The 111,583-nt window shown below is 65.5% G+C and carries 113 protein-coding genes, 2 tRNA genes and 1 other RNA gene (2 of these 116 running past the window's edge); 50 read left to right on the top strand and 66 right to left on the bottom strand.

Annotated features, from left to right (window positions below):
• From ASC89_RS06200 to ASC89_RS06190, 3 genes are all read right to left on the bottom strand, one after another.
• Nucleotides 1-556 carry the beginning of a GNAT family N-acetyltransferase gene (locus tag ASC89_RS06200; protein WP_055995886.1) on the bottom strand. It extends 602 nt beyond the left edge of the window, so only the first 556 of its 1,158 coding nucleotides appear in the window; it begins with the start codon at nt 554-556; the stop codon falls past the left edge of the window.
• A 108-nt stretch (nt 557-664) separates the two neighbouring features.
• Nucleotides 665-1,363 (bottom strand): TerC family protein, encoded by a 699-nt coding sequence (locus ASC89_RS06195; RefSeq protein ID WP_055878350.1) that lies wholly within the window; start codon nt 1,361-1,363, stop codon nt 665-667.
• Between the two features lie 265 nt (nt 1,364-1,628).
• Nucleotides 1,629-1,704: transfer RNA gene (locus ASC89_RS06190), tRNA-Lys, on the bottom strand.
• Nucleotides 1,705-1,830: 126 nt separating this feature from the next.
• Here ASC89_RS06190 and ASC89_RS06185 point away from each other — a divergent pair.
• The gene (locus ASC89_RS06185) at nt 1,831-2,700 is read left to right on the top strand and encodes a mechanosensitive ion channel family protein (protein WP_055995884.1); all 870 of its coding nucleotides are present in this window, start codon (nt 1,831-1,833) and stop codon (nt 2,698-2,700) included.
• 200 nt (nt 2,701-2,900) lie between these two features.
• On the opposite strand, the gene msrA is transcribed toward ASC89_RS06185, so the two are convergent.
• On the bottom strand, nt 2,901-3,545 hold the full coding sequence (gene msrA / locus ASC89_RS06180) for a peptide-methionine (S)-S-oxide reductase MsrA (RefSeq protein ID WP_055878353.1): 645 nt from the start codon (nt 3,543-3,545) through the stop codon (nt 2,901-2,903).
• A gap of 261 nt (nt 3,546-3,806) precedes the next feature.
• On the opposite strand from msrA, the gene ASC89_RS06175 reads away from it, so the two are divergent.
• The 3 genes from ASC89_RS06175 (at nt 3,807) to ASC89_RS06165 (ending at nt 6,583) form a co-directional block, all read left to right on the top strand.
• A complete protein-coding gene (locus ASC89_RS06175) occupies nt 3,807-4,907 on the top strand; it encodes a pyridoxal phosphate-dependent aminotransferase (protein ID WP_055995877.1) in 1,101 nt (366 codons plus the stop codon).
• Nucleotides 4,908-4,987: 80 nt separating this feature from the next.
• Nucleotides 4,988-5,653, top strand: a complete 666-nt coding sequence (locus tag ASC89_RS06170; RefSeq protein ID WP_055995874.1) for a hypothetical protein — start codon at nt 4,988-4,990, stop codon at nt 5,651-5,653.
• Nucleotides 5,654-5,671: 18 nt separating this feature from the next.
• Entirely contained in the window at nt 5,672-6,583 is a 912-nt protein-coding gene (locus ASC89_RS06165) for a S8/S53 family peptidase (RefSeq protein ID WP_082533206.1), read from the top strand.
• A gap of 73 nt (nt 6,584-6,656) precedes the next feature.
• On the opposite strand, the gene ASC89_RS06160 is transcribed toward ASC89_RS06165, so the two are convergent.
• On the bottom strand, nt 6,657-7,106 hold the full coding sequence (locus tag ASC89_RS06160; protein WP_055878359.1) for an Lrp/AsnC family transcriptional regulator: 450 nt from the start codon (nt 7,104-7,106) through the stop codon (nt 6,657-6,659).
• Between the two features lie 111 nt (nt 7,107-7,217).
• Here ASC89_RS06160 and rocF point away from each other — a divergent pair, with 111 nt between their 5' ends.
• Together rocF and ASC89_RS06150 are read left to right on the top strand one after the other, a co-directional pair.
• Entirely contained in the window at nt 7,218-8,168 is a 951-nt protein-coding gene (rocF, locus tag ASC89_RS06155) for an arginase (RefSeq protein ID WP_055995872.1), read from the top strand.
• A gap of 43 nt (nt 8,169-8,211) precedes the next feature.
• Nucleotides 8,212-9,324: an ornithine cyclodeaminase gene (locus tag ASC89_RS06150; RefSeq protein WP_082533205.1), complete on the top strand. Its 1,113-nt coding sequence runs from the start codon at nt 8,212-8,214 to the stop codon at nt 9,322-9,324.
• On the opposite strand, the gene ASC89_RS28090 is transcribed toward ASC89_RS06150, so the two are convergent.
• The 12 genes from ASC89_RS28090 to ASC89_RS06095 all read right to left on the bottom strand — a co-directional run bounded on the left by ASC89_RS28090 (nt 9,216) and on the right by ASC89_RS06095 (nt 18,468).
• Complete coding sequence (locus ASC89_RS28090; RefSeq protein WP_082533204.1) at nt 9,216-10,367, bottom strand: DUF563 domain-containing protein; 1,152 nt, start codon at nt 10,365-10,367, stop codon at nt 9,216-9,218. The two genes, ASC89_RS06150 and ASC89_RS28090, sit on opposite strands and share 109 nt — an antisense overlap.
• Before the next feature lie 86 nt (nt 10,368-10,453).
• Nucleotides 10,454-11,398: an endonuclease/exonuclease/phosphatase family protein gene (locus tag ASC89_RS06140; RefSeq protein ID WP_055995866.1), complete on the bottom strand. Its 945-nt coding sequence runs from the start codon at nt 11,396-11,398 to the stop codon at nt 10,454-10,456.
• Nucleotides 11,399-11,516: 118 nt separating this feature from the next.
• Nucleotides 11,517-11,966 carry a GNAT family N-acetyltransferase gene (locus ASC89_RS06135; RefSeq protein WP_055995863.1) on the bottom strand — a complete coding sequence of 150 codons (450 nt, stop codon included), beginning with the start codon at nt 11,964-11,966 and terminating at the stop codon, nt 11,517-11,519.
• A 110-nt stretch (nt 11,967-12,076) separates the two neighbouring features.
• Nucleotides 12,077-13,672 (bottom strand): 2-isopropylmalate synthase, encoded by a 1,596-nt coding sequence (locus ASC89_RS06130; RefSeq protein WP_055995860.1) that lies wholly within the window; start codon nt 13,670-13,672, stop codon nt 12,077-12,079.
• A gap of 115 nt (nt 13,673-13,787) precedes the next feature.
• Entirely contained in the window at nt 13,788-13,913 is a 126-nt protein-coding gene (locus ASC89_RS29085; RefSeq protein WP_274532685.1) for a hypothetical protein, read from the bottom strand.
• A 97-nt stretch (nt 13,914-14,010) separates the two neighbouring features.
• A complete protein-coding gene (locus ASC89_RS06125; RefSeq protein WP_055995857.1) occupies nt 14,011-14,388 on the bottom strand; it encodes a VOC family protein in 378 nt (125 codons plus the stop codon).
• On the bottom strand, nt 14,388-14,792 hold the full coding sequence (locus ASC89_RS06120) for a hypothetical protein (protein WP_055995854.1): 405 nt from the start codon (nt 14,790-14,792) through the stop codon (nt 14,388-14,390). Before ASC89_RS06120 ends, ASC89_RS06125 begins: the two co-directional genes overlap by 1 nt.
• A 23-nt stretch (nt 14,793-14,815) precedes the next feature.
• Complete coding sequence (locus ASC89_RS06115) at nt 14,816-15,241, bottom strand: hypothetical protein (RefSeq protein WP_055995851.1); 426 nt, start codon at nt 15,239-15,241, stop codon at nt 14,816-14,818.
• Between the two features lie 106 nt (nt 15,242-15,347).
• Nucleotides 15,348-15,926, bottom strand: a complete 579-nt coding sequence (locus ASC89_RS06110) for a TetR family transcriptional regulator (protein ID WP_055995848.1) — start codon at nt 15,924-15,926, stop codon at nt 15,348-15,350.
• On the bottom strand, nt 15,926-16,924 hold the full coding sequence (locus ASC89_RS06105; RefSeq protein WP_055995845.1) for an aldo/keto reductase: 999 nt from the start codon (nt 16,922-16,924) through the stop codon (nt 15,926-15,928). The genes ASC89_RS06110 and ASC89_RS06105 overlap by 1 nt, the downstream gene beginning before the upstream one ends.
• A gap of 81 nt (nt 16,925-17,005) precedes the next feature.
• The gene (locus ASC89_RS06100) at nt 17,006-17,893 is read right to left on the bottom strand and encodes a PhzF family phenazine biosynthesis protein (protein ID WP_055995841.1); all 888 of its coding nucleotides are present in this window, start codon (nt 17,891-17,893) and stop codon (nt 17,006-17,008) included.
• Between the two features lie 77 nt (nt 17,894-17,970).
• Nucleotides 17,971-18,468: a heme-degrading domain-containing protein gene (locus tag ASC89_RS06095; protein ID WP_055995838.1), complete on the bottom strand. Its 498-nt coding sequence runs from the start codon at nt 18,466-18,468 to the stop codon at nt 17,971-17,973.
• Between the two features lie 143 nt (nt 18,469-18,611).
• Here ASC89_RS06095 and ASC89_RS06090 point away from each other — a divergent pair, with 143 nt between their 5' ends.
• Complete coding sequence (locus ASC89_RS06090) at nt 18,612-19,358, top strand: hypothetical protein (RefSeq protein ID WP_156384523.1); 747 nt, start codon at nt 18,612-18,614, stop codon at nt 19,356-19,358.
• 315 nt (nt 19,359-19,673) lie between these two features.
• Here the strand turns inward: ASC89_RS06090 and ASC89_RS06085 are convergent, their stop codons facing one another.
• Together ASC89_RS06085 and ASC89_RS06080 are read right to left on the bottom strand one after the other, a co-directional pair.
• Nucleotides 19,674-20,186 (bottom strand): heme-degrading domain-containing protein, encoded by a 513-nt coding sequence (locus tag ASC89_RS06085; RefSeq protein ID WP_055878381.1) that lies wholly within the window; start codon nt 20,184-20,186, stop codon nt 19,674-19,676.
• A 99-nt stretch (nt 20,187-20,285) separates the two neighbouring features.
• Complete coding sequence (locus tag ASC89_RS06080) at nt 20,286-20,759, bottom strand: GFA family protein (protein ID WP_055995832.1); 474 nt, start codon at nt 20,757-20,759, stop codon at nt 20,286-20,288.
• 101 nt (nt 20,760-20,860) lie between these two features.
• On the opposite strand from ASC89_RS06080, the gene ASC89_RS28400 reads away from it, so the two are divergent.
• From ASC89_RS28400 to ASC89_RS06070, 4 genes are all read left to right on the top strand, one after another.
• Entirely contained in the window at nt 20,861-21,007 is a 147-nt protein-coding gene (locus tag ASC89_RS28400) for a DUF1127 domain-containing protein (RefSeq protein ID WP_156384522.1), read from the top strand.
• 90 nt (nt 21,008-21,097) lie between these two features.
• Nucleotides 21,098-21,268 (top strand): DUF1127 domain-containing protein, encoded by a 171-nt coding sequence (locus tag ASC89_RS28085; RefSeq protein ID WP_082528055.1) that lies wholly within the window; start codon nt 21,098-21,100, stop codon nt 21,266-21,268.
• Nucleotides 21,269-21,409: 141 nt separating this feature from the next.
• Nucleotides 21,410-21,892, top strand: a complete 483-nt coding sequence (locus ASC89_RS06075; RefSeq protein ID WP_082533202.1) for a DUF1003 domain-containing protein — start codon at nt 21,410-21,412, stop codon at nt 21,890-21,892.
• A 62-nt stretch (nt 21,893-21,954) separates the two neighbouring features.
• Nucleotides 21,955-22,587: a LysE family translocator gene (locus tag ASC89_RS06070; protein WP_055995829.1), complete on the top strand. Its 633-nt coding sequence runs from the start codon at nt 21,955-21,957 to the stop codon at nt 22,585-22,587.
• A gap of 331 nt (nt 22,588-22,918) precedes the next feature.
• Here the strand turns inward: ASC89_RS06070 and ilvC are convergent, their stop codons facing one another.
• Together ilvC and ASC89_RS06060 are read right to left on the bottom strand one after the other, a co-directional pair.
• Nucleotides 22,919-23,938 (bottom strand): ketol-acid reductoisomerase, encoded by a 1,020-nt coding sequence (gene ilvC, locus ASC89_RS06065; protein WP_055995826.1) that lies wholly within the window; start codon nt 23,936-23,938, stop codon nt 22,919-22,921.
• Between the two features lie 45 nt (nt 23,939-23,983).
• Entirely contained in the window at nt 23,984-24,622 is a 639-nt protein-coding gene (locus ASC89_RS06060; RefSeq protein ID WP_055879813.1) for a TetR/AcrR family transcriptional regulator C-terminal domain-containing protein, read from the bottom strand.
• Between the two features lie 232 nt (nt 24,623-24,854).
• Between ASC89_RS06060 and ASC89_RS06055 the strand changes: the two genes are divergently transcribed.
• The 3 genes from ASC89_RS06055 (at nt 24,855) to ASC89_RS06045 (ending at nt 27,375) form a co-directional block, all read left to right on the top strand.
• Nucleotides 24,855-25,844 carry an aldo/keto reductase gene (locus ASC89_RS06055; RefSeq protein WP_055995823.1) on the top strand — a complete coding sequence of 330 codons (990 nt, stop codon included), beginning with the start codon at nt 24,855-24,857 and terminating at the stop codon, nt 25,842-25,844.
• A gap of 21 nt (nt 25,845-25,865) precedes the next feature.
• Nucleotides 25,866-26,957, top strand: coding sequence for a fatty acid desaturase family protein (locus tag ASC89_RS06050; protein ID WP_055995819.1), 1,092 nt, complete (start codon nt 25,866-25,868; stop codon nt 26,955-26,957).
• A 181-nt stretch (nt 26,958-27,138) separates the two neighbouring features.
• Nucleotides 27,139-27,375: a hypothetical protein gene (locus tag ASC89_RS06045; RefSeq protein WP_156384520.1), complete on the top strand. Its 237-nt coding sequence runs from the start codon at nt 27,139-27,141 to the stop codon at nt 27,373-27,375.
• 303 nt (nt 27,376-27,678) lie between these two features.
• On the opposite strand, the gene ASC89_RS06040 is transcribed toward ASC89_RS06045, so the two are convergent.
• Nucleotides 27,679-28,275: an HdeD family acid-resistance protein gene (locus tag ASC89_RS06040; RefSeq protein WP_055878391.1), complete on the bottom strand. Its 597-nt coding sequence runs from the start codon at nt 28,273-28,275 to the stop codon at nt 27,679-27,681.
• Nucleotides 28,276-28,510: 235 nt separating this feature from the next.
• Between ASC89_RS06040 and ASC89_RS06035 the strand changes: the two genes are divergently transcribed.
• From ASC89_RS06035 to ASC89_RS06020, 4 genes are all read left to right on the top strand, one after another.
• A complete protein-coding gene (locus tag ASC89_RS06035; protein WP_055995813.1) occupies nt 28,511-29,185 on the top strand; it encodes a response regulator transcription factor in 675 nt (224 codons plus the stop codon).
• Nucleotides 29,182-30,534: a HAMP domain-containing sensor histidine kinase gene (locus ASC89_RS06030; RefSeq protein WP_055995810.1), complete on the top strand. Its 1,353-nt coding sequence runs from the start codon at nt 29,182-29,184 to the stop codon at nt 30,532-30,534. The genes ASC89_RS06035 and ASC89_RS06030 overlap by 4 nt, the downstream gene beginning before the upstream one ends.
• 181 nt (nt 30,535-30,715) lie before the next feature.
• Nucleotides 30,716-31,348: an outer membrane protein gene (locus ASC89_RS06025; protein WP_055995807.1), complete on the top strand. Its 633-nt coding sequence runs from the start codon at nt 30,716-30,718 to the stop codon at nt 31,346-31,348.
• Between the two features lie 205 nt (nt 31,349-31,553).
• Nucleotides 31,554-31,985: a BA14K family protein gene (locus ASC89_RS06020; protein WP_055878399.1), complete on the top strand. Its 432-nt coding sequence runs from the start codon at nt 31,554-31,556 to the stop codon at nt 31,983-31,985.
• 35 nt (nt 31,986-32,020) lie between these two features.
• Here the strand turns inward: ASC89_RS06020 and ASC89_RS06015 are convergent, their stop codons facing one another.
• The 5 genes from ASC89_RS06015 to ASC89_RS05995 form a co-directional block, all read right to left on the bottom strand.
• A complete protein-coding gene (locus tag ASC89_RS06015) occupies nt 32,021-34,051 on the bottom strand; it encodes a GMC family oxidoreductase (RefSeq protein ID WP_055995804.1) in 2,031 nt (676 codons plus the stop codon).
• A 32-nt stretch (nt 34,052-34,083) separates the two neighbouring features.
• Nucleotides 34,084-34,623: a hypoxanthine phosphoribosyltransferase gene (gene hpt, locus ASC89_RS06010; RefSeq protein ID WP_055878403.1), complete on the bottom strand. Its 540-nt coding sequence runs from the start codon at nt 34,621-34,623 to the stop codon at nt 34,084-34,086.
• Nucleotides 34,624-34,625: 2 nt separating this feature from the next.
• Nucleotides 34,626-35,501 (bottom strand): carbohydrate ABC transporter permease, encoded by an 876-nt coding sequence (locus ASC89_RS06005; protein WP_055995801.1) that lies wholly within the window; start codon nt 35,499-35,501, stop codon nt 34,626-34,628.
• Nucleotides 35,498-36,460 carry an acetylxylan esterase gene (locus tag ASC89_RS06000; protein WP_055995798.1) on the bottom strand — a complete coding sequence of 321 codons (963 nt, stop codon included), beginning with the start codon at nt 36,458-36,460 and terminating at the stop codon, nt 35,498-35,500. The genes ASC89_RS06005 and ASC89_RS06000 overlap by 4 nt, the downstream gene beginning before the upstream one ends.
• Before the next feature lie 61 nt (nt 36,461-36,521).
• On the bottom strand, nt 36,522-37,523 hold the full coding sequence (locus tag ASC89_RS05995; RefSeq protein ID WP_244488407.1) for a LacI family DNA-binding transcriptional regulator: 1,002 nt from the start codon (nt 37,521-37,523) through the stop codon (nt 36,522-36,524).
• A 366-nt stretch (nt 37,524-37,889) separates the two neighbouring features.
• Between ASC89_RS05995 and ASC89_RS05990 the strand changes: the two genes are divergently transcribed.
• The 10 genes from ASC89_RS05990 (at nt 37,890) to ASC89_RS05945 (ending at nt 49,070) form a co-directional block, all read left to right on the top strand.
• Complete coding sequence (locus tag ASC89_RS05990) at nt 37,890-40,232, top strand: alpha-L-rhamnosidase (protein ID WP_055996697.1); 2,343 nt, start codon at nt 37,890-37,892, stop codon at nt 40,230-40,232.
• Between the two features lie 86 nt (nt 40,233-40,318).
• Nucleotides 40,319-41,605: an ABC transporter substrate-binding protein gene (locus tag ASC89_RS05985; protein WP_055879818.1), complete on the top strand. Its 1,287-nt coding sequence runs from the start codon at nt 40,319-40,321 to the stop codon at nt 41,603-41,605.
• Nucleotides 41,606-41,717: 112 nt separating this feature from the next.
• Nucleotides 41,718-42,599, top strand: a complete 882-nt coding sequence (locus tag ASC89_RS05980; protein ID WP_197421198.1) for a carbohydrate ABC transporter permease — start codon at nt 41,718-41,720, stop codon at nt 42,597-42,599.
• Nucleotides 42,596-43,423, top strand: coding sequence for a carbohydrate ABC transporter permease (locus tag ASC89_RS05975; protein ID WP_055995790.1), 828 nt, complete (start codon nt 42,596-42,598; stop codon nt 43,421-43,423). The genes ASC89_RS05980 and ASC89_RS05975 overlap by 4 nt, the downstream gene beginning before the upstream one ends.
• Before the next feature lie 266 nt (nt 43,424-43,689).
• Nucleotides 43,690-45,105, top strand: coding sequence for an MFS transporter (locus ASC89_RS05970; RefSeq protein WP_055878414.1), 1,416 nt, complete (start codon nt 43,690-43,692; stop codon nt 45,103-45,105).
• Between the two features lie 118 nt (nt 45,106-45,223).
• Nucleotides 45,224-45,586: a hypothetical protein gene (locus ASC89_RS05965; protein ID WP_156384519.1), complete on the top strand. Its 363-nt coding sequence runs from the start codon at nt 45,224-45,226 to the stop codon at nt 45,584-45,586.
• Nucleotides 45,587-45,738: 152 nt separating this feature from the next.
• Nucleotides 45,739-46,866: an NADH:flavin oxidoreductase/NADH oxidase gene (locus ASC89_RS05960; RefSeq protein ID WP_055995787.1), complete on the top strand. Its 1,128-nt coding sequence runs from the start codon at nt 45,739-45,741 to the stop codon at nt 46,864-46,866.
• Between the two features lie 72 nt (nt 46,867-46,938).
• Entirely contained in the window at nt 46,939-48,075 is a 1,137-nt protein-coding gene (locus ASC89_RS05955; protein WP_055995783.1) for a LuxR family transcriptional regulator, read from the top strand.
• Between the two features lie 83 nt (nt 48,076-48,158).
• Nucleotides 48,159-48,476: a hypothetical protein gene (locus tag ASC89_RS05950; protein ID WP_055995780.1), complete on the top strand. Its 318-nt coding sequence runs from the start codon at nt 48,159-48,161 to the stop codon at nt 48,474-48,476.
• A gap of 165 nt (nt 48,477-48,641) precedes the next feature.
• A complete protein-coding gene (locus tag ASC89_RS05945) occupies nt 48,642-49,070 on the top strand; it encodes a hypothetical protein (protein WP_055995773.1) in 429 nt (142 codons plus the stop codon).
• Nucleotides 49,071-49,287: 217 nt separating this feature from the next.
• Here the strand turns inward: ASC89_RS05945 and ASC89_RS05940 are convergent, their stop codons facing one another.
• On the bottom strand, nt 49,288-50,496 hold the full coding sequence (locus tag ASC89_RS05940) for a multidrug effflux MFS transporter (RefSeq protein WP_055878424.1): 1,209 nt from the start codon (nt 50,494-50,496) through the stop codon (nt 49,288-49,290).
• 237 nt (nt 50,497-50,733) lie between these two features.
• On the opposite strand from ASC89_RS05940, the gene ASC89_RS05935 reads away from it, so the two are divergent.
• Complete coding sequence (locus tag ASC89_RS05935) at nt 50,734-51,396, top strand: TetR/AcrR family transcriptional regulator (RefSeq protein ID WP_055995770.1); 663 nt, start codon at nt 50,734-50,736, stop codon at nt 51,394-51,396.
• 365 nt (nt 51,397-51,761) lie between these two features.
• Nucleotides 51,762-53,597 carry an ABC transporter ATP-binding protein gene (locus ASC89_RS05930; RefSeq protein ID WP_055995767.1) on the top strand — a complete coding sequence of 612 codons (1,836 nt, stop codon included), beginning with the start codon at nt 51,762-51,764 and terminating at the stop codon, nt 53,595-53,597.
• Between the two features lie 198 nt (nt 53,598-53,795).
• Here the strand turns inward: ASC89_RS05930 and ASC89_RS05925 are convergent, their stop codons facing one another.
• From ASC89_RS05925 to ASC89_RS05905, 5 genes are all read right to left on the bottom strand, one after another.
• Nucleotides 53,796-55,448 (bottom strand): SDR family oxidoreductase, encoded by a 1,653-nt coding sequence (locus ASC89_RS05925; RefSeq protein ID WP_055995764.1) that lies wholly within the window; start codon nt 55,446-55,448, stop codon nt 53,796-53,798.
• Nucleotides 55,445-56,656: an NAD(P)/FAD-dependent oxidoreductase gene (locus ASC89_RS05920; RefSeq protein ID WP_320410458.1), complete on the bottom strand. Its 1,212-nt coding sequence runs from the start codon at nt 56,654-56,656 to the stop codon at nt 55,445-55,447. Before ASC89_RS05920 ends, ASC89_RS05925 begins: the two co-directional genes overlap by 4 nt.
• Before the next feature lie 54 nt (nt 56,657-56,710).
• On the bottom strand, nt 56,711-58,624 hold the full coding sequence (locus tag ASC89_RS05915) for a potassium transporter Kup (RefSeq protein WP_055878435.1): 1,914 nt from the start codon (nt 58,622-58,624) through the stop codon (nt 56,711-56,713).
• A 276-nt stretch (nt 58,625-58,900) separates the two neighbouring features.
• Nucleotides 58,901-59,515, bottom strand: coding sequence for an NADPH-dependent FMN reductase (locus tag ASC89_RS05910; RefSeq protein WP_055995759.1), 615 nt, complete (start codon nt 59,513-59,515; stop codon nt 58,901-58,903).
• A gap of 261 nt (nt 59,516-59,776) precedes the next feature.
• Nucleotides 59,777-60,073, bottom strand: a complete 297-nt coding sequence (locus ASC89_RS05905) for a hypothetical protein (RefSeq protein ID WP_055878440.1) — start codon at nt 60,071-60,073, stop codon at nt 59,777-59,779.
• A gap of 264 nt (nt 60,074-60,337) precedes the next feature.
• On the opposite strand from ASC89_RS05905, the gene ASC89_RS05900 reads away from it, so the two are divergent.
• The gene (locus ASC89_RS05900) at nt 60,338-60,661 is read left to right on the top strand and encodes a hypothetical protein (RefSeq protein ID WP_055995756.1); all 324 of its coding nucleotides are present in this window, start codon (nt 60,338-60,340) and stop codon (nt 60,659-60,661) included.
• A 105-nt stretch (nt 60,662-60,766) separates the two neighbouring features.
• Here ASC89_RS05900 and ASC89_RS05895 read toward each other — a convergent pair whose 3' ends face one another.
• The 3 genes from ASC89_RS05895 to ASC89_RS05885 all read right to left on the bottom strand — a co-directional run bounded on the left by ASC89_RS05895 (nt 60,767) and on the right by ASC89_RS05885 (nt 62,953).
• The gene (locus ASC89_RS05895; protein WP_055995753.1) at nt 60,767-61,525 is read right to left on the bottom strand and encodes a pyridoxine 5'-phosphate synthase; all 759 of its coding nucleotides are present in this window, start codon (nt 61,523-61,525) and stop codon (nt 60,767-60,769) included.
• Nucleotides 61,526-61,642: 117 nt separating this feature from the next.
• Nucleotides 61,643-62,530, bottom strand: a complete 888-nt coding sequence (locus tag ASC89_RS05890) for a DMT family transporter (protein ID WP_244488406.1) — start codon at nt 62,528-62,530, stop codon at nt 61,643-61,645.
• Between the two features lie 51 nt (nt 62,531-62,581).
• On the bottom strand, nt 62,582-62,953 hold the full coding sequence (locus ASC89_RS05885; RefSeq protein ID WP_055995750.1) for a helix-turn-helix domain-containing protein: 372 nt from the start codon (nt 62,951-62,953) through the stop codon (nt 62,582-62,584).
• A 106-nt stretch (nt 62,954-63,059) separates the two neighbouring features.
• Here ASC89_RS05885 and ASC89_RS05880 point away from each other — a divergent pair, with 106 nt between their 5' ends.
• Nucleotides 63,060-63,926, top strand: coding sequence for an NAD(P)-dependent oxidoreductase (locus ASC89_RS05880; protein ID WP_055996691.1), 867 nt, complete (start codon nt 63,060-63,062; stop codon nt 63,924-63,926).
• 36 nt (nt 63,927-63,962) lie between these two features.
• Here the strand turns inward: ASC89_RS05880 and ilvN are convergent, their stop codons facing one another.
• The 3 genes from ilvN to ASC89_RS05865 form a co-directional block, all read right to left on the bottom strand.
• On the bottom strand, nt 63,963-64,517 hold the full coding sequence (gene ilvN, locus ASC89_RS05875; protein WP_055878448.1) for an acetolactate synthase small subunit: 555 nt from the start codon (nt 64,515-64,517) through the stop codon (nt 63,963-63,965).
• A 137-nt stretch (nt 64,518-64,654) separates the two neighbouring features.
• A complete protein-coding gene (locus ASC89_RS05870) occupies nt 64,655-66,424 on the bottom strand; it encodes an acetolactate synthase 3 large subunit (RefSeq protein WP_055995747.1) in 1,770 nt (589 codons plus the stop codon).
• A gap of 285 nt (nt 66,425-66,709) precedes the next feature.
• Nucleotides 66,710-67,288 (bottom strand): TetR/AcrR family transcriptional regulator, encoded by a 579-nt coding sequence (locus tag ASC89_RS05865; RefSeq protein WP_055995744.1) that lies wholly within the window; start codon nt 67,286-67,288, stop codon nt 66,710-66,712.
• 74 nt (nt 67,289-67,362) lie between these two features.
• On the opposite strand from ASC89_RS05865, the gene ASC89_RS05860 reads away from it, so the two are divergent.
• The gene (locus ASC89_RS05860; protein ID WP_055995741.1) at nt 67,363-68,250 is read left to right on the top strand and encodes an NAD(P)-dependent oxidoreductase; all 888 of its coding nucleotides are present in this window, start codon (nt 67,363-67,365) and stop codon (nt 68,248-68,250) included.
• Here the strand turns inward: ASC89_RS05860 and ASC89_RS05855 are convergent.
• The 3 genes from ASC89_RS05855 to ASC89_RS05845 are packed head-to-tail and all read right to left on the bottom strand — an operon-like array spanning nt 68,247 to nt 73,188.
• Complete coding sequence (locus ASC89_RS05855; protein ID WP_055995738.1) at nt 68,247-69,395, bottom strand: alanine racemase; 1,149 nt, start codon at nt 69,393-69,395, stop codon at nt 68,247-68,249. The genes ASC89_RS05860 and ASC89_RS05855 overlap by 4 nt on opposite strands.
• On the bottom strand, nt 69,392-71,128 hold the full coding sequence (locus tag ASC89_RS05850; RefSeq protein WP_055995735.1) for a hydantoinase B/oxoprolinase family protein: 1,737 nt from the start codon (nt 71,126-71,128) through the stop codon (nt 69,392-69,394). Before ASC89_RS05850 ends, ASC89_RS05855 begins: the two co-directional genes overlap by 4 nt.
• Nucleotides 71,125-73,188: a hydantoinase/oxoprolinase family protein gene (locus ASC89_RS05845; RefSeq protein WP_055995732.1), complete on the bottom strand. Its 2,064-nt coding sequence runs from the start codon at nt 73,186-73,188 to the stop codon at nt 71,125-71,127. Before ASC89_RS05845 ends, ASC89_RS05850 begins: the two co-directional genes overlap by 4 nt.
• Nucleotides 73,189-73,285: 97 nt before the next feature.
• On the opposite strand from ASC89_RS05845, the gene ASC89_RS05840 reads away from it, so the two are divergent.
• From ASC89_RS05840 to ASC89_RS05830, 3 genes are all read left to right on the top strand, one after another.
• On the top strand, nt 73,286-74,179 hold the full coding sequence (locus tag ASC89_RS05840) for a LysR family transcriptional regulator (protein ID WP_055995730.1): 894 nt from the start codon (nt 73,286-73,288) through the stop codon (nt 74,177-74,179).
• Between the two features lie 137 nt (nt 74,180-74,316).
• The gene (locus ASC89_RS05835; RefSeq protein ID WP_055995727.1) at nt 74,317-75,195 is read left to right on the top strand and encodes a phytanoyl-CoA dioxygenase family protein; all 879 of its coding nucleotides are present in this window, start codon (nt 74,317-74,319) and stop codon (nt 75,193-75,195) included.
• Between the two features lie 56 nt (nt 75,196-75,251).
• On the top strand, nt 75,252-76,253 hold the full coding sequence (locus ASC89_RS05830; RefSeq protein ID WP_055995724.1) for a bestrophin family protein: 1,002 nt from the start codon (nt 75,252-75,254) through the stop codon (nt 76,251-76,253).
• On the opposite strand, the gene ASC89_RS05825 is transcribed toward ASC89_RS05830, so the two are convergent.
• Together ASC89_RS05825 and ASC89_RS05820 are read right to left on the bottom strand one after the other, a co-directional pair.
• Entirely contained in the window at nt 76,250-76,717 is a 468-nt protein-coding gene (locus ASC89_RS05825; protein ID WP_274532694.1) for a DUF805 domain-containing protein, read from the bottom strand. The genes ASC89_RS05830 and ASC89_RS05825 overlap by 4 nt on opposite strands.
• Nucleotides 76,718-76,881: 164 nt before the next feature.
• Nucleotides 76,882-78,504, bottom strand: a complete 1,623-nt coding sequence (locus ASC89_RS05820; RefSeq protein ID WP_055995719.1) for an ABC-F family ATP-binding cassette domain-containing protein — start codon at nt 78,502-78,504, stop codon at nt 76,882-76,884.
• Nucleotides 78,505-78,682: 178 nt separating this feature from the next.
• Between ASC89_RS05820 and ASC89_RS05815 the strand changes: the two genes are divergently transcribed.
• Together ASC89_RS05815 and ASC89_RS05810 are read left to right on the top strand one after the other, a co-directional pair.
• Nucleotides 78,683-79,048 (top strand): helix-turn-helix transcriptional regulator, encoded by a 366-nt coding sequence (locus ASC89_RS05815; RefSeq protein WP_055995716.1) that lies wholly within the window; start codon nt 78,683-78,685, stop codon nt 79,046-79,048.
• Between the two features lies 1 nt (nt 79,049).
• Nucleotides 79,050-79,553: an SRPBCC domain-containing protein gene (locus ASC89_RS05810; RefSeq protein WP_055995713.1), complete on the top strand. Its 504-nt coding sequence runs from the start codon at nt 79,050-79,052 to the stop codon at nt 79,551-79,553.
• A 183-nt stretch (nt 79,554-79,736) separates the two neighbouring features.
• Here ASC89_RS05810 and ASC89_RS05805 read toward each other — a convergent pair whose 3' ends face one another.
• Nucleotides 79,737-80,942: a mandelate racemase/muconate lactonizing enzyme family protein gene (locus ASC89_RS05805; RefSeq protein WP_055995710.1), complete on the bottom strand. Its 1,206-nt coding sequence runs from the start codon at nt 80,940-80,942 to the stop codon at nt 79,737-79,739.
• Nucleotides 80,943-81,537: 595 nt separating this feature from the next.
• On the opposite strand from ASC89_RS05805, the gene motA reads away from it, so the two are divergent.
• Both motA and ASC89_RS05795 read left to right on the top strand, forming a co-directional pair.
• A complete protein-coding gene (motA, locus tag ASC89_RS05800; RefSeq protein WP_055878468.1) occupies nt 81,538-82,398 on the top strand; it encodes a flagellar motor stator protein MotA in 861 nt (286 codons plus the stop codon).
• A gap of 11 nt (nt 82,399-82,409) precedes the next feature.
• Nucleotides 82,410-83,321 (top strand): flagellar motor protein MotB, encoded by a 912-nt coding sequence (locus ASC89_RS05795; RefSeq protein ID WP_055878469.1) that lies wholly within the window; start codon nt 82,410-82,412, stop codon nt 83,319-83,321.
• 94 nt (nt 83,322-83,415) lie between these two features.
• Here the strand turns inward: ASC89_RS05795 and ASC89_RS05790 are convergent, their stop codons facing one another.
• Both ASC89_RS05790 and ASC89_RS05785 read right to left on the bottom strand, forming a co-directional pair.
• Nucleotides 83,416-83,622: a cold-shock protein gene (locus ASC89_RS05790; protein WP_055878471.1), complete on the bottom strand. Its 207-nt coding sequence runs from the start codon at nt 83,620-83,622 to the stop codon at nt 83,416-83,418.
• 210 nt (nt 83,623-83,832) lie between these two features.
• Entirely contained in the window at nt 83,833-84,180 is a 348-nt protein-coding gene (locus ASC89_RS05785) for a hypothetical protein (protein ID WP_055878473.1), read from the bottom strand.
• Between the two features lie 140 nt (nt 84,181-84,320).
• On the opposite strand from ASC89_RS05785, the gene ASC89_RS05780 reads away from it, so the two are divergent.
• Nucleotides 84,321-85,487 carry a VCBS repeat-containing protein gene (locus ASC89_RS05780; RefSeq protein WP_055995707.1) on the top strand — a complete coding sequence of 389 codons (1,167 nt, stop codon included), beginning with the start codon at nt 84,321-84,323 and terminating at the stop codon, nt 85,485-85,487.
• Between the two features lie 52 nt (nt 85,488-85,539).
• On the opposite strand, the gene ASC89_RS05775 is transcribed toward ASC89_RS05780, so the two are convergent.
• Nucleotides 85,540-85,824, bottom strand: coding sequence for a hypothetical protein (locus ASC89_RS05775; protein ID WP_055995704.1), 285 nt, complete (start codon nt 85,822-85,824; stop codon nt 85,540-85,542).
• A gap of 130 nt (nt 85,825-85,954) precedes the next feature.
• On the opposite strand from ASC89_RS05775, the gene ASC89_RS05770 reads away from it, so the two are divergent.
• The gene (locus ASC89_RS05770; protein ID WP_055995701.1) at nt 85,955-87,376 is read left to right on the top strand and encodes an MATE family efflux transporter; all 1,422 of its coding nucleotides are present in this window, start codon (nt 85,955-85,957) and stop codon (nt 87,374-87,376) included.
• A 12-nt stretch (nt 87,377-87,388) separates the two neighbouring features.
• Nucleotides 87,389-87,865: a YbaK/EbsC family protein gene (locus tag ASC89_RS05765; RefSeq protein ID WP_055995698.1), complete on the top strand. Its 477-nt coding sequence runs from the start codon at nt 87,389-87,391 to the stop codon at nt 87,863-87,865.
• Nucleotides 87,866-87,886: 21 nt separating this feature from the next.
• Here the strand turns inward: ASC89_RS05765 and miaA are convergent, their stop codons facing one another.
• Nucleotides 87,887-88,768, bottom strand: coding sequence for a tRNA (adenosine(37)-N6)-dimethylallyltransferase MiaA (miaA, locus tag ASC89_RS05760; protein ID WP_055995695.1), 882 nt, complete (start codon nt 88,766-88,768; stop codon nt 87,887-87,889).
• 24 nt (nt 88,769-88,792) lie between these two features.
• On the opposite strand from miaA, the gene serB reads away from it, so the two are divergent.
• The 3 genes from serB to ASC89_RS05745 are packed head-to-tail and all read left to right on the top strand — an operon-like array spanning nt 88,793 to nt 90,767.
• Nucleotides 88,793-89,665, top strand: coding sequence for a phosphoserine phosphatase SerB (gene serB, locus ASC89_RS05755; protein ID WP_055995691.1), 873 nt, complete (start codon nt 88,793-88,795; stop codon nt 89,663-89,665).
• Nucleotides 89,662-90,219: a GNAT family N-acetyltransferase gene (locus ASC89_RS05750; protein WP_055995688.1), complete on the top strand. Its 558-nt coding sequence runs from the start codon at nt 89,662-89,664 to the stop codon at nt 90,217-90,219. The genes serB and ASC89_RS05750 overlap by 4 nt, the downstream gene beginning before the upstream one ends.
• Nucleotides 90,216-90,767 (top strand): GNAT family N-acetyltransferase, encoded by a 552-nt coding sequence (locus ASC89_RS05745; RefSeq protein ID WP_055995685.1) that lies wholly within the window; start codon nt 90,216-90,218, stop codon nt 90,765-90,767. Before ASC89_RS05750 ends, ASC89_RS05745 begins: the two co-directional genes overlap by 4 nt.
• Here the strand turns inward: ASC89_RS05745 and ASC89_RS05740 are convergent.
• From ASC89_RS05740 to ASC89_RS05700, 9 genes are read right to left on the bottom strand one after another with little or no spacing between them, the layout of a single operon-like run.
• Complete coding sequence (locus tag ASC89_RS05740) at nt 90,745-92,241, bottom strand: Do family serine endopeptidase (RefSeq protein WP_055878490.1); 1,497 nt, start codon at nt 92,239-92,241, stop codon at nt 90,745-90,747. The two genes, ASC89_RS05745 and ASC89_RS05740, sit on opposite strands and share 23 nt — an antisense overlap.
• A gap of 44 nt (nt 92,242-92,285) precedes the next feature.
• Nucleotides 92,286-92,471 (bottom strand): DUF2065 domain-containing protein, encoded by a 186-nt coding sequence (locus ASC89_RS05735; RefSeq protein WP_055878493.1) that lies wholly within the window; start codon nt 92,469-92,471, stop codon nt 92,286-92,288.
• Entirely contained in the window at nt 92,472-93,554 is a 1,083-nt protein-coding gene (locus ASC89_RS05730) for a protease modulator HflC (RefSeq protein ID WP_055995682.1), read from the bottom strand.
• A gap of 3 nt (nt 93,555-93,557) precedes the next feature.
• Nucleotides 93,558-94,679 carry an FtsH protease activity modulator HflK gene (gene hflK, locus ASC89_RS05725; protein ID WP_055878497.1) on the bottom strand — a complete coding sequence of 374 codons (1,122 nt, stop codon included), beginning with the start codon at nt 94,677-94,679 and terminating at the stop codon, nt 93,558-93,560.
• Between the two features lie 60 nt (nt 94,680-94,739).
• Nucleotides 94,740-95,246 carry a dihydrofolate reductase gene (locus tag ASC89_RS05720; protein ID WP_244488419.1) on the bottom strand — a complete coding sequence of 169 codons (507 nt, stop codon included), beginning with the start codon at nt 95,244-95,246 and terminating at the stop codon, nt 94,740-94,742.
• Nucleotides 95,247-95,260: 14 nt separating this feature from the next.
• Nucleotides 95,261-95,740 (bottom strand): GNAT family N-acetyltransferase, encoded by a 480-nt coding sequence (locus ASC89_RS05715; protein WP_055995676.1) that lies wholly within the window; start codon nt 95,738-95,740, stop codon nt 95,261-95,263.
• On the bottom strand, nt 95,737-96,063 hold the full coding sequence (locus tag ASC89_RS05710) for a MazG nucleotide pyrophosphohydrolase domain-containing protein (RefSeq protein WP_055995673.1): 327 nt from the start codon (nt 96,061-96,063) through the stop codon (nt 95,737-95,739). Before ASC89_RS05710 ends, ASC89_RS05715 begins: the two co-directional genes overlap by 4 nt.
• Nucleotides 96,063-97,091, bottom strand: a complete 1,029-nt coding sequence (locus tag ASC89_RS05705) for a DUF4424 domain-containing protein (protein ID WP_055995670.1) — start codon at nt 97,089-97,091, stop codon at nt 96,063-96,065. Before ASC89_RS05705 ends, ASC89_RS05710 begins: the two co-directional genes overlap by 1 nt.
• On the bottom strand, nt 97,088-97,882 hold the full coding sequence (locus tag ASC89_RS05700) for a thymidylate synthase (protein WP_055995667.1): 795 nt from the start codon (nt 97,880-97,882) through the stop codon (nt 97,088-97,090). The genes ASC89_RS05705 and ASC89_RS05700 overlap by 4 nt, the downstream gene beginning before the upstream one ends.
• 49 nt (nt 97,883-97,931) lie before the next feature.
• Between ASC89_RS05700 and ssrA the strand changes: the two genes are divergently transcribed.
• The 3 genes from ssrA to ASC89_RS05690 all read left to right on the top strand — a co-directional run bounded on the left by ssrA (nt 97,932) and on the right by ASC89_RS05690 (nt 99,121).
• Nucleotides 97,932-98,285: a transfer-messenger RNA gene (ssrA, locus tag ASC89_RS28080) on the top strand.
• A 130-nt stretch (nt 98,286-98,415) separates the two neighbouring features.
• On the top strand, nt 98,416-98,907 hold the full coding sequence (locus ASC89_RS05695) for an SspB family protein (protein ID WP_055878507.1): 492 nt from the start codon (nt 98,416-98,418) through the stop codon (nt 98,905-98,907).
• 7 nt (nt 98,908-98,914) lie between these two features.
• Nucleotides 98,915-99,121: a ribbon-helix-helix domain-containing protein gene (locus ASC89_RS05690; protein ID WP_055995664.1), complete on the top strand. Its 207-nt coding sequence runs from the start codon at nt 98,915-98,917 to the stop codon at nt 99,119-99,121.
• Here the strand turns inward: ASC89_RS05690 and ASC89_RS05685 are convergent.
• The 8 genes from ASC89_RS05685 to ASC89_RS05650 all read right to left on the bottom strand — a co-directional run bounded on the left by ASC89_RS05685 (nt 99,118) and on the right by ASC89_RS05650 (nt 110,845).
• Nucleotides 99,118-102,741, bottom strand: coding sequence for an AsmA family protein (locus tag ASC89_RS05685; RefSeq protein WP_055995661.1), 3,624 nt, complete (start codon nt 102,739-102,741; stop codon nt 99,118-99,120). The two genes, ASC89_RS05690 and ASC89_RS05685, sit on opposite strands and share 4 nt — an antisense overlap.
• Nucleotides 102,742-102,887: 146 nt before the next feature.
• On the bottom strand, nt 102,888-103,889 hold the full coding sequence (locus ASC89_RS05680) for a CorA family divalent cation transporter (RefSeq protein WP_055878514.1): 1,002 nt from the start codon (nt 103,887-103,889) through the stop codon (nt 102,888-102,890).
• A gap of 10 nt (nt 103,890-103,899) precedes the next feature.
• Nucleotides 103,900-106,746 (bottom strand): valine--tRNA ligase, encoded by a 2,847-nt coding sequence (locus tag ASC89_RS05675; protein ID WP_055878515.1) that lies wholly within the window; start codon nt 106,744-106,746, stop codon nt 103,900-103,902.
• Between the two features lie 286 nt (nt 106,747-107,032).
• Nucleotides 107,033-107,695, bottom strand: coding sequence for a PopZ family protein (locus tag ASC89_RS05670; RefSeq protein WP_162247909.1), 663 nt, complete (start codon nt 107,693-107,695; stop codon nt 107,033-107,035).
• A 215-nt stretch (nt 107,696-107,910) separates the two neighbouring features.
• Nucleotides 107,911-108,285 (bottom strand): hypothetical protein, encoded by a 375-nt coding sequence (locus ASC89_RS05665; protein WP_055878519.1) that lies wholly within the window; start codon nt 108,283-108,285, stop codon nt 107,911-107,913.
• Nucleotides 108,286-108,421: 136 nt separating this feature from the next.
• Entirely contained in the window at nt 108,422-109,795 is a 1,374-nt protein-coding gene (locus ASC89_RS05660; RefSeq protein ID WP_082528061.1) for a TolC family outer membrane protein, read from the bottom strand.
• A gap of 156 nt (nt 109,796-109,951) precedes the next feature.
• On the bottom strand, nt 109,952-110,605 hold the full coding sequence (locus ASC89_RS05655; RefSeq protein WP_055878522.1) for a protein-L-isoaspartate O-methyltransferase: 654 nt from the start codon (nt 110,603-110,605) through the stop codon (nt 109,952-109,954).
• Between the two features lie 166 nt (nt 110,606-110,771).
• A tRNA-Cys gene (locus tag ASC89_RS05650) sits at nt 110,772-110,845 on the bottom strand.
• A 142-nt stretch (nt 110,846-110,987) separates the two neighbouring features.
• Here ASC89_RS05650 and ASC89_RS05645 point away from each other — a divergent pair.
• Nucleotides 110,988-111,583, top strand: the beginning of a protein-coding gene (locus ASC89_RS05645; protein WP_244488404.1) for a LuxR C-terminal-related transcriptional regulator. It continues 1,759 nt past the right edge of the window; the window shows 596 of its 2,355 coding nt (coding positions 1-596); it begins with the start codon at nt 110,988-110,990; its stop codon lies off the right edge, out of view.

The following is a 111,583-nucleotide window of genomic DNA, read 5'->3' as shown; positions in this document are numbered from 1 at the left end:
ATTTCTGGTGAAAGCTCTGACGCTGCTCGGCGTCGCTCAGCCTGAGGTTGACGATGTAGCGATCCGGGAACAGCAGCCTGGCGCCCTGACGAAAACCGCGGGCAAGCAGTTGTTCGTATTCGGCGTTGGCGGCGCCCAGCGCCGCACGCGGCAGCACCGAGAGCATCATCCGGCGACCAACCGCATATTCCTCGGACAGCGCTGCGACCATGCGGGCGTAGATGGCGTTGGCGTCGGCCGTGTCGGTATGGCGCAGCATCGGCGCCCATTTGGCCACGGCGATCGAGCCGAGCCCAAGTGGCAGCGGCTGCACCATGATCAGGCAGCCGCCGACCACCTCGCCAGCCAGCGTGAACAGCTGCGGCTCGAGTGCGACGCCCGGCCAGCGGGCCCGCGCGAAGGTCGCGAGCTGCTCCTGGCAGACGCCTTCGAAATCGGCGATCGCATCGTCCCAGGCTTCCGGTTCGACCAGGTTCATGGCGAAGCTGGAAGCGACCGGTCGTGACGGGACGGCAAACTGCGCAACGGGACTGAGCGAAAGGGCGGCAAGCGACATGGACGAAATCCGGCAGACAACCTGCCGGACGCTATCGTCCCTCGCGTGAGGAAATCCCTACGGCCCGCCTCGCAATGCGAGGAAACTCGGGCCGTAGTTACGTGGGAGTTAGTGCACCACCGGAACGGGAGGCGCGCCCTTGATCAGCGGGATCATCGGCAGCGTGTGGCCGAGCAGTTGGTCAGCGCCCTCGTAGAGCATCTTCACCGCCACATAGAGGATGATCACGAGGCCGAGCCAGGCGATCCAGCGGTACTTGTGCAAGAGGCCCGCAACCAGGGTCGCCGCGACGCCCATCAGCAGCACCGAGAGGCCGAGACCGAAGATCAGCGCCACTTCGTGGTGCTGCGCCGCTCCGGCCACCGCCAGCACGTTATCGAGCGACATCGAGACGTCGGCGATGATGATCTGCCAGACCGCCGCCTTCAGCGACTTCTTCTTCTTGCCCGAGACGGTACCGTCGGCGTTGAGGTCTGCATCCGCCAGCGCCTCGGTGGCGTTGTGTTCGTCCTCGTGCGAGACCGACAGCTCGCGATACATCTTCCAGCACACCCAGAGCAGGAGCAGACCGCCCGCGATGAGCAGGCCGCCGCCGAGCGCCAGCAGCTGGGTAGTGATCAGCGCAAAACAGATGCGCAGGATCGTCGCAGCGATGATGCCGATAAGGATGGCTTTGCGACGGAGATCGGCCGGCAGCCCGGCTGCCGCGAGCCCGATGACGACCGCGTTGTCGCCAGCGAGCACCAGATCGATCATGATAACCTGAAAGAACGCCGCAAAAGCCGAAGCATCAAGGCCGAAGGGCATTCCGGGGTATCTCCGTGAGCAAGGGTGGTGGGGCTATGTAAGCGGCGCGGCGAGCCTTGTGAAGAGCGCCATTAGATCAATTCACGCCCGCGGCGCTTTGTAGGCCGGCAATCGCCGGCTCCCCACCAGCCGGACGCGGCGCTTGAGTACCGATTCGACAACGTGGATCGCTGCTTCAACGTCGAACGGCGAAGGCGCATCGGTCCAGGGCCCGGAACGAGGTCAATGCCTGTTCCGGCCGCCATTTCAAAGCTTTAGGAGGACTTGGTGGGTGCGCACGGACTCGAACCGTGGACCCGCTGATTAAGAGTCAGCTGCTCTACCATCTGAGCTACGCACCCTGTCCGAGCGGCTGACTATCAGGGGTCCCCCACCTTGTCCAGCATCTATTCGCGCTGCTGTGGACTTTCCTGCTTTTGCCAGATTGGTAAGTTAACGCCCGCAGCGAAACAGCCCGCGAAGAGCCGATGAACGACCTGCCCACCGACGCGACCGAAGCCATCTCTCTGCCGCTCAGGTGGCTTGCGGACAATTCCGTGGCCCTCCTGAGCGCGCTCATCGTGCTGATCGCCGGCTGGTACCTGGCACGCACGCTGTCGCGCGTGGTGCGCAACCTGTTGCCGCGCGCCTATGGCGTCGACAAGAATTTTGCCCCGCTGCTGGCGCAGGTCACCCGCTACGGCATCATCATCTTCTCGATCGTTACGGCGCTGAGTTTCGTCGGCGTCTCGAGCACCTCGATCTACGCAGTGATCGGCGCCGCCGGCCTTGCCATCGCGTTGGCGCTGCAAGGCACCCTCGCAAATATCGCGGCGGGAATCATGCTGGTGTGGCTGCGGCCCATCGCCATCGGCGAATACATCGTCGGCGATGGGGTGGCCGGCGTGGTGGTGGAGATCGGCCTGTTCGGCACGCGGCTCCGCTCGACCAGCGGGCTCTACATCTTCACGCCGAATCAAAAGCTCTGGTCCTCGGCGATCACCAATCACAGCCGCGAGCCGCGCCGGCGAATCGACGTGAACATCACCGTGCCGGATTCGATCAATGTCGCGGCGGCGCGCCGGACGATGTTGAAGATCGCCACCTCGGATAAGCGCGTGCAGGTCGATCCGCCGCCGACGGTGCATGTCGAGAGTTTTGTCGGCGACAAGATCATGCTGCAGCTGCGCGCCTGGGTGCCGACGCCCGAATACCTGCCGACGCTGCGCGACCTGACCGAGAAGGCCAAGCTCGCCATCAACAAGATGCTCACCGCCGACGACGAGCAGGCGCAGGTGGAACTGGCCGCCGACCCGCATACACAGAGCGCTGGTGAGCGGACGCCGGATCTGACGTAAGGGAGCTGGTGCTACGTCAGTCCACGCACCGGGTCATCCCCGCGAAAGCGGGGAGCTCCGTTTGCGATCGTGCAAAGGCCAAGAAAACAGAGGTTCCCGCTTTCGCGGGAATGACCCGGTGGGTGGGCACAACCGTAACTTAGCGCGAATGCGCTTTCGCGGGGATGACCCCGAGTTTGTGGGGCCGCTGGACGTCAGCTTCACGCGTGCCCGTCGAGCCCCTTGAACGCGTCCTTGCCCCAGATGGCTTCGACCTGGCCATTCTTGCCGCAGCCGACGCGGTAGCGGGCGTAGTGCTGGGCGCGGGTTAAGCCGTTCTGCAGCATCTCGCTGCCCTTCCAGAAATCCTGGTGATAGGCCTCGGCCGGCCAGAAGGTCGGGGCCATCGCGACGATGGTCGCCACGGGCTTGCCGAGCGCTGCGGCAGTCGCTTCCTTGCCGGCCTCGGCGACCTTCAGCTCGGCATCGGTGCCGGCGTAGATCGCCGTGGTGTAGCTCTCGCCGTAATCGCAGAACTGGCCACGCGTCTCGATCGGATCGATCAGATGGAAGAAGGTGTCGACGAGCTTGTCGTAGCTGGTGACACTGGGGTCATAGACGATCTTCACCGCCTCGCGATGCCCGGTGGTTTCGGTGACCACCTGCTCGTAGCTCGGGTTGTCGACGTGCCCGCCGATATAGCCCGATGTGGTGGAGATGACGCCCGGCGCATGGTCGAAATCGCTCTCGATCGACCAGAAGCAACCGCCGGCGAAGATGGCGGTCGCCGTCTCGGCGCCCTGCGCGCCGGTCATCCCCAGCGCACCCACGATTGCCACCGCGAGCGCCAGCTTGTTCTTGATCATGAAAGTTCACCCCGAAGGTTCTGATTGCCTCGATGATTGTCCCGCGCCCGCGTCACGCACAACACAAACTAACGTGCGGCTTGGCGATGTAACCATTGAGATACGTGGTGCGAATGGATGGAGTTGCAGCGCGCTTCGGGCAGGACGGAGCCGGATTGCGCTTCTTCGAATCGCACTCCAGCTCCACCTCCCTGTTTGGTCGCGAGATCGAACCGGAAAAGTCTGCAACTTTTCCTGATCTCGCTCTAAGTTCGCCGCACCATGCGCCCCATCCTTACCCCCCTTGCCCAGTCCCTGCCCTCCACCGTGCCGTTCACCGGTCCCGAAGCACTGGAGCGGCGGACCGGTGTGCCGTTCCGGGCACGGGTCGGCGCCAACGAGAGCGGCTTTGGGCCCTCACCGAAGGTGATCGAAGCGATGGCGGCGGCAGCAGGTGGGGTATGGATGTATGGCGATCCGGAGGTGCATGAGCTGAAGGCAGCGCTCGCCGCGCATCTCGACATCCCCGCGGCCAATGTCGCAGTTGGCGAAGGCATTGACGGGCTGCACGGGTTGATCGCCCGGCTGATTACCGAGCCCGGAAATGTCGCAGTCACCTCGCTCGGCGCCTATCCGACCTTCAACTATCACGTGACCGGGTTCGGTGGCCGGATCGTCGCGGTGCCTTATGCCGGTCACCACGAGGACCTGGGCGCTCTCGCCAAGGCGGCGCGGCGCGAGCGGGCCAAGGTGATCTATCTCTCCAACCCAGATAATCCGATGGGCACCTGGTGGAGCGCCGCCGAGATCGAACGCTTCATCGCCGAGGTCCCGGAAGAGACGCTGATCCTGCTCGACGAGGCCTATTGCGAGACCGCGCCGGCGGGTACCCTACCCGCGCTCGACATCGCCCGCCCCAACCTGATCCGCACCCGCACCTTCTCCAAGGCCTATGGGCTTGCCGGTATGCGGGTCGGCTACGCCATCGGCGAAGCAAGCTTCATCAAAGCCTTCGACAAGGTGCGCAATCACTTCGGTGTCACCCGCCTGAGCCAGGTGGCAGCGATGGCGGCACTGGCGGACCAAGCATGGCTGACCAGCGTGGTGGCGAAAGTCGCCAGCGGGCGAGAGCGCATCTACGGCATCGCGGCTGAGAACGGCCTCAGCGCCGTGCCCTCCGCCACCAACTTCGTCGCCGTCGATTGCGGCCGCGACGGCGACTATGCCATGCGGGTGCTGAAGGCGCTGGAGGCACGCGGCGTGTTCGTTCGCAAGCCGATGGCGCCGGGGCTCGACCGCCACATCCGCATCAGCGCTGGACGACCGGAGGAGCTCGATGTCGTGGCGGCGGAACTGCCCAACGCACTCGGCGACACCGGCTGATTACACTTATTTAGTTCTGGTTCCGAACACTTCCTTAGCGAAACTGCGTTCTATTGGCGGCTCGATAATGGGGCCATCTCATGGGTAGAACGCTCCCTGAGGTTGATCGGCGAAACAACCTGCACGGGCAGGAACACTGGCAGGGCGGCATCACCGCCGGTCTGCTTCTCGCCCTTGTGCTGCTCACGGCATGGTCCTCGCCCACGCTCGCCCAGGAGCAAGGCGTCGCCGTCCACCTGATCGATATGGCGCAGGACTCGGAGCTGTCCGCAACCGCGGCAAGCCTTGCCGACGGGTGGTACGACGCCTCGGTGAACAGCCGGGTGTCGGGCTACGAGCTTGCCGACGGCACCCCGGTGTCGTTCGGCGACTGGTATCACAGCGACTGGCCGGATACCCGCGTCGACCTGTTGACCCAGTTCGGTGATGATTTCGGCCTGCTCTGGGGCTTCAGCACCGGCGAGCGGGGCGAGAAATACACGGTCGATCCCAGCCTTCGCATCGGCTTCGTCGCCCAGGCTCATCCGGCCGCCAACTCAGTGCTCTCGCTTACCGTGCGCGCGGTCGCCTGGGGTGACCTCAACGAGCAGCCCTGCGAGGGCGACTACGGCGAGATCGGCGGCGTCCAGACCGTCAACTGCCGGCTCGCCGCAACGTTCCTCGCCCCGGAGGAGACGCTGCAGTACCTCGCCCATGCCGAACCGAACCGGCTCCACATTTCGCTCAGCTACAGCGCCAGTTTCTAGCGTCCAGGAGTGCACGCCATGACTTCCCGTCTCAAGTCTCTCGTCATCGCAGCCATCGCCGGCCTTGCCCTGTTGGGCGGGGTTTCCACCTCCATCGCCCAGACCACCTCACCGGTGCTCAGGAGCTGGATGAGCCCCGACATCGCCGACGCGTGGACCAAGGGCTACAAAGGCCAGAAGACCACCATCACCATCGTCGACGATTTCAGCAGCGGATCGAAGTTCACCGGCAACCTCGGAACCGGGTCGCTGCTCTACCGGCACGGCGAATGGACCCGGCTCGAAGCCAGCATGATCGCGCCGCTCGCGACCATCAAATCGCAGAGCTTTTATTCCGGCACCACGGTCCCGCTGGCGAGCGGCCTCAACGTGCTCAACCTCAGCTACGGCATGTATGCCAAGGGCACCTACAGCCTCGGCCAGCTGGGATGGAGTGCGCAGGAATCCTCGATCATCAGTTATGCCAAGTACGGCAGGGCGGTAACGGTCAAAGCCGCGGGCAATGATGGCATCGCCATCGGCTCGACCAACGCAGCCGGCAACAAGGACTTCCTGAACCTTGCGCTGGTCGGCGCGCCGTCGGCGATCTATGTCGGGGCGCTCACCAGCAACGGCACGGTGGCAAAGCCCGCCAGCCTCGCCTCCTACTCGAACAAGGCCGGCACCAACACGGCGGTGCAGAGCCACTTCCTGGTGGTCGGGGTCGAGAGCAGCAAGACCGGCCTCGCCGGCACGTCGTTCGCCGCGCCGATCATTTCGGGCTATGCCTCGATCCTGGGCAGCAAGTTCACCACGGCGACGCCGACCCAGATCACCAACCAGCTGCTGAATACGGCGCGCAAGGATACGCTGCTCAACTACAACGCGACGACCTTCGGCATGGGCGAAGCCAGCCTCAGCCGCGCGCTGGCGCCGCTGACGATCAGGTAGCGCCAGTCCGCGCACCGAGCCTCCTATTATCGTCGCCTCGGTGCAAGCCGGGGCGACATGGCTTTGGGAGGATCTAGCCGAGCTCCTTCCGCGCTCCCAACAGGATGCTCGTCTCGGTATTGGCGATGCCGTCGATCTGGCGAACCTTGCGCAGCAGTTCGTCGAACTCGCGCAATGTCGGCGTCTCGATCTCGGCCACCACGTCCCAGCGGCCGTTGGTGGTGTAGAGCCCGCGGATCTCGGGGAAACCGGCGAGGCGGCGGATGATCTGCTCGGAGTTCTTGCCGTCGACCTCGACCATGGTGATGGCGCGCACGGCGTCCACCCGCCCCTGCGCCTGCACCACCACAGTGTAGCCGGCGATTGCGCCGGAATGCTCCAGCCGCGCCATCCTTGCCGTCACCGTAGCGCGTGAGACATTGAGCTGCGCCGCGAGCTTGGCGACCGGCATCCGCCCGTCGGTGCGCAGCAGTGCGATCAGGCGGTAGTCGAGGTCATCGAGACCAGGTGTACTATTCGTCATCCTTGGCCGCCATTTTGCACATTGGACTGCACATTCTTATCACTTCTTCGGCTTTTCGTCAGCGGCACTCCGACCTCACATAGTGGGAAGATCGCAATCGAGGAAACCGAGATGCTCCACGACGCCCGCGCCCGCCGCCCCTCTGCCGGCAACCGTATCGACCTGGTCGGTGTGCCGACCGATGCCGGTGCGTCCTGCAGCGGCGCCGCGCTCGGACCGGACGACCTGCGTGCGGCTGGCCTGGCAGAGCGCCTCGCGAGCCTCGGCTATGCCGTGGCCGACCTCGGCGATATCAATGTCGATCGCCGGCTTACGGCCGCTGCGGAAATCGAGGCCCTGGCCGTGGGCGCCAGCGAGGCCGGCTACCGCAGCCTCGAGAACGGCGCGCGGCCGGTGTTTCTCGGTGGCGATCACTCGATCTCGATGGGTTCGGTCGCAGGTGTCGCCCGGCATTGCCGCGATGCGGGCCGGCCATTGTTCGTCTTGTGGTTCGATGCCCATGGCGACTTCAACACCTGGGCCACCACCGAGACCGGCAACATCCACGGCATGTCGCTGGCCCGCCTCTGCGGCGAGCCGGGCTTTGCCAATGACGATGCCTGGTTTGCGCGTGTCGATCCCGCCAATGTCATGATCCTCGGCGCCCGCGCGCTCGACTGCGAGGAAGCACAACTGATCGATGCGCGCGGCGTCGAGGTGGTGGACATGGACGCCATCCGGATCGCCGGGGTCGCCGCGCCGCTGCGTCGTTTCCTCGATCATGTGGAGGCCGCCAACGGCCACCTGCATCTGTCGCTCGATGTCGACGCCATGGACCCAAGCCTGGCCCCCGGTGTCGGCACCACCGTGCCCGGCGGGTTGGCGCTCGAGGAAGGACAGTTGGTGATGGACATGCTGCATCGGAGCGGTCGCGTCGGCTCGCTCGACCTGGTCGAGCTAAACCCTGTCCTCGACCGTCACGGCAAAAGCGCCGACCTGATGGTCGACCTCGCCGCCCGCCTGTTCGGTGAAGCGGCGCCCACGCCGCGGGCGGCAGAGCTTCGTGACTTAGCGACAACCTGACACTCAACCGAAGCCTGACTGCTTCCCAAAGTAAGAGGCCCAAATGACCCAGTTCATCGGCACCAGCGACATCCGCACCTTCCTCCGGCATACCGGCCTCGAGCCCTTCCTTATCGGTCTCGCCGGTTACATCGAGGCCGATTTCCGCCGCTGGGAGAGTTTTGAGAAAGCGGCTCGCCTCGCCAGCCACAGCCGCGACGGCGTGATCGAACTGATGCCGGCCTCCGATGGCGAACTCTACGCCATGAAGTTCGTCAACGGTCATCCCGGCAACACGGCGGGCGGCAAGCTGACGGTAACAGCTTTCGGGGTGCTCGCCGATGTGTCGACGGGTTACCCGGTGCTGGTGTCGGAAATGACGATACTCACCGCGCTCCGCACCGCTGCGACTTCCGCCGTCGCGGCACGCGCCCTGGCTCGACCCGACAGCCGGGTGCTGGCCCTGATCGGCGCCGGGGCCCAGTCAGAATTCCAGGCCCTCGCCTTCAAGGCGTTGCTGGGGGTCGAGGAGGTGCGGGTGTTCGACCTCGACACCGAAGCGATGGACAAGTTCTGCCTCAACCTCGCAACCAGCGGCCTCCGCATCATCCGCGCCGGTTCGGTCGCTGAGGCCGTCGACGGCGCAGACATCGTCACGACCTGCACTGCCGACAAAACACGGGCCCGGGTCCTGACGCCTGATCATGTGGTGCCCGGCATGCATCTCAACGCCATCGGTGGCGACTGTCCCGGCAAGACCGAGCTGCAGCCAGACATCGTCGCCGGTGCCTCGGTCTTCACCGAATACACGCCGCAGACCCGGGTCGAGGGCGAGATCCAGCAGATGCCGGCAGATTTCGCGGTCACCGAACTGTGGCAGGTGCTGACGGGCAAGGCGGCCGGCCGCCGGTCGGCCGGCGAGGTTACGCTGTTCGACTCGGTCGGCTTCGCCATCGAGGATTTCTCGACGCTCCGCTACGCCCGCGACCTGAGCCGGGCCGAGATCCGCGACATCGACTTGATCCCCGAGCTCGACGACCCCAAGGACCTGTTCGGGCTGCTCGCGGCTCAGAGCCCGAAATGGGCAATGATCGCCGCCTCGACCGCGGCGGGATCGACGCGCCAATCCCAGTCTCCAAGGCCACTCGCGACGCCCTCCGGCTCGCCGAACACATAGCCAAGCTGGCCCTCGCGCTCGTTGATCAGCACATCGGTGCGCATGAACCATGCCCTTGAGCTGACCATCAAAATCCTGGTTTCGGGACGACTGAACACGGTGCTGTGCATAGCGGCCCCACCTAGCCCGGCAATCATCTTGGCTTCGCTGAACAAGGCAATCTGGGCTTCGACCGGCAGCGTCTCCGGATGGACGATGCGAAAGCCATAGCGCTCGAACAGCGCCTCGATCTCGGCCTCATTTACGAGACGACGCCGACGTATCCGCGAACGGGATATGAAGATGCGTTCGGCGCGCTCGACCCTGGAGGCGCTTCCAAGCGCGACCAGCCGCGAGAGCGCGTCGCGCGCCAGCGGATTGATGAACTGCTCAAGGTAGACAAGCCGATCGGGCAGGTACGCCCGGCGACAGAACAGCGGCTCGCGATAGTAGCGAACGCGCGACTGGGCGACGCCCAGCCCCTCGAATAACGCGCTGACTGTCGCCGATCTCGGAATGGAGGTCGCGATCTCGATGCCGGCGGGGGCCCGTTCGAGCAGCATAAGCCGGGTCAAAGCCTCGAGCAGGTTGTGGCCATAGTTATCGGTGAAGTAGCAATCCACCACGAAGACTTCATCTGCCTCAGCAGGAGACCGAAACACTCTGGGTGGGCGCGATCTCAGCCCGCTGAGCGCCTTCGGATCGATGATGACGCCCTGGCTCTGCGGCAACACGACAGCCGTTCGACGGTCGACGAACAGATGCCCGGGTACAAGCACAACATCGTCGGCAATCGTGATGCCGGGCTCCCCGCCACTCGCTTGGGTCGGCAAGCTGTCGAAGTTTTCAGGGATCACATCCCCGTAGATCAGGGGGCGGGTGACTGGGACGGTGATGGTTGCCGGCTGCGCAGGCAGTGGCGTGGGACGCCGCCACGGTGGCGGGCGAAAACGCAAGTGCGGCGGTCGAGCGAAGCCCAGCAGACCAAAAAGCCACCAGCGCGCCAAGCGACCTGCCTGTCGCACCCGCCCGAGCGCGCTGCGCCGAAAGTCCCGCCACTTCATGCCTGCCCCCGCAAAGCTGAGCCTTGGAGATGCACGCGAATGACTGATCTGGCAAGTCACCGCACGATGATGCGTCCTTGCGGCAACTAGCTTCCGGTCAGCCTGATTTCGGCCAGCAGCCCACGGTGGTTGGAGCCCATGGCGTCATCCAGCGCGTTCACTTCGCTGATGACCAATGGTGCGCGGGTGAAAACATTGTCGATCGGGACGCCCAGCGGACCGAGCCGAACCGGCCAGGTGGCGGGGTAGGACGGCCCGGGCGCGAGGTTTCGCCGCTGCACCAGCCCGTCGATACTGGCGGACCAGGCCGCGGCGTTGAAATCGCCGGCCAGCACCAATGGACCATCGAGCCGACCGATGACGGCGCCGAGTTTGGCAAACTCCTCGGCGGCAAAGTCGTCGAAATAGGGCTTCACCAGGTGTGCCGCGACGATGTTGAGCTTCTGCCCGTCGATCGTCGTGCTGGCGGTTACCAGGCGATTCTGCCACGCCCCACTCATCGACTGCACGGTGATGTCGGCGAGCGGTGTGCGCGAGAGGAGCACCACGCCGCCGCAGCGCGAGCCATCATCGCAGCCGGCGTAGTACGGATAGACCTGACGCAGGATGCCGACGTGGCTGGCGATCGGCGCCGCCTCCATCAGGACGGCCACATCAGCGCCCGAGCCGGCGATGAACCGGGCGATGTTCTCGCCGTTCTGGTTGTCCGACAGCAGGTTGAAGCTCAGCAGCTTGAGCAGCGGCTTGCCCGGGGTAGCGGCAAGCGCAATGCGCGCCTCCTGCTGATGGTAGATGATCGCCGCGCCCTGCCCGACGCTGATCGCGAAGACGAACACGAACACCCAGGCGCGGCGCCAGGCGCCACCGACGAACAGCAGCACCACCAGGCCGAGCAGCGCTGCAGCGATGTGGAAGCGCAGCGACTGCAGCAGGGCCTGCCCGGGAATGCCCAGGTCGACGCTGACTGCGAACAGCACGCCAGCGACCACCAGGGCCAAGGCGGTGAGCCCGCCCCTCAGTTCTCGCAGCATGAATGCTCCAGCCATTCGACTCGGGCGCAGCCTAGAGCGCTTCACCGTTGCAGTGAAACGCCGAAACGTCGGGGGTCATGGATTGTGTCGCGCCTCCGAGCTGGGAAGCCGCATCGCGTCAGATCGGCTTGGTCATCTGCACGCAATTGTGGGCGAAGGTCGCGAGTTCCACCTCGTCCCACACCTCAGCTGTCCAACCGAGCTTCTCGTAGAAACCGACGGCGTCGCGAGCGGCATTGAGCCACAGCCGCTTCATGCCGCGCGCCCTGGCGTAGTCGATGAGCAAGGCTTCCAGTACCGAGCCGTGGCCCTGCCGCTGCAACGGCGGCACGATGGCGACCAGTCGGACGATACCGCCTTCGCCGCGCGGATCGAGCCGGGTGGTGCCGATCGGCACACCGTCATGCATGAATACGAACTTGCTGTGCGTCGGCTCAGTGTCGTGCGGATGCGCCCGGTCATAGACGAGGCCCGGGTGGCGCTCGGCAGTGAACAGCACTTCGAGCCGGATCCGATGCATCGCCTCCCAATCCTCGGGTGAAGCCAGCTCGCGCAATTCGTAGGTCATTGGTCGCTCCCTTAGCCCATCAGAAGGGGCAGCCCGACGGCGGCGCCTGGCGCACCATGAGAAGGAGCCGCCCGGAGGGGCGGCTCGGAAAGTGTCGACTGCAGCTCGGATCAGCTCGCGGCGGCAGCCTCGGTGGCCCCCTGCGCCGCGGCGCCGCGTTCGAGCAGCAGGCGGTTATAGGCGTTGATGTAGGCGCGGGCCGAAGCGACGAGGGTGTCGGGCTCGGCGGCGTTGCCGGAGACGATGCGGCCGTTCATTTCGAGGCGCACGTGGGCGCTCGCCTGCGCGTCGGTGCCGCCGGTGACGCCATCGATGGCGTAGAGCACCAGGTGCGGGTCCTTGCCGACCGCCTGCTTGATGGCGTTGAAGATCGCATCCACTGAGCCAGTACCGTCGAACGAGGCCTTCACCTCGACGCCGTCAATGGTGATGACGAGGTCGCAATGGTGCACGCCGCCGGTCTTGGAGATCACCTCCATGTCGACCAGCTTGATCCGATCACCGACCGAGCCGGCCTCGTCATCGACCAGCGCCACGATGTCGGCGTCATAGACGTGCTTCTTGCGGTCGGCGAGATCCTTGAAGCGGACAAATGCCTCCTGGAAGGCATTATCGCCAAGGTCGTAGCCCAATTCCTTCAACTTATCTTTGAAGGCGGCGCGACCCGAGTGCTTGCCCATCACCAGGGTGGTTTCCTTGATGCCGACCGAGGCCGGCGTCATGATCTCGTAGGTTTGGGCGTTCTTCAGCATGCCGTCCTGGTGGATGCCGCTTTCATGCGCGAAGGCGTTCTTGCCGACGATCGCCTTGTTGTACTGCACCGGGAAGTTGGCGGCCGCCGAGACGACCTTGCTGGCGCGGCTCAAATGGGTCGAGTCGATCTCGGTGTCATAGGGCATGGCATCGCCGCGGGTGCGCAGCGCCATCACCACTTCTTCGAGCGCGGCGTTGCCGGCGCGCTCGCCCAAACCGTTGATGGTGCATTCGATCTGGCGGGCGCCGCCGCGCACCGCGGCCAGCGAGTTGGCGACGGCGAGGCCGAGATCGTTGTGACAATGGGCGGAGAAGATCACTTTATCGGCGCCGGGGACACGCTCGATGATCGAGCGGAACATCGCCTCGTGCTCGGCCGGAATGGCGTAGCCAACCGTGTCGGGCAGATTGATGGTGGTGGCGCCGGCCTTGATCGCGAGCTCGACGCAGCGCGCCAGGTAGTCGATCGGCGTACGGGTGGCGTCCATCGCGCTCCACTCGACATTGTCGATGAGGTTGCGGGCCTGCGCCACGGTGGCCGAGATGATCTCCAGCACCTGCTCTTCGGTCTTCTTCATCTGGTGGGCCAGATGGATCGGCGAGGTGGAAACGAAAGTGTGGATGCGGCCCTGCCTGGCGTGGCGTACCGCCTCGCCGGCGCGGGCGATGTCACCCGGGATGGCGCGGGCGAGACCGGCGACCACCGAGWTCTTCACCTGCTTGGCCACTGCGACGACCGCTTCGAAGTCGCCGTTGGAGGCGATCGGGAAGCCGGCCTCGATAATGTCGACGCCCATTTCGTCGAGGGCCTCGGCGACCTGGAGCTTTTCCTCCAAGGTCATCGTCGCGCCGGGGCTCTGCTCGCCGTCGCGCAACGTCGTATCGAAGATGAAGACGCGATCCTTGTTGGAGGAGCTTGCCTTATTGCTCGCTGCCGCTGCCTGGGTGCTCATTGCTGTGTTCCTATCAAACGGCCGGGGTTCGAAAACCGTCGCGACCGGACAAATCGTTGTTCGGTTAACCTGCGCGCTCCCCTGACCACCCGCTCGCTAGACGAGCTGTCGGTTATCAGGGGCTGATAAGAAGGAGAAGCAGGGCGGCCGGAAGCAGCAGCAGAGCGGCCGCAATCATCAGCCGGCTCTCACGAGCCTTCTGCTGGGCGGCGGCTATGGCAATGGCGCGGTTGCGCTGCATTCGTCAGACCAAAACTTGCTACGGCGCAAATACTGCGCGAATTCCGCCGCTTGCGCAAGCCTTTGCGCAGCGGCGGCTAACGGAAGGTGAAGTGGCCCTAGCCGCGCGCGGGCCGCTCGCGGCGAAACTGCACCTCGAGCAGCAGCCCTTCCGGACCTTCGACGAAGAACTGCCCGACCTCCGAGTCGGGGATGTCGGTGATCCGGTACGGCCACCCCGCCGCCTCGATCCGCGCTTTGGTCGGCTCGAACCCGTAGACCCCGAAGGCCACGTGATTGACCATGCCGCGCGGGAAATCGTTCGCTCTCGGTGCGACATTCAAGTGGATGGCCGGATGGCCATCGACGTAAATCCAGTGGCCGGGAAAATCGAATGGCGGACGAAAGCCATCCTCGGCACCAAGCACCTCGGCGAAGAACCGCACCATCCGCGCGCCGTCCGACACGTCGATATTGATGTGGTCGAGCCGTGGCATCAGTTGAACGCCAGCACGGCGAACACCACGATCGCCAGTAGCGATACCACGGCGATAATCCGGCCGAGCCGCACCCGCGCTGTCGCCGCCGCATCGCCGGCGCGCATCTTGCGCGCAGAGACCGCCGATGTGACGACGCCTGCCGCCAGGAGCACGACGAACGCCATCTTGGCCCAAAACCAGTGGCTGACGCCGTCGAGGCTGCCGTAGCGGACCCAGATCATCAACGGCCCACTGAGCAGCAGCACGATGATGCCGAAGTGCCCGAAGCGGGTGAGCAGCCGGTTGGTCTGGGGCGCCGCCCCGCCCTGCGCCATCATCCCCAGCAGCGGCAGGAACGCCGCCGCTACCAGCATGAGACCGACAAGATGGGCGATGAGCAGAAGCGAAAAGGCGACGTCCAAGCTGACCTCAGTTGCAGGGGACTTCAGTTGAAGGCGAACACGGCGGAGAAGACCACGACGAGGAAGGAGACCCCGGTCAGCTGGCCGAACATCTTGGCGCGCTTGGCCGCTTCGGCATCGCCCGCGATGGCCTTCTTGCGGTTCACCTCGTTGAGGCTGATGAACACGATCATCCCGAGGATGCCCAGCATCTTGACCCAGAACCAGGCGTTGGGAACGACCCAGTTCCACTTGAGCCAGAGTGTCAGGATGCCGGTGATCAGCAGCGTCGCAAAGGCGTATTTGCCGACCTTGGCGAACCCTTCGATGATCGAGAACAGCAGGCCGCGCTGCTCCGGCGTGGCGGTCGGCAGCTTGGCGCCGACGATCGGCATCAGCACCAAATTGGCGCCGCCGGCGATGAACGCGACGATGTGGATGAAGAAAATCAGAAGTGTGACAACGTACACGGCTTAGCCCTCCAAATGCCCGCGGGGAGGCTAGCTGAGTTGGGTGCGTCGCACTAGCGTCGGCACGTGACGCGGATGAATTGTGAAGGCGTGGCGTGGTCCGGGTCTATGCCACTATGCCGGCGGTCACCAGCGCATAGACGCGGTCGAAGCCGGCATCGACATCGGGCGCGCTCCACTCGGCGCCGTGCGCCGGGTCGTGGAAGCGGGCGGTGGCGTCGAACATAGCCTGCGCTGTGGCCCGCGGGTCGACCGGCCGGAAGTCGCCGCTGGCGATGCCGTCCCCAATGATGATCTCCAGCTGGCCGACGAGAGTGTCGACATGCCGGGCCACCACCTCGCGCGCCTCGGCGAAGATGGTGCGCGATACCGAGAACAGCTCCGGATCGCTCTTGACCTTCTCGCGCTTCAGCTTGAGCAGCGTGCTGAACCACAGGCGCAGCCGCTTCGCTGGCGCTTCCCCGGAGGTCGCGATCGCCGCCAGGGGATCCGACGTGCGCTTCAACCAGCCCTCGACCACCGCGTCGCGCAGCGCAATCTTGCTGTCGAAATGCCGGTAAACGCTGCCGTGACTGACCCCGAGCAACCGCGCCACATCGACCACCGTGGTCTTATGCGGACCAAAGCGGCGAAACACCTGTTCCGCCGCCTCGAGAATTCGTTCGCGGGTCAAGACCTCGTTCATCAGGCTCCAGTTCGCTCACTGTCGAGCATTGCCATCTGCGCCGGCAGGTAGCGCTCGCCGCGCGCGGCATTCGGTGGCACCGCTCCTTCGATGGCGGACAGATCGGCCGGCGTCAACACCACATCGAGCGCGCCCAGCGCCTCGGTCAACCGATCCCGGCGCCGTGCGCCGATAACCGGGACGATGTCCCTGCCCTGCGCCAGCACCCAGGCGATCGCCAGTTGCGCGACGCTGATGCCCTTGCCGGCTGCGATATCGCGCAGCTTGTCGACCAGTTGCAGGTTGTGATCAACATTCTCGGCGCTGAACCGCGGGCTGTGACCGCGGAAATCCCCGGCGACGAGACCGTCCTTGCTCCAGTGGCCGCTGATCAGGCCACGCGACAGCACGCCATAGGCGGTGACGCCGATGCCCAGTTCGCGCGTCACCGGCAGGATCGCCCGCTCGATACTGCGCGAGATCAGCGAATACTCGATCTGCAGGTCAACCACCGGATGCACCGCATTGGCGCGGCGGATGGTCTCGGGGCCGACCTCGGAGAGACCGAGGTGGCGAACATAGCCGGCGTCGATCATGTCCTTGATGGCGCCGACCGTTTCCTCGATCGGCACGTTCGGATCGAGCCGCGCCGGCCGGTAAATGTCGATGTAATCGACGCCGAGGCGCTCGAGCGTGTAGGCGAGCGCGGTCTTGACGGCTGCCGGCCGCCCGTCGAAGCCGAACCACTGCCCGTTTGGCCCGCGCTGCGCGCCGAACTTGACGCTGAGCACGGCGTTGTCGCGCCGACCCTGCAAGGCTTCGCCGAGCAGCATCTCGTTGTGCCCCATGCCGTAGAAATCGCCGGTGTCGATCAGGGTGACGCCGGCCTCGAGCGCGGTATGCACGGTGGCAATGCTCTCGCTGCGATCGGACGGCCCGTAGGCGCCCGACATCCCCATGGCGCCCAGGCCGAGGGCGGAAACGACGGGGCCCGATGTTCCAAGCGTGCGATGATCCATGACCAGTCTCCTTGTGGTGAGACCGCTCATGTGGATGACGACTGACAGAATTGCAAGTCTGTCAGTTGATATTTGAAATCGCTAGTCCCCGAGGTTGAGCGTCCCTTCGCCGACGATCACCGCGTGGCCGCCGATGCCGCCATGGGTGAGCCTGTCGCCATCCTTGCGCAGCTGCAGCGTGATGAGGCTGGGACGGCCCATCTCGTATCCCTGCCGCAGGCGGAACTCGTGCTGGCCGTTATCGGTGTGACGGGCGAGAAGGCCAATAAGCGCGGCGGCAGCCGAGCCGGTCGCGGGGTCTTCGACCTGGCCCATGCCGGGCGAGAACATGCGCGCGGCGAAGTCGTTGCCATGCTCTTCCGGCGTCTGGGTGAAGACGTAGATCGAGCCATGCCCCTCAGGATAGTTCATGTCCCAGCCGCGTCGCTCGAGGCGAATGCGCTTCAGGGCCGCCGCGTCGCGGACCGGCAGCAGGTAATAGGGCACGCCGGCCGAGAACAGCGCCGGCTGGTAAGGTCCGCAGCCAATGTCGTCGGCATGGAGCCCTAGCGTGGCGGCTATCGCTTCGACGGAAGGCACCTTGCCGACCTCTTCGGGCAACCGAGGCAGCGCGAAGCGGGCGAGCCCGACATCCTTTTCGACGCGCTCGATCACGCAGGTGATGACGCCGACCTGCTCCTCGAGCCGCACGGCAGTGCTTCGATTCTGTAATCCTAGCACCACGGCGGCGCCCACTGTCGGGTGACCGGCGAAGGGGAGCTCCACGGTCGGCGTGAAGATACGCACGGCCGCCGTGTGGCGCTCTGACTGCGCCTTCTGGATGAACACCGTCTCGGACAGATTGAACTCGGCGGCGATCGCCTGCATCCGATCGTCGAGCAGCCCGTCGGCCTTGAGCACGACGGCCAGGGGATTGCCCTGCAGCCGCTCGGTGGTGAAAACATCAAGCAGCACGTAGTTGAGTTTCATGATCGGGCTCCGCAACCGGGCAGCAGTTGCGGCAGCCCGATCCGCGGTGTCAAGCCGCCTCCGCGCGACGCCTCCAACTAAAGCTTGGCGAGTGCGAAAGCCGCCTTGTCGAGCCCGAGTTCTTCGACCACGGCGTCCACGCCAACCTGGTGATCGTCGCGTTCGTGGAGGCCCGAAATGGTGACGCAGCCGATGGGGCCGAAGCCTTTCATGCGGATCGGGAAGGCGCCCCCGGCGAGGACAAAGTCAGCACCGTCGAGCGCCCGATTCGGCGCGAACAGCCGATCCTCGCGGTTCTGCTCCAGCGCCACGCGATAGCTCGACTTGAGCAGGCGCTGCACGGTGTTGATCTTGCGGCGCACCCAGTTCGGATTGTCGGCCGTGGTCCCGGGCATGGCGGCGTAGAACATCTGCCGGTCCCAGGTGCGGACGTCGACCACCAGCCCGAGCTTCTCGCGCAGGGCGCGCTCACGCACCCTTGCGCCGATCGAGAACGCTACGTTCTCGTTGAACTCGGTGAACTCGAGCCCCCGCTCCTGCTCGATGATTTTGGCGATGTCGTCTGCCGTAGCCATATCGTCCGCTCCCTGTGGTTGCGGGCGATATAGCCAACCGCATGGCACCGCGGCAAGCGCACCTCTTGTCGCCTTTGACCGCAGCCAGGCGGCGGCGTAATGATCTCTGAAATACCCGAAGACAGTTGTCGCAAAGGGGCGCGATGGACGGGCGGAGCAAACAGGCCGGATCTCGCGACGCTCTTGCCTCGGCAGGGCCCACGCTGGTCAGCATTTCAGTCATCACAGCATCGATAGCGATATGGGTCGCCAGCGCGGCCGTCGTTGCAGCGGGCGTAGGCCGGGAGCTTGCGGCTTATTCGTCGGGAACGCCCAGCAGCACTTATGGGCTGAAGATTCTGCGCCTCGATGCGGAGAATACGCTTCCGGTCTGGTACTCGTCGACGCAGTTGATCGCTTGTGCCCTGATGCTCTTCCTGCAGGCGCAGCAGGCCAGCGCTGAACGATCCAAGCAACGGGTCGGCTGGCTGTTGCTGGCCTTCGGCTTTGTCTACCTGTCGATGGACGAGACGGCGAGCATTCACGAGATCCTCATCGAAAAGGTGAAGCTCGTGTTTCACACCAGCGGAGTGTTCACCTTTGGGTGGGTCCTCGTGGCGATCCCCGCTGTGATCGTGGTCCTGCTTCTGCTCTGGCGGTTCATCCTGCGCCTGCCGCGGCGCACCCAACTGCTGTTTCTCGGGTCGGGTGCAATCTATGTCTTCGGGGCCGTTGGGCTGGAGATGCTTGGGGCTCCGATCTTTGAGGCGCAGGGTGTCGATGCCCCCTCTTACATCGCCTTCGTGGTGACCGAGGAAACCTTCGAAATCGTTGGCATCTCGCTATTCCTCACGGCGCTGCTGCTGCACGTGCATCGCGAACAGCAGAGCTGGCTCCTGCGAGTGCGCTAAGCGTCGCCGTGCTTCAGGCGCAGAGCGCTTGACGATCGGGTGCGTGACCGGAGGCAGCGATCGAAGCGACGTCTTTCGCGCGGATTGGCACCACGACAAGGACAGAGTCCGCATCGTCAAGTGCCGGATTCGGGGCCACCAGTCCGAGCTTCTCGCGGGGGACGCTCACGCACCCTTACGCCGATCGAGAACGCCGCGTTCTCGGTGAACTCGAGCCCGGTTCTTGCTCGATGATTCTGCGATGTCGTCTGTCGTAGCCATACGGTCGCTGTGGTTGCGGCGGCATGGCCAACGGCATCCCGGCAAGCCGGCCGGTCAGTCGGCTGTCGGTTCCTCGTGCGACAGCATGAGTGGCACTGGATCGATGCCGAGATGCCCTGCGATCGCGGTCACCACGAAGCCATGATCGTGCCTGCCGGGGACGCCCGACACGGTGATCGTTCCGACGACGCTTACCCCCTCGATGCGGATCGGGAACGAGCCGCCATGCGCCGCAATCTCGGTAGGGTCGACATTGTCATCGGGTGCGAAGCCGCGATTGTCGCGCTGCTGGCGCAGCGTCAGCGCGTAGGAAGCGCGGTTGAAGCGCCGAACGCAGTTACTCTTGCGCCGGACCCACTCGAAATTGTCCGGGCCGGTGACGGCCATCGCGTAGTAGTAGAGCGGCCGGTTCCAGAAGCGGATGTCGATCACCAGGGCCGCCTTTGCCGCCACCGCGAGCTCACGAATATCCTCGCCCAACTGCAGCGCCGTGGTCTCGTCGAACCGGCTGAACACCAGCTGCCGCTCCTGCTCGGCCACCAGCGCGATATCACTGTCGAAACTCATCATCCCCTCCAGGCGTTTCGTCCACCTACTAGCACGACACGGTGCGCCGCTCCCTCCGCCGGCGCGGCGATCTCTTCCGGCAAATTGCGGTGAACCGCATCAGGTCGTCGCCGCGCTCCAGGCTTCATAGAGCGGTTGGCGGTCGGGCGGCTGGCCAGGAAAATTGACCTGCGCCTCATCGATCACCGCCCATGGCAGGCGGCTGGCGGTCCAGATATTGCCGATGGGGACGGCCCAGCTCGGGTCGTCGAGCGTGCCCGGCTTGACCACGAAGATCGCCGGCGAGGCGAGCGGCTCGTTCCAGAGCTTGGTGCCGCAGCGGGCGCAGGCCAGCATGCGCACGGTCCTGCCGCTGTCGGCCGGCTTGTCGTAAGCAACGAGTTCGCCCCGCAGATGCTGCAGCCGTTCGCGGGCGATCGGCATCGACATCGAGTGCGTGGCGCCGCTCAGGCGCTGGCAATCGCGGCAGTGGCAGTTGTAGACGGCAAGCGGCGCGCCGGTGATGCGGTAGCGCACCGCGCCGCAGATGCAGCCTCCCTCGACCGGGAATGCCGGCAACGCGATCTCAGTCATTGGTCTCTCCCTGAACTCCTCGTTCAGAACCGGTTCAACCGGCCTCGGTCATTGAGCGCCCCAACGCCGGACGAGCCGGCTATCAAACCAAGGAATCGAACATGATCCCCGAACTGTTGCTGCTGTCCGACCACCTGCGTGCCCGTACGCCCAACCAGCAGATCGAAGACCGCCTGCTGGCCGATATCGGGCTGACGCGCGCAGAGCTCAGGAAGCAGAAGACCTGGTTCGGCCGCAAGCCCCGCTAAGGGCCAAACGGTTCATCAGGCATTCATCGATCCACGGGCATAAGCCCACTCCGCCGATCCCGGCACCACCCAAACTGACGAGATGACCAAATGGCTTTCAGCCTGACGTCCATGTTCCGTCGTGCAGAACGCAAGCGGGTCTTCACCGACCTGATGAAGTTCGACGACCATCTGCTGCGTGATATCGGCCTCACTCGTGGCGACCTCGCCGCGATGCGCGCCGGCCGCCACCACAGCACGCCTTCCCGCGGCCATGAGTGACCTCGCGGTAGGCGATATCCCAAGCTGAAGGGCCCCGAGATGATCGGGGCCCTTTTTGATTCGGGGCTCACCGGATCCGATCCCGCGCCGACCGCCAGACCTGATAGAACCGCCGCATGGCATGGCCAGCAAGAGGCGGCAATGAGCGAAACCAAACCCCACCACGACAACACCGAGACGGCGCGGCGATTCACGCTGCGACAGGCCAAGCCGATCAGCCTCCCCCGCACCTATGGCGAGTACCTCGCCGACCAGATCGCGGCGCTTGTCGGATCGTGGCGCTTCATCATCGTGCAATCGACGGTGCTGGTGCTGTGGATCGCGTTCAACGTCGTCGCCTGGGTGCAGCACTGGGACCCTTACCCCTTCATCCTGCTCAACCTGGTGCTGAGCTTCCAGGCCGCCTTCACCGCCCCGATCCTGATGATGGCGCAGAACCGCCAGTCCGACATCGACCGTCAGAAGGCGCAGCTCGATTACGATGTGAACCTGCGCGCCGAACTCGACATCGAGGCCCTGCACGAAAAGATCGACCTGCTCCGCCAGGAAGACATCACCCGGCTGGTCGGCCTGCTTGAAATGCTCACCCGCGAGCGCATCGAGAAGAGCGACAGCAAAACGTAGGCGTCACTGGCGGAAGTTCATGGCGCGTGGCATGCAGGTGTGCAGCCAACCGGGGATCCGCCGTGCCCGCGCTCACCACCCTTCTCGCCTTCGCCGGCGTCGCCTTCGCTATGGTGATCGCCCCCGGCCCCAACATGGCCTATCTGGTCTCCCGCTCGATTGCGCAGGGTCGTGCCGCCGGGCTGATCTCGCTGCTCGGGGTTGCCACCGGCTTTATCGTCTACATGCTGGCGGCGGCGCTCGGCCTCACCGCGCTGTTGTTCGCGGTGCCCTTCGCCTATGACGCGATCCGCATCGCCGGAGCGCTCTACCTCGGCTGGCTGGCCTGGAATGCGCTGCGCCCCGGCGGCCATTCGCCGTTCGAACTCAGGACGCTGGCGCCGGATTCGCCGAAACGACTCTATGCGATGGGCCTGTTCACCAGCCTGTTGAACCCCAAGGTCGCGGCGCTTTATCTGTCGCTGCTGCCACAGTTCATCGACAAGTCGGCCGGCAATGTGCTCGGCCAGACCTTGGTGCTTGGCGCCACGCAGATTGCCGTGAGCATGACAGTCAATGCCATCCTCATCATCACGGCGGGGACGGTGGCACTGTTCCTCACCGGTCGACCGTTCTGGGCCCGGCTGCAGCGCTGGCTGATGGGCACGGTGCTCGGCTTCCTCGCCATTAGGATGGCCACGGACACCAGCCGGTAGATCCAATAGGGCCGCATCGCGCTAACGCGGTGGGCCAACCGTTTCGCCTACCCACCGGATGTCATCCCAGCGAAAGCTGGGACCCATTTTCTCCGCTGGCACGGGCTGTGAGTTGGGTCCCAGCTTTCGCTGGGATGACATCGAGTCGTTGGAGCAACCTGTGCTCCCCGACGTTGATGACCAGAAACGACAAAGGGGCCCGGAGGCCCCTCTGCGCATACATCCTGCGAAGGATCTTTGGATTAGTTCTTGGCCTTGTCGACCAGCGCGCCGGCCTTGATCACGGCGGCGCGCCAGCGCGCATCAGATCAAGCGTGGAGCAAGGCCCCGCTTAGTTCTTGGCCTTGTCCACGAGGGCGCCGGCCTTGATCCACGGCATCATGCCGCGGAGCTTCTCGCCGACTTCCTCGATCTGGTGCTCGTCGGCGAGGCGACGGGTCGCCTTGAAGCGCGAGGCGCCGCCCTTGTATTCCTGCATCCACTCGGAGGTGAACTTGCCGGACTGAATGTCCTTGAGCACCCGCTTCATCTCGGCCTTGGTCTCCGAGGTGATGATGCGCGGGCCCGAGACATACTCGCCCCATTCTGCAGTGTTCGAGATCGAGTAGTTCATGTTGGCGATGCCGCCCTGGTAGATCAGGTCGACGATCAGCTTCACTTCGTGCAGGCACTCGAAATAGGCCATTTCCGGAGCGTAGCCGGCTTCCACCAGCGTCTCGAAGCCGGCGCGGATGAGCTCGACCAGGCCGCCGCAGAGCACCACCTGCTCACCGAACAGATCGGTCTCGCATTCCTCGCGGAAGTTGGTTTCGATGACGCCCGAGCGGCCGCCGCCGACGCCCGAGGCGTAAGCCAGGGCGATGTCGTGGGCATTGCCCGAGGCGTCCTGATGGACGGCGATCAGGCACGGCACGCCGCCGCCCTTCTGGTATTCGCCACGCACGGTGTGGCCCGGGCCCTTCGGCGCGATCATGATCACGTCGACGGTCGCCTTGGGCTCGATCAGGTTGAAGTGCACATTGAGGCCGTGCGCGAAGGCGATGGCGGCGCCGTCACGAATATTGGGCTCGATGTCCTTCTTGTAGATGTCGGCCTGTAGCTCGTCGGGGGTCAGCATCATGATGACGTCGGCCCACTTGGCGGCATCGGCGACGGACATCACCTTGAGGCCTTCGCCCTCGGCCTTCTTGGCCGACGGCGAGCCCGGACGCAGCGCCACCACGATGTCCTTCACGCCGGAATCGCGGAGGTTCAGCGTGTGCGCATGACCCTGCGAGCCGTAGCCGACGATCGCGACCTTCTTCCCTTTGATGATGTTGAGATCGGCATCCCGATCATAATAAACGCGCATGGAAGTCTCCTCTTGGTGCGTTGGGCCGGTGCGGCCGATTTGAACTCAGGCGGCCGGGTGGACCGCGTAGATGGCAAGAAACTGTTCCGTCGCCCGGGCCGCGTCGCGCGCGATCTCGGCTTCGGCAGGAGTGAAGGTTTCGCCGAGCAGCAGGCGGATCTGCGCGTCGCGCACGACAAGGCCGAAGAAGCTGCGATAGGCTTCCTCGGAGCTGTCGAAGCGCAACAGCCGCGCCTCCCTGCCCGCTTCCAGCACCGGCTTCAGGCGCTTGCGGATAGCGAGCGGACCGTTCTCGAGGACGATGGCCCCGAGCCCATGCTTTTCGGCGCCGGCATGGCCGATGGCGAGACGGTTGAGCGTCACCGAGACATCGCCGACGATAGTGCCCAGCAGGTCTCGAGCGAACTGCTCGATGCTCTGGCGCAGTGAGGCGGAATCGAGCCGCCAGCGATCGACCTGCGGCGCCTTCACCTTGGCGGCCTGCCACTGCACCGTCGCGGTGAGCAGCCCGTCGCGGTCGCCGAACCACTTGTAGAGCGTTTCCTTGGAGCACGAGGCGCGGCGCGCCACCGAGGTCATGGTCAGCCGATCGCCCTGCTCGACGAGCAGATCCAGCGCCGCCGTCAGCACCTGCTGCTGGCGCGGCGTGAACACCTCTTCGCTATTGGCAACGGCAGACGCCACGACGACACCCAAGGCCCCGCGAGGTGACGATCCGCACCCTGCGAACCGGACACCTCGACATCAATGGCGTGAACCGTACCGTACGTTACGGTTCGGCGCAAGGGGGATGTCGGGATGCGATATGCTGGACGTCTGCCCGCCGGGTCGCGAGCGGGGCATTGGTCGCAAGGCTGGGTTGTCCGATCCGGGAGGAGATGCTGGTATGGCAGTTACCGATGGAGGACAAACAAACATGAAAACGTCGCTGCCCACCCGCGCTTTCGGCAAGACCGGCATGGAGATCACCCGCCTTGGCGTCGGCGCCTGGGCGATGGGCGGCAATATGTGGGGCCCGCAGGATGACGCTGATTCCGACGCTGCCATCCGCCACGCCATCGACCTGGGCATCAACTGGATCGATACTGCTGCGGCCTACGGCGTCGGCCATTCCGAGGAGGTGATCGGCCAGACGCTGAAAGCGCTGCCGACCGATCGGCGGCCGTTCGTCTTCACCAAAGGCGGGGTGATCCGAGACGCCAACGGGCAGAACCCGCGCCGCCTCGCCAACAAGGCGAGCCTCCGCAACGAACTCGAGAACTCGCTCAAACGCCTGCAGGTCGAGGCCATCGATCTCTACCAGGTGCACTGGCCGGCCGACGACGTGCCGCTCGAGGACTATTGGGCGACGATGCTCGAGCTGAAGTCCGAGGGCAAGGTTCGGCATATCGGGCTCTCGAACCACAATGCCGAGCAACTGGCGCGAGCCGAAGCGATGGGGCATGTGGAAACGCTGCAGCCGCCGTTCTCGATGATCAAGCGGGAGACCGCGGAGGCGATCCTGCCGTGGTGCGCGGCGCATGGCACCGGCGTCATCTGCTACAGCCCGATGCAGGCGGGCCTGCTCACCGGCAGCTTCACCCAGGAGCGCGCCGCGACCCTGGCCGACAACGACTGGCGGAAGACCAACCCGGAGTTCACCGGCGAGCGGCTCGACCGCAATCTTGCCCTCGCGGCGGCATTGAAGCCGGTTGCCGACAAGCACAGCACTTCGATCTCAACCATCGCCCTCACCTGGGTGCTAGCCTGGCCAGGGCTGAGCGCCGCGATTGTCGGCGCCCGATCACCGGCCCAGGTCGATGGCTGGATCGATGCAACGACCATCGAACTCGACGACGCCGACCTCGACAGCATCGCCGCCACCATTGGCGCCACTGGCGCTGGGCAGGGTCCTGTCAGGCCGTAAGGACACGTTGGAGGGGGGCCGATGATCACGAAGCGCGACTACAGTATCACCGGGCCCGAGGCGCAGCGCGCCATCGAGCGCGGCCTCGCGGCAGCCGAGTGGTATCACACTGAGGTGCCACGCGCCGTCATGAAAGAACTGATGCAACGCTCCGATGGCCCGGCGATACGCGACAACCTGATCTGGCTTGGCCTGCTGCTGGTCACCGGCATTGGCGGCATCGCGTTCTGGGGCACCTGGTGGTGCGTGCCGTGCTTCTTGGTTTATGGCGTGCTCTATGGTTCGGCGAGCGACAGCCGCTGGCATGAATGCGGGCACGGCACGGCGTTCAAGACAGCGTGGATGAACAAGGTGATCTACCAGATCGCCTGCTTCATGCTGATCCGTAACCCGACGATCTGGAAATGGAGCCACGCTCGCCACCACGCCGACACCATCATCGTCGGCCGCGACGTCGAGATCGCGGTGATGCGACCGCCGGTGCTGGCCCGGGTGATCCTGAGTTTCGTCGGCATTGTCGATGTCTGGTACGCGCTGGGCGACATGGTGCGGAACGCTGCCGGCGACGTGAGCGACGCCGAGAAGAGCTTCATTCCCAAGGGCGAGTGGCCCAAGGTGGTTCGGGTGGCGCGGATCTGGGTGGTGATCTACGCAGCGACCGGCATCACCGCGATCGCCATGCAGTCGATCCTGCCGTTCATGCTGGTCGGGCTACCCCGCCTCTACGGCTGCTGGCACATGGTGATGGTGGGGCTGTTGCAGCATGGCGCGCTGGCCGAGGACGTCACCGACCATCGGCTGAACACCAGGACCGTGCTGATGAACCCGATCAGCCGCTTCCTCTATTCGGACATGAACTATCACGTCGAACACCACATGTTCCCGGTGGTGCCCTACCACGCGCTCGAGAGGCTGCACGAGGCCATCAAGCACGACCTGCCCCCGCCTACCCCGTCAATCCTTGCGGGCTATCGGGAGATGATCCCGATCTGGCTGCGTCAGCTCAAGGGCGAAGATGTCTTCCTGCGCAAGGACCTCCCGCCGTCCGCCAAGCCCTATCGCGAGGACCTGCAGGTCGAGGCGCCGATGAGTGGAACCGGCGCGGCCGAATAGGCGCGGTTTGTCTGCTGTGGCGCGGATGCATCAGCAACTGCCGAAGCGGCTTTGTCGCTATTCTTAGCGATTTACAGCACACGAGGACGTCGGCGCCTACACTGTCACCAATCCGCGCGGCGACATCGTCAACGTCGATGGGTTCTCGACCTCGACGCTGGAGCTGGGCGGCGCATTGACGGTGGCACGAACCTTCGCGTTCGGCGACGGGCTCGACCTGACGCCGTCGCTCGGTGTCCGCGCCGGCCTGGGCGGGACCGGCGAGGAGATCGTGGTCGACAACACTTATGCCGGTGTTACCGGCGGCGTGACGCTCACGGGACCTGGCTGGGCGCTGCGAGCGCTGGCCGACTATGGAATCGATACGACGGGCCTGGCGACGGCGTCGGTTCGCGGCAGCATGACAGGGCGATTCTAGCGGCTTGGGGTGCGCTCAAACGCCCGTACAGCAGCGTTTCCAGCCTTGTCAGCGAAATTGCAGGAACCTTCCGCTATCAGGCCGCCGCCCTGATCTTGCGTCCACACACTGACGGGGTTGGCGGGCGTTTCGGCGACAGCCCGAGATGCCCGCCATCTTGTCGGGGCGGCGCATTCGACCGCATCGCACAAGAAAATGCCCCGGTCCACAAGTGGAGCCGGGGCATTGATCAGAGGGCTTCGCGTTCTTGCGGGCGCTTTCACCTTGCCCTTTGAACGTAGCTCGCGCCGCTTGGTTCCCGGTTCAGGCTGGCCGTTTGAACTTCCGCACCCGGAAGGCCAGCATGATCAGCAACACGCCCGCAAAGATTGCATAGCCGGCGATGGTCCAGATCAGCGACAGCGCCCCTGCCCCCGGTTGGAACAGCAGCAGCAGGCCGAACAGGATGCTGAGCGCGCCGAACAGGCCGAGCACCCACTCGCCCTCGATCTCCTTGCGGGCCTGGATGGCGCCCCAGATGGTCAGCACACCAATGATGATCGCCCAGATGCCGATGAAGATGACGAGGATGAACGCGGTCATCCCGGGCCAGAAGAAGGCAGCAAGACCGGCGAGGACGCTGACGACGCCGCTGATCGCCATCCACCAGCGCGGCCCCATGGCGGGGGAGTTGGCGCGGCCGGAGATCGCGGCCCACAGGGCGAAGACGCCGTCGATGAGGGTGTAGGCGCCCCATAGCAGGGTCAGCGAGATGAGCGTGATGGCGGGCCAGAAGATGGCCAGCACGCCGAAGGCGATGGCGGCGATGCCGCGCAGCAGCAGCAGCCACCAGTTGTCGCCAAGCATGGCGCGGAGTCCGGCGGGAAAATCGGAAGGCGTAGAAGTCTCTGTCTCGGCCATCATGCTTCTCCACTGTTTCGCGGGAAAGCTCCGGAACTTCCGAGAGCCCCATTGCGACAATACCAGAGTCTGCGGTCGCCGAAAAAGCCAAACACCGCCTGAAATGGCTCGAATATCTAACGGGTTAGTTAGCCCTCAGGCGGCTGATCGGCCGCGCTCGGACCCGAGGTTGCCGGGGCGCAATCCTGGCGCAATGCATGCTGCATATGGCAGATCGTGGCGCGGGGATTCCTGAATGCGATTGCTACTTGTCGAAGATGAGCCGGAGATGGCCACGGCGCTGAGCGCCGTGCTGGCGCGCTATGACATGGTCGTCGACCACGCGCGCACCAAGCTCATCGCCGAAGAGGCAATCCTCAGCCACACGCATGACGCGGTGCTGCTCGACCGCAAGTTGCCGGACGGCGATGGCATCGACCTGGTGCCGCTGCTGCGCAAGCGCCACGCCGGGGTGCCGGTGATCATCATCTCGGCCCGTGGCTCGATTGCCGACAAGATCGAGGGGCTCGACACCGGCGCCGACGACTATCTGCCAAAACCCTTTGCGGTAGAGGAACTGCTGGCGCGGCTGCGCGCCGTGCTGCGGCGGCCGATGCAGGTGGCGCCGGAATCGGTGCAACTGGGTGCGCTGTCGTTCGATCTAGACAGCCGCGAGGCGCGGATCGGCGAGAGCACCATCGAGCTGCCGCGGCGCGAACTGCTGGTGCTCGAATGCCTGCTGCGACGCGCCGGGCGCACGGTGCTGCGCACCTCGCTTGAAGACGCGGTCTATGGCTATGGCGACGAGATCCAGTCGAACTCGCTCGATGCCCATATCTCGCGGCTCAGGCGCAAGCTCGCGGACGCCAAGGCGGGAGTCGAAATCCACGGCATCCGCGGCGTCGGTTACCTGATCAAGGCAGCAGCATGAAGTTCTGGCGTCCCCACTCACTGCGCCGACGCCTCGCCTGGCGCCTGGTGCTGCTGCAAGCCATCACACTGTCACTGGCATCGGCCATTTTGACCATTCTGATCCTGCAGCTCAATCCGGGCGAGCAGTTAGTCGACAGCTCGCTGGCGGAAGCGATCGCGGCGGCCATGCAGCGAGGGCCGGATGGCGAACTGGTGCTTGGTCCCAATGCCGAGCTCGAGCGCTATCGCGCCGAGTCCCCCACGGTCTGGATGATCGTGACGGACGACCAGGGGCACGCATTCGAGGATGGTCCGGTGCCGTCCGCCTATAGCGAGATGGCGTCGAGCCTGAACCGGTTGTGGTTCGTCGATATTCGCGACTCCGGCGGCAAGAATGACCTGGCCGCCGCATTCCACAGCGACGAGACGCCGATCGGAAAGCTCTATGTGCTGGCCGGTGGTGGCGCCTTTGTCAGCACCATCTTTGCGGCGATCCTGGTCGGCAACATATTCATCCTGCCGTTGCTGCTGATGCTGATCATCGCGACGGTGATCGCCATCCCGTTGATCGTTCGCAAGGTGATGCGCGGGCTGGACGCGGCCGAGGAACAGGCCCGCAGTATCAACTTCGACAAGCACGGCACACGCCTGCCGCTCGACAAGGTACCCTACGAGGTCCGCGGCCTGGTGACGGCGGTGAATGAGGCCCTGACTCGCCTCGACGAAGGCTATGAGCGCCATCGCCGCTTCCTCGCCGACGCGGCGCATGAGCTGAAGACGCCGATCGCTATCCTCCAGACCCGGGTGGAGAATCTCGACACCGGCCCGGAGCGGACCCGGTTGCTCACCGACACGGCGAGACTGGCGGCCATGGCCGAACAGTTGCTCGACCTGCAGCGGCTGGCGCAATCGCAGATCGACTTCCAGCCGATCGACCTGGTGCCGCTGGCCGAGCGCGTGGTCGCCGATCATGCGCCGCTTGCCATCTCCGCCGGGTACGACATCTCGCTCAGGGCGCCCGACCCTTCCGCCTGGGTGCTGGGCGATCGCGGCGCCATCGAGCGGTTGCTGGCGAATTTGACGCAGAATGCGGTGGTGCATGGCGGCAATAACGGCACCATAGAGATCGAGATCGCCGGCAACGGCACTTTCGAGGTGCATGACAGCGGCCCGGGCATTGCGCCGGAACATCGCGAGAAGATCTTCGAGCCGTTCTACCGCATCCGCCCACTCGACCGCGGTGCCGGGCTCGGGCTGAACCTGGTGCGCGAAGTGGTGCGCCAGCATGGCGGCAATATCTCGGTGCTGCCGAGCCATCTCGGCGGGGTCTGCTTCCGCGTCGAACTGCCCGTGGCAACCACGCCATAGCGATTTCGGCGCCGCGCAATGCTCGCGCAATCCCGACAGTGAAAATGGCGAACGCGGTCAGTGAATGACCGCGAGGTCACCGAATGACCTCTGCAGTCCGGTTGCAAGGTGCATGCCGGCCATCCTCACTTGCCCGGCGGCCACCTCCCTGGTCGCGGGGCCCGTTGTTCGCGGAGTTCCCATGTTCTCGAAGTTTTCTACCCCTGGCTTCGTTGCCGTCCTGCTGCTCGGCGTCCTGCCGGCGACCGCGGCCGACCCGCAGGACAGCCGCTGGAGCGAGCCCTACGCGCCGGCACCCGCCTCGGAATGGACCGGCTTTTACGCCGGTATCCATGGCGGCCTCGCGCCCAAAGCATCCGACTTCAACATCTTCAAGGACTCGAGCCTGCTGGGCGGCGTGCAGGCCGGCTACACCATGCAGCTTGGCCCGGCGGTGATCGGCGCCGAACTCGAGGGCACCTATGCCCGTGGCATCGTCCATGGCGTTGGCAGCGGCGAGCTCGAGCAGAACTGGAGCGGCGCCGCCAAGGTTCGCGGTGGTCTCGCCCTTGGCGGCACGCTGGTCTACGGCACCGCCGGCTATGGGGTGGCGCGGCTCGATGCCGGCAACAACGTCATCTCCGACGACAAGTGGGTCGGTGGCATGCTGTGGGGCGCCGGGCTCGAGCAGAGCTTTGGCAACGGCCTGTCGGCGCGGGTCGAATACACCCAGACGCGCTTCAACGACGTCGACTCGACCCTTACCGGCAACATCCACCGCAGCGACGACCTGACCAATCATGCGGTCAAGGCGGGGCTCAACTTCCGCTTCTGACGAGATCGCATCGGGATCGACGGATCTGTCACCCGTTCCGTCGGTCCCGAGGGCGGCCCGCGGCCACCCGGGCCGCCCATTCCCATCCCCCGAGAGCGGTTCGCCGTTCCATTGAACGGCGAACCGCTCCAGGTCCCTGCTTTTGTCGCACTTTCGAACCGGAAAAGTCTGCACCTTCTTCTGAAAGCCCTCCGAGGAACCCAAAATGGCTCTCGCCAGAACCCTGACTGCCGTCATGATGGCGGCCTCATTTGCCCTGCCCGCGATTTCGCCCGCCCTGGCGCAGTCGCCGGCCGGCAACCGCATTCACGTCGCCCAGAGCGAGGACCAGCGCTGGGCCGACTGCAGCCAGTTTCTCGACCGCCGCGAACGCGAGCGGTGCGAGAAGGACCGCTGGGGCCGCCCCAGCAAAAAGAACAATGACGATGACATCGGCGCGGCGATCGGCGCTGGCATTATCGGCCTGACCATTGGCGCCATCATCGCCGGCTCCGCCGAAAAGGAACGCAGCAGGCGCGATCGCTATGACGCCGAGTACGAGCGCTGGCTCGATTACTGCAGCCGCAAGTACCGCAGCTTCGATCCGGAAACCGGTACTTATCGGGCCAGCAACGGACGTCGCTACGTTTGCCGGTGACCGACGTCCAGCCGGTCCGGAGCGATCCGGGCCGGCTACATTGAACTGGCCAGATGCTCGGCATTGCGGAAGGCCAGCGCCATGATGGTCAGCACTGGGTTGAAGCCGCCATTGGTCGGGTGCAGGCCGCCGTCCGAGACGAACAGATTGTTGTGTCCCCAGACACGACCAAAGGGATCGGTTACCGAGTTGGATGGATCTGTGCCCATACGGCAAGTGCCGGCCTGATGCTGGCCACCCGATAGTCCGGGATTGGGTGCGAAGCCGCAGGTAGCAAGCGCCCCGGAAGCGTGAAGCCAGCCGAGCGCCTTGCCGTGCATGTAATGGGCCGTCCGGATGGTTTCGGCGTGCACCGCGCCTGACAGCATCGCCACCGGCAGCCCCCATTTGTCCCGTACCCCGGGAGCAACCCGCACCCGTGCCTCGGCATTGGGGATCTCGTGCACCGGCCCCGCGACGCGCAACACGCGGTGAAACTGGTCGCGCATGAAATCCTTGGCGCCCTGCCCCCAGCGCCGCTGCCCTGGCGGCAACACGTTCTTCCAGAAGATGATCGGCGGCTGGACGAAATCGTCGGCCAGCATGCCGCCACCAACGATGCCGGGGTTGCCGTGATTGTAGGCGGTGGTGGCGATGCTCACGCCCGGCCCACGCGAGGCATGCACCGTCTCGTCGAACTGACCGTAGGCGACGGCATAGACGTGCCCCTGCAGGTTCCGGCCGACGAGGTCGTGATTATTGCCCAGACCATCCGGTTCGCGCGCCGAGGGCGAGTTGAGCAGCAGGCGCGCCGTCTCTATCGCGCCGCCGGCCAGCACTACTGCCTTGCCTCGCACGGAATGCTCCGCGCCGGTACTGTCGGCGAAGCGAACACCGGTGACGACCCCGGCGCTGTCGGTGTCCACGCGCAGGACCATGGCGCCGCTGACCAGATGGCAGCGGCCAGTGGCGAGCGCTCTCCTGATCATGGTGTTCTGCGTCCCGTTCTTGGCGTCGCTCGGACACGGGAAGCCGACGCAGCTGCCGCAGCCCATGCAGCCGTCGCGGCCGTGGCGCGGCTGGCTGTTGATGGCAAGCGGCGGGCGGGTCGTGGTGATGCCGAGGGCGGCGGCGCCGCGCCTCAGCACCGAGCGGGCCGGACTGTCCGGTAGCGGCGGCATCGGATAGTCGCGAGTGCGCAGACCTTCGTGACTATGGGCGGCGCCCTCGCCGGAGACGCCGATCTCCCACTCGGCGCGTTCGTACCAGGGCGCGAGATCATCGTAACCGATCGGCCAATCGATGAGTGATGAGCCCTCCGGAACCCCGTAGAGGCTCGCCATGCGGAAGTCGGCCCGATGGAAGCGCCAGGCCTGGGCGCCATAGACCAGCGTGCCGCTGCCCACGGCGGCGGCAAGGTTCTGATAGCCGTTCTCGTGCGGGCGGAGCACCCGCTCGACACCGTCCGGCCCCGCCAGCACCCGCGGGTTGCCGTCGAGGTCCGGACCGGTGTTGTGGCCGTAGAGCGCCAGACGGTGATTGCGCAGATGGTCACGGTGGCCGCTGTCGGAATAATCGCGCACGAGCCCACGCTCGAGCAGCAGCACGTGCTTGCCGGCCTCGGCCAGCACACCGGCGGCCACACCACCACCGGCGCCAGCTCCCACGATGATCACATCATAGTCGAGCGTGCCGGAGAACGGCTGCGGCGCCTGCCCGTCGCGTCTGGCGGGACCGGTCGGTCCCTCCGGCAGCCCGTGCTCGTATCCAACCATCCGCCACGATACGGCGTCCGGGTTGCCGCCGTTGCCCGGATCCGCATAGACGCCCTCGGCTACCAGTTCGCAGAGTTCGCGGAACCAGCCGGCATCATCGAGGCCGGCGAGCGTCACATCCCGCTCGGCCTCGGGGAGAGCGGCGAAATCGGCAGGCAGCCGCGCGAGCCCGGCGGCGATGGCGGCGCCCAGTTTCGGCTGGGCGGGAAGGATGCCATCGAGGTAATCGAGCGCGCCGAAGGCAAGGGCCCCGCCATCCCGGTCGGCCGGCATGATGCGGTCGACCACCGCCGCGAGCAGCGTGCGATCCATGTCCCCTCCTCCGCCGGTCCCCTCGGCCTTAGCTAGTCGGTGAACCGCACCGCACCGATGTGATCGAGGTTGCGGTTGCGCTGCGCGTAATCGATCCCGTAACCGACGACGAACTTGTCGGGGATCTCGAAGCCGATCCAGCGCGCCTTGACGCTGGTCTCGCGCCGCGACGGCTTGTCGAGCAGCGCGCAGACTTCGATGCGCTTGGGGTGGCGGGTCGCGAGGATTTCCAGCACGTGCTTGAGCGTGTAGCCGGTGTCGACGATATCCTCGACCACCAGCACGTCACGGCCTTCGATCTCGCCGCGCAGATCCTTGAGAATGCGCACCTCGCGGCTCGACTCGGTGGAGTTGCCGTAGCTCGAGACCTCGAGAAAATCCACTTCCACCGGCAGGTCGAGTTCACGCACCAGGTCGGCGATGAAGATGAACGAGCCGCGCAGCAGCCCCACCACCACCAGCTTGTCGGTGCCGGCATAGTGGTTCGAGATTTCCTTGGCGAGCGCCTCCACCCGGGCCGCGATCGCCTTGGCCGAGATCATCTCGTCGATCACGTAGTTCCTGGTCGTCATGCCTACTTCAGTGCCCCTTGGGTGAGTCCGCGCACAAAATACTTGCCGCCGATCAGATACACCAGCAGCGGCGGCACGATCGCCATCATCACCGTGGCCGCCGAGCCGCCGGCGCGCACCCCCATGATCGCCACGGTGATCGGCTGCTGCGCGCCGGAAGTGAACACCATGCCGTAGAGGTACTCGTTCCAGATCTGGGTGAACTGCCAGATCACCGTCACCGCAGCGATCGGCCCCGAGAGCGGCAGCATGACGCGCACGAAGATGCGCCAGAACCCGGCGCCATCGACCTGCGCTGCCTTGACGATCTCGTTGGGAATGCTGGCGTAGAAGTTGCGGAAGAACAGGGTGGCGAACGAGATGCCCATCACCGTGTGGATGAGCAGCAGGCCCAGCACATTGTTCTGCAGGCCGAGCTGCCCGATGATCCAGGCCCAGGGCAAAAGCGCGATCTGGCTGGGCAGGAAGATGCCGAGAAAGATCATCACGAAGATGAACTCCGAGCCGGGGAACTTCCACTTGCTCAGCACATAGCCGTTGAGCGCCCCGATAATGGCGGTGGCGATGGTCGCCGGCACGGTGATGATCAGCGAGTTGAGGAAGTTCGGCCCGAGCCCCCGGCACATGCCGCTGACGCAGGCATCGTTCCAGGCGCGCAGGTAGTTGTCGAATGAGAAGCTCTCCGGGATGGCGATGATGCCGTTGCGGAACACCTCCTCGCCGTCGCGGAACGAGTTGGAGAGGACCAGCAGCGCCGGCAGCGCATAGATCAGCCCGAACAGCGCCAGCACTGCGTAGATCAGGATGCGCGACAGCGCCCACCGGCGACGGGCGATGGCTCCGTCCCGGTCGGCGTAGTCGAGCGTCAGGGCGGTCACGGCAGGGTCTCGTCGAGCCAGGCGACCTGCCGCCGCTCCTGCCAGGTGCCGCCACCTTCATGGTTGTTGAAGGTGTAGCTTTCGATGGTCTTGGGGCCGGCCCAGGCGTTGTAGGCGCCATAGACGGTCGAGGGCGGACAGACGTCGTCCATCAACGCCACCGAGAACAGCGCCGCCGCCCTGGAGCGCGCCGAGAAGTGCACGCCATCGAAATAGTTGATGGTGCTGTAGGCGGCCGCCGCCTTCTCGCGATGCGTGGCGAGAAAGCGGACGATTTCGCCGTACGGGTCTCGCGTGGTGAGGCCGACGGCGCGCGGGAAATCGCAGAGGAACGGCACGTCCGGCATCGCGGCCTTCACCCGCGGCTCGAGCCCGGCAACGGCGATCGAGATGCCGCCGCCCTGGCTGCCGCCGACCACCGCGAGCTTTGCCGGATCGGTTTCGGCGCGGCCGAGCGCTGCCTCAACGGCGCGCACGCCGTCGGTGTAGACGCGGCGATAGTAGTAATCCCGCGGGTCGTTGATGCCGCGGGTCATGAAACCGGGGTGCGCCGGGAACGACCCGGCCGGGTCGGGCGTATCGCCGCGCGACCAGGAACTGCCCTGCCCGCGCGTATCCATCACCAGCACGGCGCGACCGGTGGCCGGCCACAGCAAATGCTCCTGCGGCAGGCCGCGACCGCCGCCATAGCCGATGAACTTCACCACGGTGCCGCGCGGCGCGACGCCGGCCGGCTTGATGTACCAGCCGCGCACCTTGTCGCCGCCGAAGCCGGAAAAAGTGACGTCGGACACGTCAAACAGTTTCAGCCCGGTATCGACCGGCTCGAATACAGCCTCCAGCGGTTTGGCGCGCGAGTGGTCGAGGGTCTCCGCCCAGAAGCTGTCGAAATCGGCGGGAGCGACGGCGCTCGAACGGTAGCTGTCGAGCTGGGACTGGGGCAGGTCGAAAAAGGGCATGATCTCTATCTGGTCCGGTTGGCGCGCAATGTTTGACTGGAATGGTAGGCGGTGGAAAGCTCTACGAAGGGCGAGGACGCGAACTGCCGCGTACCACCAGCCGCGGCGAGACGACGAAATGATCGCCCTGCTGCCTTCCGTCGATCCGCTCGATCAACAGGCGCGCCGCCTGTAGCCCGAGCACCTGGCCGGACTGGTCGACGCTGGTGAGGCTGTTCTGCGCCAGATCGCAATAGATGGTGTTGTCGTAGCCGACGATGGCGAGGTTGCCGGGTACCGAGAGGCCCAGGTCCTTGGCGACGCTCAGCGCATGCAGCGCTACCATGTCGGTCCAGCAGAACAATGCCTCTGGCCGATGCCGGGATTCGAGCAGGTGCCGCACAACCGTCTGCACCTCGCGCGCCGTCTGGTCGGCCGGCACGATGTTGATGTGCTGGGCCAGCCCACGTTCCTTCATCGCCTCGCGATAGCCGCGCTCACGCTGCACCGTGACCACGACATTCTTGGTGGGGACGGCCAGCGTCACCATGGTGATGCGGCGATAGCCGTTGGCCGCGAGGTGGCGCACCACCTGAGCGGCGCCGGCAACGTCGTCGTTGTTGGCCGTGTCGAGCGTCGCCAGTTGCGGCACGTGATAGCCGACCACCGCCGTCGGGATGCGGCTCGACACCGCCTCCGCTGTTTCCGGCGGCATGCGAGGCCCGATCATGATCAGCCCATCCATCTGCCGATCGATCATCGAGTCGATCAGCGACATCTCGATGGTCTCGGCGGAGCGGCTGACGCCGATCATGGTCTGATACTGGGTGCGGTCGAGCGCCTCGTTCACCCCGGCAAGGATATCGGCGAAGAAGGGGTTGCGCATATCGGGCAAGAGGATGCCCAGCGTGTAGGTGCGCCCGCGCATGGCGCGCGCGCCGGCATGCGGCCGGTAGTTCAGCTTCTCCATCGAAGCCTGCACCCGGGCACGCAGCGCATCGCTCACGCCATAGGCGTCGCGCAGCACCTTCGACACAGCCGCCACCGACACGCCGGCGTCGGCCGCAACCGTCTTGATCGTCACGCGGCTGGTTTTGCTTGCTGGCGCCACAGTTCCCCCCGAACCGGCCCCTCTTCTAGGACATTTCACCGTTTCATTGAAACGGCGAAATCCCCAAGTCCTCGATTAACCGCGCCATCGAACCGGAAAAATCTGCAACTTTTCCTGAAGGCGCTCTGCAACCCGCTTTCCACAACACAACGTGAGCGATTTTGGCGGTTCTTGAGGGCATTTGGCGGCTACTGCGTCGATTTGGCGGTTCTTGCGCGAATCCTGCTTGAACTGATCGTGTAGAACGGTATACGTAGAACGTCACACGTTGATCGGCAGCCAGCGGCGCCGGATGGACCGCAACAGGTCCCTTGGGAGGATGCAAAATTGAACGAGACGATGCTCATCCGGGCAGGTGAAGCCGTATCCAGCCAAGGCGCCTGGGTCGCCGAAATGATCCACCCCAGCGTCGATCAGGGCGTCGGCACGCAGTCGTCGTTCCTGCGCAAGACTTTCAACCTCTCCTCCCGCGGCGGGGCCGGGACGCTGAGGATCAGCGCTCTCGGCCTCTACCGGGCGTTCATCAACGGCAAGCGCGTCGGCGACGACCTGCTGACGCCGGGCTGGACCAGCTACTGGGACCGCCTCAGCTTCCAGACTTACGATGTCAGCGCCCTGCTCAAGGACGGCGACAACACCATCGACATCTGGCTGGGCGACGGCTGGTACCGCTCGCAGATGATGTGGCCGCGCAACCAGCTGTTCAACACCTGGGGCGACAAGATCGGCGCCATTGCCGAGCTGCGCGGCGCCAATGGCGAGCTCATCATCGGTACCGACGGTACCTGGCAGAGCGGCCTCGCGCCGGTGATGAAATCCGGCATCTACTATGGCGAAAACTACGACGCCCGCGCCGAGAATGCGCCGGTAAGTGGTGGCGCCAGCGTGCTCGGCGGGTTCGACAAGTCGACGCTGCTGCCGGCCGAGACGGCTGGCGTGCACGAACTGCCGGCCCTGCCGGTGGTCAAATCCTTCGCCGACGCTCAGGGGCGCACGGTTTACGATTTCGGCCAGAACGCCGGCGGCTACGTCGCCTTCACCGTCGAGGGCGAGGCCGGGGCCAAAATCACCATCGAGCATGCGGAACTCACCAACCATCTCGGCGAGTTCGACCGCGAAAGCATGCGCTCGGCCGAAGCCCGCGTCGAGTACGTGCTGAAAGGCGGCGCGCCGGAGAGCTATCGCCCGACCTTCAGCTTCTTCGGCTTCCGCTTCGCCCGCGTCGCCATCGAGGGCAAGGCGACGATCACCGACATCAAGATGGTCCCGATCAGCTCGGCGGTCACCCGCACGGCGAACTTCAGCTCGGCCAACCCGCTGGTCAACCGGCTGGTCGAGAACACCGTCTGGTCGCAGCGCTCGAACTTCATCGAGGTGCCGACCGACTGCCCGCAGCGCGACGAGCGGCTGGGCTGGACCGGCGATGCGCAGGTGTTCGCGCCAACCGCCTGCTACCTGCACGAGAGCCACGGCATGCTGGTGAAGTATGTCCGCGATCTGATCGCCGACCAGCGGCCGGATGGCGCCATCCCGCATGTGGTGCCGGATCCGACGCGCAACCATGAGGACGTGGTGCCGGGCTTTTACGGCTCGACCGGCTGGGGCGACGCGATCGCCGTCATCCCGTGGACGCTCTACAACCACTATGGCGACCGCGCGATCCTCGAGGAAGCGCTGCCGGCGATGGTCAAGTGGAACGATTTCGTCTGGTCGATCAGCGATGGCCCGATCGTTCGCCCGCCGGCCGGCTGGGGCGGGCGCGGCTTCACCTTCGGTGACTGGCTGCAGCCGCAGGGGGATTTCGCCAAGCCCTACCCGACTATCGGCGACGACGCCGCGGCGACGATCTACCTCTACATCTCCTCGCACCTCGCTGCCAAAACCGCCGAAGTGGTTGGCGACCAGGCGCAGGCCAAGCGCCTCAACGACCGCGCTGCCGAAGTGAAGAAGGCTTTCCAGCGGGAGTTCATGACCGCTGCCGGCCGTATCGGCTACAACGACCAGACCTCCTATGCGCTAGGGTTTTTGTGGGACCTGATCCCGCCCGAGCACTACGAAGCGGCCAAGGGCTACTTCAAGGAGACGGTGGCGCGCGCCCATGGTCGCATCGGCACCGGCTTCATCGGCACCCCGGCGCTGCTGCCGGCGCTGGTCAAGATCGGCGAGGCCGAGCTCGCCGGCTCGGTGTTCCTCCAGGAAGGCCTGCCCGGCTGGCTGTTCCAGGTGAAGATGGGCGCCACGACGATCTGGGAGCGCTGGAACGCGCTCAACGAGGACGGCGTGGCGTTCGATCCGCAGATGAACAGCTACAACCACTATGCCTATGGCGCAGTGTGCCAGTGGCTGCTCGAAGGCGTCGCGGGTTTCCGCCCCGATCCGGCCCTGCCGGCGTTCAAGCACATCTTCTTCGAGCCGACGATCATCCCGGCGCTGTCGCCGGTCGCCGCCAACCATGACTCGGCCGCCGGCCGGATCGAGGCCGGCTGGAAGGTCGATGGCGGCAAGGTGACCTACAATCTCACGGTGCCCGAGGGAGCGAGCGGCACGCTCGTCCTCGCCGCCGACTACACCGACGCCAGTGTCGACGGCATCGCCGTCAGCGAGCGCGGCACGGACGGAAAAGCGCGCAGCCTGCTGGCGCCCGGAAAGCACAAGGTGACGTTCCGGATCAGCAAGCCCTGACGGCAGAGGAGCCGAAAGGACTGGAAGAACTGCAACCGGCCGCCGGAGGACCCATGGCGGCCACAAGGGAGGAACTATCAATGCTGATGCGCAATCTGACGCGTGCGGCGCTGGCAACCACCGGCATCGTCGTGATCATGGCGGGCGCCGCAAGCGCGCAGGACAAGGTCAAAGTGACCTTCCTGTTCGACAACGCGCCGTCGACGGTCGCCATGGCCGAGGCCCTGGCCGCCGCCTTCGAGGCCAAGAACCCCAATATCGACATCGAGACTGAAAGCCGCCCGGGCGGCGCCGATGGCGACAACCTGATCAAGACCCGCCTCGCCACCGGCGAGATGAGCGACGTGTTTCTCTACAATGCCGGCTCGCTGTTCCAGGCGATCAACCCGGTGCAGAACCTCGTCGATGTCACCGATGAGCCGTTCCAGGCCAATGTCATCGACAGCTTCAAGGCCACCGTCACCGGCACCGATGGCCGCGTCTATGGCGCGCCGATCGGCACCGCGATGGGCGGCGGCATGCTCTACAACATCCCGATCTACAAGGAGCTGGGCCTGAGCGTACCGAAGTCATGGGCGGAGTTCATGGCCAATAACGAGAAGATCAAGGCGGCCGGCAAGACCGCGGTGATCCAGACGTTCGGCGAGACCTGGACGTCGCAGCTGTTCGTCCTCGGCGACTTCTACAACGTGCAGGCAGCGGTTCCGACTTTCGCCGCCGACTATACCGCCGGCAAGGCCAAGTACGCCACGACGCCCGCCGCCATGAAGGGTTTTGAGCGCCAGGAAGAGGTGTTCAAGGCCGGCTACCTCAACGAGGACTTCGCCGCCGCCACCTTCCCTGACGGCGTCACCAAGATCGCCACCGGCGAAGGCGCGCATTACCCGATGCTGTCGTTCGCCGTCTCCAACATCAAGGAACTGGCGCCCGAGCACATCAACGATGTCGGCTTCTTCGCCATTCCCGGCGATGACGCGGCGAGCAATGGCCTCACCACCTGGATGCCGGCCGGTCTCTATATCCCCAAGACCTCGAAGCACCCGGACGAGGCCAAGGCGTTCGTCGCCTTCGTCGCCTCGATCGAGGGCTGCGATGTCCAGACCCAGTCCGCCGGCGCGACCGGTCCCTACCTGGTGAAGGACTGCACCCTGCCGGCCGACGTGCCGCCGGTGGTCTCCGACCTGCTGCCCTACTTCCAGGAAGGCGGCCACAGCGCCCCTGCCCTCGAGTACCTGTCGCCGATCAAGGGCCCGGCGCTCGAGCAGATCACCGTGGAAGTCGGTTCGGGCATCCGTTCGGCCGCTGACGGCGCCGCGCTCTACGACGAAGACGTCAAGAAGCAGGCCCAGCAGCTCGGCCTGCCCGGCTGGTAATCGCGCCATCTGCGTGTGAAACTTGGCGTCCGGCCTCACCGGTCGGACGCCAACACCTTGGACTTGGAGGAGGACAGGTATGGCAGTTGCGGTCGCTGAGGGCTCGGTGCCCATTGCAAACCCGCGCCGCAAGTCGCGCACGGCGGGCCTCTATCCGAGCTGGTTCTACCTTCCAGCGGCCATCATCTTTGCCGTACTGTTCATGCTGCCCACCTTCGCGTCGCTGTTCTTCAGCCTGACCCGGTGGACGCTGCAGAAGGCCGACTTTATCGGGCTCGAAAATTTCGCCCAGTTCTTCCGCGAGCCCTTCCTGTTCCAGGGCCTCGTCAACACGCTGATCTATGGCGTCGTCACCTCGGGGCTCAAGGTGGTGCTCGGCATGCTGCTGGCGCTGCTGCTCACCTCCGACATTTTCGGCCGCGGGTACCTCCGCGCCGTGGTGTTCTTCCCGGTGCTGGTCTCGACCGTCGGCGTCGGCATCACCTTCACCGCCATGATGCACCCGACCCAGGGGCTGATCAACGAGACGCTGGCTTCGATCGGCATCAAGGGGCCGGGCTGGCTCACCGATCCGCGCTTTGCACTCTACTCGGTCGCACTGGTCGATGTGTGGAAGGGCGTCGGGCTCGCCACGGTGATCTACATCGCCGGCATCGTCTCGATCCCGCTCGAATATTATGAAGCCGCCAAGATCGACGGCGCCACGCCGTGGCAGCGGTTCTGGACTGTGACCCTGCCGCTGGTGCATCCGGCCACTGCGACAGTGATCATCCTCAGCTTCATCGGGGGCCTGCGCTCCTTCGACATGATCTGGGCGATGACCAAGGGCGGTCCCGGCTTCACCTCCGACGTTATCGCGTCGGTGATCTATAAGCAGTACCAGGCCGGCTTCTATGGCCTCTCCACCGCCGGCAATGTCGTGCTGTTCATCATGGTCGCACTGATCATCGTGCCGCTCTCCATGCTGCTCAATCGCCAGGAGACCGACCGGTGAGACACGCCCAGCGCTACATTCTCGGCGGCATCGCGATCGCTGCGTCGATCGTGGTTTTCCTCGTGCCGTTCGCCTTCATCATCCTGACCGCGGTCAAGGACCGGCGGCAGGCGGCGACGCGCTCGTTCGACTGGCCGACCAGCTGGCACTTCTGGGATAACCTGGTGGAGGTGCTCAGGACGCAGGACTACATGCTGGTCACGGCGTTCATCAACTCGATCATCCTCACCGTGGTGAGCGTCACGCTGCTGGTGGTGTTCGGCGCCATGGTCGGCTTCGTGCTGCAACGGCGGCCGTCGCGCTGGACGCCGATCGTCAATTTCCTGGTGCTGGCCGGGCTGATCATCCCGCCGGCGGTGGTGCCGACGATCTGGGTGCTGCAGTCGGTCGGCATGTTCAAGACCATGCACGGCATGATCCTGATCGAAGTCGCCTATGGGTTGAGCTTTACGATCCTGCTCTTCCGCGCCTTCGTTGCGACAATCCCGCGCGAGCTCGACGAGGCGGCGATCATCGACGGCGCCGGACCGCTGCGGCTGTTCTTCCAGGTCGTGCTGCCGCTGCTCAAACCGGTGGTGGTGACGGTGATCGTGGTGCAGTCGGTCGCCATCTTCAACGATTTCACCAACCCGCTCTACTACCTGCCGGGCAAGCAGAACGTCACGGTGCAGCTGACGCTGTTCAACTTCCAGGGGCAGTTCAACACCTCGCTGCACCTGCTCTTCATGAACATCCTGCTGATCACCATCCCGCCGCTGATCGTCTACCTGTTCTTCAACCGCCAGATCGTGGCGGGGATGACGGCGGGTGCGGTGAAGGGGTAGTGCGTCACTGAGAGGGACGGCCCCCTCCCATCCTCCCCCACAAGGGGGGAGGTGCCCCGCCGGTGTATTGGCACGATCGGAGACAGAGCCTCGACCCTTCACCTCCCCCTTCATGGGGGAGGATGGGAGGGGGCCGTCTCTGTCAGTCGGGCTGATGTGTGCACCCGCGACACGTCGCCCGAAAATCCTCCGCCTCATCCTATTCGCCGATAGGCGTGGCCGGTGAATGATGTATTGGTACCATACTAGTCATTTGCATCCTCGCCATGTCCACACCGCTCAGCCCACACGCCCGCAACGTCGCCCTCGTGGTCGCCGCCACGCTGTTCATGCAGTTCCTGGACGGGGTGATCATCGTCACTGCCCTGCCCCGCATGGCGCAGGATTTCAACGTCGGAACGCTCGAGATGAGCCTCGGCGTCACCATTTACATGCTGGCGGTGGCGGTCTGTATTCCCGCTGCAGCCTGGCTCTCCGACCGGTTCGGAGCACGGCGCGTCTTCGTTGTGGCGATTGCGCTGTTCACGCTGACCTCGATCGCCTGCGGCATGGCAGAGGATCTCGGCCAGTTCGCCATCGCCCGGGCGCTGCAGGGCGCCAGCAGCTCGGTGCTGTTCCCGGTGGGACGCATCATCGTGCTGAGGACCGCGCAGAAATCCGAGATCGTCTCGGCCATCGGGCTCACCATCTGGCCGGCGCTGTTTGCCCCGGTGCTCGGCCCGGCGCTCGGCGGGTTCATCACCGAGTACATTTCCTGGCACTGGAATTTCTGGATCAACATCCCGCTCGGCATCATCGGCATAGCGCTGGTGCTGGCGATCGTGCCGAAAGACACCGAGTTCGCAGAGCGGCCGTTCGACGGTATCGGCTTCGTCCTGACCGGTATTACGCTGGGCTGCCTGCTCTACGGCTTTGACGCGCTGGTGCAGGGCGGGCTGCCGGTGTGGCTGTCGGCACTGCTGATCGCCATTGGCCTGGCCGTCGGCACGGGCGCGGTGTTCTGGCTGCTGCGCGCCGACCATCCGCTGATCGATTTGCGGACGCTCGGCATCCGCACCTTCGCCGCTACCGACGCCAAGGCCGGCGCGATCTTGAGGACCGCGATCAACGCCACGCCGTTCCTGCTGCCACTGATGTTCCAGGTCGCCTATGGCATGGATGCCCTGAGCGCCGGCGGGCTGGTGGTGATCTACTTCTTCGGCAATCTCGCCATCAAGGCGGTGACCACCCCGACGCTGCGCCGCTTCGGCTTCCGCAGCATCCTGACGGTCAATGGCGTACTGGCCGGCGTCTCGGTCGCGGCCTGTGGCCTGCTCGGGCCACAGACGCCGTATCTGCTGACGGCTGCCGTGCTGTTCATCGCCGGCGCCACCCGCTCGATGCAGTTCACGGCGCTGGCGACGCTGGCCTTCGCCGACGTGGATGCCAAACAGCGCAGCTCCGCCACCACCATCTCGAGTATGTCGCAACAGCTCTCGATGGTGTTCGGCGTCGCCGTCGCCGCCGGCTGCCTCAACCTCAGCCAGATGTGGCGCGGCGCGCCGACGCTCGGGGTGATCGACTTCCAGATTGCCTATCTGGTGATGGGCCTCGTCATCATCGTCTGTGCGCTGCAGCTGCTGACGCTCGAGCGAAACGCCGGCGCCGAAGTATCGGGCCACCAGCGGCCGCAGGCAGCCTGAGCTTTCCCTCCCCCTGCCCGCAGGCCGCAAGCAGACCGATTGACTGCCCTCGTTGCTCTGCTAGCAATTGTCTCGGGGGAGACGATGCGGCACGTCCTCTCGTCATTGGGGGGACAAGATGACTTCTGTATTTCGTACAGCCGCATCGGCGGCATGTCTTATGTTGCTGGCCGGCTGCAGCGGTGACGCCTGGATCACCGGCGGCGAGTTGATCCGCCCGGGTGAGCCCACCGGGACGATCACCGTGGTCAACGGCACTAGCCGGGTGATCGACGTCATCCTGATTTCCGAGTGCGGCGCCTCGACCTACGGGCTCGACCGGCTGCCCGACACCGTCGCCCTCGGGTCCGGGCAGAGCTACAGCTTCACTGTTTCGGCGGGCTGCTGGGATGTCGATGCTGGCTCGGTTGGCTATGGCGAAGCCCGCCAGCGCCTCAGTGTGGCCGCCAACGGCATCACCGAGTACACCGTTACCGACTAGCACGATCCCGTTATTTGCCTTCGAGGCCGGGCTCCGGTCCGGCTGACACGGCCGCGTGGGCGCGCTGTCCGATCACTTCATCGGCACTTGCCGATGGATGCCGACCGGTGCATGGTGCGGCCGACTTCAACCCAGTGCAGCAAACCTCCCATATGTCCCAGCTTTTCTCGCCGTTCACACTGCGTGGCCTGACCATGCGCAATCGCACGGTCATCGCACCGATGTGCCAGTATTCGGCCCAGCACGGTCTCGCCAATGACTGGCACTTCGTGCATCTGGGGCGCTTTGCGCTCGGCGGCTTCGGCCTCGTCATCCTCGAGGCGACCGGTGTCACGCCCGAGGCACGCATCTCGTATGGCGACCTCGGGTTGTGGAACGACGAGCAGATCGCGCCGCTCAAGCACATCGTCGAGTTTCTGAAAGCCGAAGGCGCGGCGACCGGTATCCAGCTCGGCCATGCCGGCCGCAAGGCAGCGACGCCGATCGCATGGCGCCGCGGCTTTGATGAAACCGAAGCCGACAAGCGCGACTACGCCTACGAGACCTGGGTGCCTGAAGCCCCCAGCGCCGAACGCCATTCCGACAATCCCAATTTCCAGATGCCGCTGGCGCTCGACAAGGCGGGGATCCAGCGGGTCGTGCAGAGCTTCGCCGATGCCGCCCGCCGGGCTGACCAGGCCGGCTTCGATACGGTCGAGATCCACGGCGCGCATGGCTACCTGATCAGCCAGTTCCTGTCGCCGCTCGCTAACCACCGCACCGACGAATATGGCGGCAGCCGCGAGAACCGCATGCGTTTCGCCCTCGAGGTAACCGAGGCGGTCCGCGCCGCCTGGCCCGAGGACAAGCCGCTGATCGTACGGCTGTCGGTGACCGATGGCAGCCCCGGTGGCTGGGGCATCGAGGACTCGATCGTCTTGTCGCGCGAGATGCAAGCGCTGGGCGTCGACATGATCCACTGCTCGTCAGGCGGCTTCGACGGCTATTCGCTGAAGGCGGCGCCGCTCTACCAGGTGGAACTATCCAAGGCGATCCGCGCCGCCGGTGTTCCGACGATCGCCGTCGGGCTCATCGATGACGCGAACGATGCCGAGCGCATCCTCAACGAGGGCGAGGCGGATCTCGTGGCTTTTGCGCGTACCGCGCTCGAAGACCCCAACTGGCCGGTGCATGCGCGCCACACGCTGGAAGGCGGCGGCGATGCCTACCAGCTGTGGCCCAAGCAGGCCCGCAGCCGCATCCGCGACCGCGATCGCGCGCTGGGCATTCGACAGTCATAATACGACTCTTGCCAAACGCTCCCGACCCGACCTAAGGTCTCGGCGCCGGGGGCGTCCAGGCGGAATACCACAGTGAACGAGTCTGAGGCCCTCTCCGGGCTGGTCGGCCAGATCTACGACGCAGCCATCGATCCGGGCTTCTGGCCCGGTGTCTTGCGGGAAACAGCGCGGTTTGTCGGCGGCTGTTCCGCCGCCATCTACAGCAAGGACCCCACCAGTCGTTCAGGCGGCGTGCTCTATGACGACGGTGGCCTGTCGCTGGCCTATCGCACGGCCTACTTCGAGCGCTACGTGCAGCTCGACCCCGCCACGACGCGACACTTCTTCACCGAGATCGGCGAGCTGGTCTCCACCATCGACATCATGCCGCACGCCGAGTTCCAGCAGTCGCGCTTTTATCGCGAGTGGGTGCAGCCACAGCAGCTGGTGGATTTCGTCAGCACCGTGCTCGACCGCTCCGGGACCTCGGCCTCGATGTTCGGGGTGTTCCGCCACGAGCGCGACGGCATCGTCGATGAGGCGACGCGCCACCGCATGCAACTGGTGGTGCCGCATATTCGACGGGCGGTGCTGATCGGCCGGGCCCTGGAGCAGCATTCGGCGCGCGCCGAGGTGCTGGCGAGCTCGCTCGACACCATTCGGGCCGGCATGTTCCTGATCGGCGCCAACGGCGCGCTGGTGCACGCCAACGCCGCCGGCCATGGGCTGATTGCGCCGGGAGGACCGCTGCGTGTCGCTTCCGGCCGGCTCGTTACCACCGATGCCGCGCTGGAACAGTGCCTGCGCGACGCGGGCTCGTTCGACGAGGGGGGCGACGCACTGCTCGGCGAGCGCGGCATCGCCCTGCCGCTCACCGGCCCTGGCGGGGAGGCACTGGTCGCCCATGTGCTGCCGCTGAGCTCGGGCTTTCGCCGCCAGGTTCGCACCAGCACCGCTGCCGTGGCAGCGCTGTTCGTGCAGCGCGCCGAACTGCACATCGAAACGGCGCCCGAAGCGCTGATCCGCGCCTATGGACTGACGCCGGCCGAGTTGCGGGTGCTGCTTGCCATCGTCGAGATCGGCGGCGCGCCGGAGGTCGCCGAGGCGCTTGGTGTCAGCGAGACGACGGTGAAGTTCCATCTACGCCGGCTGTACGAGAAGACCGGCAGCCGTCGGCACGCGGACCTCGTGAAGCTGCTCGCCGGCTTCACCAGCCTCGCCAGCACATGACGGCCCATCCGATCGGAGGGCGAAGGCGCCGCGGGGATCGGCAATATCGGCGGCACGGGGGGCTCCTTCAACGGAGCCAAGTTATGACCAGATCGATGATCCTGCTGTCCGTGGTGTGCCTCTGCCTCGTCCCAGGCTTCGCCGCGGCGGCGACACGGGTCACCGAGCAGCAGGTCCGCAACGTCTGCGGCAAGAACCTGCAATCAGGCGGCGGCGCGATCGGCTGTTCAAAGAAATGCGGCAACACGGTCTGCGACTACGGCTGCTACAAGGACAAGTGCAACGTGATCGTGTTCAGGGCCGCACCGGCCGCCGGAACGCATGTGCCGATTGAGCGCGGATCCCTGCTTTCAGGCCCCGGCGAGTCACCTTCCCCACCGCCGCCGCCAAGCATCGAGTAGCAGCCCCCACCCGCGTTGCTACTTCGATACGGCCGGTGAGCCCCACGCTCACCGGCCGTTCATTTTCCCACGCTAATGATCCGACTTCCGTCGCAATCGCCGTGCCTCCTTGCATGCCGACAGCGCCGCACCCATCTTCGGATCACCACGGGAGAATGACGCCGAATGACCAGCAAAGCCGCCCTCTTCGCCTTGCTCGCCATGTGGGGCGTCGGCTCCACCAGCTGCCTTCCGGCTTTCGCCGAGGATACCCCCACCGAATCCGCCAGCGATGCCAAGACCAGCAAAGCCGGTCTCGTCGATCGGGTGTGGACCAAGGCCGATGGCGACCTGCCCGGCGTAATGAAGATCTTCCTCTCCGATGGCACGCTGGTGCAGGATTCCTGCTGGGAAACCCACCGGCTCTCCGCCTGGGAGCTCACCTCGGATACCGCTCTCAAGTGGAACGAGGACGGCATGGATATCAATGCCGACATCGTCTCCCTGACCGACGCCGAGCTGGTGCTGAGCCTCAAGCTCGGCAGCGACGCGGTGGAGGAGAAGTATGTGACGGCGACTGTGCCGTATGTCTGCCCGGATATGCCGAAGAGCTGATCGACAGGGTCGACTGATAGAGACGGCCCCCTCCCGGCCTCCCCCATAAAGGGGGAGGTGAAGAGTCGACGCTCTGTCTTCGATCGTGCGAAATACACTGCAGGAGCACCTCCCCCTTTATGGGGAAGATGGGAGGGGGCCGTCCGCTTCAGTCATCCCCCAAGAGAAAAGGCGCGGAAGTTTCCTCCCGCGCCCGCTTCCCTGCATGGGATAGCTGTTATTCCGCCGGTGCGCCGACGACCGGAGTGACCGTGGTGCGGATGGTCAGCTGGGTCAGGATGAAGGCGAGGATGGCGCAGATGGCGAAGCCGACCACCATCGGGATGGCGGTGCCATCGTGGAAGGCTCCGACAATCCCCATCACCACGGCGCCGAGCACCATCTGCAGCGTGCCCATCAGGGCCGATGCGGTGCCAGCAAACTCGCCATGCTCTTCCATCGCCAGGACGCCAGTGGTCGGCAGCACCAGGCCGAGGAAGCCGAAGGCGATGAACATCAGGCCCGAAAGCACCCACATGCTGTCGATGCCGGCGACGAAGATGCCGGCCAGCAGCGCCATCGACAGCGCAAAGCCGGTTACCGCCGTGCGCACCACCCGCTGCAAGCCGAAGCGCTTCACCATGAAGCCGGTCGACTGCGACACCGCAAAGAACGAGATCGCGTTGACCGAGAAGGCGAGGCTGTATTCGGTCGGCGTCAGCCCGTAGTGCTCGATGAACACGAAGCTGGAGTTGCCGATGAAGGCCATGAAGGCCGACATGCCGAAGGCGCCGATGAAGGTGAGCCCGAGGAAGTTCCAGTCCTTCAGCAGCATGCCGTAGCCGCGAATGGCGCTGCCGATGGTCGATTCGGTGCGCTGGTGCTTGGGACGCGTTTCCTTGAGCGCGACGATCGACAGGATCAGGCCGAACACGCCGACCGCACCCATCACCCAGAACAGCAGCCGCCAGTCGCCGAAAGCGATGACCACACTGCCCGCCAGCGGCGCAAGAATCGGGGAGATCGAGAACACCAGCATGATGAGGCTGAACAGCTGTGCGGCCTCGGCGCCGGTATACTCGTCACGCACGATGGCGCGCGGCAGCGACATTGCCGCGCAACCACCGATACCCTGGATGAACCGCGAAACGATCAGCCATTCAACAGAAGGCGCCACGGCGCAGCCGATCGAGCCGGCGATGAACACCAGCGTGCCGATATAGAGCGGTGGCTTGCGGCCGATCATGTCGCTGATCGGACCATAGATCAGCTGTCCCACAGCGAAAGCGGCCATGAAAGACATCAGGCTGAGCTGCACCGACGCGTCGGTGACGCCCAGTTGCCCGCCGATTTCCGGCAAGGCCGGCAGATACATGTCGATGGCGACCGGGCCGATCACCGACAACAGGCCAAGCACGATGGCCATACGGATGAGTTTTGCGTTCATAGCAGTAAATCCCAACACTGCTTGTGTGACTGAGAGCGAGCAGGCGATCCGGCAACGAGCGTCGGACAGAGTTCGGCCGCGCGCGGATCACCCCCGCGCGTCGTTTGCCTCCCTCGCCGGTGTACCCGGTTCAGCTGCCGCTTGAATGACACCCGAGTCCACAAAATTGGACACTAGTGTCAAAGTGAGTTTTGGACACTCTTGTCCAATTCGTCAAGTGCTATTATCATCCTCCGCATGGAGATCAGCCACGACCTCGTTCGCAGCCCTGCCATGCAGCGGGGGAACTACAACAAGCGATGCGCCATCATCAGCGCCGCCACGGCGGTGTTCGTGCGCGATGGCTATGTCGGCGCCAGTATCGACGCGATCGCCGAAGAGGCGAACGTCTCGCGGCAGACGATCTACAACCAGATCGGCGACAAGGAACGGCTGTTCGTCGAGGTGGTGCGTGGCATCAACGAGCAAGGCAGCGCGCGGCTGGTCGAGACGCTCGCCACCTTCCCCGATGCGCCGCAGGATATCGGCCGCGAACTGGTGGAGTTCGCCATCCGGCTGACGCGCAATTGCCTTTGCGACGAGGGTTCGCGGGCGCTGCGCAAGCTGATCGAGAACGAAGGCAGCCGCTACCCCGAGCTGTTCGAGACCTGGAAGGACTATGGCCCGGGCAAGAACTGGCCGGCCATTTCGGCCCGTTTCGCGCGCCTGGCGCACGACGGCGATATCGAGCTCGATGACCCTGACCTGGCGGCCCGGCAGTTCATGGCGCTGATCCGCGCCGACCTGCCGAACGAGCCGGGCGCGACGGTCAGCGACGCCGAGCTCGAACAGGCGGCGCGCAATGGCGTGCGAACATTCTTGCGCGCCTACGGCAAGCGCGACGCCGCCCTGGCGCTGTAGAAGCTGGGCTGACGAGTTGAAGCACTCGCAGCCGAGATGGCCCACCGTCCCGCCTCCCCCACCGGCTGTCATCCCAGCGAAAGCTGGGACCCAACTCGCCTCCAGCGCAGGCGGTGAAATGGGTCCCAGCTTTCGCTGGGATGACACCGAGTATGTGGACCACCTAGTGCAACCGATCATGAGACGATCTACTCGAGTGTAGCCGACCGGCCACACCCAGCCTGCCGATCACAGGTCCCCCGGTTGCCCGGCGCGCAGGCTCGGCCTATGGTCCGCTTCCCAAACCGCTGCCCCCAGGGAGTTCAGAATGAAAGCGACGCTGTCCCACCAGAAAGGAGCCTATTTCAGCAAGGACACCCCGCTTCATGCCTTCTCACTCCCCGCGCGCGAGGAAAAACCCGCAGCGCCCTAACCGCTTTCGCAGCCTCTTCGCCAACCCGACCGATCCCGCTGCCCGGCAGCGCAATCGTTCGCGAGCGCAAAAGTTCGTTTCCTACTATCGGCCGCACCTGCCGCTGCTCGTGGCGGACCTCTGCTGCGCCATCCTCGTTGCCGGCACCGCTATCGCGCTGCCGCTCAGCGCCAACTTTGTGACGACGCGCCTGCTCGCCCTGCCCGAAGCGCCCGAGGCGTTCTGGCAGATCCTCTTCATCGGCGCGTTGATGCTTGCCATCCTCGCGGTCGAAGTGGCGGCGACCTTCTTCGTCGACTACCAGGGCCACGTCATGGGCGCCCGAATCGAGGCGGCGGTGCGCCAGGAGCTGTTCGAGCACTGCCAGAAACTGTCCTTCGGTTTCTACGACCGGCAACGCACCGGCCAATTGATGAGCCGGATCAGTAACGACACGCTGTGGCTGGGCGAACTGTTCCACCACGGCCCGGAAGACCTGGCCATCGCGGTGTTCAAGTTCGGCGGCGCCATGCTGGTGCTGTTCTTCATCGATCCGGTGCTAGCCGCCCTGATTCTCGCCCTCACCCCGTTCGCGGTGGCCTATGCGCTGCATTTCAACCGGCGGATGAACCGGGCGCTGGAACGGAGCAAACAGCAGATCGCGGCGGTGAACGAGCGGGTCGAGGACGCACTGGCGGGTATCCGGGTCGTTCAGTCCTTCACCAACGAGGGGCTGGAGACCGATCGCTTCGCCGAGCAGAACCGCCGCTTCGTGGTCAGCCGCGCCGATGGCTATCGCTCGGAGGCCTGGTTCTCGGCGGGGACCGAAAGCTTTGCCCAGCTGGTCACCATCATGGTGGTGGTGGTTGGGGCGCTGCGCATCCTCTCGGGTGAGCTGACGGTCGCCGAAATGCTGACCTTCCTGCTCTGCGTCGCGGTGCTGGTCGATCCGGTCAAGCGGCTCGCCAACTTCGCCCGCCTGCTGCAGGAGGGCTATACCGGGTTCGTGCGCGCCATGGAGATCCTCGAGGTCGAGCCTGATATCACCGACCGGGCCGGTGCGGCGCCGATGCCGGTGCCGCGCGGGGCGATCCGCTTCGACGACGTGACCTTCCGCTACGAGTCGAGCGGGCCGCAGGTGCTCAGCAGGCTGTCGCTCGACATCGCCCCAGGTGAGTTCGTAGCGCTGGTCGGCCCGTCTGGAGTGGGCAAGAGCACGCTCTGTGCGCTGATCCCGCGCTTCTACGATGTCGATGCGGGCGCCATCCGGATCGATGGGCGCGACATCCGCGATGTGCAACTGGCCTCGCTCCGCCGGCATGTCGCGGTGGTGCAGCAGGATGTCTACCTGTTCGCCGGCTCGGTGGCCGAGAACCTGCGCTATGGCAGGCCCGACGCCACCGACGCCGAGGTCCAGGCCGCCGCTCGGGCCGCCAATGCGCATGAGTTCATCATGGCTTTGCCCAACGGCTACGACACCGATGTCGGGCAGCGCGGCGTCAAGCTCTCGGGCGGCCAGAAGCAGCGCCTCACCATCGCCCGCGCCTTCCTCAAGGACCCGGCGATCCTGATCTTCGACGAGGCGACGAGCGCGCTCGACAACGAGAGCGAGCGGGCGGTGCAGCAGGCGCTGCTGACCCTCGCCAAGGGACGGACCACCATCGTCATCGCGCACCGGCTCTCCACCGTGCGCCATGCCGACCGCATCCTGGTGCTCACCCGCGATGGCGTGGCTGAAGAGGGAACGCATGAGGCGCTGGTGGCGCGGGATGGAGTTTATGCGGCGCTGCATAGTGTGGCGAGTATCTAGCGGGGGAACTGGCCACCTGTCCCTTCTCCCCTCAGGGGAGAAGGTGGCCGAAGGCCGGTTGAGGGGTGAAGCGGTGCAGCGAGCGCTCGCTGAGAAGCTGAACCCCTCACCCTAGTTCCGCTACGGACCTGACGGTCCTAGCTGCACTAGCCCTCTCCCCTCAGGGGAGAGGGGACGCTGAGGAACGGTCCGTGATCCCTAAAGCACCAGATACCCCCGATACGCCACCAGCCTTCCGAACAGCGGCAGGCCGATATCGACCTCGAAGCGGTGGCGGCCGCCCTCGTCGACCCGCTCCTCGGCAGTGATGCGGGGCAGCAGCAGGCCGGGGAGCGGCACGTTCCAGATCCGGCCAGAGACGCGCTGCATGTCGAGCCCGTCGCCGCGCGGCACCAAACGCATGCGGATGGCGACGGCACCGAAGCGCTCCTCGATCAGCCCGTCGGGTGCCGCGCTCATCACCGAGCGCATCGGCCGGTCGGCGAAGAAGCGCGTCCAATGCTCCCTGCCCTCGCGGCTCTCGATCACCACCCGCACCGGCAGCCGGCCCTCGTCGAGCGGCAGGCCGAGGCGTTTGGCGAGGAAGCGGGCGACCGGGTTGGTGGCTGGGGCCACCACTGCCTCGCCTTCGGCGATCACCGCCGGCCGGCCGCGATGCAGCCGCCGCGTCACCTCGGGCAAGCGGTCGAACCCCTCGCCCATCACCCGCCGGTAGAGCGGCTTCTCGCCCCGGAACGCCACCTGCTTGGTCTCGATGGCGAGGCCTTCGAGCCAAGGCTTGATCTGCTCGAGGCTGACGACGCCGGCGGCCGAGCGGGCGCCACCGCGCAGCCGGCCGCCAAAGGTCAGCTGCTCGATGATCGCCGCCGTCGGCAGCACCGGCACATAGGGGCCGTCGCCATTGGCGGCCCGCAGCCACCAGCGCACCACGCGTGGGTCGCCGCGAGCATCCTGCCCGGCCGCCTCGACCAGCATGCCGCCATCGGCGGTGCCGAAACGATCGAGCCAAAGTGCGATCTGCGTTCCGAGGCCGGCGAATACGCCCGCCGATTTGACCAGCCCCCAGCGCACCGGCACCGCGGCGACGCCGATCAGCCAGTTGAGCACCGGCAGCTCCATTCCGGCATCGAACCCAGCTCGTACCCGCGGCGCAAAGCGCGCGGGCAGCAGGTCGAGATCGGGAACGTCGGCCGACATGGCGCGGCGAGGAGGCAGCCCTTCGATGGTGACCGAGCGGCCGCCGCTCCAGCCGCGGCCCCGCTCCCAGCCGGCCTCGCGGAACACCCGGACCGGCTGACCAACCCAGCTCAGGATACCCTCGATGACCGAGCGGCCCTTGGGCGTCCTGTTGCCGGGGACGATTGCAACATCCACGCTGTCGACGGCGAGCCAGGCGCTGGTGACCTGGTCAAGCACGGCGTGGGTCAGCCCAGGCGTCGAGCTGGCGCCCGAGATCACCGAGATGGCGACGGCGCGGGCCGCACTGTCGAACCTGGCGATGCCGGCAACGAACGCCCTCGAGTCGGCGATGTCGACATAGTGGCAGCGCGCGCCGATCGCCGCCTCGATCAGTTGGGTGCCGCTGAGCTGGAACGGGCCGGAGCAATCGACGACGACGTCGCAGTCGATCTCTTTCAGCCGTTCGACGCCGATGCGGTCGCGATCGATCAAGACGAAGCCGTATTCGCCCTGCTCGTCGATTGTCCGCAACTCGCGCTGCAGCGCCACTGCCCGGCGTTCGGTGCGCCCACCGAGGCTGACGCGAAAGCCCTTGCGGCGCGCCAAGAGGCGCGCCAGGCGTGAACCGAATACGCCGGCGCCGCCGACGATAAGGATATGCGGGCGGCTCATGCCGCAACCTCGCGTAACGATTCCGTTTCCAGTTGCAACGCCTTGAGCGGGTTGAGCAACTGCCCCGACACCATGGCGGCGAGCAGCCAGGGCAGCGGCGGCAGCCTGGCTACCGCCGACACCAGCACGTCGCGCGCCAGCGGCAGCAGCACGCCATCGGATTGGTAGAACGGGGTGAGCGTAAGCGACAGCAATTGGTAGAGCCGCACGTGCCAACGCCGCAACCGCGCATACTCACTCAGGGCCTCACCGACCGAGGCGGCCCCGGCAAGCGCTCCGGCCAGCGCCGCGGCATCGAGCAGCGCCATATTGGCCCCCTGCCCGAGCTGCGGGCTGGTGGCGTGGGCGCTGTCGCCGATGAAGACGATGCCGTCGCCGGCCGGAACCGCGAGCGTATGGTGGGCATAGCGCGCCAGCGTCATCTCGTCGAAGCCGCGGATCGCCTCGAGATGCGGCGCCGTTTCCGGCCAGTGCCCCAGTACTTCGTCGCGCCAGCCATCGATGCCGGCGGCCTGCAGCGCCTCGAAGGTTTCGGGCTTGAGGCTCCAGAAAAACGCCGCGAGCTCCGGTCCGTCGCGGCGCTGGCGGCCGACCGGCAGCACGCCGATCATCACGCTGGCCTTGCGATAGCGCTGCATCAGCGCATCGCGGCGGAACCCTTGATCGACCCAGGGCACCGTGCCCCAGATGGCGCCGAAGCTCAGCGGCCGCGAGGTGCTCGGCAGCTTCGCCTCACGCTTCAGTGGCGAGGCCGAACCCAGCGCGTCGACCACCAGATCGAACGGCCCTTCACGCCCCTGCGGGGCGCGCAGCCACTGCTTGCCACCGGCGCGCTCCAGCGCCTCGATGGCGAAGCCGGTGCGGATCGGCAGACGCTCGGCCACCACGGCGTCATGCAGCACATTGAACAGCGCCGCGCGGTGGACGGCGATGGCGTGCACATCGGGGCCGAGGGGGCGATAGCTCACGTCGAGCACCACCCGGCCACTCTGCGCGTCGGTGCCGATCAGCCGCTCGACTCGCGAGCCGAGCGCGGCGATCTCGGGATAAAGGCCAAGTGCCGCCAGCACGGCGAGGCCGGTGGGCTGCAGCATCAAGCCCGAACCGAGCGGGCGTGGCGTCTCGAAGCGCTCGAACAGCCGGACGCGATGGCCGGCGCGGCTCAGCAGCAGCGCCGCAGCCAGTCCGCCCGGGCCAGCGCCCGCGATCGCAATATCAAGTGATTTCAGCAGTCTCGCGTCCCCAGGGTACCCGAGGACGGACTAGATCACCACCTGCGTGCCGATTTCAACCACACGGCCGGTAGGAATATGGAAGTATTCCGTTGCGTCGGTGGCGTTACGGGCGAGACCGATGAAGATCCGGTCGAGGAAGAGCGGCGCGCCACCCTTCAGCGACGGCTTCAACGAGCGGCGCGACAGGAAGAAGGACGTCGACATGATGTCGAACTTCCAGCCGAGCTTGCGAGCCAGCGCCAGTGCTTTGGGGATGTTCGGCGTCTCGATGTAACCGAAGGTCACCACCACGCGGTAGAACAGGTCGTTATAGGCATCGATCCTGATCTTCTCCTCGTCGGCGACACGCGGCCGATCCGAGGTGACCACGGTCAGGATGACGTTGTGCTCGTGCAACACTTTATAGTGCTTGAGGCTGTGCAGCAGCGCCGTCGGCGCGCCCTCGATGTCGGAGGTGAGGAACACCGCTGTGCCGGGGACGATGGTCGGCTTCTTCTTGGCGAGGTTTTCGACCAGGAACTCGAGCGGCACCTCGTCACGCCGGGTCTTTTCGGCCAGCCGGCGGCGGCCCCAGATCCAGATCGTCATCATCGAGGCGATCAGCGTCGCGACCACGGCCGGCACCCAGCCGCCCTGCGAGAATTTTGCGGCGTTGGCGATGAAGAAACTGGTGTCGATCACCAGCAGCGGGGCGATCACCACCACCGCGACGATGAGGCTCCACTTCCACAGCCGCCACATGACGATGAACAGCAGCACGGCCGTCACCAGCATCTCGCCGGTCACCGCGATGCCGTAGGCGGCCGCCAGCGCCGTCGACGAGCGGAAACCGACGACCAGCAGCACGACGCAGATCAAGAGCAGGAAGTTGACCTGCGGCATGAAGATCTGCCCGGCCACCTCCTCGGAGGTGTGGCGCACTTCGAGGCGCGGCAGGAGGTTCAAGTGCATGGCCTGGCGAACCAGCGAATAGGCGCCGGTGATGACCGACTGGCTGGCGATGACGGTGGCGAGCGTTGCCAGGCCCACCATCGGCAAACGGGCCCAGTCGGCCTGCATTTCGAAGAACGGGTTGACCACCTCGTGCGGGTGGCTGAGGACGAAGGCGCCCTGCCCGAAATAGTTGAGCAGCAGGGCTGGGAACACCAGCAGCAGCCAGGCGAGGATAATCGGCCGGCGGCCGAAATGCCCGAGGTCGACATACAAAGCCTCGGCGCCCGTCACCGACAGGAACACCGCCCCCAGCACCACGATCGAGATGCCGGCATGGGTGTAGAGGAAGGTGATGCCATGCGCCGGGTTCAGCGCCATCAGCACCTGCGGCGCATCGGCGATATGCAGCAGACCGGTGCCGCCAAGGACAACGAACCAAATGGCCATCACCGGCCCGAACACCGTCGATACCCGCGCCGTGCCGAAACGCTGCACCATGAACAGCCCGATGATGATCACCACCGTCATCGGCACCACCCAGGGGGTAAGCCGCGGCTCCACCACCTCGAGGCCTTCGACTGCCGAGAGCACCGAGATGGCCGGCGTAATGATCGCATCACCGAGGAACAGCGCACCGCCGACGATGCCGAGCCCGAGGATCCAGGCCGGCCGCTTGGCGAAGGCGTTGCTGGCGAGGGTCATCAGCGACAGGGTGCCGCCTTCGCCCTTGTTGTCGGCGCGCAGCACGAAGATCACGTACTTGACCGTGACCACCATGGTCAGCGACCAGACGATCAGCGACAGCAGCCCGAGCACCTCGGGCTCATTCGGAGAGCCACCGGCCGCGTGCAGTGTGTCGCGGAAGGCATAGAGGGGGCTGGTGCCGATATCGCCGAAGACGACGCCCAGGGCGCCGAGAATGATAAGGGGTAGCTTGCCTGTGGCGTGGCCGGTTTGTTCGGTCGCCGTGGCGCCGGCCGTCACGCCGGACGAAGTGGTCTGGGTCATATGCCCTTCGCTCACCCTGTTATCGGGTGGGCGGCTGTCTACACCCGACCACCGGCGCACTCAACGGTCAAATTCCGCCGAGGCTCGCATTTGCTGATGGACAGTTATGCGGATTTGCGTGGGCACGACAACGGAAAAGGGGCGGCGCCATGGGAAGCGCCGCCCCCGACCGGGGTGCGAAAGGAGGAGAACCCCGGAAGACTGAAGCGCTTCCCGCCCAGGTCAGTGAGCTGGAGGCGTTCATCGAAACGATGAACGCCCAAGCGGTCTCAGACCTTAGGCGGCCTTGGCCGCGGCAGCCGCGGCAGCCGCGTCAGCCTGGCGGGCATTGCGGGTAGCGTTGGTCCACCAGATCAGGTTGTCGAGCATCTCGGGCACGAAGAAGTCGAAATTGGCCTTGGTGTCGTCCCAGCTCTTCTGGCCCATCATGATGGGGATGAAGTCCGAGCCACCGATGTGGACGGCGTGACGGACCGGGACGGCCTGCAGCTCAACCATGATGTTGCGCAGGTGCTCGATAGCACGGGCGCCGCCGACCGAACCGTAGCCGACGAAGGCCACGGCCTTCTTCATGAAGGGCTTATAGGCCCAGTCGATGGCGTTCTTCAGCGCGCCGGTGATCGAGCGGTTGTACTCGGCGGTAACGACGATGTAGCCGTCGAACTCGTTGAGCTTGGCCTGCCACTTGGCGGCGATCTCGTTCGGGGTCGGCATCCAGAAGTCGGACGCGGCCGCATCGAACAGCGGAAGCGGGTAATCCTTCAGGTCGACGATCTCCACTTCGACATCGCCGCGGGCGGCGACGTGGCCGGCAATCCAGCTGGCCGGCTTGTCGCCGAAGCGGGTCGGGCGGATCGAGCTGATGATCACGGCAATCTTGGGTTTGGACATTTGCTGCACTCCAGTATCAAAATGTGACTAGCGGCAAATAAGTGCCCAAGGTGGTACCGCACAAGCAGGCACCTCGATGAAGCGAAGGCACACAATCCAGCCCCGGTTACATCCCTGTTCGTGGGGTTACAGCGTTGTGAGTGAAGCAGTTCCTTCGGTTTCGCGACCCGGGGTCGGGCGTGCGTCGGCCAACGCTGCCCATTCGCACCGGGCGCGAAATGCAGCGTTCGCGATTATCGAACAACCGATAACGGAAGCGTGTCAGCGCAGGCCGAACGAATAAGTCCAGGCCAGCGCCTTGAGCCCGGACTCATCCAGCTCAGGGTGCTTGGGCTGCAGCTGCTCGATGGCGCGCTCGGTGAGGCTTTTCTTGGAGCGCTTCTCCAGCCCGTCGACGGGCTGCTGCAGCTCCTCGAGCAGGCCGAGGATGCGCTGCTTCAACTCAGTGCCTTCGGCTTCACCGAAACGCTGCACCAGATGCGGGGTCTTGGCCCGCGGGAACGGCGAGTTGCCGAAACCGGTATAGAGCACCAGGGCTTCGTTGATCGGGTCGCTCATCGCCTGCTCGTATGCAACTGCTCTCAAAGCCATATGGCAACCCGCCCAATCCGTGAAAGGCTCCAACTTGGTCCATCCACCGTTGAAGCGAAATAAGCGGCAATGGCGGTAGTTAAGTCGGATTTGACGGCCGACCGCAGGTTGCCCGTTAACATATGCGCGAAAGCGCCCAGTTGGGCTGCGGCGTTCACCACGCCTGGTTGTCGCGGTTGCGCCTTGCACGTAGCCAGATCAGTGTCCGCCCATTGTTTTGGGGGATTTGAGATGAAGCTAGTCGCCACGGCCGTGCTCGCCATGACGTTGTTCGCGACCACTGCAGCGGCCGGGCCGCCGCTGCGGCTCTGGGTGAAGAACGCTTCGACGGTGACCATCGACAAACTCTATATCGAGATCATGGGCACCGACTGGGGCGCCGAGCGGCTGCGCGGCAAAACCATCGAACCAAAGGGCAATATGCAGTTCATGCTCGAGGACGGCGTCGACAAATGCGTGGTCGATCTGAAACTGCTGTCGACCGCCGGCAAGGAATACTCCTACCGGGCCCGCCTCTGCGAGGACCACACCTTCACTTTCCGCGGCCGGCCCTAAAGCGCGTCGCGATCTTTCAGATTCGCTCTCTGCGCCTTAGCTTTTGTTTTCACGCATATCTCTGTCCCGAAGCCGGCACCCACTTTCGGGCGACATGCGCAGCCATCAGGCGCAGGCGATCTTGTAGTGCCGCACCGTCTCGGCCATGCCATAGATCAGCGCGTCCGCAGTGATCGCATGGCCGATCGAGACCTCGGCGAGGTCGGGGATCGCGTGCTTCAGCGGCGGCAGGTTGACGAGGTTGAGGTCGTGTCCGGCATTGACCAGCAACCCACCCTGCCCCGGCCGTGCGTTGTGACCGGCGGCGCGGGCCGCATCCGCGGTCTCGCGTAGCGCATCGAGGTGCACGGCTTGCACCTCCGGCCTCAGCGACCCGCCATAGGGGCCGGTATAGAGCTCGACCCGATCCGCCCCGACATTGGCCGCCGCCGCCGGCGCCGCGGGGTCGGCATTGATGAACAGCGACACCCGGATGCCGGCCTTCTTCATCCTCGAGATCGCCGGGGTCAGCACGGCGCGATTGGCCTCGATGTTCCAGCCGTGATCCGAGGTCGATTGCAGGGGATCGTCGGGCACGAACGTCACCTGGTCCGGCGCGGCGCGCTCGACCAGGGTGAGGAAATCCTCGGTCGGGTAGCCTTCGATGTTGAACTCGCGGCCCGGATAATCCTGGCGTAGCAGGGTCACCAGCTCGAACACGTCGGTGCGCCGGATGTGCCGCTCGTCGGGCCGCGGATGCACGGTGATGCCGTCGGCACCGGCATCGAGCGCGATGCGAGCAATACCGACAACGCTCGGCCAGGGCACGGAGCGCCGGTTGCGCAGCATGGCGACGGCATTGAGATTGACGCTGAGATGAGTCATCGCGGGACCTCGGCAGAACGGGGCCGAGGCTTACCGCATCGGACGCCAGCCGGCCAATCGAACGTTTTGATGAGCCCGATCAGCGGCGGAGATGGCCTCGCGCGGCGCGGGCCGGCATCACGCCACCGGCACCAGCCGGCGCTTGCGCTCATCGAGCACCACGATGGTAAGGCCGGCGGCCACCACCAGCACGATGCCGCTGATGGCGAGGAGGTTCGGGAACTGCCCGAACACCACCAAGCCCGACAGCACCGCCCAGAAGGTGAAGAAGTAGTAGAACGGCGCGACGACGCCGGTCGGCCCGACGCGGTAGGCCATGAAGATGAAGAAGTGACCGAAGATCAGGAACAGCCCGGCGCCGGCGAGCAACAGCAGGTGGTGCGTCTGGGGCACCACCCATTGCTCGGTCGCGAGGTGCATCGCCGCTGCCCCGAGCAGGACGACAATAATGGCCGACATGGCGACGATCATCCCCGGCACCTCGGCTGCGATCCGCCGCCCGGCGAGATCGCGCACCGCACAGAGCACCGCATTGGCCAGCGCCAGCACGGCATAGATCGAGATCCCCTGCATGGTCGGCTGCGCCACCATGATGGCGCCGATGAAGCCGATACCGATCAGCGCCATCCGCACTCCGCCGATCCGTTCGCGGAACAGGATGGAGGCGCCGAGCAGCACCAGCAGCGGGGTGATCTGCCCCAGCGCCGAGGCATCGGCGATCGGCATGTTGGCGAGCGCCACGACGTAGCAGAGGATCGCCACGGTCTCGGCGAGGTTACGCGCCAAGACCCGCCGCTCGAACACCAGCGGCAACTGCCGGCCATAGCCCAGCACCAGCATCAGCGGCAGCCCCCAGATGAGGCCGGCGCAACCGCGCAGCATCAGCACCTGGTAGGGCGGCAGGCCCTCGGTCGCGAGTTTCATCAGCGTGTCGTTGATCACATACGAACAGGTCGCGATGACCATGAACAAGGGCCCGCGAAACGGGTGCGATGCGAACGACACTGGTGACTTCCCCTCGAAGAAAAGCCGGGATCGCTCCCGGCCCCTGCCCTTCTACATGCTTTCCGAGCCGTGCGAAATCGCCGATGCCTTGCGCTGCCGCCTCGCGCTGATCTCGGTGATATGCGCATCCCCCCAGGCGCCCAGCGGCTCCAGCGCCTTGTTGAGCGAAGCGCCCAGTTCGGTCGCCGAATACACCACCTTGGGTGGAATCTCGTGGAACACCTCGCGGTGCACGATGCCGTCGGCCTCGAGTTCGCGCAGATGCTGGATCAGCATCTTCTCGGTGATGCCGGGAACGGCGCGCTTCAGCTCGCCGAAGCGGCAGGGTTTTTCGGCGATGGCCCAGAGCAACAGGGCTTTCCACTTGCCGCTGATCACATCGATCGCCGGGGCTAGCCCGCAGACATAGGGAACCTGCTGCATCTCTCAGCTCCTACTGACTTTTTGGTAAGTACCTGACTTTATTGTAGGTTCTTGCGGGAAAGAAAGCCAGACCTACCTTCTGCGGCACCAAGCAATGGAGCAGCAGATGACCCGAAAGATCACCTTCCTCGGCCTCGGCGCGATGGGCAGTGCGCTCGCCCGCGCCGCCCTCGCCGCGAACCTCGATGTCACGGTGTGGAACCGCACGCCGACGCGTGCCGAGCCGCTGGTGGCGCAGGGAGCCACCGCCGCAGCGGACAGCAGCAGCGCAATCGCCACGACCGACCTCATCGTCATCTGCCTGCTCGACTATCCCTCGGTGCGCGCCGTGCTCGACGCCGCGGGCGCGACGCTCCGCGGCAAGACCATTCTCAATCTCACCAACGGCACGCCGGAGCAGGCGCGCGGGCTGGCGGCATGGGCCGAAGCGGAAGGCGCCGACTACCTCGATGGCGGCATCATGGCCATTCCGCCGATGATCGGCCGACCAGAGACGCTGATCCTCACCAGCGGCTCAGCGGCCGCCCAGGCGACTGCGCACGACGTTCTGGCGAGCTTCGGCTCCAGCCGCTATCTCGGAGGCGACCCCGGCCACGCAGCGCTCTACGACCTGGCGCTGCTCACCGCGATGTACGGCATGTTCGGCGGCTACCTGCAGGGCACTGCGCTGCTCCGGGCCGACGGGATTGCGGCAGCCGACTTCGTCGAGATGGCGCAGGCCTGGCTCACGGCAATGCAAGCGAGCCTGCCCGAGATGGCGCGGCAGATCGATGCTGCCGATTACGGCCGCAACGTCGCCTCCAACCTCGCCATGCAGGACGCCGCCTATGTCAACCTGATCGATGCCAGCCGGGCGCGAAAACTCTCGACCGACCTGATCGAGCCGATGCAGCGGCTGTTGCAAAAGGCGGTGGCCACCGGCCGGGGTGGTCACGACATCGGCAGCATGGCCGAACTGATCCCGCTCGACTGAGCGGGAAGCCGGGGCGGAGTTTCCGCCCCGGTTCTGTCACATGCCTTCCGGCCCACGCGAGATCGCGGCGAGCCCGGTGCGCACCACCTCGATCAGCCCCAGCGGCACCATCAGTGCGATAAAGCTGTCGATCTTCGATGGCTTGCCGGTCACCTCGAAGACGAAGCTCTCGGTGGTGGCATCGACGATCTGGGCGCGGAACGCATCGGCGAGGCGCAGCGCCTCGGCGCGCGGCTCGCCCGAGCCGCCGACCTTGATCAGCGCCAGCTCGCGCTCCAGCGATTTGCCCTCGCTGGTGAGGTCATGCACCCGGTGCACCGGGATCAGCCGCTCGAGCTGCAGCTTGATCTGGGTCAGCACCTTGGGCGTCGCAACCGTAACCACGGTGATACGGCTTAGACCCTTCTCGTGCTCGGTCTCTGAGACCGTGAGACTGTCGATGTTGTAGCCGCGGGCGGCGAACAGCCCGACGATCCGGGCGAGAATGCCCGGTTCGTTATCGACCAGCACGCTCAGCGTGTGCCGCTCCGGAACCTGGGTTTCTGCGGCGAGGAAGTATGCCGAACCGCTCGGCTGCAAATGTGCGTTCATGACTTTCGTACCCTCTCTTGAGGTCCTCCTCCACCGGCGTCATCCCCGCGCAGGCGGGGATCCATCTCTCGTTTCGCGCTTGCGGCGCGATGGATTCCCGCTTCCGTGGGAATGACTTGGGTGGAGGCGGCCCTAACTCAAACCAGCTGCCGGCCTTTTTCGTCGATCACCGCGCCGATATCGTCCTCGAAATCGGGCAGGATCATCTCGTTGTGCGGCTTGCCCGACGGGATCATCGGCAGGCAGTTCTCGTGCTTTTCGACCAGGCAATCGAACAGCACCGGGCCGTCGTAATCGAGCATCTCCTGGATGGCCGCATCGAGCAGCGCCGGATCGGAACAGCGGATGCCCTTGCCGCCATAAGCTTCGGCTAGCTTGACGAAATCGGGCAGGCTCTCGCTGTAGGAGTGTGCATAGCGCCCGCCATGCAGCAGGTCCTGCCACTGCCTGACCATGCCCATCCGCTCATTGTTGAGGATGAACACCTTGATCGGCAGGCGGTACTGCACCGCCGTCGAGAGCTCCTGCATGGTCATCTGCACGCTCGCCTCGCCGGCAATGTCGATGACCAGCGCATCCGGGTGCGCCACCTGCACGCCGACTGCCGCCGGCAGGCCGTAGCCCATGGTGCCGAGGCCACCCGAGGTCATCCAGCGGTTCGGCATTTCGAACGGGAAATGCTGCGCCGCCCACATCTGGTGCTGGCCGACTTCGGTGGTGATGTAGACATCCCGCCCCTTGGTCGCCTGGTAGAGGCGCTGGATGGCGTGCTGCGGCTTGATCGTGGTGGTCGAGTTCTTGAAGCCCAGCGAGTGCTTACTGCGCCAGCCTTCAATCTGCTCCCACCACGGCGCGATCGCCTCGGTGCGCGGCTGGTTGGTCTTGGTGCGCCAGATGCGGACCATCTCTTCCATAACCAGCCCGCTATCGCCGACGATGGCGAGATCTGTGCGGACGTTCTTGCCGATCGAAGACGGGTCGATATCGACGTGAATGCGGGTCGAGCCCGGCGAGAACGCATCGATGCGCCCGGTGATCCGGTCGTCAAACCGCGCCCCGATATTGATCATCAGATCGCAGTCATGCATCGCCATGTTGGCTTCGTAGGTGCCGTGCATGCCGAGCATCCCCATCCACTGCGGGTTGGAGCCCGGGAAGGCGCCCAGCCCCATCAGGGTCGAGGTCACCGGGAAACCGGTCAGTTCGGCCAGCTCGCGCAGCTTCTCGGAGGCTTCCGGGCCCGAGTTGATGATGCCACCGCCGGTATAGAAGATCGGCCGCTCGGCCTTCAGCATCATATCGACGGCGAGTTCAATGGCTTTACTGTCACCAGCTGTGGCGGGATGGTAGCTCTTGTGGCGGCTCGGCCCGATCTCGTCGATGCCGAGATAGGTGCCGAGCGCGAACTGCACGTCCTTGGGGATATCGACCAGCACCGGACCGGGGCGGCCCGAATTGGCGATGTGGAACGCCTCGTGCATGACCCGCGGCAGGTCGTTGACGTTCTTGACCAGGTAATTGTGCTTGGTGCACGAGCGGGTGATGCCGACCGTGTCGCATTCCTGGAAGGCGTCCGAGCCGATCAGCGTCGTCGGCACCTGTGCCGTGATGCAGACCAAGGGGATCGAGTCCATCAGCGCGTCGGTGAGGCCGGTGACGGCGTTGGTTGCCCCCGGACCAGAGGTCACCAGCACGACGCCGACCTTGCCGGTCGAACGCGCATAACCCTCGGCCATGTGCGTCGCGCCCTGCTCGTGGCGGACGAGGATGTGCTGCACCTTGTCCTGCTGGAACATCGCATCATAGATCGGCAACGCTGCCCCGCCGGGATAGCCGAAGATGTGCTCCACCCCGTTATCGACCAGGGCCTGGATCACCATCTCCGCGCCTGTCATCTGCTCGGCCATTTTTCTCATACTCCCCCGGGCTCACCCGGTCTTTCATTCGCAACGCGCCGTCACGGCGGAAATTCGGCAACAAAAAAGGCCCCGTTAGGGACCTTCGAACGAGCGCACCGACCCTCGCAGGGATTTACCCCACGTGCTCGATGCGCCCCACTACTACGATAAGCTTCTGCACGGATCGTGCTCCAAAGATCAGGTGCGGAGTTATGGGGGTGGCGGGGTGGCGGTGTCAAGGGGGCTAGTTTGCCTCCGAGGCGGACGGGGCTGCCCGCGGATGCGTTGGCGTGATCAGCCCACGGGCCGTTCGACGGCGCGCTCGATCAGCCTAGTGAAGGCTCGAGTGGCCGCGTCGAGTTCAACGCGCCCGCCCTGCTGCTCGCGCGCCATCGCTTCGGCGGCGCCGAGCAGGCCGATGCAACACAGGCGAAGCATGTCGGCGGGCATGTCGGCGAATGGCTGCAATTCGCCTTGCATCACCTCGACATACTCGTCGCGCATCACAAGCTGTTGGGCGGCCATCTCTTCGCTGCCCTGCAGGGCAGCCGACAGGGCCGGCCCCTCCACTCCGGCGTCGATGAGGCAGCCGAAATAGGCCGAACTCATCAGCGCCGCCAGGGCGGGGAGCGAGCGGGGCGCGGCGGCCAGGGCCTCGCGCAAAGCGTCGACATAGGCGCGTTCGAGCCTCTCGTAGAGGGCCAGCAGAAGGCCGGGCCGCGTGCCGAAATGCTCGTAGGTCACCGGTCTGCTGACATCGGCGCGTAGCGCGAGCGAGACCAGCGTCAGCGCATCGGCACCCTCCTCTCGAACGATCTTCAGGGCGACGTCGAGCAGTTGCTGGCGACGATCCTCCTTGCTCAGCCGTGCCATCCCCACTTGCCTCTCGCGTTAACCTACATTATGTAACTTACGTATTGTAGTTTTCTGGTGATGGAGCGTCAAGAATGAGCGATTTGAGTGTCATTGGCCTGGGCGATATGGGCAGCGCGATTGCACGGGCCCTGCTTGCAGCGGGCCTGGCTGTGACGGTGTGGAACCGCAGTGACGCCAGGGTGACGCCGCTGGTCGAGCGGGGAGCAACGGCCGCCGTCTCTGCTGGTGCGGCCATCGAGGCGAGCCCGGCTGCGCTGCTCTGCGTGAGCGACTACCCTGCAACGATGGCGCTGTTCGAGGGCACAACGCGTGCCCTCCACGGCAGGCTCATCGTCCAGTTCGCTTCGGGAACACCGGCGCAGGCCCGAGCTTTGGAGACCAAGGTTCGCCAGGCCGGAGGGCGGTATCTCGACGGCGCCATCGGCGCCTGGCCACGGCAGGTCGGCTCACCTGATGCTTCATTCACCCTCGCCGGAAACGCCGACGATTTTGCAGCAGCGCGTCCGCTTCTCGACCTGCTGGGCGGCCAGCTAACGCATGTCGGGCCAGATGCCGGCCACGCCAAAGCCTACGCCAACGCCGGATTGGCCTACTTCGCTGGGCATTGGATCGGCTTTGCCCAGGGTGCCGCGCTACTAGAGACTGAAGGTCTCGATCCGGCGATGCTTGGCGACATGCTGGCGAGCATGGGGCCGATCCTCGCGACCGATATGCAACGCATGGGGCGTGCCATAGCCACAGAAGCGTTTGACGAGGCAGAGAGCACGGTAAAGACCATAGCCGGAGACCTACGCTGGCTCGCTGAACTCGCCGACGCTACCGGCGCGGAGGCCGAGTTTGCGCGACTTGCCGCCGCTCTGTTCGCGCGCGCTCGGGATCTTGGGTTAGGCGACAAGCAGCACAGTGCGATCATCAAGGTGCTGCGGGGACGCCTTGCCGCGCCCGTTCCGCCCGCTTAATCCGACAACCCGCGCGCCTCGATCGGCCAGATCGCTTCCAACCTCTCGCCGCGTACCACGTGGATAAAATCGTGCAGGTTCGCCGTCGGGTCGCAATGCGGCACGGTGCATTCGAGCCGAGCGCCGGCCGGTGGTGGGGCGATGCCGTCGTAGGTCTTCACCCGGCCGAACTCGTCGCCGGCCCAGGCGATGGTGCCGATTTCGACGCCATCGCGATAGACGCGCGGTGGCGGGCCGTCGACGGCGAAGCTCTTTGAGCCGCCATCGGTGATCGCCTCGCCATTGGCGCTGTGGCCGATGACGCTGACCAGCACCAGCATGGCGAAATCGAATACCGGCTCGCCAGTGCCGTGGACATCCACCGGGCGGTAGCCTTCGTCCATCAGCACGTAGGAGCCGGCCTGCACTTCGGTGAGGATGCCATCCTCGAAATCCAGGAGGTGGCTGCCGGTGCCGCCACCACTGACGATCTCCGGCGCCAGCCCGGCGGCGCGAAGGCCAACGAGGATGGGCGTGAGCGCCGCGTTGGCGAGGTGGTTGGCGGCGCGGCGCTCCTGGTGGTCGAAGACGTGCTGCACCTTACCGGCATAGGCCTGCACTCCGGCATAGACGAGCCCAGCCTCGGTCGCAATGGCGCGAGCCAGGGCAACCGCCTCCTCCGCCGCGGTCACCCCGGTGCGGCCGAGCCCGGTGTCGCAATCGACCAGCACCGCGACATGCGTGCCGGCGGCGCGGGCCGACGCCCCGAACGCCGCGACCAACTCCAGCCGGTCGACCACCACGATCAGCTCAAGCCCACGTGCCGCAGCGGCGGTCAACCGGTCGATCTTCAACCGGCTCGACACCGGCGCAGTCAGCATCAGTTTCGTCAGCCCCGCCTCGAACAGGGCCAGCAGTTCCCCAGTCTTGGCACAGGCGATGCCCAGTGCACCGGCCGCCATCTGGCGCTCGGCGATCGCTGCGCATTTGTGCGATTTGGCGTGCGGGCGCAGCCCCATGCCGGAGAGCCGGGCCAGTTGCGCCAGGCGATCGAGGCTCGTCTCGAAGCGCTCGGCATCGAGCAGCAGCGCCGGCGTTTCGAGTTGCGCGCGGCTGCCGGGCAGTCCGATCAGCGTCTCGTTGAGACCGGCGACCCCGCGTTTCATCGCGCCACTCCGGCGCGGCGCGCGGCGCGGAGGCTTTGCGTGGCGCCGAGGTCGAGCCCGAGATCGTCGCCGATGACGACGCCGTAGTCGCGCGCCGCGCCATCGATGCTGACCTTCTCGGCTACCACATCGGCCAGCACCCGCTCGGGTTCGCGTTCGAGCGCGTCGCCATAGCCGCCGCCCCCTGCCCCGACGAGGCGGAACACATCGCCGGCAGCAGCGGCGAACCCACGCATCGGCATGGTGGGGAGCAGCTTTTCGCTGCCGTCAGCGCCGATATGCACATGCGCCGATGGGCCGCCGGTGCCGCCGCCTTCGAGCCCGTAGGGCGGGTGGTCGCGACGATCGCCGCGCAGGTTGAAACCGGTGGGCTGCAGGAACCTGAACTCACGGGTGAAGGCGAGGCCGCCGCGATGGCGCCCTGCCCCACCGGAATCGGTAACGAAGCCGTAGCGCAGGACTTCGACAGGCATCTCGGCCTCGATCATCTCGATCGGCTGGTTGGAGAGGTTGGCCGCCGGGTTGGAGATCCCCTCGATGCCGTCGCGGTCGGCACGCGCCCCCCAGGTGCCCACCAGCATCTCGTTAAGTACATATTGTCGGCCCTGGTACGTGCCGCCCGCCGCCATCAGGAACGGCCCGCCTTCCGAGCCGGCAATGGCGCGTTCGGGCACCACCTGGGCCAAGGCCTGCATGATGGTGTCGAACACCCGATAGCCGACGACGCCGCGCGCCCCACAGGCGGCCGGGTAGACCGGGTTGAGCAGGCACCCCTCGGGCGCCCGGACGGTGATCGGCTTCAGGTAGCCATCGCAATTGGGGATATCGCGGCGCGACAGACAGCGGATGGCAGTGAAGGCGGCGGACTCGGGGAGCGAAATCGGGCAGTTGATGCTCGCCGCCACCTGGCCCGAGGTGCCCTCGAAGTCGATGTCGATGCTGTCATCCATGACGGTCACGGTGGCCCGGATGCGGATCGGCTCGGGCGCCTCGCCGATGCCGTCGAGGTAATCCTCGCCGACATAGACGCCGTTAGGCAGCTCGCGGATGGTATCGCGCATCATCTGTTCGGCATGCGCGTGCAACGCCTCGGTATAGAGCGCCAGCTCGGCGGCGCCATAGCGCTCGACCAGCTGCAGCAGGCCGCGCTCGGCGGTGGTGCAGGCAGCAATCTGCGCCCGCAAATCGCCCAGCACCTCCACCGGCTGGCGGGTGTTGGACTGGATCAGCTCGAACAGCGTCGCATTGGGCTCGCCCGCGGCGTAGAGCTTCAGCAGCGGCAGCCGCAGCCCCTCCTGCTGGATCTCGGTGGCATAGATCGCAACGCTCCCGGGCACGATGCCGCCGAGATCGGTATGGTGGGCGACGGTCGCCGCATAGCCGGCGAGCGCCGTCCCCTGAAAGATCGGCTTGATCACGTAGATATCAGGGAGGTGCTGGCCACCGGCGCTGTAGGGGTCGTTGGTGATCAGCACGTCGCCGGGGCTCAGGTCGGCGCCGAACTTCTGCTCGATGAAGCGCATGACGCGCGGGAACGAGCAGAGCTGGATCGGCAGCGTCAGTCCCTGGGCGATCACCCGTCCCTGGGGGTCGCAGAGCGCCGTCGAGTAATCCATGATGTCGCGCACTACGGGGGAATAGGCGCTGCGCATGACGATCAGCGCCATTTCGTCGGCGATCGAAGCCAGGCCGTTGCGGATGACCTCGAGGGTGATGGGATCGACGCGGCTCATGGCTGGCTAACCTCGATTTCGATATTGCCGGCCGCATCGAGCCGAGCGGACGCATTTGGTGGGATCACGCAGGTGCAGTCGTAATCCTCGATGATGAAGGGCCCGGGCCGCAGGCTCAAGCCCAGCGCCTCGCGGCCGATCACCGGGGTCATTACCGGCGTGGCGCCGAAGGCCACCAGCCGGCCGCGTCGTTCGAATGCCGGGGCCGGCGCGTAGCGCACGATCTCCGAAGCGACGGGTACACGCACGGTAAGGCGAAGGTTCACCAGTTGCACCGGATCGGCGCTGGAGCGGTGGCCATAGGTGCGCTCGTGCTCGGTGTGGAAGCCCTCGACTAGGTCAGCGACCTCGCCGGTTCGGTCGGCAATGTTCAACTCATAGGCCTGGCCGAAATAGCGGAGATCGGCGCTGTAGCGGAACTCGGCGCTGGCGGCATCGTAAGCATCGGCAGCGAGCGCTGCCCGGGCCCGGATACTCAACTCGGCCTTCAGGTCGGCCAGCATCGCGGGGCTGATCGCCACGGTGTCGGCCAGCAGCGGCTGCACGAACTCCTGCTCCACATCGGAGCGCAGCAGCCCCGAACCACTGAACACGCCGGCGGCCACCGGCACGATAATGTGGCGGATGCCCAGCGCCGCGGCGATATCGGCAGCGACCACCGGGCCATTGCCGCCGAAGGCGACGAGGCTGAAATCGCGCGGGTCGCGACCGCGATAGGTGGAAACGGCTTTCACCGCCCGGGTCATGGTCGAAACCGCAAGCGTCAGCACGCCCCGCGCAGTGGTCAGCAGATCCTGGCCAAGTGGCTCGGCGATCTGGGTGCGGAGCGCGTTGCGCGCCCCCTCGGCATCGACGGCGATGCTGCCACCGGCGAGCGTCGTGTCGTTGATATAGCCGAGCGTGACGAACACGTCGGTCAGGGTGGCGCGCGTACCGCCGCGGCCATAGGCGACCGGACCCGGCATGGCGCCGGCGCTTTCCGGCCCGACGGTGACGCGCCCTTGCCGGTCCAGCGCCACAAGGCTGCCGCCGCCGGCGCCGATCTCCGACACGTCGATGAACGGCATCTTGATCGGATAACCGCCGCCCTTCACCAGTTTGCTGGAGAGGTTGATGCCGGCGCCCACTTCGTACTCGTCGGTGCGAGCCGCTTCGCCGTTCTCGATCAGCGCTGCCTTGGCGGTGGTGCCGCCCATGTCGAACGAGATGATGTTGGCCCCCCGCCCCTCGCCGCGCACCAGCCGGGCGCAGGCGATGACGCCGGCGGCCGGGCCCGATTCGACCAGCGAGGCGGCGCGCTTCACCGATGCGGCGAGCCGCATGATGCCGCCGCCCGAATGCATCATCTCGATCGGCGCGGTGACACCGATGGCGGCGAGCCGGCCGGCCAGCGCATCGGCATAGGAACGGATCACCGGACCGACATAGGCGTTCACCACCGCGGTCGAAGTGCGCTCGTACTCGCGGATCTCGGGCAGGATTTCCGAGCCGCGAGTGAAGTAGACGCTGTCGCCGAGTTCCTCACGCAGGATCGCCTCGGTGCGGATCTCGTGCTCCGGGTTGGCATAGGCGTGCAGGTAGCTGATCGCCACCGACTCGATGCCCGCGGCGCGGAAGCGGTGGGCGGCGTTACGGACCTCGGTCTCATCAAGCGGCACGCGAACCGTGCCGTCGGGCCTCATCCGCTCGCTGATCTCGACCCGGCGCTGGCGCGGCACCAGCGGCGGAGGCTTGTCATATTGCAGGTCGTAGAGCACCGGGATGCGCAAGCGCCGCAGTTCCAGCACGTCGCGAAAACCGCGCGTGGTAACAAGCCCGGTGCGGGCGCCCTTGAACTCGAGGATGGTGTTGGTGGCGACGGTGGTGGCGTGGACGATGGCGGTGATCTCGCCCGGCACGATGCCGAGCTCGCCGATCAGTGCCGCGAGCCCGTCGGCAATGCCGCGGCTGTAGTCGTCCGGCGTCGACGCCACCTTGCGGATCGACACCGTGCCGGCGGCGTCGACCAAGGCGATGTCGGTAAAGGTGCCGCCGATATCGATGCCAACGCGATAGGCCAAGGCTGATCTCCGTCTCGAACAGTGGACGAAGTCTAGTCAGGTGCGAGCGATCAGTTCCAATTGATAGTTGGCGCCAGACTGATAGGCTTTGCCTATCATGCGCCTGACCCTCGCCCAGATCGAAACCTTCTACTGGATCAGCCGGCTGGGCAGCTTTCACGCCGCGGCGCGGCAGCTCAACGTTACGCAGCCATCGGTCTCCGGTCGCATCCGCGAGCTCGAACTGGAACTGGGGACGGCGCTGTTCGACCGTTCGGGCGGCCGGGCCCGACTGACTGAAGCGGGCCGAGCCATCCAGAACCAGGCCGAACAGATGCTGACGCTGGCGCGCGAGATCCATGACGAGGCCGGGTCGGGAAAGCTCCGCGGGCTGCTGCGCCTCGGCGTGGTGGAGACGGTGGCGCACCTGGCGCTGCCTGGGCTGATCGGGGCGCTGAAGCTGCGGCGGCCGCAACTGCGGGTCGAACTGGCAGTTGACGTGGGCGCCGCTTTGATCCGGCAGCTCGAAGAGCGCCAGCTCGACGTGGTGATCAGCAACGACAGCACCAATGTGGAAGGCGCCATATCGCGGGCGCTGGGGCAGATCGATCTCGCTTGGGTGGGCCCGGTAGGTCATCGGCTGGCCGGCCAGGTGCTGCATCCGGCGGACCTCATAGACGAGGCGATCTTCACGCAGCCGGCGCAATCGACCATCGGACGGACCATCCGTGCCTGGTTCGATACCGGCCGGGAGACGCCTAAATCGCTGAGCGTCTGCAACTCGCTGTCGGTGATCTCTGAACTGGTGGCGGCAGGCCTCGGCTTCGCAGTGATCACCCCGGCACTGCTCAGCCCAGAACTCGCCGCGAGGGTAGTGCGTTACGCTGCGGAGCCACCTATCGAGGCGCGAACGCTGTCGGTGGCGGCGCTTCGCGAGACCTGGTCGGAGGATGTCGAGTTTATCGCCGAGTTCGTGGCGGAGGCGTTTCAACAGGGGCGGAGCCTGCGATAGCCAAACGCTTCGGATGGTAAGCACGCATCAGCTGCTATCCGACGAATGGCAGGGCTCCACTCGCCGCAAAATCCGTGCTTAACATACTACCATACCGCGCCCGCGGACTGAGCTGTCACATCCCGTAGGAACATCCCATGCCTCACAAACTCCAGGTGCTCACTCCAGAGCAGGCGCAGCACTTTGTCGAAAAGGGCTATGTGCTCGTCAAAGGCTGCCTCGATCCGGAGCTGGCCAAGAAGTGGACGGCTGAGGCGTATACGCGGCTGGGTTATGATCCGGTCGACCGCTCGACCTGGAAGAAGGATATCGTCTGGATGGACCGCAACAACATTGCGGCGATCAAGGATATCTCGCCCAGGGCCTGGGGGGCGCTTTGCGACGTGACCGGCGGCGAGGACCGCATCGATCACAAGGTGATGGAGATCGAGTCGCAGCATTTCACCACCATCGATTCTACCGAGTGGTCGGATGCCTTCATCGTCAACTTCCGCCGCGGCGCCGACAAGCCGTGGATGAAGCCCTCGCCCGAGGCCGGCGGCTGGCACAAGGATGGCAGCTTCTTCCGCCACTTCCTCGATAGCCGCGAACAGGGCCTGTTGACCGTCGTCTACTGGTCCAATGTCGGCCACAAGGGCGGCGGCACCTTCATTGCGCCCGACTCGATCAAGCACGTGGCGCGCTACCTCGCCGACCATCCGGAGGGGGTCGATCCGTCGTTCGACTTCGGCCACCTGATCGACAAGTGCGAGGAGTTCGTCGAAGTCACCGGCGAGGTCGGCGACTTCATCATCCTCCACCCCTACATGCTGCACGCTTCGTCGAACAACCATTCGCCCAATGTGCGCTTCATGACCAACCCGCCGGTGGTGCTGAAGGACCCGATGAACTTCAACCGCGACGACCCAGCCGAGTTCTCGCTGATCGAACGTGCGACGCTGCACGGCCTCGGGCTCGACCGCTACGACTTCCGCCCCACCGGCCCGCGCGACGAGCAGTGGAAGGTGATCGGCTGATCGCCTTTCGACAAGCCGTGGCATAGTGGCGACTTCGAATCTCGGAGTCGCCACGGATGCATGTCGGACGTTCCTACCGGTTGCTGGATTTTGCGGTCTGGTCGCGGCGCGGTGCGCTCTACGTGCTGATCGTCAGCCTCGTGGCGGTAGCGGCCTACAGCCTGCCGCCACTGGCCGGGTTCGGAATCCCCTGGCCGATCGTCGCGGTGCTCGGCACCAGCGTGGCGCTGGTCGCCGGGTTCAAGAACGGCCAGGTGCTGCAGCGCAGCTCCGATGCGTTGCAGGCCTTCGCCCAGATCGCCGCGATCAGCCGGCTGCTGGCGACGCTGAGCTGCGATTTCCTCGACAAGGAGGCGGCGCGCCGGGTGATCCTCCGCCACCTCGCCTGGTTGACGGCGCTGCGCTACTCGCTGCGCCGGCCAATGCCATGGGAGACGGTGAGCCAGGGCGCCAACCGGGCGTTCCGGCGGCGCTACTACCAGATCCAGGAAGATCTCACGACGCTGCCACAGGCGCTGGCCCCGTTGCTCGGCGCGGAGGCGGATGCCATCGCGGCCCGGCCGCAGCCGGCGCTGGCGCTGCTGCACCTGCAGGGCGAAGAAATCAACGCGTTGCTGAAGCAAAGCGCTATCCCGACGCAGGTCTATTCCGAGCTGATGAAGCTCCTGCGTGATTGTCACGACCAGCAGGCGCGCTGCGATCGGATCAAGAACACGCCCTACCCCCGGCAATATGCCGTGGTCAGCGCCATCTTCGTCGTCATCTTCGCAACGCTCCTGCCATTCGGCGTGGTGCCGACCTTCGCAGCCATGGGCGGCTCTAACGGCGTGCTCGGTACGGTGATGCTGTGGCTGAGCGTGCCGTTCAGCGTGCTGATCGGCTGGATGTACTTTGCGCTCGACCTCGTCGGCGAGAGCACCTCGAACCCGTTCGAGGGCAATGCCAACGACGTGCCGATCTCACAGATCAGCCGCGACCTCGAGATCGAACTGAGGGCCCGGCTCGGCGACACAGAGCTGCCAGCAGCGCTGCCGCCGGTGCACGGGATCGCGACCTAGCTTTCCGAACTTGGCGACCAGGGGCCGCGGGCGCGTCGGCGGGCGTCCATGTCGGCGACAAACGCCTGCGCCCGGCTGAGCGGGACGGCCTTGGCGCGGGGCGCCCACGTGCTGGTCTCGCGCGGGTCGTCGCCGTACGCGTTGGCGCCATAGCCGTCGGGCCCGAAGCACATCAGCACCAGCAGCCAGATGCCGCCGATGAACGGCACCAGGCTGATCCAGTACCACCAGCCGGAGCGCCCGCTGTCATGCAGCCGCCGCACCGTCACGGTGATGTTCGGCACGACGTGGATGAAGACGCAGAACAGCGTCAGCGGCCCCAGGCCACTGACGCCCGGCCGAAAGTACCCGAGCATGGCAATGTCGACATAGAGCGCGCCGAACAGCAGGAGCAGCGAGACCAGCGTATACACCCAGTATTGGGTCCGCGAAGAGCGCCCTGTGCACTCGAAGTACCGCAGCATCGTGTCGAAATAGCCGAACATCTGGAAATTGCCCCTGCCCTCGCAAAGCAAAGCTAGAGCAAGACGATCAACATCCGATTTTGGCGAAGCATCGCAATTTAGCGACCTTGGTCGCCATGAGATCGCCTCGTCTTCCCGTCTCCGCTCAGAGGAGAGGGGCCGCTCTAGCCCCGGAGGCCCGGTGCTTCCTGGCCGGTGCGCGCCACATATTCGGTGTAGCCACCGCCATAGGCGTGGACGCCCTCGGGCGTCAGCTCCAGCACGCGGTTGCTGAGCGCGGCGAGGAAGTGGCGGTCGTGCGAGACGAACAGCATCGTCCCCTCATACTGCGACAATGCCTCGATCAGCATTTCCTTTGTCGCGATATCCAGGTGGTTGGTCGGCTCGTCGAGCACCAGGAAGTTCGGGGAGTCGAACAGGAGCTTGGCCATCACCAGGCGGGCTTTCTCGCCGCCTGACAGCACCCGGCACCTCTTCTCGATCTCGTCGCCGGAAAAGCCGAAGCAACCGGCCAGCGCCCGCAGCGCCGCCTGCCCAGCCTGCGGAAAACTGTCCTCGAGCGACTGGAACACCGTGCGGTCGCCATCGAGCAGGTCCATGGCGTGCTGCGCGAAATAGCCGAGCTTGACGCTGGGCCCGACATTGATCGAGCCGTTATCCGGCTCGGTGCTGCCCGCCACCAGCTTCAGCAGCGTCGATTTGCCGGCGCCGTTGACGCCCATGATGCACCAGCGCTCCTTGCGCCGGACATGGAAATCCAGCCCCTCGTAGATCGAGCGGCTGCCATAGGCTTTGTCGACGCCCTTCAGCAGCACCACGTCCTCGCCGGAGCGCGCCGGCGGACGGAACTCGAAGTTTACGGTCTGGCGGCGCTTGGGCGGCTCCACCTTGTCGATCTTGTCGAGCTTCTTGACCCGGCTCTGCACCTGCGCGGCGTGGCTGGCGCGCGCCTTGAAGCGCTCGATGAAGGCGATCTCCTTGGCCAGCATCGCCTGCTGGCGCTCGAACTGCGCCTGCATCTGCTTGTCCGAAAGGGCGCGCTGCTGCTGGTAATACTCGTAGTCGCCGGAATATGCGGTGAGCGAACCGCCGTCGATTTCGACGATCTTGTTGACGATGCGGTTCATGAAGGCGCGGTCGTGCGAGGTCATCAGCACCCCGCCCTCGTAGCGCTTCAGGAAATCCTCGAGCCAGATCAGGCTTTCGATATCAAGGTGGTTGGATGGCTCGTCGAGCAGCAGGGCATCGGGCCGCATCAACAGGATCTTGCCGAGCGCCACGCGCATCTTCCAGCCGCCTGACAGCGCACCGACGTCGCCGTCCATCATCTCCTGGCTGAAGCCAAGCCCGTGCAGCACTTCGCGCGCCCGCGCATCGAGGCTGTAGCCATCCAACTCCTGGAACTGGCCCTGCACCTCGCCATAGCGGGTGATGATCTCGTCCATCTCGTCGGCGCGATCCGGGTCGGCCATCGCCGCCTCGAGCTCGCTCATCTCGGCAATCAGCGCGCCGGCGGGCCCCGCGCCCTCCATTACTTCGGCAACCGCCGGACGACCGGCCATGTCGCCGACATCCTGGCTGAAATAGCCGATGGTGACGCCGCGATCGACCGCTACCTGCCCCTCGTCCGGCTGCTCTTCGCCGGTGATCATCCGGAACAACGTGGTCTTGCCGGCGCCGTTCGGGCCGACCAGCCCGACCTTTTCGCCACGCTGCAGCGCAGCGGAGGCTTCGATGAAGACGATCTGCTTGCCGTTCTGCTTGGAAATGTTCTCGAGGCGGATCATGCGGTTACGGGGCCCTGCTGAAGTGTCGGGCCTCTGCTGAGTGATCGCGGCCGCGGGTTGTTGCGTGGCGTAAAGCACCAGCCGGCCCGCGACGCAAGCGCGGCGGCGTCACAGGTGCCCTGCGTCACCGGCGCAGCAGGGCTTTACATTATTTGCTCTATGACGTAATTACGTTGTCATGCAAATACAAGATCCACTCACCGCCACCTTCGCCGCCCTTGCCGACCCCACGCGTCGCGCCATGCTGGCGCGGCTGACCCAGGGGCCAGCCACGGTCAACGAGCTGGCCGAACCCTTCGCGCTCACCCTCCCCACCGTGTCGCGGCATCTCAAGGTGCTCGAGCAGGCCGGGCTGATCAGCAAGCAGCGCTCGGCGCAATCGCGGCCCTGCACGCTGGAGATCGCGCCGCTGGTCGAAGCCGACGCCTGGATGGCGCAATACCGCGAGTTCTTCACCACCCGCTTCGACCGGCTCGACACGCAGCTCAAGGCCATGATGGCCGCCCGCGCCGATGCCGCAAAAGCCTCCAAGGGAGACCAGTGACATGCCTGCCAGCTATGCCCTCGATCGTGGAATCGCTCTGCAACGCACCTTCGCCGCGCCGGCCAGCGTGGTGTTCGAAGCCTGGACCGACCCGGCCTATCTCGACTGGTACTTCAACCCCGACCAGCACACCGATCAGCCAGCGACGGTCGACCTCAGGGTCGGCGGCCAATGGCGCCAGGAAATGGTGGAGACCCCCGAGAAGCGGTACTTCACCGGCGGCGTCTATCGCGAGATCGTGCCGGGCAAGAAGCTGGCGTTCTACTGGGGCGCCGTCGGCGGCTGGCCTGAACTCGACCTCGACAATCTCGACGAGAGCCCGCTGGTCACCATCCAGCTGACCCCCTATGGGGCGCAGACCCTGATGGATTTCCACGTGCAGTTCCCGGACCAGTACACCCCTGAAAGGGTCGACTGGTGGATGAACTGCGGCATGGTCGTCGGCTGGAACATGACCATCGACCGGCTCGTCGCGGTGTACGAGGCGGCGCGTCGCGCCGGGTAGTCTGGGTCTTGGCAAGCCGCTGCCGCCGGTGGCTGCCGCCCCCCACCCCTGTCCCCTCCCCTCGAGGGGGAGGGAGACCAAAACACCGGCACCTCAGCAGGCGTCTCCCTCCCCCTTGCGGGGAGGGGACAGGGGTGGGGGACAGCCCGCACCTGCGCTGGAGGTTCTGCCCCTCGTTGAACCTCAGTCGAAGAAGTTCTCGTCGCCCTCTTCGAGGTACTTCCTGGCTTCCTTGGCGATCAGGTTGACGCCGAGGCCCGGACGATCCGGCACGTCGATCAGCCCGCCCTTCACCGGCATGCCCTCAAAGCCCTCGGTGATGTCGTACCAGAACGGTTCGAACCGGGCCGGGTACTCGAAGGCGATCAGGTTGTCCGGCATGGTGGCGCAGACCTGGATCAGCGCGGCGAGTCCGAGGATGCCGTTGGCGGTGCCGTGTGGCGCGATGGCGATACCGTGGAGGTCCGCGTGCTCGGCGACCCACTTGATCTCGGCGAGGCCGCCGACGTCGCAGGGATCGGGGCCAATGACGTTCACCGCGTGGCTCTCGATCAGCTGCTTATAGTGCTGGCGCAGATAGATCTGCTCGCCGGTGTGGATCGGCGTCGTGGTGTGGTGCGTCACGTCCTTGTAGACGTCAGGGTTGACGTAGGGCGAGTAGTCGCCGGTCACCGTGTCTTCGATCCAGAGCAGGTGCAGGTGTTCGACCGCCTTGGCGAGGCGCAGCGCATCGAGCGGCATGAAGCCCGGGCCGGCATCGACTGCCGTATTGTAGCCCTTGCCCAGCGTCTCGCGGGCCGAGGTGATGCAGGCGACGAGGTGGTCGAAGCCTTCCTTGGTCATCGTGCCCTTGTGCGGGTACGGGAACGGCGCATCCTCCTGCACTTCGCCGTAGAAGAAATCCGGGAAGTCGCGCACCATCGACGAGTGGTAGGCGCTCGGCAGCTTGAACAGGGTGAACTCGCCCTTCAGCGACTTGCCGTACTCGGCCCAGCGCTTGTAGCCCTCGGGCGTGTGCTCGGCGCCGCCAGGCACCTCGGCCTGGTAAAGCGTGCGATAGGTGCGGACCTGGTCGCGCACCTTGCCGCCGAGCAGGCGGTAGGCCGGAGCGTTGGCCGCCTTGCCGGCAATGTCCCACAGCGCATGCTCGATGGCCGAGACCGCCGAGCCGAACGGCTTGAAGCCACCGCGCACCCGGATGCGGCGCATGACGCGCTCGACGTCGCGCGGGTCCTGCCCGACGATCCAATCCTTCAGCTGCAGCACCTGCGGCTTGACGTAGGGTTTGGGGGTCTCGATCTGGCTCCAGCCGGTGATGCCCTCATCGGTGGTGATGCGGATCACCGGGCTCGAGGCAATGATCGCGCATTTCAGGTCTGTAATCTTCAACGGGAAGCTCCTCAAAATCCCTACCATACCAGTATGGCAGCTATGCCGCATTCCCGCGCGGATTTGAATGCTCCTAATGGGGCATTTTCGAAATTGTCGGTGCGGGAGGTCGCTTCGGCGCTTCACGCCGTTCTATTCACCGGCCGTCATCCCGGCGAACGCCGGGACCCACTGCTCGATGGTCGGGCATACGCGAACCGCCCCGGTCCGTCACCGCAAGGTCGGAAAGCTCCGCGCGGGGCGAACGTCCTGCGCACTGGGTCCCGACTTTCGTCGGGATGACGGCCGGTGTTGGGGGCAACGCTTTGGTGGCTTACTGAACCAGGAAAGCTTGCGGAACCAACGCATCAGTCTGCCGCCTTTCCGCGCCTCGCCATTAGCTGAACCTTAACCGCGGCATAGCAGATTGGCGGCTGAACGACGCGCCGGTGAAAGGCGCCGAAAAGACTAGGTTTCCGCGCGGTTTCGGGCGGAGTTCGAGAAGCAGACAGGAGTCGCTTCGAACATAGAAGGCAGCCGGATCGGACCGCGCCGATCGCTCGCCTCAGGTTCGCAGGACCCCTTGTCCCTGATTTAGTAGCGCGGGTCCTGTTTTATGCGTCTCATCATCGGCATTGTCGTAATCTTTGCCAGCGTCATCGGCGGCTATGTCGCCATGGGCGGGCATCTCGAAGTGCTGATCCAGCCCTTCGAGGCGCTGATCATCCTGGGTGCGGCGTTCGGCGCCTACATCATCGGCAATACCGGGCCGGTGCTGAAGCAGACGGCCAGCATCTTCGGCATCCTGTTCCGCGGTCCGCGCTACGACAAGGCCGCCTATGTCGAGCTGCTCGGACTGCAGTTCACGCTGTTCAAGCTGGTACAGGCCAAGGGCGTGCTGGCGCTCGAGCCGCATATCGAGGATCCAGCCAACTCATCGCTGTTCCAGCGCTTCCCGACCTTCGCCGGCAACCACGACGCCGTCGAGTTCATGTGCGATTACCTGCGCATGGTCACCCTCGGCAGCAACGTCGCCCACGAGATGGAGTCGTTGATGGATGAGGAACTGGAGACGCATCACCAGGAGCGCGAGCGCCTGGTGTCCGCGGTGCAGGCGCTGGCCGACGGCACGCCGGCGCTCGGCATCGTCGCGGCGGTGCTCGGCGTGATCAAGACCATGGGGTCGATCAGCGAGCCGCCGGAAGTGCTCGGCCACATGATCGGCGGCGCCCTGGTTGGAACCTTTCTCGGCGTGTTCGTCGCCTATGGCTTCTTCGGACCGATGGCGCAGTCGCTGCGCAACATCTTCGAGGCGGAGTCGAAGTACTTCCTGTCGATGAAGGTTGGCCTCTTGGCGCAGATGTCGGGCTATGCCCCGGCCATCGCCGTCGAGTTCGCGCGCAAGGCGCTGATGTCGGAAGTGCGGCCGACCTTCGCCGAGATCGACGAAGCCACTGCCAACCTGCCGGCATCGTGAGGGTCTGAGCCATGGCGCGCAACGACCAGACCATCATCATCAAGCGGGTCAAGCGGGCCGCCCATGCCCATCATGGCGGCGCCTGGAAGATCGCCTACGCCGACTTCGTGACGGCCATGATGGCGTTCTTCCTGCTGCTGTGGCTGATCAGCATGACGACGCCGGAGCAGAAGAAGGGCCTCGCCGACTATTTCGCGCCGCCCAATGTCAGCGAGAACACCAGCGGCGCCGGCGGCGTCATGGGTGGCCTCGCCTTTGCCGAGGATGGCGCCAAGATCGCCGTCGAATCCAACAAGGACGCGCTGACCGCGCCGGAGAGCAGCGAAGCCGGCCCGAAGATGGAATCGCGAGGCGGCGTGGCCGAGATCGGCGGCAGCGACTACGACGCGATCCGCGCTTCGACGGTGACGCTCGAATCCCGGTACAATGCCGACTATCACGCGGCAGCCGCCAGCATCCGCCAGGCGTGGCAGGCCCTGCCCGACATCACCAAGATCGCCGATAACCTCTTGGTGCGCGAGACCGAGAACGGGCTCGACATCGAGATCATGGACCAGGAAGGCCGGCCGATGTTCCCCGAGGGGTCGAAATACCCCTACGAGTCGACTCGCAAGGCCATCGCCTCACTCGCGCCGATCCTGCAGAAGCTGTCGAACCAGATCACCATCTCGGGCCATACCGCCGCCGGCGCGGTCTACGACAACCCGCGCTATGGCGCCTGGGATCTCTCGAGCGACCGCGCCAACGCGGTTCGCGCTATCCTCGGCGAGTTCGGCCTGTCCGACGATCGCATTCGGGCAGTGAACGGCAGCGCCACGTCGGAGCCGCTGTTTCCCAACGATCCTTACCTTGCGGGCAACGGCCGGGTGCAGATCACGGTGCGCTACGAGGCGCCGCCGGTTCCAGCGGGCTTGAAGCCGTAAGCTCTGGGAAAGTCGACCAACAAAAAAGGCCCCGTGAGGGGCCTTTTCCGTCGTTGCGCCGCCAGGACAAGTCCCTCAGCGCCACGGGGCGTTCTTAGAGCGCCTTGAGGTTCGTCGCCGAAACCTTGCCGTCACGGCCCTTTTCGAGCTCGTAGCTCACCTTCTGGCCTTCGGCGAGGCCGGACAGGCCCGAACGCTCGACGGCAGAGATGTGGACGAAAGCGTCCTTCGAACCATCGTCCGGCTGAATGAAGCCGAAGCCCTTGGTGGTGTTGAAGAACTTAACGGTGCCTTCGATCATGATGGCCCCCTTTCAATTGTCGTGCGCAGGATCTTCCCGCTTTGCACGCGTTCCTCGTTCGGCGACATGCCGACCGGGTCTAAACGTTCACAATATCAAGAGGTAGCCAATTAGACCGCAAGCGGCCCGAGCTGGTAGCGCCAGATGGAAGCGAAACGTGCCCGGTTATATCTGCCACCATTGCGCCTTAATCAAGGCCGACCGCGACGATTACCGGTATGGCGCCAGATCGACCTCGTCGACCACGCGCTCAAAGCTCTCGAGTTCGCTGCGCACGCGGTAGAGCAACGGGCCGCTTTCGTGCGGCAGCAGCGCCACCACCTGGCAAACCGCCGCCGACCGCGCGATGTCGCGCGAGCCGCGCGCCATGGTCAATCGTTGCCCGACATGGAAGCGGTGCACCGCATTCGGTGTGATGGGCTGCGCCGGCTGACGATGGAACTCGGCGGCCGGCCTGTCGGAATGACGATCGACCCCCGACGCACCGGCGCGCGGTTTGGCCTTGCCGGCACCAAGCCGACGCGTCACCGGCACGGCGATGCTCTTGAAGGTATTCACTGTGGTCCTGGGGTACGAGTCCGGCGCCACGAACGCGACGCCGGTATCACTCCGGCCTGAGCCTCGAGCCGACCTTAGCACAACCGGCCCCACGGCGACAGACGCTTGTCCCGGGACGCCTCAGCCAATAGCGTCGGCCAATGGATCAGCTCTGCGCCCTGATCGCCGCCATCAGCTTCGGCCTCTGCTCGCCGGACACCGCCACGCCCTATTTCATCGAGGTGTCGGCAGAGGCGCTGCCGCCCAAGAGCGGTTCACCCAACGCAATGGGGGCGACCGCCGCCGACCTTGATGGCGACGGCGATGCGGACCTCACCATCGCCATTGAGCTCGGTACCAACCGGGTGCTGCTCAATGACGGCGCCGGGCGGTTCAGCGCGTCCCCACTCACCGGCCCCAGCGGCGACCACGAGGACGTCGCCATCGCCGACTATGACGGGGATGGCGACCCCGACCTGGTGTTCATCGGCGAGGACGATCAGGTGGTGGGCTATCACCTCAACGACGGCGCCGCCGGCTTCACCGATGTATCGGACCGACTGCCCGACCGCGCCACTTCCAACACGGTGGTCGCCGTGGATATCGACGGCGACGCCGATGCCGATCTCGTCACCGCCAACGCCGGTCCGGATTTCGTCTGGATCAACGATGGCGCCGGCAGGTTCGTTGACGAGAGCGCAGCCCGCCTGCCCCAGTATGGCGACATCAGCCAGGATATTGCGGTCGGCGACGTCGATGGCGACGGTGACGCCGACCTGGTTTTCGGCAACGAGGAGCAGAATCGGCTCTACCTGAACGACGGCGCCGGCCATTTCGCCGATGCGCCGCTGCCGTTGCGAGCGACGCCCGAGGAGACGCGGGACGCCGATCTGAGCGATGTGGATGGCGACGGCGACCTCGACCTCTATTTCGCCAATGTCCGCATCTTCAACGCCGACCGCGACCAGCAGGATCGACTGCTGCTCAATGACGGCCACGGTCGCTTCACCGACGTGACCGCCACGCATCTCGAGCCCGATGACGAACTGACCACGGCGGTCGCCTTCATCGACTACGACCGCGATGGGGACGTGGACCTGATCCGCGGCCGAATGGGTGACCTCATGGCAAAGCGCTCGGACTTTCCGCTGCTGGCTTTCGCCAACGATGGTGCCGGCCATTTCACCGCCGCGCCGGATGTTGTGCCGCCCATTGCCGGCGCCAACGCTTTCGATATCGAGCTTGCCGATTTCAACGGCGATGGCCGGGCCGATCTGTTCGTCGCCAGCCGGGGCGGAGCGGACCGGCTGCTGATCGGGCTCAAATGAAAATGGCCCGACGGTTTCCCGTCGGGCCATTGTTCTAGTCGCTCGTCACGTGTCAGCCGTTCGGCGAGCACGGAGCGAGATAACGGCGACCGTTGCGGTCTTCCCAGACGCACTTGGACGGATCGTCGCGATAGCGGCCGATGAGCTCGCCGGCCACGGCACCACTGATGCCGCCAACCGTGGCGCCAACCAGCGCACCGCCGACAGTACCGGTCGTCACGCCGCCGATCACGGCGCCGGCAATTGCGCCGGTACTGGCCGTCTTCTCGGTGGTCGAGCAGGCCGCGAGCGTCAACGCCCCGGCCAGAACGACGGCAATGGATAGAACTTTACGCATGAATACCCTCCGGGAGGTTTGTTAAGACGCGAGCCCTGCACGACAATGCACGGGCTCCCGATAGGTTCCGCACGAACTTGAGGCAAATCGTTGGCTGAGGTAAGGGTCCCACGCGATTGGGATTACCATTATGAATGAGCCGACAACGGTGCCGGTATCCGGCACCGATGCTTCAACGCCGTCCAATGGCTGGGCAACAGAGCTTCGCGCAAGCTTTGCGCTGGCCTGGCCGTTGATCGTCGCGCAGCTGGCGCAGAACCTGCTGTTCACCACCGACGTGGTGCTGATGGGCTGGCTCGGCCCGAAATATCTTGCGGCCGGCACGCTGGCCGGCGCCTTCCTCATGCCGTTCCAGTTGACCGGCATCGGCATCGTCGGCGCCGTCGCGCCGCTGGTGGCACAGGCGCGTGGCCGCGGTGATACCAAGGCAGTGCGCCGCATCGTCCGCCAGGGCTTCTGGGTGGCGATCCTTGTTGCCACGCTGCTGGTGCCGATCGTCCTCAACATCCGCCCGATCTACCTCGCCATCGGCCAGGACCCGGAGATCACGGCGCTGGCCGAGAGCTACATGTTTGCCGGCTTCTGGATGCTCTACCCGGCGCTCGGCATCATGGTGGTGCGCTCGTTCCTCTCGGCCTTCGCCGCGACGCGGGTGATCCTCGTCGTCACGGTCATCGGCGTGTTGGTCAACGGCTTGCTCGCCTACACGCTGATCTTCGGCCATTTCGGCTTCCCGCGCCTCGAACTGCGCGGCGCCGCCATCGCCACCGGCCTCGTCAACGTGGTGATGTTCCTTGCCCTGCTCGGCTATGTGGTGACGCACCGGAAGCTGAAGCGCTTCCATATTCTGGTGCGGTTCTTCAAGCCGGACTGGCCGCGCTTCCGTGAAATCCTCAAGGTCGGGCTGCCGATCGGGCTGACCGTCGCAGCCGAAGTCGGGCTGTTCTCGGTTGCCGCTATCCTGATGGGCCGGCTCGGCACCAACGAGACCGCCGCCCACGCCGTGGCGCTGCAACTGGCCTCGACCGCGTTCATGGTGCCGCTCGGCCTTGGCATGGCCGCCACAGTGCGCGTCGGCCTCGCTTACGGCCGCGGCGACAGCGAGGGCGTGCGCCTTGCCGGCTGGACGGCTATCGTCATGGGCACGGGGTTCATGGCGCTGACCGCGGCGCTCTTCCTCGCCGTGCCGCATGCGCTGGTCACCATCTTCCTCGACAGCTCCGACCCCGCCAATGCGAGCGCGCTGATGCTCGCCGCCACCTATCTCGGCATTGCCGGCATCTTCCAGCTGGTCGATGGCGCGCAGGTGGTCGCGGCCCATTCGCTGCGTGGCCTCTCCGACACCCGCACCCCGATGCTGCTGGCCATATTCGGCTACTGGTTCGTCGGCCTGCCGACCGCCTACGTGCTCGGCTTTGTCTTCGACATGCGCGGTGTCGGCGTCTGGCTGGGCCTTGCCACCGGCCTGGCGTTCGTGGCGACATTGCTGGTCAGCCGCTTCGCCTTGCGCGGGCGGCTGGGCCTGATGAAGAAGCTCGTCGTACCTGCTTAGGATCCTCGCCCAATGCCCCCGCTAAAAGCCGCCGAACAGCGCGTCGCCGACGCCCTTGCCAGCCACGCCCTGCCGGCACAGGTGATCGTGCTCGAGCAACTGGCAACCACCGCCCAGATGGCGGCGGATGCGCTCGGCGTCGAGGTCGGACGGATCGTCAAGTCGCTGCTGTTCAAGGGCAAGGACAGCGGCAAGCCGTACCTGCTGCTGGTCTCGGGCAGCAACCGGGTGCATGAGAAGCGCGCCGGACAGCGCATCGGCGAGGTGCTGGAGCGGCCGGATGCGAATTTCGTCAAGCTCCACACCGGCTTCTCGATCGGCGGCGTCTCGCCCTATGGGCATCCTCTGCCGCTGACCACCTATCTCGATGACGCGCTCTACAATTACGGCACGGTCTGGGCGGCGGCCGGCGACCCGCGCTCGGTGTTCGAGATCACCGCTGCCGACCTCGAGCGCACCACCGGCGCGACGCGCATCGACGTTACCTGACACAACGTTTGCTGAGGCGGTCTAAGAAACAATCCAGTTCCAGTCGGCCATGCGGTTGCGGAACCAGGTGCGCTGGCGCTTGGCGTATTGCCGGGTGGCGATGACGGCGCGCTCGATGGCCTTATTCTCTTCGAGCTCCCCCGCCAGCATCGCCGTGATTTCCGGCACGCCGATCGCCTTCATCGCCGGCAGGCTGGGGTCGAGCGCCAGCGCCAGCAGCGCCTCAACCTCCTCCACCGCACCGCCTGAGAACATGGTCTCGAAGCGGCGGGCGATGCGCTGGCGCAGCACTTCGCGGTCGGGGTTGAGCACCAGGCGCTCCAGCGCGAACCCCTCGAGCAGCCCCTGCTGCGCTGCGTCCTGATAGCTGGCGAGCGAGCGGCCGGTGGCATTCAGCACGGCGAGCGCCCGGATCACCCGCTGCGGGTCCGGCGCCCTGAGGCGGCTCGCAACGAGGGGATCGCGCGCCGCAATCAGCTGGCCGCGGCCCTCGCGGTCCAGCCCCTCGACCTCGGCCTCGGCAGCCGCCAGTGCCGCCGCCGGCACCTCGGGGACGTCGGCAAAGCCGGTGGTGAGCACATCGAAGTAGAGGCCCGTCCCACCGACGAAGATCAGCGGCCGATCGGCCTCTGTTTCGATCACCACGGCCGCCGCGCGGGCCCATTCGCCGGTCGAAAAGCGCACGGATGGATGCACCGTGCCGTAGAGCCGGTGCGGCACACCGGCCATTTCGATTTCGGATGGACGGGCGGTCAGCAGCTGCAGCACGTCATAGACCTGCAACGCGTCGGTGTTGACGATCACCCCGCCCTGCTGGCGCGCCAGGTCGAGCGCCAGCGCCGACTTGCCGCTGGCAGTCGGACCCGCTATCAACACCGCTCGCCTTTCCGGGCCCTTGCCCATCCTTTTCAGGCCTTTCTCACGCACATGATGGTTCTCTGCCTCATCGCCAATCCGGCTGACCCTGCAATTGACTCGGCGCTGGTCGCGGCGATCCAGCACGAGACCAGGGGTGAGATCAACTGGCTGCACCAGCGCATCGCCTGTGACATCGAGGCGCCCAAGGCTGCCGATCCGGTCGCCGCAGCCCGCGCCGTCATCGGCAACCGGCCAGTCGACGTAGCGCTGGTCCCGGCGGAAGGTCGCCGCAAGCAGGTGCTGGTCGCCGACATGGATTCCACCATGATCGAGCAGGAATGTATCGACGAGCTCGCCGACGCCGTTGGCATCAAGGCCGAGGTGGCCGCAATCACCGAGCGCGCCATGAATGGCGAGCTGGATTTCGAGCAGGCGCTGCGTACCCGGGTGGCGCTGATCAAGGGGTTGGAACGCACCGCCATCGAGGAGATTCGGCGTGAGCGTATTACCCTCGCACCGGGCGGCCGCGCCCTGATCCACACCATGAAGGCCTATGGCGCCTATACTTCGCTGGTTTCGGGCGGCTTCACCTTCTTTGCCGACTATTTCGGCAAGCGCATCGGCTTCGACGAGACGATCGCCAATGTGCTGGAGTTCGATGGCGAGCGGCTGACCGGTACGGTCAAGAGCCCGATCGTCGACAAATCGACCAAGCTGCACCGCCTCGAGGCGCTGGCTGCCGAGCGCAACCTGCCGATGAGCGCGACGATGGCGGTGGGCGATGGCGCCAATGATCTCGACATGATCAAGGCCGCCGGCTTCGGCGTGGCGCTCCATGCCAAGCCGCATGTCGCGGCCGAGGCGGGCATCCGCATCGACCATGGCGACCTCACGGCCCTACTCTACCTGCAGGGCTATACCGATGAGGACATCGTCAGGTGAGGCTGGAGACGGAGCGACTCGTTCTCAGGTCCTGGGAAAGCCGCGATCACGCTTCGCTGGCGGCAGTCCTCGGCGATGCTGAAGTCCGCCGCTTCTATCCCACGGTGGCGACGCCGGAGCAGACCAGGGCGCAGCTGGAGTTCTCGATCGAGAAGCAGGCCGCCATGGGCTTTCATTTCGGCGCGGCCGAGCTCAGGTCGACCGGCCAGTTCGTCGGCCTCGTCGGCCTTGGTTACATTCCCGAGGAAACGCGCGCCGCCATTCGTGGCCAGCCGGCGGTCGAGATCGGCTGGCAGTTCGACAAGGCATTCTGGGGCCAGGGCCTTGCCCCGGAGGGCGCCCGAGCCTGGCTCACCTATGGCTTCGAGACGCTCCAGCTGGCGGAGGTCGTCGCCTTCACCTTTGTTGGCAACCTGCCCAGCCAGCGCGTCATGAAGAAGATCGGCATGATGCGCGATGCGGACGCCGACTTCGAGCACCCGAGGCTTGCGCCAGGTCACCCGCTGCGGTCGCACGTGGTGTACCGGATCGCCAATCCGGCTCTCGACGCGTGAGGATCGAGACGGACCGTCTGCTGCTGAGACCGTGGCAGCGGGCAGATCACGAAGCATGGGCTGCCATCAACGCCGATCCCGAAGTCCGCCGCTACTACTGGCCGTCGATCCAGAGCCGCAGCGAGTCCGATGCGGTCATCGTGGCCTGTGAGCAAGCGGTGGATGAGCAAGGGTTCGGCTTCGTGGCGGTTGAGCGGCAGGCCGACCATGCGCTGATCGGCGGCATCGGCTTCTCCTGGACCGACGAGGAGATTCCCGGCGGCCGCCAGGTCGAGATCGGTTGGATCTTCGGGCAGCAGTATTGGGGCCAGGGCTACGCGTTCGAGGCGGCGACCGCCTGCCTTGCCTGGGCTCCCGGCCGGTTGCCCGCCTTGCAGGTGATCGGCTACACCTCCGAGATCAACACCCCGTCGCGACGGCTGATGGAAAAGCTCGGGATGCGGCGTGACCCAGCCGAGCTTTTCGACGACATCACCGTGCCGGAGGGCAACCCGCTCCGGCCGCACTGCTGTATCGGCTGGAACTCTAGCCCAACCGAACTGCGATGAACCGGCTGGTGCCGGTGGGGTCGATCACCTTGAACAGCACCGCCGGACGGCCAGCCTCCTTGGCCTGCCCCACCAGTTCGCTCAGTTCATCGATGGTGCCGATCTCCTTCTGGTTCACCTCGGTGACCAAGAGGCCCGGGATGAAACCCTTCTGATCGGCGTCGCTGCCGCTCTTCACGCTGGTGACGACGATACCGTCCTCCTCCGGCGCAATGCCGAACTCCGCACGCTTGCCCTCGTCGAGCAGCGCCACGTCGAAGCCAACGAGGTCGGGTAACCCCAGCGGCGGCGTCTCCTCCTCGGTGGCGGTCGGCTCCGGCGCCGGCGCAGCCTCCGGCGTCGGCGTTGCCGGTGTATTGTTCTTGGCGATCAACTGCTCGCCGAGTTCAAGGCGGCCCAAAGTGATGCTGAGCGTCTGCTCGGCGCCGTCGCGCAGGATCTTCACCGGCACGGCCTTACCGACTTCCGTCTCGGCGACGACACGCGGCAGGTCGCGCATGCGGGCAATCGGCTTGCTGTCGAACTCGAGGATGATGTCGCCCTCGACCACCTGCCCCTCGGATGGGCCGCCTTTGGTGACGTCGATCACCAGCGCCCCGGCGGTGCTCTTGAGGCCAAGGCTGCTGGCGATGTCCTCGCTGACTTCCTGGATACCGACGCCGAGCCAGCCGCGGCGGGTTTCGCCGAACTCGGCGAGCTGGTCGATCACCGGCCGCGCCAGGTTCACCGGCACGGCAAAGCCGATCCCCAATGACGAGCCGCCACGGGCAATGATGGCGGTGTTGATGCCGACCACCTTACCGTCCATGTCGAACAACGGACCACCGGAGTTGCCCTGGTTGATCGCTGCGTCGGTCTGGATGAACTGGTCATAGGGGCCGGACTGGATGTCGCGGTTACGGGCGGAGACGATACCCAGCGTTACCGAGCCGCCAAGGCCAAATGGGTTGCCGATCGCCATCACCCAGTCGCCGACCACTGCGCCGTCGCTATCGCCGAACTCGACGAAGGGCAGCGCATGGCCGGCATCGACCTTCAGCACCGCGAGGTCGGTCTTGTCGTCCTTGCCGACAATGGTCGCCGGCAGGCGGGTGCCGTCGGTCAGGTAGACCTCGATTTCCTCGGCGCCCTCGATGACGTGGTTGTTGGTGACGACGATGCCGTCGGCGGAGATGATGAAGCCGGAGCCAAGGCTGCGCGCCTCCTGCATCTGCTCCTCGCCCAGCCCATTATTCGGGTTGTGCTCGTCGAACAGCTCTTCGAGCGGCGAGCCATCCGGCAGATCGGGGAACGGCACGCCGCCACCGCCCGGCACACGCCGTGAGGTGCCGATGTTCACCACCGCGGGAGAGAGTTGCTCGGCGAGCGCTGCGACCGATTCCGGGCCCCTCGCCGCCACCGGCGCCGCCTGCGCCGCCAGGGCCAGCACTCCCGCGACGGCCAGAGACCGCAAAACCCGACCGGCAGCACGCATTCACTTCTCCTGCAACGACTCAGCCGCGGCTGCGCATGTCGCAGTCAGCCCCGAAGCAGCCACAAGAGAACAAGTCCGACCCCGGCGCAAGCCAGCGCAGCCGCACGAATGGTTGAAGCTGGCGTCGATTGGATCGACGCCAGCAGCTTCTTCATCTGTTCGGGGAACGCGGCATAGACGAGCCCTTCCAGGACCAGCACGAGGGCCAGTGCCGAGAAGAGCTCGAGCATTTACTGCGCCGGCGCGGCCGGTGCAGGTTCGGCCGAAGCCGGCGTTGCCGGAGTGGTCTCCGCCGGTGCAGCTTCCGTCGGTGCAGCCTCGGCAGGGGCGGTGACCGCGTCGGCGGCAGGCTGGCTGAGGATCGGCGAGTCCACGGGCGGCTCTTCGACCAGCGGCGTCGCCGGGATCGGCGTCGTCGCGGCCTCCGGCGGCGGCGTTACGTTGTCGGGGTTCTGGTTCTGGAAGAACCGGAAGAACTCCGAGTCCGGCGACAGCACCATGGTGGTGCCGTTCGGCCCGAGCGCCGCGCGATACGACTGCATCGAACGGTAGAAGTCGAAGAAGTCGGTGTCGCGGTTATAGGCATCGGCGAAGATCTGCGAGCGCTCGGCATCGCCCTCGCCTCGCAGGATTTCCGCGTCACGGCGGGCAGCCGAGAGAACCTCGACCGCCTGACGATCGGCGATGGCGCGCGCCGTCTGCGCCGCTTCCTGACCACGGGCGCGGAGCAACGCGGCTTCGGCCAGACGCTCGGCCTTCATACGGTTGAAGGTTTCAGCCGAAACGCTCGGATCGAGGTCGGTGCGGATGATGCGCACATCAACCACCTCGATGCCCAGTTGGGCCATGTCCGGGCGGATCAGATCGCGCGCCTCGCGCATCATCTCCGGGCGCTGCTCGGACAGCGCCTCGGTGAAGGCGCGACGACCATAGACCTGGCGGAGCGCCGCGTCGAAACGGGTCGACACACGATCCTCCACCACGCGCAGTTCGCCCTGCGCGCGGGAGCGGAATAGCCGCGGGTCGGCGATGCGGTAGGTGAGGTAGGCGTCGACGATGTAGAACTTACCGTCCGACACCTGCACCGTCATGTTGGCGGCGTCGTAGCGCAGCAGCCGGTCCTCGATGATCTGCACCGTGTCGACGAAGTTGGTCGGGATCTTGAAATAGAGACCCGGATCCGTCTTCACGTCGGTGATCTGGCCGAAGCGCATGACGATGGCCTGTTCGCGCTCGTTGACCACGAAGATCGACGACACGAAAATGTACAGCAGAGCGACGACGGCTATGCCGAGAATAACAAGTCTGTTCATGGCTTACCTCGGCGTCGCGTCGGCGGGGACGGGCGTGGTGTTGAGTGTCGAGTTCGGCCGGATCTCCGGCAGCGGCAGGTAGGGCACAACGCCCGATCCGGCGCTCTTGTCGACGAGCACCTTCTCCGAACCGCCCAGCACCTGCTCCATGGTTTCGAGGAACAGACGCTTGCGCGTCACTTCGGGGGCCTTGGCGTACTCGGCGTAGATGGAGAGGAAGCGAGCCGCCTCACCTTCTGCTTCCTGCACGACACGGTTCTTGTAGGCGGCCGCATCTTCGCGGACCTGTGCGGCCTGACCTCGAGCGTCACCCAGAAGCGTGTTGGCGTATTGCCGCGCTTCTTCCTGGAAACGGTCTTCGTCCTGTTCGGCACGCTGTACTTCGTTGAAGGCGTCGGCCACTTCAGTCGGCGGGGCCGCCTGCTCGATGGCGATCTGCGACACCGTCACGCCCATGCTGTAGCTCTGCACGATCGACTGCACGATACCGCGCACGTCGTTCTGGATGCCGGCGCGATCGTCGCGGAACACGTCCTGTGCCGGACGGCGGCCGACGATTTCGCGCATCGCGCTTTCGCCGATCGAGCGCACCATGTCGTCCGGATCGCGGACGTTGAACAGGTAGGCTACCGGGTCGGTCACCGACCACAGCACCGAGAACTTCACGTCGACGATGTTCTGGTCGCCCGAGAGCATCAGCCCTTCGTCAGACTGCGTGCGCGTCGAGCCGACAGAGCCGATCTCGGTGCGGTTTTCCGTACGCGGCGCCCGTTCGACGGTCTCGATCGGCCACAGCGCGAAATGCAGGCCGGCCGGAACGCTTTCCAGCGGCTGGCCGAAGCGGAGCTTTACCGCCCATTCCTGTTCCTGGACGGTGAACACCGAGTTGGCCACCCAGAACGCGCCGAGCGCCAGGACGACGCCAATGATGGTCCAGCGCCCACCTGGGATCCCACCCTGAAAACGGTCGCGACCGCGGGACAGAAGTTCTTCGAGGTTGGGCGTACCGCCGCCCCGGCGGCCACCGCCGCCACCACCGCTACCCCCACCACCCGGCGTCTGACCCCAGGGGCCGCCGTTGTTGGAGTTGCGGCCTCCCCCGCCCGTATTGTTGTCCCAGGGCATACGCCACCTTTCAGCCGGATTATCGATTGCCGCCCTATATAGGCAAGCGCTCCCCTGCGATCAACGTGCAGCGGGTTCACGCCGACGATAGACTTTTACCGTGAAGTCGGCGCTATCGCGTTCGGTGCGCAACAGTTCAGGCTCGGCTTCTACTTCCCATTGCTTGGGATCGATCAATGGAAAGCGAGCATCGCCAGAGGGTGAGGCCACCACATGTGTGACGTAAAGTCGCTCCGCCAACGGCATGGCCTCACGATAGATTTCGCCACCGCCACCGATCATGACTTCGTCAACGCCATCGGCAGCAGCGATCTGCCGTGCGTGGTCGAGGGCCTCGGCAAGACTGTGGAACACCAGTACACCGTCCGGCTGGTAGCCCTGTTGTCGCGTCACCACGATGTTGGTGCGGCCGGGCAGCGGTTTGCCGATGCTCTCGAAGGTCTTGCGGCCCATGATCAAGGGCTTGCCCATCGTGGTGCGCTTGAAATGGGCGAAATCGGTCGGCAAACGCCAGGGGATCGCGCCATCCGAGCCGATGATGCCGTTCTCGCCGATCGCTGCGATCATTGCCACCGGGACGCTCATGGCGCACCGAGCCGCGCCAGCGCATCACCATCGACGCGAACCTTGGTCCACTCGTCCTGCATGACGCCACCCTGCGATTTGTAGAACTGGATCGATGGCTCGTTCCAGTCGAGCACCCACCACTCGAACCGGCCGAGCCCCTCGCGCACGCAGCGCTGCGCCAGGTTGACCAGCAAGGCCTTGCCGACACCCAGCCCGCGCGCCTCGGGGTCGACGAACAGATCCTCGAGCCAGATGCCGTGGCGTCCCTGGAAGGTCGAGTAGGTGTAGAACCAGAGCGTGAAGCCGACGGGCTTGCCCGCCCACTCGGCAATCTCGCAGAACACCTTGGGCTCGGCGCCGAACAGGTCGCGCAGGATGTCGGCCTCGGTGGCCCTGGCCTCATGCGACAGCTTCTCGTATTCGGCCAGCGCCGCGATGAAGCGGATGATCAGCGCGGCATCATCGGGCGCCGCGCTGCGGATCACGATGCTCATCGGGCGGTGTCCAGACGCTTGAGATGGGCGAACCACTTGCGCTCGAGAGCGGCCTCGACGTCGATCTGGTTGTGCCGGCAGAACAGCAGCACCTGGGCCAGGAGATCGGCCGCCTCGTCCTCCAGCGCCGTTCGGATGGCCGCTGCCGAGCGCTCGCCGGCACGGCCACGGCCGGTACTGCGCAGATGCTCGGCGACCAGTTCCCCGGCCTCTTCCTGCAGCTTCAGCGCATACCAATCGGCATCGCGGCGGATGTCGCAGCGCTCGGCATAGATGGCGGAAACCTGCTCCACCCGCTCGGTCAGTTCGGTGATCGTCGCCATCAGCCGACGTTGGGTTCGGGGTTCTGCCGGTTGAGGATCAGCACCTCGAGCTCCCGGTTGTAAGGCGGCCACCAGTCCTTGGCCTCCATCTCGAAGGTCGTCGGGCCGGTCTTCTTGACCTCGCCATCCCAGCAGAACGACACGAGGTTCTGCGGCAGCACCTTGTCGATGGTCAGGTGGAACTTGCCGACCGGACCGGCCCAGTTGGCGCCGGTCGACCAGATGTAGCTGACCCAGCTCTCGGTGAACGGCGCGCCATAGGGTTCGTCGGGGTTCGGCAGGGTCTTTTTGACGGTGTTGATGAAGCTGTTGTCGGTGCAGTACTTGCGCTTGTACTCGACCGCTGGATCATAGCCCTCGTAAGGCGGCGACAGGAAGGTCACGGCCACGGTGCCGCCGACGCTCGGCTTATACTGGTGCTCGACCGTCACGGTCTCGCCGGCCGGGAAATGCGCTTCCCAGCTATAGGTCGAGCGCAGCGTCCATACCGGCCAGTATTCGGTATGCATGCCCTGCCCCTGGTCGAACTCCATCGGGATCACCAGGGCGCGGTGCAGCAACTCTTGCTTGGTCGCCTCGTCGAGGGCATTGATCGCCTTCACGGTCGCATCGCCATAGGGCGTCAGCGGCAGGCCGAGGTCGGTGAGGTACTGCGTGTAGTCGATATTAGTGGCGAACACATACTGGTGCAGCTCGGCCGAAACCGGCTCGCCGTTCACCAGCGTCTGGAAGCCGAAGATGTTCTCGGGGTCCTCGGTGGGGATCGCCACCATGAAATCCCCGTCGCCGGTGATGTCGGGCATCGGGAAGGCCACCAGCGCGTCGGTATCCTCAGCCCCCTCGTTGCGGAACTCGTACTTCACCCGGACCTGCTCGGGCGAGACGTAGAGGTCCTCGCTCAGCATCTTCACATCGTCGGTCTGGACGAACACTAATCCGCCGGCGCCCAGCGTCGACATGGTGTCGTTGGCAAGCGTCGGCGCCGCGGCAAGGGCGGCGAGCATGCAGGCGATCGACAGGATCCTCATACGGCGATCTCGGCCTTGATGGAGGGGTGTGCATCATAGCCGGTGATCATGAAATCCTCGAACTCGAAATCGAAGATATCGCGCTTGTCGGGGTTGATGGTCAGCCGCGGCAGCGGCCGCGGATCGCGGCTGAGCTGCAGCCGGGCCTGGTCGAAATGGTTGTGGTAGAGGTGGAGGTCGCCGAACGAATGGACGAACTCGCCGGGCTTCAGCCCGGTCACCTGCGCCATCATTTCAGTCAGCAATGCGTAGGACGCGATGTTGAACGGCACGCCCAGAAAAAGGTCGGCAGAGCGCTGATAGAGTTGGCAACTGAGCTTGCCGTCGGCGACGTAGAACTGGAACAGGCAGTGGCACGGCGGCAGCGCCATGTCGTCGACCTCAGCCGGGTTCCAGGCGGTGACGATATGGCGGCGCGAGTCGGGTTTGGTGGTGATCGACTTCACGACATTGGCGATCTGATCGATGGTGCCGCCGTCGCCATCCGGCCAGCTGCGCCACTGCGAGCCATAGACCGGCCCGAGATCGCCGTTCGCATCGGCCCATTCGTCCCAGATTTTGACGCCGCGCTCCTGCAGCCAGCGCACATTGGTCTCGCCGCGCAGGAACCAGAGCAGTTCGTAGACAATCGACTTGATGTGCAGCTTCTTGGTGGTCAGCAGCGGAAAACCCTTGCCGAGGTCGAAGCGCGTCTGCCGGCCGAACACCGAGCGGGTGCCGGTGCCGGTGCGATCGGGCCGATCGGTGCCGTTGTCGAGGACGTCGCGGAGAAGGTCTAGGTATGGGCGCATCCGCTCAGCTTACTGCGATTCGGAGGCGCTCCGACCGGCTTCCACAGGGCCGTTTGCATCACGCGCCCGTCGCGCCTATATAGGGCTTGCCGGCAACGGCTATGGCGATAAACGGCTAGCGTAATAAACCTATTGGACCCGGGGGCAGTGCCCGGCGTCTCCACCAGAACTCCCCGTCGTGGCGGGCTCATGGGGACGAAACAGGATCGACAAGGGCGTAAAGGTTAGACTTTTGCTCGGCATGGTACCACCGATATCGGGCCATCCTAATAGTTGCCAACGACAACTATGCTAAGGTTGCTATCGCTGCTTAATGCGGCGCCGGCACCTGAACTAGAAGTCCTCCGGGCCTAGCAGTCCGACAGGCGGGGTTCGCAGGCACCTGGCAACAGAAGCCTGCACTTCCCTCACTCCTCCGACATCCACATGAGCGTCCCGACGTCGCGGACCGCCGTTTCGGTTTTGCCTTGAATTGTGCGCCTCGCAGCGGTGATATGGACCCTTACGGGGATTCCCCCGCACGCAAGGACGATATGGCTGAAGACCTGATCCGCTACGATATTCTGGCCCAGGAAGCGCTGCGCGGCGTTGTGCGCAAGGTGCTGTCCGAAGTGGCGCGGACTGGCTTGCCCGGCGACCATCACTTTTTCATCTCCTTCGTCACCAAGGCGCCCGGGGTTCGGATGAGCCAGCGGTTGCTCGAGCAGTACGACAAGGAAATGACCATCGTGCTGCAGAACCAGTTCGGTGCGCTCAGGGTCAGCGAGACCGGCTTCGAGGTCGAACTCTCCTTCGACGGGCGGCCGGAACTGCTGGCGATCCCGTTCTCTGCCATCAAGGGTTTCTTCGATCCTTCGGTACAGTTCGGCCTACAGTTCGATGTCGAGCGGGTGGCCGGCGAGGACGCCGAAATCGAGCCCGAGACGGCCGACGAACCGCATGCGGCGGCACCGGCGAAACCTGCCGCTGCTCCCGAAGCGCAGGGCGAAAAGGTCGTGAGCCTCGACAGCTTCCGCAAGAAGTAACGGCGCGGTGGAGAAGCGCTCGCTGACCATTGCCGGGCACCGCACCAGCATCGCCATCGAAAGAGAATTCTGGGCCGGGCTCGAAGCGATGGCGCTGGCGGGCGGCAAATCAATTGCCGCAGTGATCGCCGAGATCGATCAGGAGCGCGAAGCGCCAAACCTCTCGTCGGCGGTGCGGCTCGCGGTGCTCGCCTGGTACCGCGACCGCGGTTAGTTCCCCAGCCCGATATCCATCGGTCGGTTGAACTCTTCGGGCGCCTTGCGCAGGTCTTCCTCGTCCTTTGCCTTTTTGGCCGCTTCCTCGTCGGCAGCCTTTTTGGCGGCAGCCTGCTCTGCCGCTTGTTTGGCGGCAGCCGCTTCGGCGGCCTTGCTCGTGGCGGCCTCGTCGGCAGCCCGGATAGCGGCAGCTTCGGCGGCGAGCCGAGCCTTCTCGGCTTCTTCGGCCTGGCGGCGCGCCTCGTCCTCTTCGCGCAGCTTCTCCAGTCGCGCCACTTCGGCCTCGTAAGCCTTGACCATGATGGCGTCGACCAGGCCCGAGACGTCGAAGGTCCGCTCGGGCGCCAGCAACGTGCCGCCGAGCCTTGCGGCAACCCGGGCCGAGCCGGTGGCAACCAGAGCGGCCGGCGTCACTGTCGTCGGCGCGATGGTGTAATCCCCGGCGAGCCCGAGATCGCTGAGGTGGAGCGAGCCGCTGCCGAACACCTGGCCACCCTCCCCTTCGATCGACAGGTTAGGGCTGCGCAGCACGCCGCCCGCGATATTGAAGCTGCCAGTCACCTGCGGGGCGAGGAATGGACCGTCATCCAGGCGATCCTCGATCAGCGCGCTCAGTTCTTCCGGCTGCATCTCGAGCACCTTTTCAGCGTTGGCCACCTGGCTCAGCGCCTGCGGATCGAGCCGCTCGATCTTCAGCCCGCTCACCGTGTAGGTCCCCTCACCGGTCAGCGCGCCGATGATGCCGGCGACGGAGCCGCCAGTGCCGTCGAACCGGCCAGAGGCATCGAGTGTGCCGCCGAGGGCGTCGGCGACCAGCGGCGGCGCGATGTCGTCGAGGGACACCCCGATCAGCGAGATCCGTCCGGTGACCTGTTTGTCGGTCAGCGGCCCCGAGCAGCAGACCGCGAGCTCGAGGCCGACCGAGCCGGTGCCGAGCTTGCCGGTGAGCCCGCGAAACCGCGTGGTAGTGGCATCCCAATCGAGATCGAACGCCAGGTCGGTGACCAGCGGCTTGCCGGCTATCGCCAGCGCCGGAGCGGTGATGGAAACGCGCCCGGTGGTGGCGCGCGCGCCGGCGCCCGTGGCAAGCGGCCCATCCGGCCAGAGGCCGTTGCCGGAAAGCTGCGAGGCCGGCCCGGTGAGGGTTTGCAGCAGCCCGCCGATGTCCAGCCGTCCCGCGGCAATACTGCCGCTGACCGCCCGGGTGGCGCCACGGCTCGCCAGCTTCAGGTTGCCGGTGAAGCTCTCCGCGCCGGAGGTGCCGGTGATGTCGGAAAGCTGAACGTCGGAGAAGCCGGTGAAATCGACCCGCGCGGAAGCCGCTATCGCCGGCAGCGAGACACCGCCCGCCCCCAGCCAGTCGGCAAAGGCGGTGGGATCACCAAGCGTCGCCTTGATAGTGCCTTTGCCGCTATAGGCCGCCGGATCGGTGACCACGAGATTGCCGGAAAAGCCAAGCGAGTCGCCGCCGCCTTCGACCAGCACGGTGGTTTCAAGGCTGTTGGCGATGTTGCCATCGATAACACCCACCAGGTGCACCGGCTCGCCCACGCCGAACAGGCTGACCTCTCCGAGACCCAGTTGCGCGGTCATGGCGGTCGAGTCGGCTGACTTCATATCGAGCCGAAGCTTGACCGGTCCTGATAGCGCACGCAGGAAACCGGCCCGCAATTCGGCGTCGGCGGCGACTTCGGCAGTGCCCAGGCGGCCGGAGATCGCAAGGCTTTGTGCTCCGTCACCGCTTGGCGCATCGAGGCGCAGTGCCAGGTCGGCGGGTAGCGACGAGGTGAGAAAACTCTCGATGGCCGGCGATGCGCCGATCGCCTTGTAGAAGCTCGCCAGCGCCGGGGCATCGGCGGAGGTCACCGTGAGCGTGCCTGAGCCGGAGAGTTCCGGTTTGGTGATCGAGCCGAAGGCGGTGAGCGAGGCCTTGAACCTGGCGCCCCCGAGATCGCCGGCGGAAATGTCGTCCACCACCAGCACGCCACCGTCCCACGAACCGCGAGCCGAGAGCGCCCGCCCGTTGAGTCCGCCCAGCGTCATGCTGTCGGCGACCAGCTCGAACTCGCCCTTTGGGAAGCTCGCCGGGAATGCCGCATCGGCACTGAGATCGGGCAGCAAGGCGAGCAGCGCGGCACTGCGCGCCGCGTCGAGCTGCCCCATATCGGCGGTGATGTGGAGGTCCGGCGTGGCGCCCAGCCCGAGCTGCGCCGAAAAGGACCGCGCCTCGCCGTCGAGTTCGACCCGCCCGTCACTGACCGACAGCGTCTCGCCGACCAGGTCGACCCTGGCTTCGATCGATCCCGGCATGCCGAACAGCGGGTTGCCGTCAGCCGGCTTCCGCCACAGCGTAGTCAGCGCGTCGAGCCGCTGCGACTGCAGCGACAACGTGCCGGAGAACTCCGGGCGGCCGGTCTCGGTGGTGACGTCGCCACTCAGCGATACGCGCGTGTCGCCCGGCAGGATTCCCGTCAGCCCGCGGACCGTCCAGCCGCCCGCATGGGCGGTCGCATCCAGCCGGACGTTGCGGAGAGAGAACGCCCGGAGGTTCACTTCGGACACATCGAGGCCGATGGTGCCCGGGATGCCGGGGGCAGCGGGGAGCGGCAGTTCGCGCAGCAGCCGGACCAGCTCATAGGGCTCGACCGCCTGCTCCGCCGTCGCGTCGCGCGGCGGCAGCGCCAGCAGGCCACCCGAAATCACCGCGTTGAAGGCCATGCCGCGCCCCAGCGTCACGTCGGCGGCGCCAAGCAGGCGCGTCGCGGCGCGGTTCTCGTCGGGGATCACCACATAGTCGGAGAGCAGCACCTTGCTGGGGCTGGCTTCGATCTTGCTGGTCATTACCAGGTCGCCCTGCCCTGCATCCTCGGCCCCCGCCTTGGCCGGCCTCGGCGGCGGCTGCCGGTAGGTCATGGTGCCGGTGAAGCCCGGCGTCAGCCCCGGGGTCAGGAAGCCCTCGGCAGCAAGAGTGAAGCGCTCGTCCGCCGGCCTCAGGGTCATGGCGAGCGACCCGCCGCCCTCGGCGTCGAGCTGACCGGTGGTGACGCGCAGCGCATAGACGGCGCCATCGACATTGCCGGTGCCCTGGAACGAGAACGGGCCGCGCAGCGCCTCGAGCTTCAGGTCGCCGGCGACGTTCGAGGCGATGTAGGTCTCGCCGGCCCGCGCGTCGTGCAGCTTGACGGTACCGCCGCTGACCACGGCGTTGGCGACGGAAATATTGCTGCTCACTGCCTTGGCGAGCGCGATGCCCGCATCCACCGAGCCATCGGCCGCAACGTCGATCGACACGGTTGGCCCATCGAGCTGCAGCTCAGTGACGTTGTAGCGATCGCGCAGGAAATCAATCAGCGAGAAATCCGCCTCGACCCGCTCGACCGTCAGGTTCGGCGCCTCAGGCGGCCCGGCGCTGACATTGGAGAAGGTCAGCTTCGGCTGCGGCAGCAGCGAAAACGACACATCGCCTTCGATGCGCACGGGCGTCCCCAGCACCTCCCCGGCGATGGCGGCGAGACGGTCGCGATACTGCCCCCAGGGAATGAAGCTGGGCACGACAAAGGCTGCGGCGAGCAGCAGGATCGCAATGACGCCGACGACGATGTAAAGCCGATTGAGCACGGGGGCCGGTGAATCCTTGCAAAAGTGCAGCAGAGTTTAGGCAATGGCTGCTGCCGCGTCACGCGCCGAACAGCAGGTCTCTGTCATTATCGCTGCGCTGAAGGCATCCGGTCAGGCCCGGGCGAAAGGTGAGTCCCCTTAGGGGTCTACATCCATTTCTTCTTGCGCATGAATAGGTAGATGGCGACCCCGAGCACGCAGAGGAAGCCGGTCACGATCCAGAACGCATAGGGGCTGTCGTGGAACGGGATGCCTTCGACGTTCATGCCGAGGATGCCGCTGATCACGGTAAGCGGCATCAGCACCACCGTCGCCGCTGCCAACAGCAGCATGGTCTGGTTCATCTGCTCGGCGCGGGTATCGAGCAACTGCTCGTGCACCAGCACGGCGCGCTCGGAAAGCGTCTGCATTTCGTCGCCGAGCCGGGCCGTGCGGGCCGCCGCCTCGCGCAGGCGGACCCGGTCGCGGGCAGTGAAGAAGCTGAGGTCTTCGATTTCGAGCGTCGTCAGCACGTCGCGCTGCGGCCAGATCAGGCGGCGCATGTTGATCAGCGTGCGGCGCAGATGCGCCAGCCGCGAGCGGGTGTCGCCGGCACGGTTCATCATCAGCATCTCCTCGATGCTGTCGAGGCTGTCGCCCATCCGCTCGATCAGCGGCTCGATCCGGTCGGCGGCGCGGAGCGCCAGACGGGCGACGAGGTCGGCAGGCGACACCGGCGCGTGGTGCGTCTGCTGCCATTGGGTGATGCCGAGGAACTCGACGATGTTGAGCTCGGAGGCGATGATGACCCGCCCCTTCTCGATCCACAGCGTCAGCAGCTGCCGGCCGACATCCTCAGGATCGGCGCCGGGCCGGGCAACGCGCAACACCACCAGCGCCCGATCATCGAGCACGGTGCAGCGGCTGCGGGTCGACGGCACGGTGATGAGGTCGGCGTTGAAATCGCCGAGCTCGCGCTTCAGCCAGACCTTGAACTCCGGCGCCCGCGAGTTGCCCGAGATCAGCGCAAAGCCCTTAGCCGGGGTGGCGAACGTCGCCTCCTCGGCCTCTTCGAGCTTGCGCACCCCGCCGCGGCCATCAAACTGGACGATAGTCATCCAGTCCTTGATCGGCTGGCGCTGGTTGCTGGCCGGCATTGTTTCGCCCATGGAGGCTCCGTTAGCTCAGGCGTGACAGAGCCTCGGTGAGGCGGGCACGGCGATCCTCCGCCTCGGCGCGGCGGCTGCGCTGTTCTTCGATCACCTCTTCGGCGGCCTTGGCAAGGAACTGCTCATTGCCCAGTTTCTTGTCGATCTTGTCGATCTCGACCGTCTCCTTGGCGATGTCCTTCTTCAGCCTACCGCGCTCAGCATCCAGATCGATGACACCGGCGAGCGGCAGCACGAAAGTGGCTTCGCCGAGGACCAACTGGGCGGAATCGCGCGGCACATCCGAGGTGTAGTCGACGCTCTCGAGCCGGGCGAGCCGGGTCAGTGCCGAGAGATTGGCCTCGACGCGGATGCCGGTCGTCTCCCCGGCCCCAACCACCAGCAGCTTCACCTTGGCGCCGGCCGGGACGTTCATTTCCTGGCGGACCGAGCGGATGCCGGAGATCAGCGACACCAGCCAATCGAGCTCGGCCTGCGCCTCGGGATCCTCGAGGCCGGCCAGTTCCGGCCATTCCGAAATGATCAGCAGCTTTTCGCGCGCCGGGCCGCTCTTGCCGGTCTCGGCCCACAGCTCCTCGGTGACGAAGGGCATGAATGGGTGCAGGAGCTTCAGGATCTGGTCGAGCGCGAAGGCCGCCGTCGCCTGGGTCTCGGCCTTGGCAGCCTCGTCCTCGCCGGTGAACACCGGCTTGGCCAGCTCGATGTACCAATCGCAGAAGGTGCCCCAGACGAAATCATAGGCCGCATTGGCGGCTTCGTTGAAGCGGTAGTCGTCGAGCGCGGCGGTGACGCTGGCCACGGCGCGGGCAGTCGAACCGACAATCCAGCGGTTGATGGCGAGGGCGTTCTTTTTCGGATCGAACCCTTCGACCCGGACGCAGCCGTTCATCTCGAGGAAGCGCGCGGCGTTCCAGAGCTTGGTGACGAAGTTGCGGTAACCCTCGACGCGGGAAATGGCGAGGCGCATGTCGCGGCCCTGCGCTGCCATGGCGGCCAGCGTAAAGCGGGTGGCGTCGGCGCCGTATTCGTCGACGAGGCTCAGGGGGTCGATGACGTTCCCCTTGGTCTTGCTCATCTTCTGGCCCTTCTCGTCGCGGACCAGCGCATGCATGTAAACGGTGTGGAACGGCTCGGTGCCGGTGAACTCCAGCCCCATCATCATCATTCGGGCGACCCAGAAGAAGATGATGTCGAAACCGGTGACCAGCACGCTGGTCGGGTAGTACTTCTTGAGCTCAGGCGTCTGGTTCGGCCAGCCCATGGTCGAGAACGGCCACAGCGCCGACGAGAACCAGGTATCGAGCACATCTTCGTCGCGATGCAGCGGCACCTTGCTGTCCGAGAGCTCGGCGAACGGATCGCGGTGCTTGCGCATGTTCCAGGTGTCGGCGTTCAGCCGGTCGCGCTGTGTGGTGTCGAAGCCGGTGACGGCCTTGGCATAGTCAGGCGCGGTGGCGCCGCCCTGATAGACCTCGATCTTGCGCGCGCCGTAGTAGGCCTGGGCGAGCTTGACCGCCTCGGCCTCGTTGTCGGCGACAAAGCACTTGAGGCCGGCATCGCGGTTGTTGAAATCCGGATCGGTGCTGAGCCGCGGGCCATACCAGGCCGGGATCTGATGGCCCCACCAGAGCTGGCGCGAAATGCACCAGGGTTTGATGTTCTCCATCCAGGCGTAATAGGTGTTTTCGTAGGCCTTGGGGACGAACTTGGTCCGCCCCTCCTTGACCGAAGCAAGCGCCGGCTCGGCCAGGATGTCGGCCTTGACGAACCACTGGTCGGTGAGGAACGGCTCGATGACGATCAGCTTCGACTTTTCGTCGTAGGGGACCATGATCTTCTTGTCGTCGACCCAGACGAGCACGCCCGAAGCCTCGAGCTCGGCAATGATCTTGGCGCGCGCGTCGAACCGGTCAAGCCCGCGATATGCCGCCGGCACGGTGTTGTTCAGCGTGGCCGTGGTGGTGAAGATGTTGATCGGCTTCAGGCCGTGGCGCTGGCCGACTTCGAAGTCGTTGAAATCATGCGCCGGGGTGATCTTCACCGCGCCCGAGCCGAGCTCGGGGTCGGCATACTCGTCGCCGATGATCGGGATGCGGCGGCCGACGAGCGGCAGGATGACGTGCTTGCCGATCAGGTGCTTGTAGCGCTCGTCCTCGGGATGCACGGCGACCGCCACGTCGCCGAGCATGGTCTCGGGACGGGTCGTGGCGACAGTGATGGTCTCCTCGCTCCCCTCGATCGGGTAGCGCAGGTGCCACATCTTGCCGTTGGTCTCGATGTTCTCGACTTCGAGATCGGAGATGGCGGTTTCGAGGCCGGGATGCCAGTTCACCAGGCGCTTGGCGCGATAGATCAGGCCCTTCTCGTAGAGCGTGACGAACACCTTGCGAACGGCCTCGGAAAGCCCCTCGTCCATGGTGAAGCGCTCGCGCGACCAGTCAGCGGAGGCGCCGAGGCGGCGCAGCTGGTTGAGGATGGTGCCGCCGGACTCGGCCTTCCACTCCCAGACGCGCTCGAGGAACTTCTCGCGGCCCATCTCGCGACGACCGGGCTGCTGGCGTTCGGCCAGCTGACGCTCGACGATCATCTGGGTGGCGATACCGGCGTGGTCGGTGCCCGGCTGCCACAGCACGTCCTTGCCGCGCATGCGCTCGAAGCGGATCAGGATATCCTGGATGGTGTTGTTGAGCGCGTGCCCGATATGCAGCGAGCCGGTGACATTGGGTGGCGGAATGACGATCGAGAAGCTCTCGGCGCCAGGCTTGGCCCCTGCCCCAGCCTTGAAGGTGCCGGCCTTGTCCCACTGCTCGTAGATGCGGGTCTCGACGGCGGCGGGGTCGTAAGTCTTCTCAAGCATCGGTGGTTTCCAACGGCAAACGGCCCGCGCGCACCAAAGCGCCGGCGGGCCCCAGAACTCAGTGGCTAGGTCTAAAGCAAAGGCGTGAGGGGGAAGTCAACACAAACGCATGTGGTGACGCTGTTCTGCCATGCAAGGGACGACTGAGAGAGACGGCCCCTCCCGGCCTCCCCCTGAAGGGGGAGTTGAAGAGTCGGGGTTGTGGCTTGATCGAGCCCCGCTCACCGGCGGAGCACGCCCCCCTTCAAGGGGGAGGATGGGAGGGGCCGTCTGCTTCAGGTGCCGTCTATTTGCCGCCGCGCGAAACCCGGGCGATTTCCTTTTCGACCATCCGCTCGACCACCGAAGGCAGGTTCTCGTCCAGCCATTCCTTCAGCATCGGGCGCAGCATCTCGCGCATCATGTCTTCGATGGTGACGCCGCTGGTAACGGTCGACAACCCGGAGAGGCGGGCAAAGGTGCTCTTTACCGCCGATTGGGTGGTCGGCTCGAGCAACTCCTCGGCGAGATCAGCAGAAAGCGACGGATCCGGCATCGGCGCGGCGGCGGCAACCGAGGCGGCCGGCCGTGGCGCCGGGCGCTCGTAGACGGGAGCGGCGGCGCGTGGCGGCGGGGCGAACACCGGAGCCGGAGCGGGCTCTTCTTCCTGCTCGAAGGAGATGTCGTCGGGGTCGATCAGCGTCGCGTCCAGTTCCGGCGCCGGGGCGCTGCCGCCCAACAGTTCGGAGAAGCTGAGACCCGGCTTGGCGCCGTCCTCGGCTGCGGTGTCGCGCAGAATCTGCTCGGATGAAAGCGCCAACGGCTCGGGTTCGGGCTCGACGGGACGCGGGGCCGGCTGCGGTACGAAGCTGCGGGCCGGCGCAGGCGCCGGCATTACCGGCTTCTTGGGTACCGCCCCGGCATCGTCATCGGCGATGATCTGCCGGATCGAGGACAGGATTTCGTCCATCGAGGGCTCTTTGGGCGCCGGCTTGTTCATAACTGCCTCACATTACCCGCCAGATACGCGGCCGCACTTTGGGCGGATTCGGCGACACGACCGAATCAACTGCATCCAATTTAGTGCAAGCAATGGCGCTTTGTGAATCGGCGGCACACCAGCCGTAGCGTCTTCCCCCAGGGATTTCCGGGGGAAGACAGTCGCGTAGCGCTTGACCCGGAGCGTCAGGCGAGCGCCGCCCGATTGCGGACGATGGTGTAGACGAAGATACCCATGCCGATGATCGTGGCGATCGACGCAACCTGGGCCAGCCATTCGCCCTGCCCCGAGGTCGCCATGGCGACGCCGATACCGATGGTCAGGGCGCCGAGCAACGCCACCCAGAAATGCACCAGCGCCAGCCGCGTCTGCGCGGCAGCCGGCACCAGTTTGTAGTAGACGCCGTAGATCACCATCGTGACGAAGCCGATGAGGTTGTTGTGGGCATGGCCCGGCGACAGCGTGTGATCCTGCGTGATGGCCATCTGGATGCCCCACGCCATCCCCAACAGCGCCAGGACGGCGCCGACGGCGATGAACCAGAACGGTAGTGCTTTCATAGTTCCCCCAAAACTGCGGACCGCCCCTCGCGGCCGCATCAAAAAGGCCGCGATGCGGACTGCGCATCGCGGCCTGATTCTGAGGGTATGCCTCGGCCACATCCCGGTCCATGCGGACCAAGGGCGGCCGCGACTATCAGTCGTCGCTGAGGGCGCGGAGCTCGGCCCAGACATCCTCGACATTGGCGATATAGCCGTCGGCCGAGTGCATCGCGACCTTGAGGCCCAGCACTTCCGGCGACAGCTTGCCGGAGGCGGCGAGCAGCGAGAAGGCAGCGATCATCTTGGTCGAGCGCGCCGTGATCAGCGATTCACGGGCGGTGGTCAGTTCGGCCTGGGCGTTGAGCACGTCGAGCGTGGTCTTCTGGCCGACATCGCGCTCCTGGATGGTGCCATCGACGACCAGTTGGCTGGAGCCGACCGCGGCCTGCGCCGAGTCGATCTGCGAGGTGGAGTTCTGCAGCGTCGACCAGGCGGAGATCACCGACTCCTTGATCTCGTCGCGGGCCGACAGCGCGTCGACCTCGCTCTGGATCTGCTGGATATTGGCCTTGCGCAGGCTCGCCGACAGCGCGCCGCCCGAATAGATCGGGATCGACAGCGACAGCTTGGCGGAACCGCCCAGCGCGCTGCTGGTCCCGCCGAGCTTGCTGGAATAGCTGGTGGTCGCATCGATCGCGCCGATCAGGCTGAGGGTCGGGCCGAACGAGGCACTGGCCGCATCCGATCCGGCCTGCGCCACGCGGATCGCCGCGCGGGCCGACAGCAGCGCCGGATGACGCTCCTGCGCCGAGGCGATGGCACCGTCGATCGAAGTGGGCAGCGACTTGCCGAAGTTGAAGTCGGAGCTGAGGTTCTTCGGCTTGTGGCCGACCCAGCGCTCGTAGCTCGCCTGGCTGGTCTGCAGCGAGGCGATGGCCGAGCGGTAGAGCGCCACCGCGGCAACCTGGCGGGTCTTGGCCTGCGACACGTCGATCTTGGTGCCTTCACCGAGGCGCAGGCGATCTTCCGAGGAGCTCACCTGGGCATCGAAGAACGCCATGTTGTCGGACCGCAGCTGCACCAGCTGGGTATCGCGGATCACCGCGTAATAGGCCTGCACCACCGCCAGCAGCACGTTCTGCTCGGCGTTGCGCAGCGCGTACTTCGCCACCTCGGTGCCGGCGCGGGCCTGCTCGATCTCGGCGTCGGTCTTGTAGTTGTCAAACAGCGTCTGGCTGTAATTGAGGCCGGTGGAGAAACTGGCCGCGGTGTTGAACTCCCCACCCTGCGGCTGCTCCCAGGAGCCGCCGATGCTGCTGGACAGGCCGAGCGAAGGCAGCTTGCCGGATTTCGCCAGCGCGATGTTCTCGGCAGTCGCCTTCACGTTCAGCAGCGCCGACATGATGTTGGGATTGTTCTGATACGCGCTCTCGAGCGCCGCCCTCAGACTCTCCGCATGCACCGTCGCCGGCAGCATGCTCAGTGAAACGGCAAGGGCGCCCGCCCGCATTGCCCCCAGGAAACGCATAGTCAAAACCTCCGACAGCCTTCCGACGTTACGTCGGGCACATGGGACGCACAACCTCGCAACTCAAGTGTTGCGAGGTTTTAACCTTGGAAATGTTTGGTCCCGTGATTAGCCGGCAACACTGCCGAACCGCGGGTCAGTTAGAAAACGACCGGTTCAGAACACGAAGGCCTCTACCCGCGGCACTTCTGCCAGCGGCGGCAGCGAGGTATTGAACTCGCTCCGGCCGGCAACCTCGCCGCCGGATTTGACGAAGATATGCGCGACTGCCGGGCCGCCATTGGCGATCAGCGCCACCAGACGCCCGCCCTCGCGCAAGAGGTGGAACAGCGGCGTCGGCTCTGCGGCGACCGCCCCCTCGACGACGATGACGTCGAAATGATCACGCGGCAGCCCTGCTCCATCGAAACTGCCGACGGCAATCTCGGCATTGGCCACATTGGCGGCCTCGAGGTTGACCGTGGCCTTGCCGGCGAGCGCCGCATCCATCTCGAGCCCGGTGACCGAGGCGCCCAGCAGCGCCAATACGGCCGTCGAGTAGCCGGTGCCGGCTCCGACATCGAGCACCCGATCGGTTGCGGCGATCTCGGCGAGTTGCAGCAGCTTGGCGAAAGGCGCAGGCGCCCCAAGATAACGGCCGCCGCCCAGGGCATGCGACACATCGGCATAGGCCAGCGCCTCACGATCGGCCGGCAGGAAGGCCTCACGACGGACCGTACCCATGGCAGTGAGGATCCGATGGTCCATCACGCCGCTGGTGCGCAGCTGGTTATCGACCATCTTGAGGCGGGCATTCGTAAAATCGGCCATATCGGCTCCCTCGGGCTGGAGGCGTCAGGCAGGTGCATACGCCCCGCAGATGAATGCTTCAAGGATGCCGATCGGCAGCGCACAAGGTGCTCTGCCGGGGAATGTGGCAAACGCCCAGGCGAGCAGACGCGCGTTGGCGCTGGAATGGGGATGTCTGAGAGAAGGTTGGAGGCCACATCCGGAATCGAACCGGAATACACGGATTTGCAATCCGCTGCGTAACCACTCCGCCATGTGGCCTCACCGAGGCGGTTCATATGGCAGAGCAATTCTTGATGCAAGCTGAACGGGATCAATGATGACGGCATTTCTGAAGGAAGCGCCCGCATCGCTTGTGTCCGCCTTGGTTTTCCGGCCTTGTTCTCAGTAACAGGACCGCGCCTTGCCCTCGACACCCATGCCCAGTGCCCCGACGAGACCGCACATCGACCGCGCGCAGAAGCGCCGGGAGCTGCTCGCCGTCACCGAAACGGTGGTGCTGCTCGAGGCGCCGGCCGGCATGGGCAAATCCATCCTCTTGGCGCAACTGGCGGAGGAGTTGGGGACCAGCGTTTACCGCTCAGCCGCCGCACCAGTTGAAGCCAGCCTCCCGGTTACCGTGTGGGACATCCCGCCGGGCAGTTCGCCCGATCCCCTGCCCGAGGCCTTCGTCTCCGGCGACCGGCGGATCATCATCGCCAAGCGGCCGGAGACGGTGCTGCCGTCGCTCGATCGCGCCGCTGTCTACGGCCACGTCCGGCGTCTTGGCGTATCGGAACTGCTGATCGGCCGAGACGAGCTGCGGCAGGCGATGCCGGCGCGGCTGGCCGAGCGCGCCTTCCAGCAGTCGCGCGGCTGGCCGATCCTGCTCGGCCGATCGAGCCCGGGTGAAGAGGAGATGGCGCGCTTCCTCGCCAGCGAGCTGCTGGCGCCGATAAGCGCGGTCGAACTTGTGGCTCTCGCGGCCTGGCTCGACGGCAACCCCACCCCGGTGGCGAG

It is taken from the genome of Devosia sp. Root413D1, assembly GCF_001425235.1.
Taxonomy (GTDB): domain Bacteria; phylum Pseudomonadota; class Alphaproteobacteria; order Rhizobiales; family Devosiaceae; genus Devosia_A.
This window is presented reverse-complemented; position numbering and strand designations above follow the sequence as displayed.

Bases quoted from the DNA above. Each gene is read 5' to 3' on its own strand.
- ASC89_RS06195 (WP_055878350.1), bottom strand. From the start codon at position 1,363: ATGCCCTTCGGCCTTGATGCTTCGGCTTTTGCGGCGTTCTTTCAGGTT.
- ASC89_RS06185 (WP_055995884.1), top strand. From the start codon at position 1,831: ATGAACGACCTGCCCACCGACGCGACCGAAGCCATCTCTCTGCCGCTC.
- msrA (WP_055878353.1), bottom strand. From the start codon at position 3,545: ATGATCAAGAACAAGCTGGCGCTCGCGGTGGCAATCGTGGGTGCGCTG.
- ASC89_RS06175 (WP_055995877.1), top strand. From the start codon at position 3,807: ATGCGCCCCATCCTTACCCCCCTTGCCCAGTCCCTGCCCTCCACCGTG.
- ASC89_RS06170 (WP_055995874.1), top strand. From the start codon at position 4,988: ATGGGTAGAACGCTCCCTGAGGTTGATCGGCGAAACAACCTGCACGGG.
- ASC89_RS06165 (WP_082533206.1), top strand. From the start codon at position 5,672: ATGACTTCCCGTCTCAAGTCTCTCGTCATCGCAGCCATCGCCGGCCTT.
- ASC89_RS06160 (WP_055878359.1), bottom strand. From the start codon at position 7,106: ATGACGAATAGTACACCTGGTCTCGATGACCTCGACTACCGCCTGATC.
- rocF (WP_055995872.1), top strand. From the start codon at position 7,218: ATGCTCCACGACGCCCGCGCCCGCCGCCCCTCTGCCGGCAACCGTATC.
- ASC89_RS06150 (WP_082533205.1), top strand. From the start codon at position 8,212: ATGACCCAGTTCATCGGCACCAGCGACATCCGCACCTTCCTCCGGCAT.
- ASC89_RS28090 (WP_082533204.1), bottom strand. From the start codon at position 10,367: ATGAAGTGGCGGGACTTTCGGCGCAGCGCGCTCGGGCGGGTGCGACAG.
- ASC89_RS06140 (WP_055995866.1), bottom strand. From the start codon at position 11,398: ATGCTGCGAGAACTGAGGGGCGGGCTCACCGCCTTGGCCCTGGTGGTC.
- ASC89_RS06135 (WP_055995863.1), bottom strand. From the start codon at position 11,966: ATGACCTACGAATTGCGCGAGCTGGCTTCACCCGAGGATTGGGAGGCG.
- ASC89_RS29085 (WP_274532685.1), bottom strand. From the start codon at position 13,913: ATGCAGCGCAACCGCGCCATTGCCATAGCCGCCGCCCAGCAGAAGGCT.
- ASC89_RS06125 (WP_055995857.1), bottom strand. From the start codon at position 14,388: ATGCCACGGCTCGACCACATCAATATCGACGTGTCGGACGGCGCGCGG.
- ASC89_RS06110 (WP_055995848.1), bottom strand. From the start codon at position 15,926: ATGAACGAGGTCTTGACCCGCGAACGAATTCTCGAGGCGGCGGAACAG.
- ASC89_RS06105 (WP_055995845.1), bottom strand. From the start codon at position 16,924: ATGGATCATCGCACGCTTGGAACATCGGGCCCCGTCGTTTCCGCCCTC.
- ASC89_RS06100 (WP_055995841.1), bottom strand. From the start codon at position 17,893: ATGAAACTCAACTACGTGCTGCTTGATGTTTTCACCACCGAGCGGCTG.
- ASC89_RS06095 (WP_055995838.1), bottom strand. From the start codon at position 18,468: ATGGCTACGGCAGACGACATCGCCAAAATCATCGAGCAGGAGCGGGGG.
- ASC89_RS06090 (WP_156384523.1), top strand. From the start codon at position 18,612: ATGGACGGGCGGAGCAAACAGGCCGGATCTCGCGACGCTCTTGCCTCG.
- ASC89_RS06085 (WP_055878381.1), bottom strand. From the start codon at position 20,186: ATGAGTTTCGACAGTGATATCGCGCTGGTGGCCGAGCAGGAGCGGCAG.
- ASC89_RS06080 (WP_055995832.1), bottom strand. From the start codon at position 20,759: ATGACTGAGATCGCGTTGCCGGCATTCCCGGTCGAGGGAGGCTGCATC.
- ASC89_RS28400 (WP_156384522.1), top strand. From the start codon at position 20,861: ATGATCCCCGAACTGTTGCTGCTGTCCGACCACCTGCGTGCCCGTACG.
- ASC89_RS28085 (WP_082528055.1), top strand. From the start codon at position 21,098: ATGGCTTTCAGCCTGACGTCCATGTTCCGTCGTGCAGAACGCAAGCGG.
- ASC89_RS06075 (WP_082533202.1), top strand. From the start codon at position 21,410: ATGAGCGAAACCAAACCCCACCACGACAACACCGAGACGGCGCGGCGA.
- ilvC (WP_055995826.1), bottom strand. From the start codon at position 23,938: ATGCGCGTTTATTATGATCGGGATGCCGATCTCAACATCATCAAAGGG.
- ASC89_RS06055 (WP_055995823.1), top strand. From the start codon at position 24,855: ATGAAAACGTCGCTGCCCACCCGCGCTTTCGGCAAGACCGGCATGGAG.
- ASC89_RS06050 (WP_055995819.1), top strand. From the start codon at position 25,866: ATGATCACGAAGCGCGACTACAGTATCACCGGGCCCGAGGCGCAGCGC.
- ASC89_RS06040 (WP_055878391.1), bottom strand. From the start codon at position 28,275: ATGGCCGAGACAGAGACTTCTACGCCTTCCGATTTTCCCGCCGGACTC.
- ASC89_RS06035 (WP_055995813.1), top strand. From the start codon at position 28,511: ATGCGATTGCTACTTGTCGAAGATGAGCCGGAGATGGCCACGGCGCTG.
- ASC89_RS06030 (WP_055995810.1), top strand. From the start codon at position 29,182: ATGAAGTTCTGGCGTCCCCACTCACTGCGCCGACGCCTCGCCTGGCGC.
- ASC89_RS06025 (WP_055995807.1), top strand. From the start codon at position 30,716: ATGTTCTCGAAGTTTTCTACCCCTGGCTTCGTTGCCGTCCTGCTGCTC.
- ASC89_RS06020 (WP_055878399.1), top strand. From the start codon at position 31,554: ATGGCTCTCGCCAGAACCCTGACTGCCGTCATGATGGCGGCCTCATTT.
- ASC89_RS06015 (WP_055995804.1), bottom strand. From the start codon at position 34,051: ATGGATCGCACGCTGCTCGCGGCGGTGGTCGACCGCATCATGCCGGCC.
- hpt (WP_055878403.1), bottom strand. From the start codon at position 34,623: ATGACGACCAGGAACTACGTGATCGACGAGATGATCTCGGCCAAGGCG.
- ASC89_RS06000 (WP_055995798.1), bottom strand. From the start codon at position 36,460: ATGCCCTTTTTCGACCTGCCCCAGTCCCAGCTCGACAGCTACCGTTCG.
- ASC89_RS05990 (WP_055996697.1), top strand. From the start codon at position 37,890: ATGCTCATCCGGGCAGGTGAAGCCGTATCCAGCCAAGGCGCCTGGGTC.
- ASC89_RS05985 (WP_055879818.1), top strand. From the start codon at position 40,319: ATGCGCAATCTGACGCGTGCGGCGCTGGCAACCACCGGCATCGTCGTG.
- ASC89_RS05970 (WP_055878414.1), top strand. From the start codon at position 43,690: ATGTCCACACCGCTCAGCCCACACGCCCGCAACGTCGCCCTCGTGGTC.
- ASC89_RS05965 (WP_156384519.1), top strand. From the start codon at position 45,224: ATGACTTCTGTATTTCGTACAGCCGCATCGGCGGCATGTCTTATGTTG.
- ASC89_RS05960 (WP_055995787.1), top strand. From the start codon at position 45,739: ATGTCCCAGCTTTTCTCGCCGTTCACACTGCGTGGCCTGACCATGCGC.
- ASC89_RS05950 (WP_055995780.1), top strand. From the start codon at position 48,159: ATGACCAGATCGATGATCCTGCTGTCCGTGGTGTGCCTCTGCCTCGTC.
- ASC89_RS05945 (WP_055995773.1), top strand. From the start codon at position 48,642: ATGACCAGCAAAGCCGCCCTCTTCGCCTTGCTCGCCATGTGGGGCGTC.
- ASC89_RS05940 (WP_055878424.1), bottom strand. From the start codon at position 50,496: ATGAACGCAAAACTCATCCGTATGGCCATCGTGCTTGGCCTGTTGTCG.
- ASC89_RS05935 (WP_055995770.1), top strand. From the start codon at position 50,734: ATGGAGATCAGCCACGACCTCGTTCGCAGCCCTGCCATGCAGCGGGGG.
- ASC89_RS05930 (WP_055995767.1), top strand. From the start codon at position 51,762: ATGCCTTCTCACTCCCCGCGCGCGAGGAAAAACCCGCAGCGCCCTAAC.
- ASC89_RS05925 (WP_055995764.1), bottom strand. From the start codon at position 55,448: ATGAGCCGCCCGCATATCCTTATCGTCGGCGGCGCCGGCGTATTCGGT.
- ASC89_RS05915 (WP_055878435.1), bottom strand. From the start codon at position 58,624: ATGACCCAGACCACTTCGTCCGGCGTGACGGCCGGCGCCACGGCGACC.
- ASC89_RS05910 (WP_055995759.1), bottom strand. From the start codon at position 59,515: ATGTCCAAACCCAAGATTGCCGTGATCATCAGCTCGATCCGCCCGACC.
- ASC89_RS05905 (WP_055878440.1), bottom strand. From the start codon at position 60,073: ATGAGCGACCCGATCAACGAAGCCCTGGTGCTCTATACCGGTTTCGGC.
- ASC89_RS05900 (WP_055995756.1), top strand. From the start codon at position 60,338: ATGAAGCTAGTCGCCACGGCCGTGCTCGCCATGACGTTGTTCGCGACC.
- ASC89_RS05895 (WP_055995753.1), bottom strand. From the start codon at position 61,525: ATGACTCATCTCAGCGTCAATCTCAATGCCGTCGCCATGCTGCGCAAC.
- ASC89_RS05885 (WP_055995750.1), bottom strand. From the start codon at position 62,953: ATGCAGCAGGTTCCCTATGTCTGCGGGCTAGCCCCGGCGATCGATGTG.
- ASC89_RS05880 (WP_055996691.1), top strand. From the start codon at position 63,060: ATGACCCGAAAGATCACCTTCCTCGGCCTCGGCGCGATGGGCAGTGCG.
- ilvN (WP_055878448.1), bottom strand. From the start codon at position 64,517: ATGAACGCACATTTGCAGCCGAGCGGTTCGGCATACTTCCTCGCCGCA.
- ASC89_RS05870 (WP_055995747.1), bottom strand. From the start codon at position 66,424: ATGGCCGAGCAGATGACAGGCGCGGAGATGGTGATCCAGGCCCTGGTC.
- ASC89_RS05865 (WP_055995744.1), bottom strand. From the start codon at position 67,288: ATGGCACGGCTGAGCAAGGAGGATCGTCGCCAGCAACTGCTCGACGTC.
- ASC89_RS05860 (WP_055995741.1), top strand. From the start codon at position 67,363: ATGAGCGATTTGAGTGTCATTGGCCTGGGCGATATGGGCAGCGCGATT.
- ASC89_RS05855 (WP_055995738.1), bottom strand. From the start codon at position 69,395: ATGAAACGCGGGGTCGCCGGTCTCAACGAGACGCTGATCGGACTGCCC.
- ASC89_RS05850 (WP_055995735.1), bottom strand. From the start codon at position 71,128: ATGAGCCGCGTCGATCCCATCACCCTCGAGGTCATCCGCAACGGCCTG.
- ASC89_RS05840 (WP_055995730.1), top strand. From the start codon at position 73,286: ATGCGCCTGACCCTCGCCCAGATCGAAACCTTCTACTGGATCAGCCGG.
- ASC89_RS05835 (WP_055995727.1), top strand. From the start codon at position 74,317: ATGCCTCACAAACTCCAGGTGCTCACTCCAGAGCAGGCGCAGCACTTT.
- ASC89_RS05830 (WP_055995724.1), top strand. From the start codon at position 75,252: ATGCATGTCGGACGTTCCTACCGGTTGCTGGATTTTGCGGTCTGGTCG.
- ASC89_RS05825 (WP_274532694.1), bottom strand. From the start codon at position 76,717: ATGCTGCGGTACTTCGAGTGCACAGGGCGCTCTTCGCGGACCCAATAC.
- ASC89_RS05820 (WP_055995719.1), bottom strand. From the start codon at position 78,504: ATGATCCGCCTCGAGAACATTTCCAAGCAGAACGGCAAGCAGATCGTC.
- ASC89_RS05815 (WP_055995716.1), top strand. From the start codon at position 78,683: ATGCAAATACAAGATCCACTCACCGCCACCTTCGCCGCCCTTGCCGAC.
- ASC89_RS05810 (WP_055995713.1), top strand. From the start codon at position 79,050: ATGCCTGCCAGCTATGCCCTCGATCGTGGAATCGCTCTGCAACGCACC.
- motA (WP_055878468.1), top strand. From the start codon at position 81,538: ATGCGTCTCATCATCGGCATTGTCGTAATCTTTGCCAGCGTCATCGGC.
- ASC89_RS05795 (WP_055878469.1), top strand. From the start codon at position 82,410: ATGGCGCGCAACGACCAGACCATCATCATCAAGCGGGTCAAGCGGGCC.
- ASC89_RS05790 (WP_055878471.1), bottom strand. From the start codon at position 83,622: ATGATCGAAGGCACCGTTAAGTTCTTCAACACCACCAAGGGCTTCGGC.
- ASC89_RS05780 (WP_055995707.1), top strand. From the start codon at position 84,321: ATGGATCAGCTCTGCGCCCTGATCGCCGCCATCAGCTTCGGCCTCTGC.
- ASC89_RS05775 (WP_055995704.1), bottom strand. From the start codon at position 85,824: ATGCGTAAAGTTCTATCCATTGCCGTCGTTCTGGCCGGGGCGTTGACG.
- ASC89_RS05770 (WP_055995701.1), top strand. From the start codon at position 85,955: ATGAATGAGCCGACAACGGTGCCGGTATCCGGCACCGATGCTTCAACG.
- ASC89_RS05765 (WP_055995698.1), top strand. From the start codon at position 87,389: ATGCCCCCGCTAAAAGCCGCCGAACAGCGCGTCGCCGACGCCCTTGCC.
- miaA (WP_055995695.1), bottom strand. From the start codon at position 88,768: ATGGGCAAGGGCCCGGAAAGGCGAGCGGTGTTGATAGCGGGTCCGACT.
- serB (WP_055995691.1), top strand. From the start codon at position 88,793: ATGATGGTTCTCTGCCTCATCGCCAATCCGGCTGACCCTGCAATTGAC.
- ASC89_RS05740 (WP_055878490.1), bottom strand. From the start codon at position 92,241: ATGCGTGCTGCCGGTCGGGTTTTGCGGTCTCTGGCCGTCGCGGGAGTG.
- ASC89_RS05735 (WP_055878493.1), bottom strand. From the start codon at position 92,471: ATGCTCGAGCTCTTCTCGGCACTGGCCCTCGTGCTGGTCCTGGAAGGG.
- ASC89_RS05730 (WP_055995682.1), bottom strand. From the start codon at position 93,554: ATGAACAGACTTGTTATTCTCGGCATAGCCGTCGTCGCTCTGCTGTAC.
- hflK (WP_055878497.1), bottom strand. From the start codon at position 94,679: ATGCCCTGGGACAACAATACGGGCGGGGGAGGCCGCAACTCCAACAAC.
- ASC89_RS05720 (WP_244488419.1), bottom strand. From the start codon at position 95,246: ATGATCGCAGCGATCGGCGAGAACGGCATCATCGGCTCGGATGGCGCG.
- ASC89_RS05715 (WP_055995676.1), bottom strand. From the start codon at position 95,740: ATGAGCATCGTGATCCGCAGCGCGGCGCCCGATGATGCCGCGCTGATC.
- ASC89_RS05710 (WP_055995673.1), bottom strand. From the start codon at position 96,063: ATGGCGACGATCACCGAACTGACCGAGCGGGTGGAGCAGGTTTCCGCC.
- ASC89_RS05705 (WP_055995670.1), bottom strand. From the start codon at position 97,091: ATGAGGATCCTGTCGATCGCCTGCATGCTCGCCGCCCTTGCCGCGGCG.
- ASC89_RS05700 (WP_055995667.1), bottom strand. From the start codon at position 97,882: ATGCGCCCATACCTAGACCTTCTCCGCGACGTCCTCGACAACGGCACC.
- ASC89_RS05695 (WP_055878507.1), top strand. From the start codon at position 98,416: ATGGCTGAAGACCTGATCCGCTACGATATTCTGGCCCAGGAAGCGCTG.
- ASC89_RS05680 (WP_055878514.1), bottom strand. From the start codon at position 103,889: ATGGGCGAAACAATGCCGGCCAGCAACCAGCGCCAGCCGATCAAGGAC.
- ASC89_RS05675 (WP_055878515.1), bottom strand. From the start codon at position 106,746: ATGCTTGAGAAGACTTACGACCCCGCCGCCGTCGAGACCCGCATCTAC.
- ASC89_RS05670 (WP_162247909.1), bottom strand. From the start codon at position 107,695: ATGGACGAAATCCTGTCCTCGATCCGGCAGATCATCGCCGATGACGAT.
- ASC89_RS05665 (WP_055878519.1), bottom strand. From the start codon at position 108,285: ATGAAAGCACTACCGTTCTGGTTCATCGCCGTCGGCGCCGTCCTGGCG.
- ASC89_RS05660 (WP_082528061.1), bottom strand. From the start codon at position 109,795: ATGCGTTTCCTGGGGGCAATGCGGGCGGGCGCCCTTGCCGTTTCACTG.
- ASC89_RS05655 (WP_055878522.1), bottom strand. From the start codon at position 110,605: ATGGCCGATTTTACGAATGCCCGCCTCAAGATGGTCGATAACCAGCTG.